This window comes from Microbacterium sp. CR_7, assembly GCF_041954755.1.
Lineage (GTDB): Bacteria > Actinomycetota > Actinomycetes > Actinomycetales > Microbacteriaceae > Microbacterium.
Window position 1 is genome coordinate 337807 of record NZ_JAVAYF010000001.1, and the last position, 114161, is coordinate 451967.

Here is a 114161-nt window from a genome sequence, read left to right on the forward strand (position 1 = left end):
AGCTCGGGCGTGCGATCGGGGCCGAACCGGAACTCCACGCCGGTGAGGCTGAGGGCCCATTCCGGGCGGCCCTGGCGATCGAAGACTGCGGCGCCCAGCCCCCAACTGCCCTCGACGATGAGTCCGGGGTTCACGGAGTAGCCGCGTTCCTTCGTCTCGGCGAGTCGGGTGCGCAGTGCAGCCTCGCCGTGCGTCCGCCCCCAGCCGTCGGCGAGCTCCGGGTGTCGGTCGAGGTAGGCATCCACATCGTGGTCGGGGAGGAAGGCGAGGATGGCCAGTCCGGCGCTCGCGACCCCGAGCGGGAAGCGCACGCCCTCGCTGAGCACGAACGACCGGATCGGGAACGAGCCCTCCTCGCGGAGCAGGCAGACGGTCTCATCCGCCCGTCGCACCGACAGGAACGCGCTCTCCTCGGTCTTGACGGCGAGCGAGCGCACGATGTCGCGAGCAAGTGCCGTGACGTCGTACCGGGCCGCAGCGACAGTGCCCATGAGGAAGAGCTCGGGCCCCGGCATCCAGCGGCCGGTGTCGTCGGAGCGGTCCACCAGGCCCTCGGCGCGCAGCGCGGACAGCAAGCGGTGCGCCGTGGACCGCGAGAGGTCGGCCGCCTGCGCGAGCGACTGCAGGCTCGCTCCGTCCGTGCCTTCGGCGGTCACCAGCCGCAGCAGCGATGCGGCGCGGGCGATCGCCTGCGCCCCGGGGACGGTGCGGATCTGTTGTTCCATAATGTGGACGCTAGGTGGAAGAGCGGCCACATCGCAAGAGGGGGCTTCCCTCGGTACTCGGGGAGGGCGCACGCTGGACGAAAGCACGTCTTCGAAGGAGCACACGTGATCGACAAGCAGTGGACGTCCGCCTCGGACGCGATCGCCGACATCCCTGACGGAGCTTCGCTCGCTGTCGGCGGCTTCGGACTCTCCGGCAATCCGATCGCCCTCATCGAGGCGCTGCTCGCGCAGGGCACGACAGGCCTCAGCATCGTCAGCAACAACTGCGGCGTCGACGACTGGGGGCTCGGCATCCTCCTGCGCGCCCAGCGCATCCGAAAGATGACCTCGTCGTACGTGGGGGAGAACAAGGAGTTCGAGCGGCAGTTCCTCTCCGGCGAACTCGAACTCGAGCTGACCCCGCAGGGCACCCTCGCCGAGAAACTGCGCGCCGGCGGCTCCGGCATCGCGGCCTTCTACACGCAGACCGGAGTCGGCACGCAGGTCGCCGAGGGAGGACTCCCGCGCCGGTACCACCCCGACGGAACCGTCGACGTGGCGTCGCCGGCGAAGGACGTGCGGACGTTCGACGTCGCCGGCACGCCCCGCGAGTACGTCCTCGAGGAGGCGATCACGACCGACTTCTCTCTCGTGCACGCGCTGGTCGGCGACCGACACGGAAACCTGGTGTTCAACAAGGCCGCTCGCAACTTCAACCCGCTGGCCGCCATGGCAGGGCGCGTCTGCATCGCGCAGGTCGAGCGCCTCGTCGAACCCGGCGAACTCGACCCGGACAGCATCCACCTCCCCGGTGTCTTCGTGCATCGGGTCGTCGAGGTCGGCGCCGACATCCCCAAGCGCATCGAACGGCGCACCGTCGCCACGGAAGGAGCCTGACATGGCGCTCACGCGTGACGAGATGGCCGCGCGCGCTGCGGCCGAACTCCAGGACGGCTCCTATGTGAACCTCGGCATCGGGCTGCCGACCCTAGTGCCGAATCATGTGCCGCGCGACGTCACCGTCGTACTGCAGTCCGAGAACGGCATCCTCGGGGTCGGACCCTATCCGCACGAGGACGCCGTCGACCCCGACCTCATCAACGCGGGCAAGGAGACCGTGACCGTGCTCGCAGGCGCCGCGTTCTTCGATTCGGCGACGAGCTTCGGGATGATCCGCGGCGGGAAGATCGACGCCGCGATCCTCGGAGCGATGCAGGTGTCGGCGAGCGGCGACCTCGCGAACTGGATGATCCCGGGCAAGATGGTCAAGGGGCCAGGCGGCGCCATGGACCTCGTGCACGGGGCCGCCCGGGTGATCGTGCTCATGGAGCACGTCGCGAAGGACGGCTCCGCGAAGATCGTGAACACCTGCAGCCTGCCTCTCACGGGCCGCGGGGTGGTCGACCGGATCATCACCGACATCGCCGTGATCGACGTGACCGATGAGGGTCTCGTGCTCGTCGAGACAGCGCCGGGAGTCACCGTCCAGCAGGTGATCGACGCCACTGAGCCGCCGCTCATCCTCGCCCCCGCACTCGCACACTGACCACGAGCCGACCGCAGACATCGGAAGGAAGCCGACATGACACACCACACCGCACCGGACGACCGCGACGTCGTGATCGTCGCCGCAGCACGCACCCCCCAGGGCCGCCTCAAAGGGCAGCTCGCCCGTTTCACGGCCCCGGAGCTCGGCGCTCTCGCGATCCGTGGCGCTCTCGAGCGGGGAGGCGTGGAGGCCGCGGACGTGGATGCCGTGATCGTCGGCCAGGTCCTCGCCGCCGGGTCGGGGCAGAACGCCGCTCGCCAGGCCGCGATCCGCGCGGGCATCGGCTGGAACGTCCCCGCGCACTCCGTCAACAAGGTCTGCTTGTCGGGCCTCACCGCGATCATCGATGCGGCCCGGATGATCCGCACCGGCGATGCCGAGGTCGTGGTCGCCGCGGGCATGGAGTCCATGACGCGCGCACCGCACCTGCTGATGGGGTCGCGCGACGGGTGGGCGTACGGGTCGGTGGAGGTGCTCGACCACATGGCGTACGACGGACTGACCGACGCCTTCGACCGGGAGAGCATGGGGGCGTCGACCGAGCGGCACAACGAGCGCTACGAGGTCACGCGAGAGGCGCAGGACGCGATCGCCGCGCTCTCGCATCAGCGTGCGGCGGCCGCCCAGCAGGCCGGAGTGTTCGACGCGGAGATCGTGCCGGTCGAGGTGCCGCAGCGCAAGGGGGACCCCGTCGTGGTGTCGACGGACGAGGGCGTGCGCCCCGACACCACGGTCGAGTCGCTCGCAGGACTCCGTGCGGCGTTCGCCGAAGGCGGTTCGCTGACCGCCGGGAACTCGTCGCAGATCTCCGACGGCGCCTCCGCCGTCGTGGTGACCACGCGCGGCACGGCGGCTGCGAAAGGCTGGGACGTGCTCGCCACTGTCGGAGCGAGCGGACAGACGGCCGGACCGGACAACTCCTTGCACGCGCAGCCGGCTCGCGCCATCGAACAGGCCTGCGAGAAGCAGGGCATCGCTCCCGCCGACCTGGACCTCGTGGAGATCAACGAGGCGTTCGGAGCCGTCGTCGCGCGGTCGCAGTCCGAGCTCGGCCTCGACAGCGCGGTCGTGAACATCCACGGAGGGGGCATCGCGATCGGACATCCGATCGGAGCGTCGGGGAACCGTCTCGTCGTGCACGTCGTGCACGAACTGACCAGGCGCGGCAGTGGCATCGCAGCCGTCGGGCTCTGCGGCGGCGGCGGTCAGGGCGAGGCGCTCATCCTCAGTCGGTGACGCGAGGTCGGCGCGGGAGGGGACTCAGCGCGAGCGCTTGAGCTCCTTGGAGAGGTTCTTCTCCTTCTTGTCCCGCTCCTTCTGCTGCTTGGCGTACACGGGGGAGTCCTTGGAGACCGGCTTGCCCTGCTTGGCGCGCCGGGTGTCGATGACGGCGCCGATCGCGAGGGCGAACGTGATGCCCCAGCTCACCCACGCGAGCGCGGCGCGCCAAGTGATCGGCGTCTCGCGGGAACCGCGGAGCAGGGAGGCGCCCGACATGATCGCGCCGAGGAGTCCGGTGCTGGTGAGGTAGTTCATGACCTTCACGCTACCCGGGCGCGTGGTCGGTCCGCCCAGCCTTGACAACCCGCCGGGATGCTGTCAGTCGTCTTTCCCAGCGAGCGCGAGCCGCCACGCGGTAGAATGACCTGGTCGCGGCTGGTCCGCGGCCGCAACCCGTGTATCTACCGGCCGCCGGCTCCCCGGCGGACAGCGGCGGCACCCGACCCCGCGTCCGCGGACGCGCGAGAGCCATGACGCACGCATCCCCCTCGACATCCTCCGTCGCCACGGCGACGCCTCCTGCCCCCAGCCTCATCCGCACGGCGGGCATCCCGTACTTCCTGATCGCGTTCATCGCGCGCTTGCCGTTCGCCATGATGGTGGTGGGGGTGCTCACGGTCGTGGTCTCCGCGCGGGGGTCCCTCTCATTGGGCGGTCTCACCTCCGCGGCGGTCGGACTCGGCACCGCGTGCTTCGGTCCGCTGCTGGGTGCGGCCGCCGATCGCTTCGGCCAGCGCTTCGTGCTGCTCGCTCTCGCGATCGCCAACGGCGCGATGCTCGTCGTGTTCACCCTCGTCGTCTACGGCGAGGCCGCCGACCTCCTCGTGCTCGTCGCCGCGTTCGGCATCGGTGCGACCGCGCCGCAGGTGGCGCCGATGTCGCGCTCCCGCCTGGTGACGATGATCACCGAGCGGATGCCGGAGTCGGTGCGTCCGCGCACGCTGTCGGGAACCATGGCGTACGAATCCGCCGCGGATGAGACCGTTTTCGTCTTCGGTCCGTTCCTCGTGGGCATCCTCGCATCCGTGATCGCGCCCTGGGCGCCGCTGATCGGCGCCGCTCTGCTCACCGTGGTGTTCGTCGGAGGATTCGCGCTGCACCCGAGCGCCAGGTCCGTGTCGATCCACCGCGGCGACGACGGGAGGGCGCCGTCCTCGGCATCCGAGCTCTTCCACCCACGCCTGCTCGTGGTCGTCCTCGGCATCCTCGGCGTCGGGATGTTCTTCGGCACCATGCTCACGTCGCTCACCTCGTTCATGGCCGATCGAGGCGCAGCAGAGGAGGCCGGACTGCTCTACGGCGTGATGGGCGTCGGCTCGGCGCTCCTCGCGCTCGGAGTCGCCTGGCTCCCCGCGCGGTTCACACTGCGCGCCCGCTGGCTCGTCTTCTCGGCGATCCTGCTCGGCGGAACCCTGCTGCTGCTCCTCGTGGACGCCCCGGCGACGATGATGGTGGCACTCGCGATCATGGGCGTCGGCATCGGGCCGACGCTCGTGACGCAGTACAGCCTCGGAGCCGCCCGCAGTCCGCTCGGACGCTCGGCGACCGTCATGACGATGCTCGGATCCGCGGTCGTCGTCGGGCAGTCGATCGGCGCAGCCGTCGCGGGGGAGCTCGCCGAGAACGTCGGGACGGGAGCTGCACTCGCGCTCCCGATCGCCGCGGCCGGGGTAGCGTTCGCCGCGGCGCTTGTCAACTGGCGCCTGAGTGCTACGGCACCTCGCGTAGCCTCGGTCTGAGCCTCTGTAGCCTGAGGAGCACCGCACCGGATCGTCAGGAGCCTTCCCCCATGCCCGCAGATTTCGTCGTCGTCGCCAACCGCCTCCCCGTCGACCGCATCGTCGGTCCGGACGGCGCGGAGGAATGGCGGACGTCGCCCGGCGGTCTGGTCGCAGCCCTCGAGCCGATGATGCGCAGCGCCCGCGGAGCCTGGGTCGGCTGGCCCGGGCAGCCCGACACCGAGCTCGAGCCGTTCGAGATCAACGGCATCGATCTCGTGCCCGTGTCTCTGAGCGCGGACGAGGTCGCCGATTACTACGAGGGCTTCGCGAACGACACCATCTGGCCGCTCTACCACGACGTGATCGCGCCGCCGCAGTACCACCGGGAGTGGTGGGATGCGTACGTGCGCGTGAACCGCCGCTTCGCGGAGGCCGCCGCATCCGTCGCGGCCCAGGACGGGACCGTGTGGGTGCACGACTACCAGCTGCAGCTCGTGCCGCAGATGGTTCGCGACCTGCGTCCTGACGTGACGATCGGGTACTTCCACCACATCCCGTTCCCCGCGCACGGCCTCTATGCCCAGCTGCCGTGGCGCGACCAGGTGCTCACCGGTCTGCTCGGGGCCGACGTGATCGGGTTCCAGCGTGCTCAGGACGCGACGTACTTCCTCACCGCGGTGCGCCGTCGCCTCAAGTACGAGGTGAAGGGCTCGAACGTCGCCGTGCCGACGGCCGCCGGCGCCACACGGTCGGCGGTCGCCAAGGCGTTCCCGATCTCCATCGACACCGCGCCCTATCTCGAACTGGCGGCCCGCCCCGAGATCAGGGCGCGTGCGCAGGAGATCAGGGAGAGCCTCGGCAACCCCTCCAAGATCCTGCTCGGCGTCGACCGGCTCGACTACACGAAGGGCATCCGTCACCGCATCAAGGCGTATGGCGAGCTGCTGGAGGACGGCCGTCTCGACGTCGAGGACGTCACCCTCGTGCAGGTCGCGAGCCCCAGCAGGGAGCGGGTCGACGCCTACGTGCACCTGCGTGACGAGATCGAGCTCGCGGTCGGCCGCATCAACGGCGACCACGACACGATGGGTCACACGGCGATCCGCTACCTGCACCAGGGATATCCGCGCGAGGAGATGGTCGCGCTCTACCTCGCGGCGGACGTCATGCTCGTGACGGCTCTCCGGGACGGCATGAACCTCGTCGCCAAGGAGTACGTCGCCACGCGCGCCGACAACAGGGGCGTACTGGTGCTCAGCGAGTTCACCGGCGCCGCCGACGAGCTCCGGCAGGCCGTGCGCGTGAACCCCCACGACATCGCAGGGCTGAAGGACGCCATCATGTCTGCGGTCGAGATGACGCCCGCCGAGCAGTCGAGGCGTATGCGGTCGCTGCGCCGACGTGTGCTCGAGAACGACGTCACCGCGTGGTCCACCTCCTTCCTCAGGGCTCTCGCCGAGGTCAGGTCGCGCTGACCCGGGCGGCCATACTGGAGGGGACCCGTCGATTGGAGACTCTCCCGTGACCCGCAGCTGGACCCCCGGATCGTCAGACCCCGCCCTGAGCGCGATCGCCGCGACACCGCGGCTCGTGGTCGCCCTGGACTTCGACGGGACGGCGTCTCCGCTGGTTCCCGACCCGATGGCCGCGCGGGCGCTCCCCGAGGTCGCGGCGCAGGTCGCGCGTCTCGCCGAGCTCCCCGACACGGTGGTGGCCTACGTCTCCGGGCGCAGCATGCACGACCTGCGGGTCATCACCGAGCACACCGACGACTCGCTCATCGCGCTCGCCGGTTCGCACGGTGCGCAGTACTGGTACCCGGGAGTGGGCGACGCGGACGCCGACGGCCCGGCGACGGCCGACGGTGACCGCGAGGAGCTCTGGGCAGCCGCCCGCCCCATCATCGACCGGTACGAGGGCGCGGAGCTCGAGCCGAAGACGTTCGGGATGGGTGTGCACACGCGCACGGCCACCCGCGAGGTCGAGAAGGCGGTGTTCGCCGAGATCGACGAGTTGGTCGCCGCGCGCTTCCCGCACTGGCGTCGTCGCTCCGGCCATAGGGTGCTGGAGTTCTCGTCGCGGACGGAGGGGAAGGATGCCGCGATGGCGGCGCTCCGCGCCCACTTCGCCGCCACCGCGATCCTTTTCGCCGGCGACGACGTGACCGACGAGGACGCGATGCGCGTGCTCGAGGGCGACGATCTCGGCGTGCGGGTCGGACCGGGGGAGACCGCGGCGACCCTGCGTGTGGAGAACCCACAGGAGATCGCCCTTCTTCTGGGCGCCTTGGCGGACGAGCGCGCCGCCCGTCGGGAATAGACTTCCGTCATGTCCTCGCCTGACACCGCCCCTCACGAGTCCATCGACATCAAGCCCCGCAGCCGCGTCGTCACCGACGGCATCGAGGCGACGACCTCCCGCGGCATGCTCCGCGCGGTCGGCATGGGCGACGCGGACTGGGACAAGCCCCAGATCGGCATCGCGTCGAGCTGGAACGAGATCACCCCCTGCAACCTGAGCCTCGACCGCCTCGCGCAGGGCGCGAAGGAGGGCGTGCACTCCGGCGGCGGCTACCCGCTGCAGTTCGGCACCATCTCGGTCTCGGACGGCATCTCCATGGGCCATGAGGGCATGCACTTCTCGCTCGTGTCGCGCGAGGTCATCGCCGACTCCGTCGAGACCGTGATGATGGCGGAGCGCCTCGACGGCTCGGTGCTGCTCGCCGGCTGCGACAAGTCCATCCCCGGGATGCTCATGGCCAGCGCCCGCCTCGATCTGTCCAGCGTGTTCCTGTACGCGGGCTCGATCGCACCCGGCTGGGTCAAGCTCTCGGACGGCACGGAGAAGGACGTCACGATCATCGACTCGTTCGAGGCCGTCGGCGCCTGCCGCGCCGGGCTCATGAGCGAGGAGGATCTCAAGCGCATCGAGTGCGCGATCGCTCCGGGCGAGGGCGCCTGCGGCGGTATGTACACGGCCAACACCATGGCCTCCGTCGCGGAGGCTCTCGGTCTCAGCCTTCCGGGCTCCGCCGCGCCGCCCGCGGCCGACCGCCGTCGCGACTACTTCGCGCACCGGTCGGGTGAGGCCGTCGTGAACCTGCTCCGCCAGGGCATCACGACCCGCGACATCCTCACCAAGGAGGCGTTCGAGAACGCGATCGCGCTCGCGATGGCCCTCGGCGGGTCGACCAACGTGGTCCTCCACCTGCTCGCGATCGCCCGCGAGGCGGACGTCGAACTGAGCCTGCACGACTTCAACCGCATCGGCGACAGAGTCCCGCACGTGGCCGACATGAAGCCGTTCGGCAAGTACGTCATGAACGATGTGGACCGTCACGGCGGCATCCCCGTCATCATGAAGGCGATGCTCGACGAGGGGCTGCTGCACGGCGACGCGCTCACCGTGACCGGCAAGACGCTCGCCGAGAACCTGGCCGAGCTCGACCCGCAGCCGATCGACGGCGAGGTCATCCACACGTTCGACAACCCGATCCACGCGACCGGCGGACTCACGATCCTGCACGGGTCGCTCGCGCCCGAGGGTGCGGTCGTCAAGACCGCCGGCTTCGACGCCGCCGTCTTCGAGGGGCCGGCGCGCGTGTTCGAGCGCGAGCGCGCCGCTATGGATGCCGTCGCCGAGGGGTCCATCGAGCCGGGCACGGTCATCGTCATCCGCTACGAGGGCCCCAAGGGCGGACCGGGCATGCGCGAGATGCTCGCGATCACCGCGGCCATCAAGGGCGCGGGGCTCGGAAAAGATGTACTACTCTTGACGGACGGACGATTCTCAGGCGGCACAACCGGCCTGTGCATCGGCCACATAGCACCCGAAGCGGTGGACGCAGGTCCCATCGCCTTCGTGCGCGATGGTGATCTGATACGGGTCGATATCGCAGCTCGCTCTCTCGACCTACTCGTCGACGAGGCGGAGCTCGCCTCCCGCCGCTCCGGCTGGGAGCCGCTTCCCCCGCGCTATACCCGTGGCGTCCTTGCCAAGTACTCGCGTCTCGTGCGGTCCGCCGCCGAAGGCGCGACGACCGGCTGATCCACGTCGACCGCCCCTCCGGCCTCCGACGTCGCCCACAGACCACCAGAAGGAAAGTCATGACTGCTGACTCCGTCTCGGCCGTGCCGAGGCCACCCGCACCCAAGTCGTCCGCTCCCGAGATCACAGGTGCGGAAGCCGTTGTCCGCTCGCTCGAACTCCTCGGCATCACCGACGTGTTCGGCCTCCCCGGCGGTGCGATCCTGCCCGTCTACGACCCGCTGATGGATGCCGCGCAGCTGCGCCACATCCTGGTCCGCCACGAGCAGGGAGCCGGCCACGCCGCCGAGGGGTACGCCTCGTCGTCGGGAAAGGTGGGCGTGTGCATCGCGACCTCCGGACCGGGAGCGACGAACCTCGTCACCGCGATCGCCGACGCCTACATGGACTCGGTGCCGCTGCTCGCGATCACCGGCCAGGTGTTCTCGACCCTCATGGGCACGGACGCGTTCCAGGAGGCCGACATCGTGGGCATCACGATGCCGATCACGAAGCACTCGTTCCTGGTGAAGGACGCTGCGGACATCCCCGGCGCGATCGCCGCCGCGTACGAGATCGCCTCGACCGGTCGTCCGGGCCCCGTGCTGGTGGACATCACGAAGGACGCGCAGCAGGCCGTCGCGCCGTTCGTGTGGCCGCCGAAGATCGACCTTCCCGGCTACCGTCCCGTGACCAAGGCGCACGGCAAGCAGATCCAGGCCGCCGCGGCCCTGCTCGCCGAGGCCAAGAAGCCCGTGCTGTACGTCGGCGGCGGAGTGATCCGCGGTCGCGCCTCGGCCGAGCTGCTGGCCCTCGCCGAGACCACCGGCGCACCGGTCGTGACGACCCTCATGGCACGAGGCGCTTTCCCCGACTCGCACCCGCAGCACCTGGGCATGCCCGGCATGCACGGCACGGTACCGGCCGTGCTCGCGCTGCAGGAGGCTGACCTGCTCGTGTCGCTCGGCGCGCGCTTCGACGACCGTGTGACCGGCAAGGCGTCGCTGTTCGCACCGAACGCCAAGGTCGTGCACGTCGACATCGATCCCGCCGAGATCTCGAAGATCCGCACGGCCGACGTGCCGATCGTCGGCGACGTGCGCGACGTGCTCGTCGACCTCGAGAGCGCGTTCCGCAGCGCTGCCGGAGGCACCGCTCCCGACACCGAGGAGTGGTGGTCGTACCTCGACGGCCTCCGTACCGAGTTCCCGCTGGGATACGCGCCGACCACCGACGGCCTGCTCGCGCCGCAGTACGTGATCCAGCGCATCGGCGAGCTCACGGGCCCCGAGGGCATCTACGCCGCAGGTGTCGGTCAGCACCAGATGTGGGCCGCGCAGTTCATCAAGTACGAGCGTCCGAACGCGTGGCTGAACTCCGGGGGAGCGGGCACGATGGGCTACTCGGTCCCCGCCGCCATGGGGGCGAAGGTGGCCGAGCCCGACCGTCACGTGTGGGCGATCGACGGCGACGGGTGCTTCCAGATGACCAACCAGGAGCTCGCCACCTGCGCGATCAACAACATCCCGATCAAGGTCGCCGTCATCAACAACTCCTCGCTGGGCATGGTGCGCCAGTGGCAGACCCTCTTCTACGACGGGCGTCACTCGAACACCGACCTGAACACGGGCCACGGCACGATCCGCATCCCCGACTTCGTGAAGCTCGCCGAGGCCTACGGCTGCCTCGCGATCCGCGTGGAGAAGGAGGAAGAGGTCGACGCCGCCATCAAGCTCGCGCTCGAGACGAACGACCGCCCCGTCGTGATCGACTTCGTCGTGAGCGCGGACTCCATGGTGTGGCCGATGGTGCCGCAGGGCGTCAGCAACAGCTACGTCCAGTACGCGCGAGACCACGCGCCCGCATTCGACGAGGAGGACTGACCATGACGACGCACGTGCTGAGCCTCCTCGTGGAGGACACCCCCGGTCTGCTGACGCGAGTCGCCGGACTCTTCGCCCGACGGGGCTTCAACATCCACTCGCTCGCGGTGGGCGTCACCGAGGTGCCGAACATCTCGCGCATCACGGTGGTGGTCGATCTCGATGATCTGCCTCTCGAGCAGGTGACGAAGCAGCTGAACAAGCTGATCAACGTCATCAAGATCGTGGAGCTCGACTTCTCCACCTCCGTGCAGCGCGAGCACATGCTCATCAAGGTGCGCACCGACAACACCACCCGATCGAACGTGATCGAGGTCGTGAACCTCTTCCGCGCCTCCGTGGTCGACTACGCCTCCGACGCCCTCGTCGTCGAGGTCACCGGCGACCGCGGCAAGGTCGAGGCACTGCTCCGGGCCCTCGAGCCCTTCGGCATCAAGGAGATCGCGCAGTCCGGTCTCCTCGCCATCGGCCGCGGCGGCAAGAGCATCACCGAGCGCGTCCTGCGCGGCTGACCAGAACCATCCTGAGCTTCGCCGGTCGTCGAGCGAGCGAAGCGAGACGAAACGCCAACAATCAAGGAGAAAGAACCAGTGAGCACCGAGATCTTCTACGACGCTGACGCCGACCTGTCCATCATCCAGGGCAAGAAGGTCGCGATCGTCGGCTACGGCTCGCAGGGCCACGCCCACGCGCAGAACCTGCGCGACTCGGGCGTCGAGGTCGCGATCGCCCTCAAGGAGGGCTCGAAGTCCGCGCCGAAGGCGGAAGAGGCCGGCTTCGCGGTCAAGACCGTCGCCGAGGCCACCGAGTGGGCCGACCTCATCATGATCCTCGCGCCGGACCAGCACCAGCGCACGATCTACAGCGAGTCCATCGCGCCGAACCTCACCGCGGGCAAGACCCTCGCCTTCGCGCACGGTTTCAACATCCGCTTCGGCTACATCGACGCGCCCGACGGCGTCGACGTGATCCTCGTCGCGCCGAAGGCTCCCGGTCACACGGTGCGCCGCGAGTTCGTCGCCGGCCGCGGCATCCCCGACATCATCGCCGTCGAGCGCGACGCCTCGGGCAACGCCTGGGCCACCGCCCTCTCGTACGCGAAGGCCATCGGCGGCACCCGCGCCGGCGTCATCAAGACGACCTTCACCGAGGAGACCGAGACCGACCTCTTCGGCGAGCAGGCCGTGCTCTGCGGTGGCATGAGCCACCTCGTGCAGGCCGGTTTCGAGACCCTCGTCGAGGCGGGATACCAGCCGCAGATCGCCTACTTCGAGGTGCTGCACGAGCTCAAGCTCATCGTCGACCTCATGTGGGAGGGCGGCATCGCCAAGCAGCGCTGGTCGATCTCCGACACGGCCGAGTTCGGTGACTACGTCTCGGGGCCGCGCGTCATCGACGAGCGCGTCAAGGAGAGCATGAAGGGCGTCCTGTCCGACATCCAGTCGGGAGCGTTCGCCAAGCGCTTCATCGAGGACCAGGACAACGGGGCCGAGGAGTTCCTGGCGCTGCGTGCCAAGGAGGAGACGCACCCGATCGAGGCCACCGGCAAGGAGCTGCGCTCGCTCTTCGCCTGGAAGCAGCAGGACGAAGACTACGTCGACGGTTCTGCCGCTCGCTGATCCAGTCGCGACAGGAGAACGGGCCCGGTGCGTATCGCACCGGGCCCGTTCTGCGTCTGGAGTCACTCCGCGGGAGCGGCGTCTTCCACCTGGATCGGCGCGTCCGACGGGTCGGCCCACACGGGCGCGGGCAGGGGAGTGTCGACCTGACCGCTCTGGATCGCGCGCAGCGCTTCGGTGATCTCGTCGGCGTTCTCCGGCACGGCGAGACCGCAGGTGCGCAGCTCCGAGGCGAACTTCAGGGTGAGTCGGATCTTGCCGGCCTCGACCGCCTCCGCAGTCGTCCCGGTGAGCTTCTCGCTCCCGGTCTGGATGTCGGAGACCTCGTCGCACACGTGATAGACCGCACCCCCGGCGACCCACACCACCTCGTCCTTTCCGAGCAGCTGGATGACGGTGGACTGGTCGGCGGTGTACTGCTCGACCGAGGGCGGGTCGAAGTCGATCCCCAGGACGACGGCGAGAGCGGCGAGGACGATGCCGACGACGCCGGCGGTGGCCTTCTGCCCCTTGTCCATGTCCTTGTTCAGGAAGATCAGGATGATCAGCGGGAGGAAGGCGACGATCGCGATGATCGCGCCGAGCTGGTTCTGCACGAAGAAGCGGACCTTGTCCGACTTGCGTGCCGGGTCCAGTCGGTTCGCCTTCTTCCAGAGGATCGAGCCGGTGATCGACAGCGCCGCGATCACGACGAGCATGACCAACAGCGTGATGAACGCCCACTGGGGGAACTGGGCGGTGGCGTTCTGGCTCTGTAGCAGGCCGGTGTCGGAGTCGCGGACGTAGGTGCCGTCCTCGCCGACCACGACGCGCTGACGCAGCAACCAGAAGATCGCGACGGCCTCGGCGGCGATCGCGACGACCCACAGAGCGACCGCGATCCATCGGAACGTCGTCGCCTTCGATGTGGCCTGAGCGGTCGGCGTCCAGCCCGCTGCGGGCTCTCCGGCCTCGCTGGTCGACCGCGAACGGTCTGCTCGATTGTCGTTCTCGGTCACTGCGATCCCTCCCCGCCGTGGGCGCCTCCGGCCCGGATGCCCCCGAGCCTAGTGGAGCGGGTGTCCTACGCTGGAGACATGACATCCGATTCCGACGACGACGCCCTGAGCTGGGACGGTGACGAGGGTCGCACCCCGAAGCGCCTGCCGAGGGAGGATGCCGGTCGGCGTGCGCCCGGAGGGGATGCCGCAGCGGCGCCGTCGGGCGATGAACCCTCGACCGAGCCCGCGCGGTCGTCGGATGCCGCGGTCTCGGTCGACGAGGAGCACGACGCGGGCGTCCTGCTCGACGACGAGCGCCCCTCGCTGAGCACCGGCATGCTGCTCGCGCTCGGCGTCGTCGGCGGGATCTGCCTGCTCTACAGCGTCGGCTGGGTCGTGGGCGGTCTGCGACTCAAGCCGCTCGCGAACTTCTTCGTCGCCGATGCGATGTTCCTCCCGTGGTTCGTGCTCGCCGTCGCGGCCCCCGCCCTCTGGTTCCTCGCCGGGTGGGTGCTCACGCGGGGCAAGGCGACCTGGATCCGTCTGTCCGTCCTCCTGCTGGGAGTGATTCTGCTCGTGCCCTGGCCCTTCGTGACGGTGGGGGCGATCGGATCATGACCGCCACGCGTCCCGCATCCCCGAATCCGTCCTCGCCTCGGTGGGTGACCGGTCTGGTGCTCGGCCTCGCCGGCCTCTTCTACGCGTACGCCGTCTGGAACGCGATCGCGCACCTCATCACGATGGCGCAGAGCGGCATCGACGGCGCCGGGTGGGTGACGCTGCTGTTCGGCGTCGTCTTCCCCGCGATCGTGTTCGTGTTCGCCTACCTGATCGGTCGCCGTCGTCGTGCCGGCGAGCTCGCCCTCGCGCTGCTGGCCGGTCTGGGCATCGTGGCGGTGTTCTGGTTGAGCCTGCTGGCCTACAGCCTCACGCTGCCGACCGCCTGAGGCGTCGTCGACCGTCACACGTCCGGGAGGCGGGGGAGCGCTCGGGTACAGTTGAGGTGATCGCGCCCCCACGGTGTGCGGCGCATCGGCCCCTCCCGCCTGTCGCGCTGCCCCGAAGGATCCACTGTGCCGAAGCCCGTCGTGCTCATCGCCGAAGTTCTCTCTCCCGCCACGATCGAGGCCCTCGGCCCCGACTTCGACGTCAGGCACGTCGACGGGACCGATCGCGAGGCCCTGTTCGCGGCTCTCGCCGAGGCGAACGCGGTGCTGATCCGCTCGGCGACGCAGATCGACGAAGAGGCTCTCGCGCACGCTCCGCAGCTCAAGGTCGTCGCCCGTGCCGGCGTCGGACTCGACAACGTCGACATCAAGGCGGCGACCACGGCCGGTGTCATGGTGGTGAACGCCCCCACCTCGAACATCGTCTCGGCCGCCGAGCTCACGGTCGGCCACATCCTGAGCCTGGCCCGCCGCATCCCCGCCGCTCACGCCTCGCTGTCGTCCGGTGCGTGGAAGCGCAGCTCGTTCACCGGCGCCGAGCTGTTCGAGAAGACGGTCGGCATCGTCGGTCTGGGCCGTATCGGCGCCCTGGTCGCGGCTCGACTCGCCGCGTTCGACATGCGCGTCGTCGCCTACGACCCCTACGTGACCTCCGCACGGGCCCAGCAGCTCGGCGTGCAGCTGCTCTCGCTCGACGAGCTGGTGGCGGAGTCCGACTTCCTCACCATCCACATGCCGAAGACTCCCGAGACCACGGGCATGATCGGCGCTGAGCAGTTCAAGGCCATGAAGCCGACAGCCTTCGTGGTGAACGTCGCGCGCGGCGGCCTGATCGACGAGGAGGCGCTCCGTGAGGCGCTCGTCGCGGGCGAGATCGCCGGTGCGGGCCTCGATGTGTTCACCTCCGAGCCGCCGGTCGAGGGCGGCTCCGCGAGGGCGCTCCTCGACCTCCCCAACGTCGTGGTGACGCCGCACCTCGGCGCGAGCACCGAGGAGGCCCAGGAGAAGGCGGGCGTCTCGGTCGCGAAGTCGGTTCGCCTCGCGCTCGGCGGAGACCTCGTGCCAGACGCGGTGAACGTCGCCGGCGGTGTCATCGACCCGTACGTGCGTCCCGGCATCTCGCTCGTCGAGAAGCTCGGCCAGATCTTCGCGGCTCTCGCGACGTCGCCGCTCACGAGCCTCGACGTCGAGGTGCACGGCGAGCTCAACGACTACGACGTGAGCGTGCTGAAGCTCGCGGCTCTGAAGGGCGTGTTCACCAACATCGTCAGCGAAACCGTGTCGTACGTGAACGCTCCGCTGCTCGCCGAGCAGCGCGGCATCGCCGTCCGCCTGCTCAAGGACGACGAGAGCGACGAGTACCGCAACGTGATCACGCTGCGGGGCGCGCTGTCCGACGGCTCGCAGCTCGCGGTCTCCGGCACGCTGACCGGTCCGAAGCAGACCGAGAAGCTCGTCGGCATCAACGACCACGCGCTCGAGCTGCCGATCGAGAAGCACCACGTCGTGATGCTCTACACCGACCGCCCCGGCATCGTCGCGGTCTACGGCCAGAAGTTCGGCGAGGCCGGCATCAACATCGCCGGCATGCAGATCGCGCGACTCGCCGCGGGAGACCAGGCCCTCAGCGTCCTCACGCTCGACTCGCCGGTGTCCGACGAGCTGCTCGACGACGTCCGCGACGCGATCGACGCCGACCTGTTCCGTCAGATCGAGATCACCGAGGTCTGATCGGAACCGACGAAGAGGGAGGATGCCGCGCGCCGCGGCATCCTCCCTCTTCTCTGTCCGCGCTGCCGGTCAGGGCGCCGTGGCGCGGAGGACCAGGGCGAGCAACGCCTCCAGTTCCTCGCGGTGGGGGACCAGGTGCTCCTCGCCGTTCACGTCGAGGGAGTTGTTGAAGTACAGGCCGTCGCTCACGAGCATCACGAGGTCGAGGCTCGCGCGGTCGCGCACGTGCGGGCGGATCGTGTCCTCCCAGCGCCTTCGGACGTGGCGGAGGGCGTCGCCGGCCGCCACGGAACCGCCCTGGGCGAGGCGCGACGTGGCGATGAGGGCGCGGTCGAGCGCGTCGTCCTCCATCACCGAGGTGCGCACGTAGTAGGCGACCGGTCCCTCGTCGTGCGCGCTCATGCGTTCGAGGTCTGCCGTCGTGAGCCTGTCGAGACGGTCGAGCAGGCCGGCGACGAGGTCGTCCTTCGACCCGAAGTGATAGAGGAGGCCGCCCTTCGAGACGCCGGCTTCCTTGGCCGTGGCGTCGAGGGTGGCCGTTCGCTCGCCGTCGTTGATCACGATCTTCTCGAACGCGTCGAGAACGCGCTCGCGGGCGAGGGGAGGTCTGGGCATCGGGGTCCTCTGCTCGGCGGATTCCTGTCTTCACGGTACGCCAGGGGAGCGGTGATTCTGTTACTATACCATCCGGACGGTTTATATTCAGGCCGCCTCAACTCGAAAGGTGTTCCTCATGACCCGCACGGCGTCGATCCCGACGACCGAGACGGAAGCCCCCCGCGTCGGAGCCCGCGGCTGGGCGGCGCTCGTCGTCCTCATGCTGCCGGTGCTGCTCGTCTCGGTGGACAACACGGTGCTCAGCTTCGCGCTGCCCGAGATCTCCATCGCGCTCGCCCCCTCGGGGACCGAGCAGCTCTGGATCATCGACGTGTACCCGCTCGTGCTGGCCGGGCTCCTCGTGACCATGGGAACGCTCGGCGACCGCTTCGGACGCCGCCGGATGCTGCTGATCGGCGCGACCGGTTTCGCGATCGTGTCGGCGCTGGCGGCGTTCGCCCCGACCGCAGGGCTGCTCATCGCCGCGCGTGCCCTGCTCGGCTTCTTCGGAGCCATGCTCATGCCGTCGACGCTGTCGCTGCTGCGGTCGATCTTCCAGAACCGCGATCAGCGACGTCTCGCGATCGCCGTGTGGGCGTCCGCGTTCTCGGCGGGCGCGGCGCTCGGTCCGATCGTCGGTGGATTCCTGCTCGAGCACTTCGCGTGGGGAGCCGTCCTCCTCATCGCCGTCCCGGTGCTCATCCCGCTGCTCATCGCCGCGCCGCTCCTGGTTCCCGAGAGCCGCGACCCCCACCCCGGACGAATCGACCCGGTCAGCATCCTGCTGTCGATGGCCGCCATGATCCCCGTGGTCTATGCGATCAAGTCGTTCGCGGTCGACGGTCCGTCGCTCACCGCGGGCGCCTGGGCGCTGCTCGGCGTGATCATGGGGTTCCTGTTCGTCCGACGCCAGCTCCGAGCCGACATCCCCATGCTCGACATGGCGCTTTTCCGCCGAGGGACGTTCTCTGGAGCGATCCTCGTCAACCTGCTCAGCGTCGTCGCTCTCGTCGGCTTCCTGTACTTCGTCTCCCAGCATCTGCAGCTCGTGCTCGGACTCTCACCGATGGTCGCGGGGCTCGCGCTCGTGCCCGGCATGGTGGCGATGATCGTCGCGGGTCTCGGCGTCGTGCCGATCTCGCGTCGAGTGCGCCCCCATGTTCTGGTACCGGCCGGACTCCTGTTCTCGGTCGCCGGATACCTCCTCGTCGCCCTGTCGACCGAGGACCACGGTGTGGCGCCGCTCATCATCGCCTTCGTCGTGCTGGGCATCGGCATCGGCGCCGCCGAGACCATCTCGAACGAGCTGATCCTGTCGAGTGCTCCGGCTGCGAAGGCCGGAGCAGCGAGCGCCGTGTCGGAGACCGCCTACGAGCTCGGGGCCGTGCTCGGCACCGCTGTTCTCGGCGGACTCATCACGGCGTTCTACCGTGGAGCGCTCGTGGTGCCGGAGGGCATCCCCGTCGAGGCCGCGCACTCGGCATCCGAGACCCTCGCCGGGGCGTACACGGCTGCGGCCTCGCTGCCGGGAGAGCTGGGCGAGGCCCTCTGGGCTGCGGCATCCGCGGCGTTCGGATCCGGAGTCCTGGTGACGTCGTTGATCGGTGCGGGACTCGTGGTCGTCGCGGGGGTCATCGCCGCCGTCACACTGCGCAAAGCCCCCGTTCACTGACCGCTACGCTGGGAGGACCGGCCCGCTCGTCGCGTCGACGATGGGGCCGGTCCATCCCGATGCAAGGAGTGTCATGTCGCGTGTCGTGAAGCTGGCCGTCATCCCCGGTGACGGGATCGGTCCCGAGGTCATCGCGGAGGCGGAAAAGGTCCTCGACGCTGTCACGGCCGACTCCGACGTGACCTTCGACAGGACCCGATTCTCGCTCGGCGCCGACCGGTTCCTCGCGACCGGCGACACACTCACCGACGATGACCTCTCGGCCATCGCCCAGCACGACGCGATCCTGCTGGGCGCAGTCGGCGGGACGCCGGGTGACCCCCGCCTGAAGGACGCGAACATCGAGCGCGGCCTCCTGCTGAAGCTTCGCTTCACGCTCGACCACTACGTCAACCTGCGCCCGTCGAAGCTCTTCGCGGGTGCTCCCGGACCGCTCGCCGAGCCGGGGGACATCGACTTCGTCGTGGTGCGCGAGGGCACCGAGGGCCCGTACGTCGGCAACGGCGGAGCGATCCGCAAGGGCACCCCGCACGAGGTCGCGAACGAGACCTCCGTCAACACGGCCTTCGGTGTCGAGCGCGTCGTCCGCTACGCCTTCGATCTGGCCGAGCGCCGGCGCAAGAAGCTCACGCTGGTGCACAAGACCAACGTGCTCGTGCACGCCGGCGCCATCTGGCAGCGGATCGTGAACGAGATCGCCGCCGCGCACCCCGACGTCTCCGTCGACTACCTCCATGTCGACGCCGCCACGATCTTCCTCGTGACCGACCCGTCGCGCTTCGACGTCATCGTCACCGACAACCTGTTCGGTGATATCCTCACAGATCTGGCAGGTGCCGTCACCGGCGGCATCGGTCTCGCAGCATCCGGGAACATCAACCCGGATGACTCGTTCCCCTCGATGTTCGAGCCGGTCCACGGTTCCGCGCCCGACATCGCAGGTCAGCAGAAGGCCGACCCGACCGCGGCGATCCTCTCGATCGCGCTGCTCCTCGACCACCTCGGCCTCGCCGAGGAATCGGCGCGTGTCAGTGCCGCCGTCGAGGCCGACATCGCCGCTCGTTCGGGCGCGCGCAGCACCGCGGAGATCGGCTCCGCGATCGCTGCGAGACTCTGAACCGCAGGCGTAGGCTGAAGCGGCGCGACGATGCGCCCACCCACAAGGAACGGATGAACACATGACGACCATCGATGCCGAGGCGACCCTGGCTCCCCTGGAATTCGCGGTGACCAAGAACCTGAACGCGGCCAGCCCGGCGCGCGTCGCCGAGGTCCTGGAGAATCCGGGATTCGGCGTCGTCTTCACCGATCACATGGTCGACATCTGCTGGTCGGCCAAGGGCGGCTGGCACCGACCGCGGGTGCAGCCCTACGGTCCCATTCCGCTCGATCCGGCCGCGGCAGTGCTGCACTACGCGCAGGAGATCTTCGAGGGGATCAAGGCATACCGCCACCCCGACGGGTCGGTCCACACCTTCCGACCCGATCGCAACGCCGCGCGCATGCAGGCGAGCGCGCGTCGTCTGGCGCTGCCCGAGCTTCCCACCGAATACTTCATCCAGTCGCTGCGCGAGCTGATCGCCGTCGACGGTCGCTGGGTGCCCTCCGGCGCCGATCAGAGTCTCTACCTCCGGCCGTTCATGTTCGCGAAGGAGGCGTTCCTCGGCGTCCGCGCGGCGCAGAAGGTCGCCTACTACGTCATCGCCAGCCCGGCGGGCGCCTACTTCACGGGTGGGGTGAAGCCGGTACGCATCTGGCTGTCGCAAGAGCACGCGCGCGCTGGACGCGGCGGCACCGGCAAGGCGAAGACGGGCGGCAACTACGCCTCCAGCCTGCTTCCCCAGGCGCTCGCGAGCGAGAAGGGCTGCGATCAGGTGGTCTTCCTGAACGAGGATGACAACGTCGAGGAGCTCGGCGGCATGAACGTGGTGTTCGTGTTCAAGGACGGCCGCGTCGTCACGCCGGAGTCCGACAGCATCCTCGAGGGCATCACGCGCGACTCGCTGCTGCAGCTCGCCGAGGACCGCGGCTACACGGTCGAGAAGCGACCGATCTCGATCACGGAGTGGCGCGAGGGCGTGGCCTCGGGCGACATCGTCGAGGTCTTCGCGTGCGGAACCGCCGCCGTGGTCACGCCGATCGGCGCTCTCGTCGGCGAGGGCTTCGAGGAGCCGCAGCCGCTCGGCGAGCTCGCCCTGTCGCTGCGCGAGGAGCTCACCGACATCCAGTACGGGCGTCGTGAGGACAAGCACGGCTGGCTGCTGCGCCTCGACGCCTGATCCGTTTCCCCGTCGCGAGACCCCGCCCCGCTGGCGTCAGCAGGGCGGGGTCTCGGCGTTGCGGGCTGGATAGGCTGGATGCATGAAGATCGCCCGGTTCAGCCATGACGACGCCATCCTGTTCGGGATCGTCGACGAGTCCGACCTCGTCGTCCTGACGGGCGACCCCCTCTACGCGGGGTACGAGACGACCGGGGATCGGGTGCCGATCGCGGATGCCGTCATCCTCGCACCCGTGATCCCTCGCTCCAAGATCGTCTGCGTGGGCAAGAACTACCACGACCACGCTGCCGAGATGGGGGGAGAGGCCCCCGCCGAGCCCCTGCTCTTCCTCAAGCCCAACACCTCCGTGATCGGCCCGGGCGACGCGATCGTGCGACCCTCCATCTCCGAGCAGACCGAGTTCGAGGGTGAGCTCGCCGTGGTGATCGGCCGCGTCGCCAAGAACGTCTCCGCCGAGAACGCCCTCGACCATGTGCTCGGCTACACGATCGCGAACGACGTGACCGCCCGCGACCTGCAGCGCAAAGACGGCCAGTGGACGAGGGCGAAGGGGTTCGACACGTTCTGCCCGCTCGGCCCGACCATCAACACGGACTTCGACCCGTCGACCGCGACGATCCAGACTCGCGTGAACGGCGAGGTGAAGCAGCAGGCGCCGCTCAGCGACATGATCCACTCCGTCGCCGACATCATCGAGCACGCATCGGCGGTGTTCACGCTGCTGCCCGGCGACGTGATCCTCACCGGCACACCGGCCGGTGTGGGCGCATTCGGCGCGGGAGACACGGTCGAGGTCGAGATCACCGGTCTCGGCATCCTGCGCAACGCCGTGCGCGACGCCTCTCCCGCGTCATGAGCGATGTCGCCCTGTCGGCGGCGCAGGTCCTCGGCGTTCAACGGCGCACCGTCCTGATCCTGTCGATCGGGCAGATTCTGGGCGGCATCGCATTCGGGGCGACCGTGTCGCTGGGGGCTCTCCTCGCAGCCGATATCTCGGGCAGTGACGCGCTCTCGGGCATGGCGACGGCCTCCGTGACATTGGGTGCCGCGCTCTGCGCCATCCCGCTGGCCCGGCTCGCGGCGCGGGTGGGGCGCAGACGGGCCCTGACCCTCGGCAACCTCTTCGCCCTGGTCGGCATCGCGGTCGTGATCGCCGCCGCGTCGCTGCGGATCTTCCCGCTCCTACTCGTCGGCATCGTCATGATCGGAGCGGGCAACGCCGGCAACCTGCAGTCCAGGTTCGCCGCGACCGACCTCGCCTCTGCCCAGCATCGGGGCAGGGATCTGTCGATCGTCGTGTGGGCCACGACGATCGGCGGGGTCGCGGGACCGCTGCTCCTCGGCCCGGGCGAGGTCGTCGGCGAGATCATCGGGATGCCGCCGCAGACGGGCTCCTACGCCTTCTCGTTCGTCGCGCAGTGCGCGGCCCTGGCGCTGTATCTCATCGCCCTGCGCCCGGATCCGCTGCTCACGGCGCAGAGGCTCGCTGTCGCGACAGCGGCTACCGTGGGCCGTGTCATCGAGGACCGCCCCGTCGTGGCGCGCTACGCCATCTTCGCGATCGCCGGCTCGCACGTCGTCATGGCCTCGGTCATGGCGATGACTCCCGTGCACCTCGCTCACATGGCGCACGGTGCACACGGCATGGCACCGACGCCGGCCGACGTCTCGGCCCTCGTCGGCATCACGATCGCCCTGCACGTCGGCGGCATGTATGCGCTGTCGCCGCTGTTCGGCATCCTCGCCGACCGGTGGGGCAGGCTGCGCGTCGTCCTGCTCGGGCAGGCCCTGCTCGGCGGCGCTCTGGCCTTCGCGGTGTTCGCGAACGATCAGGAGTGGGGTGTGATGGTCGCACTGATTCTGCTCGGCCTCGGTTGGAGCGCCGCCACGGTCGCGGGTGCGGCGCTGCTGACCGAGGCGAGCGCCCCCGAACTCCGCACACGGCGGCAGGGACGCAGCGACTCGCTGATGAGTCTCTCCGCCGCGGCCGGCTCCGTTCTCGCGGGTGTGATCCTGTCGAACTTCCAGTACGCGGGGCTCGGGATCGCGGCATCCGTACTGGTCGTCGCGATCGTCGCGCTGTCGCCTCTCGCTGTGCGGGGGACACGGCAGGGGAGCGCGACGCCCGCGCCGTAGAATCGAAGGGCTATGGCTACTCCTCACCCCCTCACGACGACGGCCGGCGGCGCCGACGTCCGCGTCCGCTTCTGCCCCTCTCCGACCGGTCTGCCGCACGTCGGCATGGTCCGCACGGCTCTGTTCAACTGGGCCTACGCCCGACACAACGGCGGAAAGATGGTGTTCCGCATCGAGGACACCGACGCAGCCCGCGACAGCGAGGAGAGCTTCCGGCAGCTCGTCGACGCGCTCACCTGGCTCAAGATCGACTGGGACGAGGGTGTCGAGGTGGGTGGCCCGCACGCGCCGTACCGGCAGTCGGAGCGCCACGACATCTATCGCGGCGTCATCGACAAGCTGCTCGCCACCGGCGCCCTCTACGAGAGCTACTCGACGGCCGAGGAGATCGACGCCCGCAACGAGGCCGCAGGCCGCGCCAAGCAGCTCGGATACGACAACTTCGATCGGGACCTGACCGACGAGCAGAAGGCCGCCTTCCGCGCCGAGGGCCGTCAGCCTGCGCTGCGTCTGCGTGTGCCGGACGAGGACGTCACATACGTCGACCTCATCCGCGGCGAGGTGACCTTCCCCGCGGGGTCCTTCCCCGACTTCGTCGTGGTCCGCCCGAACGGCATCCCGCTGTACACGTTCGTGAACCCGGTCGACGATGCGCTCATGGGGATCACCCACGTACTGCGCGGCGAGGACCTCATGCCGTCGACGGCCCGTCAGCTCGCTCTCTACGCGGCCCTCATCGACGCCGGTGTGACGACGTTCGTGCCCCGCTTCGCCCACATGCCGCTCGTGCTGGGGGAGACCGGCACGAAGAAGCTCTCGAAGCGCGACCCGCAGGCCGATCTCTTCCTGCACCGCGAGCGCGGCTTCATCCACGAGGGACTTCTGAACTACCTGGCTCTGCTCGGATGGTCGATCGGGCCGGACCGGGACGTCTTCTCGCTCGAGGAGTTCATCGAGGCGTTCGACATCACGAACGTCAATCCGAACCCGGCGCGCTTCGATCAGAAGAAGGCCGAGTCGATCAACGGCGACCACATCCGGATGCTGGGAGAGAAGGACTTCGCCGAGCGCACCATCCCGTACCTCGCCGCCGCCGGTCTCTTCGACGAGCCCACGCATGAACAACTCGTCCTCGCCTTCCGGGCCGCGCCGCTCGTGCAGGAGCGCGTGCAGCTGCTGGGCGACGTGCCCGGGATGCTGGGCTTCCTCTTCGTCGACGAGGTGTCGTACGACGCCGACGCTCTGAAAGGCCTCCCGGCCAACGCCGCGGAGGTGCTGCAGGCCTGCGTCGCGGCTCTCGAGCCGGTCGAGGAGTTCACCCCGGAGAAGATCCAGGACGCTCTCGCCACCGCACTCGTCGAGAAGCTCGAACTGAAGCCGCGCGTCGCCTACGGCCCGCCGCGCGTCGCGATCACCGGTCGGCGCGTGTCGCCGCCGCTGTTCGAGTCCATGGAGCTCATCGGAAAGGACGAGTCGCTTCGCCGCCTCCGCGGTCTGGCCGACGTCCTGTCACAGTGACGGCGCGCCCGGGTTGGCGACCGGAGCCGCGCGTTTTGGCATTCCGGTCGCCGCTCGGGTAGGCTTGACTCTCGGTGCGAGGCTCCGGTTTCGCCCTTGGGGTATGGTGTAATTGGCAACACGGCTGATTCTGGTTCAGTTGTTCTTGGTTCGAGTCCAGGTACCCCAGCAGAAAGAAAACCCCCGCTCAGGCGGGGGTTTCTTCGTCTTCGGGAGTTGGGCGAGGATGCGCCGGCTCCCGCACTGCCCCGCAGTAGGGACGCACCCGTTTGCCGGCGGCCGAGAGGCCGTGCCCGTGACCGTCGGCGTCGTCCGCGCTCGACGCATCGCGCCGTATTGACCCTCCATTCCTGCGCGCACAACGTGGACGGACCGTCCATAGTGGCCCGCGCGCGAGGCCCCTCACACTGAACGACAACAGGTCGGCGGCAGACGGCGGCCAGGTCAGAGACGGAGCATCATGGAGTCGTTCGAGGTCGCAGTCGTCGGGATGGGAGCGCTCGGCAGCGCCGCCACCTATCACCTCGCCCGCCGGGGCGCCCGGGTGATCGCGCTCGAGCAGTTCGAACTCGGCCACGTGCGCGGCGCCTCGCACGACACCTCCCGCATCGTGCGCACCTCCTACGGCGCAAGCGCCTATGTGCGCCTCGCGCAGTCCGCCTATCGTGACTGGGCTGATCTCGAGGCCGAATCCGGTGAGCGCCTTCTCACCATCACGGGCGGCGTCATCATGATCCCCACCGACGGCCCGTACTCGGCCTCGGACTTCACGGCGGCGCTCACCGAATGCGACGTCGAGCACGAGCTTCTCTCTCCTGCGGAGGTGCACGCCCGCTGGCCGCAGTTCCGGCTGCCCGAGAACGTCGAGACCGTCTACACCGCAGACACGGGCATCGCCCACGCGTCGCGCACCGTCGCCACGCTGCAGATGCGCGCCCGCGTCCACGGAGCGGACATACGCGATCGAACCCCGGTTCTCGCTCTCGAGCCGGACGGCGACGGCGTCATCGTGCGCACCGCCCAGGGCGATATCCGCGCGGCGAAGGTCATCGTCACGGCCGACGCGTGGACGAACGACCTGCTCGAGCCTCTCGGCGCGGCCATTCCGCTCGACATCATGCAGGAACAGGTCAGCTACTTCCGCCCCGAGCAGCCCGAGCAGTACGACCGCTCGTCCTTCCCCGTCTGGATCTGGGAGGACCACGAGTGCTACTACGGGTTTCCCACGTACGGGGAGCCGACGATCAAGGCGGCGCGCGACGTATCCGAGAACCGCATGACGCCGGATACCCGCTCGTTCGTCCCCTCGCCGGAGCTCATCGACCAGCTCACGGGCTTCATGCACGACGTGATCCCCGGTTCCGGGCCGGAGCTGCGCACCGTGACCTGCCAGTACGCCCTCACCAAGGACCGCCGTTTCGTGCTCAGTGCCCTGCCGCAGCATCCCGACATCATCGTCGGGCTGGCTGCCGGGCACGGGTTCAAGTTCACCCCGGCACTCGGCAGAGTGCTTGCCGAGCTCGCGCTCGACGGCGAATCCACCGACGATCTCAGCGAGTTCGCCGCAGCGGACGCGATGACCCTCGCCTGACCGGGAATGCGCTCGTGACCCGGTACATCCTCCAGCGCATCCTGTCGTCGCTGCTCGTGCTGTTCATCTTGTCGGTGCTCGTGTTCTCGATGGTGCGGATCATCCCGGGCGATCCGCTCGCGGCGTTCGTCGATCCGGCCAACCCCGACCCGGCGAAGCTCGCGGCGCTCCGTGAAGAACTCGGTCTCGATCGGCCCTGGATCACGCAGTACTTCGCATGGTTGCTGGGCGTCGTGCAGGGGGACTTCGGGCGGGCCATCACCGTCCCCGGTGAGGTCTCGGCGCTGATCGCCTCCCGTCTGCCGCTCAGCCTGACGCTCGCCGTCATGGCCACCGTATTCGGCACCGTGCTCGGCATCCCTGCGGGCGTCCTCGCGGCCACACGCTGGCGCCGGGTTCCCGACCACCTGGTGCGCGGGTTCTCGTTCGTGCTCCTCGCCACCCCGCCTTTCGTGCTGGGGACCGTGCTGATCCTCGTCAACTCCCTCACCCTCAGGCTGCCGCTCGTGGGGTACTCGGGCGCCGCGAACGACCCGCTCCGCGCGATCGGGGTGCTGATCCTCCCGGCGCTCCTCATCGGCATCGTCCTCGCGGCGATCGTGGCGCGCTACACCCGGGGAACACTGCTCGACACGCTCGGTCAGGACTTCGTGCGCACGGCACGAGCGAAAGGCGCCTCCGCCGGTGTACTGGTCGGGCGCCATGCGCTGCGCAACGCCCTGATCCCCGTGACGACGGTCATCGGCATCGAGCTGGCAGCGCTCGTCGGCGGCACCGTCGTGATCGAGGCCGTGTTCTCGCTCCCGGGGATGGGGTCGCTGCTGCTGACCGGCATCCGCTCGTCCGACTATCCGATCATCCAGGCCACCGTGCTGCTGATCGGCGTGGTGTACGTGGTGATCAACTTCGCCGTCGACCTGCTGTATCCGCTGATCGATCCCCGAGTGAGGGTGCACGCACGATGACCGTCACGAGAGAACTCGCCCTCGCCGAGATCGCCGGAAGGCGCCCGCGCCGCCGTCGCTTCGGCCCGTCGTTCTGGAGCGGCGCGGGGATCCTCGCCGTCATCCTCGTCGTCGCCGGCTGGATGACGCTGTGGCCCCTGCACGACCCGTTCGTCGCGGCTGGACCGGCGCTCCAACCGCCGAGCCTCGACAACCCGCTCGGCACCGACAACCTCGGCCGCGACACCTTCACCCGACTCGCCCTCGCCGCGCGCACCAGTCTCGTGATCTCCGGCGCGGCCGCGCTGCTCGGCGCCGTCATCGGCACCTTCTTCGGCCTGCTCGCCGGCTACGTCGGGGGATGGGTGGACGCCGTGATCATGCGCATCGTCGACGCGGTGCTCGCCCTCCCCGCGATCCTCGTGGCGCTCGTCGTCGGAGTAGTGATCGGCAACGGACCATGGCCGCTCATCCTCGCCCTCGGGCTCGTGTTCGCTCCCGGTTTCGCACGGGTCATGCGCGCGCCGGTCATCGCCCTCCGGGAGCGCGACTTCGTGCTCGCCGCCACTCTGAGCGGCGTCCGGCCGGCCAGGGTCATCGTGGAGCACCTGCTGCCCAACGTGCTCACCCCCCTGTTCGTGCAGTTCGCGTCGGTGGCATCGCAGGTCGTTCTCATCGAGGCGGCCCTCAGCTACCTCGGTCAGGGCGTGCAGGCTCCTGAGCCCTCGGCGGGGCGCATGATCAGCGAGTTCACGCGGTTCATGCAGATGAACCCGCTGCTCATCATCCTTCCCTCGCTGGTCATCATCCTCTTGTCCGCGGCGTGGAACCTTCTCGCCGACGGCCTGCAGGACTACCTCGCGCCGCGCCGCGAACCCGCCTTCTCGCTGGGACGGCGGACGAAGCGCCGCGACTCCGCGAACCCCGACCGCACCGCCTCCACCACAGCCAGCACCACACCCATGCACCACACCCGAACGGAGTAGAGGTATGAACAGACGACACTGGGCAGGGGTGGCGGCACTCGCCGTCGCGACCCTGACGATCGCCGGATGCACGTCCGGCGGCGGCACCGGCAACGGCGGGCAGGACGCGGGCGACCCGGTCGCCGGCGGCACCCTCACCTGGGGTGTTCCGGCCGAGCCGTCCGCCGGCGGGATCGATCCGATGGTCGCCTCGACCATCGCGGCCGAGGTCATCTACTCGATGGCCTACGACACCCTGCTGACGCGCGACGACGACGGAACGATCGAACCCGCGCTCGCGACCGAATGGGAGCAGACCGACGACACGACCTGGGTGTTCCAGCTGCGCGACGACGTCACGTTCGCAGACGGCACCCCGTTCGACGCCGGGGACGTCGTCTACTCGTTCGAGACCCGGAAGGACGGCGGCACGAACGCGACCTACCTCAGCCTCATGGAGAGCGTCGAGGCGACGGGCGACTACGAGGTCACGTTCCGCTTCAGCGCACCGGACGGGACGTTCCTCGACGCGGTCTCCGCCCGGCAGACCTTCCTCATCGTCAGCGAGGAGGCCTACGGCAACGCCTCGGAGGAGGAACGGCAGACGAGCAGCGTCGGAACCGGCGCATACCAGGTGACGGAATGGAACCAGGGTGTCTCGGTGACCCTGGAGAAGAACGAGAACTACTGGGGCGAGGAGCCCTACATCGACACCATCGTGTTCGAGCTGTACCCCGACGAGAACACCCTCCTCGCCGCCGTGCAGCAGGGCAGCGTGCAGGCTGCGGCGTTCATCGACGGCAGTCTCGCGCAGCAGGCGGCATCGTCGGGGTTCACACTCGGTGACGCCGCGTTCCGCCAGAACCTCGCGGTGTACGTCAACCCCGAGTCCGGTCCGCTGGCCGACATCGACGTGCGACGGGCCTTCTCGCTCGCTCTCGACCGGCAGGCGATCGTGGACACGGCGATGCTCGGCAACGCGGGCATCTCGTTCGTGCCACCAGCGGGAGACCCCGGAGCCACCGACGCGACCACTCTGCCGTACCATGAGCGCGACATCGACGAGGCGAAGCGCCTGCTCGCGGAAGCCGGACAGCCGAATCCCGAGATCACCCTCAGCTACATGGGCGATGTCGCCGCGGCGCACCACCCGGTCTACGAGATGATGCAGCAGCAGCTCGCCGAAGCGGGCATCACCCTCAACCTCAAGGCGACGCCCCTCGCGGAGATCTCGCCGATCTTCACGACCGGCGAGTCGTGGACCGACCTCGTGGCGATCCCCGGCAGCCCGCGTGCCTCGGCCGCCTACTACCTCGAGCCGGTGCTGCTCGAGGGCGGCTACTACAACCACTGGGACGGCAACCCCGACGCCGACAAGGCGCGCGAACTGCTCGTGCAGGCGAAGTCGGCGGCGACGCCCGAGGAGTACGCCGACCTCATCGCGCAGCTCGCGACGGAGGCCGCAGACAAGGCGCTCGAGTTCGTGCCGGCCGCCGTGCCGGTGTACTTCGAGGTGTGGGACTCGAACAGGCTGCACGACTACGAGAATGACGCGTTCTACGCGCGATCGGCTCTCGACCACGCCTGGCTGACCCAGTGAGGCCCCGCCCCGACGCCGCGCATCCCGCGGCGTCGGGGCACCCTACCCGCACGCTCGACAGGAACGAGAAGCGCATGACCGAAGACACCGACGCCCTGCGCGTCGACGACCTCAGCATCGCCTACGGCGGTGCCCCGCCCTCGGTCTCCGGCGTCTCGCTGCGCGTGCGCAAGGGCGAGATCGTCGGGGTCATCGGCGAGTCGGGCAGCGGCAAATCGAGCATCGCCCTCGCCATGATGGGCCTGCTGCCCGACTCGGCGCGCGTGACGGCGCGCAGGCTCGACGTGGCCGGCAACGACATGAATGACGCGGGCGAGCGCGACTGGGCGAAGATCCGCGGCCTCGCGGCATCGATGGTCTTCCAGGAGCCCATGTCGGCACTCAACCCCTGCATGCGCATCGGCGCGCAGATCGCCGAGGTCCTGCAGATCCACGGCAAGGCCGACCGACGCCAGGCCAGGTCACGGGCACTCGAGATCCTCCGACTCGTGCAGATGCCCGACGCCGAGAGGCGCCTCGACTACTACCCGCACCAGCTGTCGGGCGGACAGCGGCAGCGCGTCGTGATCGCGATCGCCGTCGCAGCCGGACCCGACCTGCTCGTCGCCGACGAGCCGACGACGGCCCTCGACGTGACGGTGCAGGCGCAGATCCTCGACCTCATCCGCACCCTGCGGGACGAGACGGGGATGGGAGTGCTGTTCATCAGTCACGACCTGGGCGTGATCGGACAGCTCTGCGAGCGCGTCGCGGTGATGTACCGTGGGCGGGTCGTCGAGTCCGGATCGGCTCGCCGGGTGCTCGACGACCCACGGCATCCCTACACCCGCGCTCTCCTCGAGAGCATCCCTCGTCCGTCGGTGCCCGTGCGCTCGCCCCTCGCCGTCATCCCCGCCGTCAACGACTTCGCCGAGGTGGCGCCCGTCCTCGAGGAGGCCTCATGAGCGACGACGTCCTCCGCGTCCGCAACGTCACACAGCGCTTCGGTCACGGCAGCGACACCATGACCGCCCTCGACGACGTGAGCCTCACGGTGCCGCGAGGACAGACGCTCGGTCTGGTCGGCGAATCAGGGTCGGGCAAGAGCACCCTCGCGCGGGCCATCCTGCTGATGCGCACGCCCACCGCCGGCGCGATCGAGTTCGACGGCACGGACGTCACCGGCCTGCGCGGCAGTGCCCTCCGTCGCCATCGCCGCCGCGTTCAGATGGTCTTCCAGGACCCGAACGACTCCCTGGATCCGCGCTTCACGGTCGCCCGATCGATCGCCGAACCGCTGGTCGCAGCCGGCATCGGTGCGAAGGAGCGCCGCCGCCGGATCGCCGACGCCCTCGACCGCGTCGCGCTGCCGATGGATGCCGCGGGGCGCTACCCGCACGAGTTCTCCGGCGGACAGCGTCAGCGCATCGCGATCGCCAGGGCGATGGCGGCCGAGCCCGAGTTCGTCGTCCTCGACGAGCCCACGTCGGCCCTCGACGTGTCGGTGCAGGCCCAGGTGCTGAACCTGCTCGTGCAGCTGCAGAAGGACTCGGGGGTCACATACCTCTTCATCACCCACAACCTGTCGGTCGTACACCACATCGCGCACCGCGTCGCGGTCATGCACCGAGGCCGCATCGTCGAGGAGGGCACGGGGGAGCAGGTCATGAACGCCCCCGAGCACCCCTACACGCGGACACTGCTCGAATCGATGCCCGTGCTGTACCGGAGCTGACCCACGAGAGGAGACAGCCATGCGCGTCCAGAAGCGCGGCGACGACCACCACGACTGGGAACTCTACGACGGTGCCGGTCGCGTCGGCATCGAGTGGTTCTTCCGCCAGACGACTTCGCTGCCCATCTCGGTCATGATGTACCGGCTGGAGCCCGGAGCCGAGGAGGGACAGCACCACCACCTGGGCGGCGATCCGGACAGTTGCTCGCCGGGCAGCTCGGACGAGCTGTACGTCGTCACCAGGGGCGAGGTCGTCGTCACCTCCGGCGACGATCGCCGCACGTTGGCGCCCGGCGACGCCTTCTATGCACCGGAGGGCATGCGTCACGGCGTGCGGAACGAGTCGGATGCCGTCGCCGAGCTGGTGCTCGTATTCGGCCCGCGCGGCCCGCATCCGTTCCCGCAGACCGGGGTCGAGGTCTTCGACGCGGAGGCGGAGCGTTAGGGGGGCGTAGCGCTAGGAACTCGGAGCGCGCAGCCGCTCGCGCAACTCGTCGAGTCGCACGGCGATCCCGATGCGGAACATTCGCTCGTCGTCGCGCCACCCCGGCCCGAGCACGTGATCGAGTCGGTCGAGGCGCTGGAGGATCGTGTTGGTGTGGAAGTTCAAGGCGCGGGCGGTGCGGGTCGGACTCGCGTTGTGGCGCACGAAGGCCCGGAGGGTGCCGAGCAGATCCGCGTTGCGATCCGCGTCGTAGTCCCGGACGGCGCCGATCGTGTCGCGCAGGAAGGTCGAAAGCCCCTCCGCGTCGGCATCGAGCACCGCCGAGTAGGGGAGGAAGTCCTCCACGTGCGCGGTCAGGCCGTCGAGACCGAGCGCCGTCAGCAGGCGCGCGGTGCGGCGCGCGGAGAGGAAGGCGGCGGGGAGCGGGTCACGGTGCGGGGGAGGGACGACGACGGTCACCGCGTCCTGGATCGCCGCGGAGACCTGCGAGCGCAGCCGCTCGGGATCCGCGTCGACGCGACTGTGTTCCAGCGCGGCGACGACGAAGCCGCGGTATTCGCCGACCAGCGCTCGGTCGTCCAGCGAGCGCGCCAATGCGCGAGCGGCCGCGGCCTGTTGGTCGCCCGGCACGGACACCAGGAGCAGCGAGTCCAGTGCGCCGAGGTCGACGGCGAGACGTCGCGCGCGGCGCTCGACGTCGGATCGGCGCTCGGGCACGTCGTCGAGCAGGTCGGCGATGAGCTCGCTGCGCACTCGGCGGTCCGCGCCGGACGCCGCCTCCTGCTGCAGCTCGAGCAGAGCCCCGACCTGCGCGGCGCGCTCGATCGTCCGCAGGTCGACGGCTCCGAGTTCGAAGGCCCCGTCGCCGAGCAGCAGGGCACCGAAGTGCCGGCTGCCGGCGGTCAGCGCCGACACGGCGCGCACCCCGGGGCCGGCGATCGGCACGCAGTGTCCGTGGCGTCGGCTCTCGGCCAGAGCCGACCTCACCGGGTCGTCGAGCGACAGCATCCCCGGGGCGAGGGGGAGTCCGGCTGCCGCGATCACGTTCTCCTGCGCGTCGATGATCGCGACGGCGCGCCCCAGCGCGGAGGCCAGCGTCTCGGCCACCGGGGCGAAGCCGCCGCCGGCGAGCACCGCCTGGACGAGCTCCTGATGCACCGTGTTCGCGCGGTCGCGCTCGACGAGATGGGCGGTCAGGCTCTCCAGTGTGCGGCGGCTCGCGTCCTCCGAGTCGCGCAGGTCGCGCAGCGTCTGGGTCGTCTGCAGGATCACCGAGGCGTGGTCGGCCAGGGCCGAGAGCAGTGCCACCTCGTCGGGGGAGAACTCCTTCTTCTCGCGATTGCCGACGAACAGCACGCCGAGCACGTCGTCGCTGCTGAGCATCGGCACGCCGAGGAGCGAGACGAGTCCTTCGGCGGAGACCGCATCGTCGATCCCCGCGTCATGGCGGTCTGCGGTGTACGTCGCGTAGTCGGCCGCCCAGTGGGCCGAGCGCGACTCGACGACGACGCTCGCGAGCCCGCGGCCGGGCGGCACGCGCAGCTGCTGGAACGACGCGCTCACGGACCCGCTCGTCTCGCGCACACGAAGCTCCGCCGTGTCGGGGTCGAACTCGGACAGGTAGGCGAGATCGACGCCCATCATCTCCCGCGCGCGCTGCACGAGTCGGGCGAGCACGGCGTCGCTGTCGCGCAGCTCGGCGAGCTCGCGCGCGCTGGAGAACAGAGCGGTGAGCTCGTGCTCGCGACGACGCAGGCGCGACAGCTCGCGCTGGGTGCGGGCCACACGCTCGGCGAGCAGCGCGGCATCCGCCTGACCGGCGCCAAGACGGCGCAGCGCGTCGCTGACCCCCGTCGGACCGACGAGCGCGGGGTCGTAGGCGGCGTCGAGGAGCGACGCGATCGCGTCGTCGTGCTCGGGCATCGTCGTCCCTTCCCCGGTGGTCGGCGCCGGCGGGCGCCCGACTTCAGTGTCGAGCATGATCGTCGTGGTCTTCAAATCCGGTCGCTGTGGCGCTGCTCCTCGCCGCGCGCGGCGGTGCGCAGCAGTGCGCCGGCGAGGTCGGGCCACAGCTCGTGCGGGATGAGGTGCCCCATGTCGGGGTGCACCTGGAGCTCCGCGCCGGGCACGGCCTCGGCGATGTCGACCGCCCCGGCCCAGTGCAGCACGTCGTCGTCGCGTCCGTGGAAGACCAGCGTCGGCGTGCGCACACCTCGCAGGTCCTCCAGGCGCTCCGGGGCGCGGCGCAGCGCCGCCCACTGACGCGAGTAGCCCGCCGGGTGGTAGCCGCGGTCGTACGCCTCACCCGCGGCACGAACGTGCCAGTCGACCTGCGGGTCGTAGCGCCCGGAAGGGCCGCTCTGCACGGCGGCGGCGGCGAACGCCACCGCCTCGTCCCTGGTCACGCACACGGGCGCCTCGGCGAGCTCCGGGCGCTCCCCGTGCAGCACGTACCGAGGAGACTGCCCGGGCAGGGTGGAGAGGAGCCCGAGGCTGCGCACCCGCTCGGGATGGTGGATCGCGAGCATCTGCGCCATCATCCCGCCCATCGAATGCCCGGCGATATGGGCGGACGCCACCCCCAGTTCGTCCAGCACGCGCAGCACGTCCTCCGCGAGATCGATGAGGTCGTAGCCGCCGTCGACCTCCTCTTCACCGCCGAACAGCTGCGACAGCCCGGTGTCACGGTTGTCGAAGCGCACGACCCGCAGACCCCCGTCGACGAGCAGGGCGATGAACTCCTCGTCCCAGCTGAGGAGCTGCGCGCCGCCGCCGGAGACCAGCACGAGGACGGGGGAGTCGTCGGCGCCGAAGACCTCGAAGTAGAGGCGTACGTTGGCGGATTCGGTGTACGGCATCGGTTCTCCTCGCGCATCGGGATCGGGGTCGAGCGTCGGGTGTGGTGCGAGTCTAGGTTCGCGGCGGGGCGGGAGTGATGTGTCGACCGCATATACGAGCGCCCGGGAGATGAGTGTTCCACCCATCGTCGCCCCTGTCGCGCGCTCCTAGTGTCATCTGTGACCCCAGCGCCGCGGACCCGGCGGCTGGATGGAAGGAAGGTGGCCGATGCCGACCAACAGCCGAATCTCCGGACTGCGCGATCACACCCCCGACGAGCGTCTCTCGCTCGTCGCGGAAGGAGCCGGGATCGAGCCGGACTCCCTGAAGGCGCTGCGTCCCGATCACGGCCTCTCGCTCGCGCAGGCCGACCACATGATCGAGAACGTCGTGGGGATGGTCGGCATCCCCGTCGGGGTCGCCACGAACTTCACGGTCGACGGCGTGGACCGCCTCGTCCCGATGGCGACGGAGGAGCCGAGCGTGGTCGCGGCGGCGTCGAACGCCGCCCGCATGGCTCGTGATCTCGGCGGCTTCACGACCTCGTACACCGGCGACGTCATGATCGCGCAGATCCAGGTGCTCGACGCGGTCGACCCGCACGGCACACGTTTCGCGCTGCTGGAGGCGAAGGATGAGCTGCTCGCCCTCGCGAACGAGCAGGACCCGATGCTCGTGTCGCTCGGCGGCGGCGCCTTCGACATCTCCGTGCGCGTGCTGCCGACCAGGGCGGGCACGCAGGTGGTCGTGCACCTGCACGTCGACGTACGGGATGCGATGGGCGCGAACGCGGTGAACACGATGGCCGAGGCCATCGCGCCGCGGATCGCGGAGCTCGCCGGAACGCGCACGCTGCTGCGCATCCTCACCAACAAGGCCGAGCTGCGGCTCACTAGGGCCCGCGCCGTCTTCGACGCCGAACTGCTAGGCGGGGCGCAGGTCGTCGACGACATCGTCGCGGCCAGCGCGTTCGCCGAGGCCGATCCGTACCGGGCGGCCACGCACAACAAGGGCATCATGAACGGCATCACCGCGGTCGTGCTGGCCACGGGCAACGACACCAGGGCCGTGGAGTCCGGCTGCCACTCGCACGCTGCCCGCGCAAACGCGTACACCGCGCTGTCGCAGTTCGAGAAGGATGCCGACGGCAACCTCGTCGGCACGCTCGAGGTGCCCCTCGCGGTCGGCCTGGTGGGCGGCGCGACCCGCGCGCATCCGTCCGCGCAGGCCGCCGTGCGTCTGCTCGGCGTCGAGACAGCCAGGGAGCTGGCGAGCGTGATCGCCGCGGTGGGGCTCGCGCAGAACCTCGCAGCGTGCCGAGCTCTGGCCGCCGAGGGCATCCAGCGCGGACACATGACCCTGCACGCGCGCACCGTCGCCGCGTCCGCCGGTGCCACGGTCGACGAGATCGGATCGGTCGCCGCCCGTATCGTCGCCGACCGACGAATCCGCGTCGAGCACGCCCGCGACGTGCTCGCCGAGCTCCGGGCGGGCGGGAGCGACGCATGAGCGACGCCCTGCCCACGCCACGGGTCGTCCGGGAGGACGGGCTGCCGTCTCGCGTGACGGTGTTCGAGGTGGGACCCCGCGACGGGCTCCAGGCGGAGACCGACATCATCCCCGCTCCGGTCAAGGCGCAGCTCTGCCGACGGCTCTACGCGGCGGGCAGCCGCGACGTCGAGGTCACGAGCTTCGTCCCGCCCACCTGGATCCCGCAGCTGGCCGACGCCGAGCAGGTCGTCGCCTCGCTCGAGGTGCCCGGCGGGGCGCGCGCGGTCGGGCTGGTCCCGAATCTCCGCGGTCTCCAGCGGGCGGTGGACGCAGGCATCCGCGAGGTGTCCGTCGTGGTGAGCGCCACCGAGTCGTTCGCCAGGGCGAACCTCAACACGAGCCGCGCCGGAGCGATCGACCGCGCGGTCGAGGTCATCGACGCCGCCACGGCGCAGGGCATCCCGGTGCGCGGGTACGTGTCGATGGCGTTCGGCGACCCGTGGGAGGGCGAGGTCGCGTTCGACGCGGTGAGCACGGCGGTCGTGGCGCTGCACGAGGCCGGCGCGCGCACGATTGCCATCAGTGACACGATCGGCGTCGCCACGCCGGGGCACACCGCGGCCATCATCGAGGAGGCATTCGAGGCGGGGATCCCCGCGGAAGGCATCGCGCTTCACCTGCACGACACCTATGGGCAATCCCTCGCGAACGTCCATGCGGCCCTTCAGCTCGGTATCGCGGAGTTCGACGCGTCCGTCGGCGGACTCGGCCGGTGCCCGTACGCCAAGGGCGCGACCGGTAACCTCGCGACGGAGGACCTCGTGTGGATGCTGCACGGGTTGGGCATCGAGACGGGACTCGATCTCCGCGCCCTCGCCGCCACCACGCTGTGGCTCTCCCGTCTCCGCAACGTCCGTCCCGCCTCGAACGTCGCCCGTGCGTTCGCTGCGGCGGGGCTCGACGCCCCCGAACCCGTACAGGAGGTCACCCCCGCATGATCGACACCACGCTTCCGGCCCCCGGCGCCCTCGCCGGCGTCACCGTGATCGACCTCTCGCGCGTGCTGGCCGGGCCCTACGCCTCGCAGACCCTCGCCGATCTCGGCGCGACCGTCATCAAGGTCGAGAACCCGCGTGACCCCGACGTCTCGCGCGGCTTCCCGCCGTACCTCACGAACGGCGACGAGGAGTTCAGCGCGTACTACGCCCAGTACAACCGCGGCAAGCTCGGCGTCGGCCTCGACCTCGCCACGCCGGAGGGCAAGGAGGTGCTGAAAGACCTCGTCCGCGGAGCGGACGTGCTGGTCGAGAACTTCCGCCCCGGCACCATGGAGAAGCTCGGAGTCGGATACGAGGTGCTGCGCGAGGTCAATCCGCGACTCGTCTACACCGCGATCTCGGGCTACGGGCGCACCGGATCGCGCAGCAAGCGCCCGGCGTTCGACAACACCGCGCAGGCGGCCGGCGGCATCTGGTCGATGAACGGCTACGCCGAGCATCCTCCCGTCCGCGTCGGAGTGACGATCGGCGACCTCTCGGCGACCCTGTTCGCGGTGATCGGCACGCTGGCGGCCCTGCGACACGCCGAAGCCACCGGTGTCGGCCAGGTCGTCGACGTCGCCCAGGTCGACAGCATCGTCGCGCTCACCGAGACCGCCGTCGTCGACTACACCGTCACGGGCAAGGTCGCCTCGCCGCAGGGCAACGCCCACGCCTGGGTGCGGCCGTACGAGCTGTTCGACTGTGCGGACGGCCAGGTCTTCTTCGGGGCGTACACGGACAAGCTCTGGAACGCGAGCTGTGACCTCTTCGGAACGCCCGAGCACAAGGAGGATCCGGAGATCGACACCATGCGCAAGCGGTTCGACGACGACGTGTACGAGCGGCGCGTGAAGCCGATCGTCGCCGGGTGGCTGGCGACCCGCACGAAGCAGGAACTCGAAGATCTCGCGGGCGACGTCGTACCGCTCACCGCGATCAAGACGATCGGCGAGGTCGTCGACGACCCGGGCACGGCCGAGCGCGACATGATCGTCGAGGCCGACTACGGAGACCTCGGCGTGCTGCGCATGTTCGGACAGCCCATCAAACTGTCGGAGACGCCCGCGACCCCGGCCCGCACGGCCAACAGGTTCGCCGAGCACGCCGATCAGGTGCTCGCGACGTACGCGGGTTACGACGCCGCCCGCATCGCCGAACTGCGCGCCGCAGGGGTGCTGCCGTGAGCCCGTCGCCGCGGGTCGTGCGCACCGAGCCGATCACGACGGGCACGGTCGAGGCGTACCGCGGCACGTTCGCCGCATCCGATCCCGTGCTCGACGCGGGCGATGTGCTGCCCGCGGGGTGGGAGGGCGTGTTCTTCCCGTTCGCGGTGCCGCTGGCCGACCTGCGTCCCGACGGCACTCCCGCGCGTGACGGCGTCGTGCCCGAGATCGACCTGCCGAGACGGATGTACGCGGGCGAGACGACGGAGTTCCTGCGGCCGATCCGCATCGGCGACGAGGTCACGCAGACCACGAGGCTCGGCAGCGTGACGGAGAAGTCGGGCTCGCGCGGTCGCCTGACGTTCGTCGACATCGAGCGCGAGTACGCGGTCGCGGGCGAGGTCGCGGTGCGCGGCGTCTGGCACGACGTGTTCCTCGAGGCGGCGGGCCCCGATGCGCCGCAGCGCGCGCCGCAGCCGCAGCCGTCGGTCGCGGCCGAGGCCGACTGGGTCGAAGAGATCTCGCTCGATGCGCGGCAGCTCTTCCGCTTCTCGGCGCTGACCTTCAACACGCACCTCATCCACTACGACCGGGCCTGGGCGCGCGAGGTCGAGGGACTGCCCGACCTTCTCGTGCACGGGCCGCTCACGCGCATCCTGCTCATGGACGCGGCCCGGCGCCACGCCGACGGGCGCCTGCCCACCCATCTCGACGTGCGGGCGATCGCGCCCATCCTCGTGGACCGGCCGCTGCGGGTCGTCGGCGGTCGCGCGACGGCCGACGGCCTGCGCGTCACGGCTCTCGACGCCGACGATGTGGTGCTCGCCACCGCCGACATCACCTTCTCCGACCGCTGACGCGCTGGCGCTGCCACCGTGGACTGTGCAATCAGCACAGTCCACGCATAAGCACTGGTGCGGCGGAACATTGCCGCCGGTTCCCGACATCCGTAGCGTGATATCGGGGACGATTCCGGTGCCGCCGCCGCACACCCCGCTTTCGAATCGCTTGATTCGCGACTTCGACCCGGCGATTGCTGCAAATCAAGCGATTCGAAAACCCCTCGACAACCCCACCGACCTGGAGACGCCATGAGGCACAACCCCGACTACGCGCTCGACGACGTCGATGCCGTGCGCGCGCTCGTGCGCGAGAACCCGTGGGCGACCATCGTCAGCCACGTGCCCGGTACGGGGCTCGTCGCCTCCCACTACCCGGTGCTGCTCGAGGAGGACGCCGAGGGCGTCGTGCTGGTCAGCCACGTCGGACGGCCGGACGAGCGGCTGCACGAACTCGGACAGCACGAGACGATGGTGATCGTCTACGGTCCGCAGGGGTACATCTCTCCGGGGTGGTACGAGGCCTCGCCCGCCGTCCCCACCTGGGACTTCGCCGTCGCACACCTGCACGGGACTCCCGAACTCCTCTCGGACGACGAGAACCTGGCGGTGCTCGACCGGCTCGTCGCCTGGTTCGAGAGCCCGCTGCCCGACCCCTTCCTCATGCGCCGCACGCTGGAGAACACCGCCTACGCCGAGCGGATCGTCCACGGAACCGTGGGCTTCCGGTTGAGGGTGGAGCGCATCGAGGCCAAAGACAAGATGAGCCAGGACAAGCCGGCGGCCGTCATCGCGCGCGTCGTCGAGGCACTGCGCCGCCCCGGCCCCTACGAGAACCCGAAACTCGCCGACCGCATCGCCGCGGTCAACCGCGGGGCGCTGCACGGACAGGAGGAGACCGCATGACCGCGTTCGTCGGAGTGCAGGACATGGTCGAGTGGATCACGCGCCGCGGCGCGGAGACCATCATGACCGAGATGGCCGACACGATAGAAGCCGACTTCCGCCGCTGGGAATCGTTCGACAAGAGCGAGCGAGTCGCGAACCACACCCCGTTCGGGGTCATCGAGCTCATGCCGATCAGCGATCCAGAGACCTACGCGTTCAAGTACGTCAACGGGCACCCGTTCAACCCGGGACGCGGTTACCAGACCGTCACGGCGTTCGGGGTGCTCGCCGACGTGCACAACGGCTACCCGGTGTTCCTCGCCGAGATGACGATGCTCACGGCGCTGCGCACGGCGGCGACCTCGGCGATGGTCGCTCGTCGGCTCGCCCGGCCGGACTCGACGGTGATGGCGATGATCGGTGCGGGAAGTCAGGCCGAGTTCCAGGCGCTCGCGTTCCGCGGCCTGCTCGGCATCGCGCGCCTGCGCGTCTTCGACGTCGACCCCGCGGCGTCGGCGAAGTTCGTGCGCAACCTCGAGTCGCGGGGCTTCGACATCACGGTGTGCTCGTCGGCGTCGGAGGCCGCGGCCGGGGCCGACATCGTGACCACGTGCACGGCCGACAAGGCGGTCGCGCAGGTGCTGACCGACGCCGACGTCGCGGCTGGCATGCATATCAACACGATCGGCGGCGACTGCCCCGGCAAGACCGAGCTCGACCCGCGCATCCTCGACCGAGGGCCGGTGTTCGTGGAGTACACCCCCCAGACGCGCGTGGAGGGCGAGATCCAGAACGTCGCGCCCGACTTCCCGGTGACGGAGTTCTGGCGCGTGCTCGAAGGGTCGGCGCCGGGCCGTACGAGCACGGACCAGGTGACGATCTTCGACTCGGTCGGCTTCGCCATCGAGGACTTCTCGGCCCTGCGTCACCTCCGCGCCGACCTCGCGGGCGCCGGCGTCGACACCGAGATCGACCTGGTCGCGACACCCGACGACCCGAAGGACCTGTTCGGCTTCGCCACCTCACCCGTCCCGGTCGGCTGACGTCGCGACCACACCCGACCCTGCGCCCCGGGCGCCGAGAGGAGCATCATGACCGAGACCCTCACCCTCCGCGGCGCGCGCCCCTATGACGGCGGCGAGCCGATCGACGTCGTTGTGCGCGACGGCATCGTCGCGGCGATCACGCCCGCGGGCGCGACGGATCCCGTCGGCGAGGTCGTCGACACCGCCGGCCGCTGGCTCGGCCCTGGGCTGTGGGACGCGCACGTGCACTTCACGCAGCACGTCATCCGCCGCCGCCGGCTCGACCTCACCGAGACCCGCAGCGCCGACGATGTGCTCGCGATCGTGCGGAGGGCGCGCGTCGATCGCGCGCCGCTCACCGACGGGATGCTGATGGGCTACGGCTTCCGCGACGGCCTGTGGCCAGTGCCGGCGACACTCGATGCGCTCGACGCGACCGTCGCCGACGTGCCGGTCGTCCTCGTCAGCGGCGACCTGCACTGCGGCTGGATGAACCGGGCAGCGGCCGCCCGTTTCGGCGTCGAGCTCGACGCGACGGGCCTGCTGCGCGAGGGGCCGTGGATCACTCTGCTGCACTCCTTCGACGAGGCTGCGCACCTGCCCGCTGATGCCTATGCGGATGCCGCTGCCGCTGCGGCCGCTCGCGGTGTGGTCGGCATTGTCGAATACGAGAACACCGACAACGTCTCGGAGTGGTCGGAGCGCACGAGCGCGGGGCTGCGCAGTCTGCGCACCGACATCGCCGTGTGGCCGGACCGGCTCGAAGCGGCGATCGGGGCCGGGTACCGCACCGGCGACGTCGTGGACGAGGCGGGCCTGGTGACCTTCGGGCGGCTGAAGGTGGTCGTGGACGGCTCGCTCAATACGCGGACAGCCTGGTGCTGGGATCCGTATCCCGGGATGGATCCCGGCCATCCGCACGCGTGCGGGCTCGAGAGCGTGCCGATACCCGAACTGCGGCGGCTGCTGCACCGCGCACGCGGAGCGGGCATCGAGGCGGCCGTGCACGCGATCGGAGACCGCGCCAACACCGAGGTGCTCGACACGTTCGCGGAGCTGGGGATGAAGGGCGTGATCGAGCACGCGCAGCTCGTGCGCGACGACGACTTCGCCCGGTTCGCCGAGATCGGTCTCATCGCCAGCGTGCAGCCCGAGCACGCGATGGATGACCGTGACGTCGCCGACCACCACTGGGCCGGACGCACCGGACGGGCGTTCGCGTTCGGCTCGCTGCACCGGTCCGGCGCTGCGCTGAGGTTGGGCTCGGACGCACCGGTCGCGCCCCTCGACCCGTGGGTCTCGGTCTCCGCAGCGACCGCTCGAAGCAGAGGCGATCGCGAGTCCTGGCACCCGGAACAGCGGCTGCCGCTCGGCGTCGCCCTCGCGGCATCCGTGCGCTCCGCCCTCGTCGTCGGTCAGCCGGCCGACCTCGTACTCACCGACCGGGACCCGTACGCCTGCGACCGCGACGAGCTGCGCGGCATGCCGGTCGCCGCGACCCTCCTCGGCGGACGCTTCACCCATCGGGAGCTGTGATGGGCGCTGTGACCTTCGTCAACGGGCGGGTGTTCACGGGCGAGTCCGAGACGGCGTTCGCATCGGCGTTCCGCATCGTCGACGGACTCGTCGACTGGGTGGGCGACGCCGCTGACGTGACCGACGCTGACGCCGTCGACCTCGGCGGGCGCACAGTGCTGCCGGGCCTCATCGACAGTCATACCCACCCTGCGCTCCTCGCGGGCACGGCGGCCGCGGTCGAGTGCTTCCCGCCCGCCGTGCGCAGCGTCGACGACCTCGTCGCCACGCTGCGCGACCACGCCGAGACGATCGGCGCCGCAGACAGCTGGGTCCTCGGTCGCGGCTTCGACGACACGAAGTTCCCCGACGGCGCGATGCCGACGGCGGCCGACCTCGACCGAGTGAGCATCGAGCGGCCCGTGCTGGTCTGGCGGTGCGACGCGCACTCGGCGGTCTGCAACACCGCGGCGCTGGAGCTCGCCGGCATCACCGCGACGACCCCCGACCCCGACGGCGCCCGCTTCGAACGGGACGTCGACGGGCGACCCAACGGCATCCTCACCGAGATCGCGGCCGTCGATGCGGTCGCCGCCTTCATCCCGGCACCGACCGGGGACGAGCAGATCGACGCGATCGTGTCGATCGGCGACGAGCTGGCATCGCGCGGGATCGTGGCCGTGTGCGATCTGCTCTCGTCACGGATCGATCGGCCCCTCGACACCTTCCGCGCGGCCGCGGAGCGGGGTCTGCGCACGAGGGTCGCCCTCTACCCGGGGTGGGATCCGGCCGCGCCGCTCGACGACATCGGCGCGGACGACCGCGAGGGCCCGATCCGGATCGCGGGGGTCAAGGTCGTGCTCGACGGCGCCTACTCCAACCGCACGGCCTGGGTGCACGAGGCGTACCCTGGCTCGTGCGACCACGGGCTCCGGCTGGTCGACGACGACGATGTGCTCGCCGCAGGGGAGTGGGCGCGCCGAAACGGCGTGCAGCTCGCCGTCCACGCGATGGGCGACCGCGCGCTCGACCGGGTCGTGGAACTCTTCGAGCACCAGGAGCCCTGGCTCGACGGCATCCCCTCCGTGCGCATCGAGCACGCGACGATCGTGAGCGACGCGTATCTTGCGCGTCTGGGCGCGGCACGGATGCAGTTCGGAATCGCCACGCACACAGTGTTCTTCTTCGCCGAGTACGACGGCTACGAGAAGGCGCTGCGGGTCGAGCAGGTGCCGGACGCGTACCCGATCGCTCGGCTCTACGCCGGGCTCGATCCGCTCGCGCTCTCGTCCGATCGCCCGGCCACCGCCTGGAGCGGCGCCGACGACGTGATGCTCTCCGTCGAGGCCGCGGTACGCCGCCGGACCTACAACGGCATCGAGTTCGGGCCCGAGGCGGCGATCACGGTGCCCCAGGCGCTGCTTCTCTACACCTCGCGGGCTGCGCGCCTGTCACCTCTGACGGGTGTCGGGATGCTGGCACCCGGGTTCGAGGGAAGCTTCGCGGTGCTGGAGCGCGACGTGTTCTCGGTGCCGGACGACGAGATCGCCGACGTGCGCGTCGCCGAGACCTGGATCCGCGGAGAGCGGGTGTTCCCAGGGCAGCGGACCTGACTCGCGATGGCGCGGCGCGACGTCGGGGTCACCCGTCTCCGAGCAGTCGCACCCGACAGGCGAGCTCGACCGCGAACCGCGCGTCGGGGTCGTCGAGGTCGATGCCGAGCAGCTCGCGGATGCGGCGCATGCGGTATCCCACACCGTTCGGATGCAGCGTGAGCTCGCGCCCGGCATGCACGAGCGACCCCTCGTGGGCGAGGTAGGCCAGCAGCGTGCGGACGGACTGTCTGGCGCGCTCCGGACCCAGCTCGTCGAGGGGTCGCAGGATGTCCCGCAGCAGCTCCCGGCTGATGGGCGAGGCGTACACGTCGAGCAGCACGCGCCGCAGTCCCGTCACGTCGGTGAGCTCGACTCCGCCGAGTCGCCCGGCGGCGATCGCCGACTCCGCCGCGATGCGCGCCTCGGCCGCGGACTGGCGCAGACCGAGCGCCCCCACCTGGGGAGTGCCGAGCCCGAGCGTGTACGTCCAGTCTCCGCCGGCGATCTCCTGCGCCTGCCGCTGGATGCGCGCGGCCACCTCCCGCACGCGACGCTGATGGTCGCCCGCTCCGTGCTCCTCGGTGCAGACGAGCAGCAGGTCGTCCTGCAGGAACGCGACGTGCCACATCTCCGCCCTGGCCTCGACGAGCTGCAGGGCGAACAGTTCCAGCGCCGGCTGCACGCTGCGCGGCGCCCTCGCGTCCGGGTCGGCGCGTCGGGTGGGACTGAGCCATGCGACCACGTGCGATCGGGCGAGGGGGAGGCCGAGTCGCGCGGCCTGCGGCACGAATCCCTCTGCGCGAGACGGGTCGGCGAGAACGAGCTCGAGCAGCAGGTCGGCGCGAGAGTGGGTGGGGGCGAACCGGTCGCGGCTCTCCCGCTGCGCGGCGCGCGAGAGCAGCGAGGCGATGACGGGCAGAGCCACCGAGCTCGCGTCGTCGGCATCGGCGGCGACGAGACGCCCGATAGGCACCTCGCCGATGAACACCGCGTCCGCCTCGGTCCAGGCGGCAGCGGCGTCCGCGACGATCGACAGCTCGGCCCCGAGTGCGGCGCCGGCAGCCGCGAGGATGCTGTCGGTGGTGCTGTCGGGGGACGCCGCTGCCTCCGATGCCACCGCGATCGCTCGCGCGCCGCGCATCATCGCCTCCGATGCTCCGCCGGAGATGGCGCGGTCGATCGTCTTCGCGAGTTCGGCCGCCGCGCTGCCGGCCGCCGAGAAGACCGGTACGCCGCCGCGCTCCGCGAGCACCCTGGCGGTCTCCGCGAGGGTCAGCGGGGTCGTGAACACGAGGCCCGCGAGCCCGCGGGCGCTCGCCTGGCGCAGTGCGACGTCGATGCGGAAGGGCGGCGGCTGCTCGTCGCCGGCGATGATCGCGAGCGTTCCGGTCGCGAGAGCGTCGATCCGGTCGACCGCGGCGAGGTCGACGCGCGCGACCTGGCGATCGTCGATCGGCCCCGCGTGCAGCCGGAGGCCGAGACGGTCGGCATCGTCACGGAGATCGCGAACCCTGTACTGTGCCATCCGCACAGTATGCACGGAAACACTGGATCCGTGAAACATTGCCCCGCTCCTGCACCCTCCGTACCGTGAAGTCATGGCTCAGACTCTTCCCGCCGCGGCCACAGCGGCACCGATCGCCGAGATCACGGCAGCCGACATCGCCGCGCTCGGAGTCGGCACCGCGATCTTCGGAACCGGAGGCGGCGGCGCGGTGTACACGGCGCAGATCATGGTCGAGAACGCCCTGCGCGAGCACGGACCCGTGCCGCTCGTGCGCGTCGACGACCTCGGACCGGATGACGTCGTCATCCTCATGTCGGGCATCGGCGCGCCCACGGTCGGCATCGAGATGCTCTCCGCATCGGGCCAGATCCACGCGCTGCTCGCAGAGGCCGAGCGCCTGCTCGGCCGTCCGGTCACGACGCTCATGGCAGCCGAGATCGGCGGGAGCAACGGCGTCCAGCCGATCGGCTGGGCCGCGCGACTGGGTCTCAAGGTGCTCGACGCCGACGGTATGGGCCGTGCGTTCCCGGATGCCGCGATGGTGGCCATGAACGTTGCGGGCGTCCCCTGCGAATGGGCCGTGCAGAGCGATGTCGTCGGCAACATCTCGGTGATGAAGACCGTCGACCTGCACTGGCTCGAGCGCCACGCGCGCGCCCTGACCGTGGCGAGCGGATCGATCTGCATCGGCGCCCACTACCCGATGACGGCCGACACCGTGCGCGGCTCGGTCATCGAAGGCACAGTCGGTGCCGCCATCCGGGTCGGGCACGCGCTGATGTCCTCGTCGGATCCGGTGTCCGCGGTCGCCGCCGAGCTCGACGCTCGCGTGCTGATGACCGGCAAGATCACCGATCTCGACCGGCGCACGGTCGGCGGGTTCGTGCGCGGCTCCGTCACCATCACCGGGACGGGCGCGGACCGTGGCCGCCTGCAACGTCTGGAGCTGCAGAACGAGAACCTGCTGGTGCTCGAGGACGGCGAGGTGCTCGTCAGCGTCCCCGACCTCATCACGATCATCGACGCCGAGACCGGCCACGCCATCACCACCGAGATGCTTCGATTCGGGCAAAGGGTGTCGGTCCTCGCGTGGGCGTGCGACCCGATCTGGCGCACCGACCGCGGCCTCGAACTGGCCGGGCCTGCGGCCTTCGGCTACGACCTGCCCTATGTCCCCTTCGAAGGAGCGAACCGATGACCGCGCGCGATCTGTCCATCGGCGTCGACGTCGGCGGGACGAACACCGATGCCGTCGTCCTCGATGGAGACGGCCGCGTGCTCGCCTGGACGAAGCGGGCGACGACCGACGACATCACCGGCGGCATCCGCGCAGGCATCCGCGAGGTGCTCGCCGCGATCGGCGACGACCGGTTCCGCGTCTCCCGCGTCATGCTCGGGACCACGCACGCGACCAATGCGATCGTGCAGCGGCGACAGCTCGATCGGGTGGCCATGATCCGGCTCGGCGCCCCCGCCGCGACGGAGTATCCGCCCCTGACCGGCTGGCCGGAGGATCTGGTGAGCATGGTGCTCGCCGGTTCGGCCATGCTCGGCGGCGGTCACATGGTCGACGGCACGCCGATCGCTCCGCTGGACCGCGACGGCATCCGGCGCTTCGTCGACGGTCTCGACGGCTTCGACGCGATCGCGGTCGCCGGCATCTTCAGCCCGTCCTCACCCGAGCAGGAGCTGGAGGTCGCCGAGCTGCTGCGTGGGCACCTCGGCCAGGACACCCGCGTGTTCCTGAGCCAGGACATCGGCCCGACCGGTCTGCTCGAGCGCGAGAACGCCACGCTGCTGAACGCGGCCCTGTACAGCGTCGCACGCTCGGTGACCGAGGCGCTCGTGACGGTCGTGGCGGAGGAGGGCCTCGACGCCGCGACGTTCTTCGCTCAGAACGACGGCACGCTGATGTCGTTGGACTACGCGGCCCAGTACCCGGTCCTCACGATCGGCTCCGGTCCTGCGAACTCGATCCGCGGCGCCGCGTACCTCTCCGGACACGACGACGCGATCGTCATCGACGTCGGCGGCACCACCTCCGACCTCGGGGTCGTGGTCGGCGGCTTCCCGCGCGAGTCGACCCTGCCACGGGAGATCGGCGGCGTGCGCACCAACTTCCGGATGCCGGACATCCTCAGCGTGGGCATCGGCGGCGGCACGATCGTGGACGTCGCGTCGGGGCGCGTCGGACCCGACTCCGTCGGCTACCGCATCGATCGGGAGGGGCTGCTGTTCGGCGGATCGACTCCCACCCTCACCGACGCCGCAGCACTCCGCGGCACCCCCGTCGCCGGTCGTACCCTGCCATCGCTCGCGCCGACCGTGTCCGCCGCGCTCGAGCGGGCGCTGGAGGCCGTCGCCGACCGGCTCGACGAGGCCGTCGAGCGTCTCTCGCTCGGTCGGATGGACATCCCGCTCGTCGTCGTCGGGGGCGGCGGATTCCTCGTACCCGACAGCCTTCCGAGCGCCGGCAGCATCCTCCGCCCAGAGCACGGAGGCGTGGCCAACGCGGTCGGCGCCGCCATCTCGCTCGCCGGCGGCCGGGCCGATCAGATGGCGCCCATGGGAGAACGTGAAGCTGCCATCGAGCAGGCCTCCGAAGCGGCGGTGGCGAAGGCGATCCAGGCGGGCGCCGACCCTCTGCAGGTCTCGGTGGTCGAAGTCCTCGAGACCCACGTGCCGTACACGACCCAGCCCACCGTCAACGTCACCGTCAAGGCAGCCGGTCCGCTGGCCCGGCTGTCGGCAGAGGTCCCCGTCCGCTGACGCACGCATCCGCTGACGCCCAGACCCGTCCCGCACCACAGCTCCACTCTCACCCGAATCAGGAGAACGCTATGAAACGCAGTACCGCACTACCCGTGGCCGCCGCTCTCTCCGTCCTCGCTCTGACGCTGACGTCGTGCGCGGGGTCCTCGGACCAGGCCGGCCCCGACGAGGGCGACTTCGTCTCGGGTGGCACCTTCGTCACCGCTGTCGGCGACGACCCGGGTGACCTGAATCCGCTGACGGCGGTGTCGCCCGACACCTTCGCCGTGGTCAGCCTCGCCTACGAGTCGCTGATCGCGGTGACCGACGAGGGCGAGCTCGTACCCTGGCTCGCCGAGAGCTGGGACGAGACCGGCACCGAGGTGGTGTTCACGCTCAAGGACGGCATCACCTGCAGCGACGGCTCGGAGTTCACCGCGCAGACGGTCGCGGACAACCTCAACTACAACGCGGATGCCGCGAACGCGACGTTCTCGTACGGCTCGGTCATCGACGAGCGGATCTCGGCGACCGCCGACGGCGACACCGTCACGGTCACGAGCACCGAGAACAACCCGTTCCTCGCGGTCAACGTCGGCACCATCATGCTGGTCTGCGACGCCGGCCTCGCCGACACCGCCTCGCTGTCCGAGGCGACCGACGGCACCGGCCTGTACGCCCTCAGCGACATCAAGCCGGGCGACGCCTTCACCTTCACCAAGCGGGACGACTACGAGTGGGGGCCCGACGACGTCACGAGTGACACCGCGGGGCTTCCCGACGCCATCGAGGCGCGGGTCGTGAGCGACGAGAGCACCGCCGCCAACCTCCTGCTGTCGGGCGAGCTCAACGCGGCGACCATCTCGGGCGCGGATCGCTCGCGCCTCGACGGCGCCGGACTCACCCACGTGGGCGTCCGCAATCCGGTCGGCATGATGCTCTTCAACGAGAAGGAAGGCCGTCCGTTCGCCGACCCGCTCGTGCGCGAGGCGCTCTCGACCGCGATCGACCGCGAGGAGGTGGGCACCGTGATCGCCGACGGCGAGGGACTCGAGCCGATCTCGCTCGTCACGAAGAATCCGCTGCTCTGCGTCGCCGACGAACCGGAGTGGAGCCTGCCCGAGACCGACCTCGACAAGGCGGGAGAGCTGCTCGACGAGGCCGGCTGGACGCTGGGGTCCGACGGCCTCCGGAAGAAGGATGGCGTGCCGCTGACGATCAAGTTCGTCTACAACGCGCCCACCTCGACCCACGCGGCCGCGGCCGAACTGGTCAAGGAGGCCTGGGACGAGCTGGGCGTGACGACCGAACTCCTCGCGAATGACGCGGCGGCCTGGTCCGAGCAGCTGTTCTCGACGTTCGACTGGGACACGGGCTGGGTGCAGGTCGCTCCCGGCGGTCCGATCGTGCTGTCGACCTTCTTCGACGGTGCGACCCCCGACCAGGGCGGCCTGAACTTCATGTGGGTCGACAACCCCGAGTACTCGGCGCTGGTCGCCGAGGGATCGAGCGCGACCCCCGAGGAAAGCTGCGCGATCTTCCAGGACGCCGAGAAGCAGCTCATCGATCGCTTCGACGTCTTCCCGGTGATCGACAACATCCTGCCGACCTACCAGTCTGGCGCGGTGTTCGAGCAGCCGAACTTCATCCAGCCGACCTCGATCCGGATGCTGGGCTGACATGACGACGACTCCTCCTCCCGCGACCGCCGAGGTGGTCGACACGACCACGGCCGCCCTGGCGGCGCGGGCGGAGGAGCGCCGTCTGCGTCGGGGGCTCTCCCCGCGCACCGCGTTCCTGCTGCGTCGGCTCGGTCGACTCGTCGTCTCCCTGGCGGTCGTGATCATCGCGTCCTTCCTCCTGATGTACCTCGTGCCCGGCGATCCGGTGCGCGCGGCGCTCGGACAGAGCGCGACGCCGCAGCTCGTCGAGGCCACGCGGGCGCAGCTCGGCCTCGACCGTCCGATGGGGGAGCAGTTCCTCCGCTACCTGGGCGGCCTCGTCACCGGCGACCTCGGAACCTCCGTACGGCTGCAGCGTCCGGTGACGGACGTCCTGTCCCAGCGCTTCCCGACCACGCTGCTGCTCGCCGTTCTCGCTTTCGTGATCGCCGTGATCGGGGCGCTGCCCGCGGGGATCGGCGCTGCCGTACTCGCCCGGTCGGGCCGTCGGCGGGGACTCTCGATCGCTCTGTCGGCCTTCCTCGGCATCCTCATCGCCGTGCCGAGCTTCCTCGTCGCCGTCGCGCTCATCGCGCTCTTCGCCGTGGAGCTCGGATGGCTCCCCGCCGCGGGGTGGGGCAAGCCGGCGGATGCCGTGCTGCCGGTCATCGCCCTGGCGGTAGGCCCCATGGCGTACCTCGTGCGGATCGTGCAGGTCGAGATGCTCGCCGTGCTCGACACCACCTACATGACGACGGCGCGCGCCAAGCGCCTGCCTCGGCGACTGATCTACCTGCGGCACGCTCTGCCGAACATCGTCACCTCCACCCTGACGGTCGGCGGCCTCATCCTCGCCGGGCTCACGGCGGCCACCGTTCTCATCGAGACGGTGTTCGCGATACCCGGGCTCGGCACCATCATGGTGTCGTCGGTCGGGGCCAAGGACTACCCGATGGTGCAGGGCGTCGTCATCGTGTACGCGCTCATCGTCCTCGGGGTGAACCTCGTGGTCGACGTGATCCTCGCCACCATCGACCCGCGCTCCTCGATCACGGAGGGTTGAGATGTCCGCTCGTTCCCGCCTCCTCACACCGACCGCGATCACCGCGCTGCTGGGCGCGGTGCTGCTCGCCTTCCTCACGGTCGCCGGTCCGCTGCTCTGGGGGGCGGCGGCCGACACGACCGACGTGTCGTCCCGTCTGCTCGGGGCGAGTGCCGCGCATCCCTTCGGCACCGACGAGCTCGGCCGCGACATCCTCGCCAGGGTCCTGTCGGCGACGCGCCTCACCCTGCTGCTCACGCTCGGGGCGACCGCGATCGCGCTCGCGGGAGGGATCGTGTTCGGCCTCGTGGCCAGTATCCTGCCCCGCTATCCGCGGCGATGGTTCACCGGGCTCCTCGACATCCTCCTCGCGTTCCCGTGGCTGCTGATGGTGCTCTTCTTCACGGTGATCTGGGGAGCCACCGCGACCGGTGCGATGCTGGCGATCGGATTCGCCGGCATCCCGTCGTTCGCTCGGCTCGTGTACAACCTCGCCTCATCGGTGTCCGGCCGGGACTACGTCAGGGCGGCACGTGTCGTGGGCGTCGGGCCGGTCGGCATCCTCGTGCGGCACGTCCTCCCCAACATCGCCAACCCGTTCTTCGTGAACGCCGCAGCCACCGCGAGCGTGACTCTGCTCTCGTTCGCCGGTCTCTCGTTCCTCGGGCTCGGCGTGCAGGCGCCCGCGTACGACTGGGGGCGGATGCTGCAGGAGGGCATCCTCCGCATCTACGTCAACCCGCTCGCCGCGATCGGACCCGGTATCGCGATCGTGCTCGCCGGTCTCGTCTTCACCCTGGTCAGCGAGGCCGTCGCCGGCACCCGCGGCGGGGGACTGCGCGCGGTCGCGGCGCGGGCGACCGGAGCAGTGACCCTCGCCTCCCGACGCACCGGGCGGGTGCCGGCGGCGACGGAGCCGGCGAGCGACATCGTGGCCGAGATCACGGATCTGCGCATCGCGTTCCCGACGGCCGACGGCGACGTGGTCGAGCGGGTGCGCGGGGTCGATCTCCGCATCGCGCGGGGCGAGATCGTCGGCATCGTCGGCGAGTCCGGTTCCGGCAAGTCGCTCACCGCGATGGCCCTCGCCGGGCTGCTCGGCGACGACGCGATTGTCACCACCTCGGGGCACCGTTTCGACGATCTCGACATGACTCGGACGCTCGCGGCATCCGATCGTGCGCGGTTGGGCGTCGAGCTCGGCATGATCTTCCAGGATCCGCTCACGTCGCTGAATCCGGCGCTCACGATCGGACGACAGCTCACCGAGGTCCCCGAGGTGCACATGGGAATGCGGCCCACGCAGGCGAGGGCGCGCGCCGCCGATGCACTCTCGGCGGTGGGGATCGCGAACTCCGCGTCGCGCCTGACGCAGTATCCGCACGAGTTCTCCGGCGGGATGCGACAGCGGGCGATGATCGGCATGGCGCTCACCGGCAGGCCGCGGCTCATCGTCGCCGACGAGCCGACCACGGCGCTCGACGTGACCGTGCAGCGCCAGGTGATGGGGGTGCTGCATCGCGCCCAGGAGGAGACCGGCGCCGCGATCGTCTTCATCTCGCATGACATCGCGCTCGTCTCCGCCTTCTGCGACCGCGTGATCGTGATGAAGGACGGTCTCGTGGTCGAGAGCCTCGCGGCGGACCGCATCCGTGAGGACGCCCGGCATCCGTACACGCGCGCTCTCATCGCCTGCCTGCCCGACATGACCAGCGACCGGACGCGGCCGCTGCCCGTGATCCCGCCGGAACTGCGCCCCGAGGCCCTCGACGAGCCAGGTGCTGCGCCGCAGCGAGACGCCCACGGCCAGGAGGTGCCGGTATGAACGCACTCGAGATCGACGACCTGAGCGTGCGCTACGGTCGCACCCGGGTCGTCGAGCGTGTGAGCCTCGCGGTGCCGCAGGGGCGGACGGTCGGACTCGTCGGCGAGTCGGGGTCGGGCAAGAGCACCGTGGCCGCGGCCGCGGTCGGTCTGGTGCGACCGGAGTCCGGGTCGATCCGCGTCGACGGCGTCGAGACGACCGGAGGCGGAGCGGCGGCGCGACGCGCCCGTCGCCGTATGCAGCTCGTCTTCCAGGACCCGTTCTCGGCCCTCGACCCCCTGATGCCGGTCGGCGACTCCATCGCCGAGGCGCTGAGATCGACCGGTCGACGGTGGTCTCGGGCGGAGCGCGTCGCGCGCGTGCGGGAGCTGCTCGCCCAGGTGCACCTCGACCCCGACCGGGCAAGTGAGCGCCCCGGAGCCTTCTCGGGCGGCCAGCGACAGCGCATCACCGTCGCACGCGCTCTGGCGGGGGAGCCGTCGGTGCTGATCGCCGACGAGGTCACCAGCGCGCTCGACGTGTCCGTGCAGGGCGCCATCCTGAACCTGCTCCGCGAGGTGCAGCAGCAGCTCGGGCTCTCCATGCTCTTCATCTCGCACAACCTCGCCGTCGTGCGATACATCAGCGACGACGTGTGCGTGATGCGCCATGGCGCGGTCGTCGAGAGCGGCCCCACCGAGGCGCTGCTCGACGCGCCGGCAGACCCCTACACCAGAGACCTGCTCGAGGCGGTTCCCGCTCTCGGAGAGAGGATGCAGTTCGGATGACTCCCGCGACCGAGGAGAAGACCACGTCGGCAGCGGAAGGATTCGCGGATGCCGCGGAGTCGCTGCGCGATGCGCTGATCGCGATCCGCCGCGAGTTGCATTCCGCGGTCGAGATCGGCCTCGACCTGCCGCGCACGCAGGAGATCCTCCTGCGCGAACTGGCGGATCTCGACCTGGAGGTCACCCGGGGTGAGGGGCTGACGTCGATCACGGCGGTGCTCAGGGGCGGCCGCCCCGGACCGGTGGTGCTGCTGCGCGGCGACATGGACGGACTCCCGATCGCCGAGGCCACCGGACTGCCGTTCGCCGCCACGTCGGGTGCGATGCACGCCTGCGGGCACGACCTGCACATGGCGGGCCTGCTCGGCGGCGCGCGCCTGCTCGCAGCCCGCCGCGACGAGCTCGCGGGCACGGTGGTCTTCATGTTCCAGCCGGGCGAGGAGGGGCAGGCGGGCGGTCGCCTCATGATCGAGGAGGGCGTGCTGGATGCCGCGGGCGCCCGACCGGTCGCGGCCTACGCGCTCCACGTCGACAGCGCCACCCCGCAGGGGCAGCTGGTGACTCGCGAGGGGGCGATGATGGCGAGCGCGAGCGCTCTGCGCATGACGTTGCACGGGACCGGCGGGCATGCCGCCTTCCCGCAGCTCGGCATCGATCCGGTGCCCGTCGCCGCGCAGCTCATCCTCGCGGCGCAGACCTTCGCCGCGCGACGTCTGCCCGCCACCGATCAGGCTGTGATCTCGATCACGCGCCTGAGCAGCGACTCGGAGGCGAGCAACGTCCTCGCGGCGAGCGTGTTCCTGGAGGCGAACATCCGCACCCTGTCGATGACGACCCTCGACACGGTGCGCGCTGAGCTCCCCGCCATGCTCGCGGGTATCGCAGAGGCGAACGGATGCCGGCTGGAGACCGAGTTCATCGCCTCGTATCCCGTGACCTACAACGACCCCGCGGAGACGCGGGAGGTCCTGTCGGTGCTCGACGACCTCCTCGGCGTCGACCGCGTCACCCGGTTGGCGGCGCCGTCGATGGCCTCCGAGGACTTCTCATACGTGCTGCAAGAGGTCCCGGGTGCCCTCGTGTTCGTCGGTGCTGCCCCCGACAGCGGACCGATGCCGTTGCACTCCGAGCACGCGGTCTTCGACGACGGGGTCCTGCCGCTGCAGGCCACGGTCCTCGCCGAGCTGGCGTGGCGCCGACTCGCGCGGGGCTAGACCTGACGGTCCGACCCCGCGCGCGTCGTGGGCTCAGCGGCGGGTGGCCGCGTCCGGAGTGCGCGCTGCGGCGCCTGCGTCCGGTGCGTCCGTGGTCGATGACGCGCGGGGGAGCGTCTCCGGCAGGGACGCGATGCCGATCACGCCGATCACGCTGAGGCCCACGAGGTAGGCGGCGACGAGCCAGGGCGTGCCGCCGGTGAGTCCGACGAGGGCCGTGGCGACGAGCGGCGCGGTGCCGCCCACGAGAGCCGCGGGGATCTCACGGGAGATCGCGATGCCGCTCCACCGCATCCGTGTGGGGAAGAGCTCGGCGAGCATGGCGGCGCTGACGCCGATCGTGGCTCCCTGCACGATGGCGAGGCCGAGGATCAGGCCGAGCGCGACGAGTACCGAGTTCTCGGTCTGGAACAGGAGGAAGAGCGGGAAAGCGAACGCGATCGCGAAGATCGCGGCGCCCAGCAGCACGGGTTTGCGGCCGATGCGGTCGGCGAGCCTGCCGAATCCGAGGGTGGCGGGGATGGTGAGGAGCTCGGCCACGATGAGGCCGATGAGCGCGTGCGTGGGATTCACGGTCAGGGTGCCGGTCGTGTACGAGACCGAGAACGTCTGGACGATGTACACCCAGGGCAGGGCGAACACGAAGAACGCCATACCGGCGAGCAGCGTGCGCCAGTGCGAGCGCACGGCGAGGGCGAGCGGCGCGTGCGACACGGTGCCCTCGCGCTCCGCGGCCTCGAACGCCGCCGTCTCCTTCACGCGGAGACGGAAGTAGAGGGCGAAAGCGACGATAACGATGCTGGCGATGAACGGGATGCGCCAGCCCCACGCCTGGAACTGGTCCGAGGGCAGCAGGCTGATGAGCGCGAACGTCGAGGTCGCGAGAGCCATGCCGAGATAGACCGATGCTCCGGGGAAGCCGGCGATGAACGCGCGGTTCCTCGTGTCCGACGACTCGCTGGCCATGGTCATCGCTCCGGCGAACTCCGCCCCGGCACCCGCGCCCTGGAAGAGACGCAGCACGATCAGGAGGATCGGCGCCCAGATGCCGATGGTCTCCGCGGTCGGCAGGAGCCCGATCAGCGTGGTGGCGATGCCCATCATGAGCAGCGTCGCGAGCAGCGTGCCCTTGCGGCCGATGCGGTCGCCGAAGTGGGCGAAGACCAAGCCGCCGATCGGACGCGCGCCGAAACCGACGGCGAACGTCGCGAAAGCGCCGAGGAGTCCGGCGAAGTCGCCCCCGCCCGGGAAGAAGAGCGGCGCGAACACGAGGGCCGACGCGAGACCGTACAGCGTGAAGTCGTACCACTCGATGATCGTTCCGACCGAGCTTCCGATCACGGCTCGGCGTCGCTGGTCTCGCGGATCCAGTCCGGGGCGGTCGATGTCGTCGGCGATGTCGATGTCCATGGCACTCCACTGTGTCGGGCACGCCGGTCGTCGGCGGCGATCTCCAGGCTAGGAAAACCGGACTCGTGACCTCATGTGCGCGGAGCACACCATCGAGTCGGGATGGTGGATCCTGTCCACACCGTCACACGAGCGTCGGCTGAGCACCGCGCTGTCGCTGCGCGCCACACTGTGCGCCGGGGACACGGGAACGACGCCGATGTGGCGGGACGCGCCATGGTTCGCGGAGGGCGCTCGCTGACACGCTGGACCCACGGCGTCGACGAGGACGCCGTGGAAGGGAACGCACCCATGACATCGGCATCCACCGCCCCGCGCGGATCGACCGGATCCTCGGATCCGACCCCCGCCCCGTCCTCGCAGATCCGCACCATCGTCGCATCGAGCGTCGTCGGCACGACCGTCGAGTGGTTCGACTTCTTCGCCTACTCGACGGCTGCCGCGCTGATCCTCAACTCTCTGTTCTTCCCCGACTACGACCCGCTGGTCGGCACGATCCTCGCCTTCGGCGGCATCGCGGTCGGCTACTTCGGCCGTCCGCTGGGTTCCATCGTCTTCGGGCACTTCGGCGATCGGATCGGACGCAAGAGGATGCTGGTGCTGTCGCTCGTGCTCATGGGCGTCGCCACGTTCCTCATCGGCCTCCTGCCGACGTACACCGCGATCGGGATCGCCGCTCCGATCCTGCTGATGGTGCTCCGGTTCGTGCAGGGGTTCGCCCTCGGCGGCGAGTGGGGCGGTGCGGTCCTGCTCGTGGTCGAGCACGCCGAACCGCGGCGTCGCGCCTTCCTCGGCAGCTTCCCCCAGGTCGGCCTCGCGTTGGGACTCACGCTCTCGACGCTCGTCTTCCTGCCGCTGGTCGCGTTGCCGGGCGACGCGTTCTCGACGTGGGGCTGGCGCGTGCCGTTCCTCATCAGCGCGGTGCTGGTGCTCGTCGGCCTGTTCATCCGGCTCCGGATCACGGAGACCCCGGAGTTCGAGAAGATGCGCGAAGCCGGACGCGAGGCGCGTGTCCCGCTGTGGGACACGCTCAAGACGCACCCGGGACAGGTGATCTTCGCGGCGCTGAGCTTCGCCGTCATCGGCGCGGTGTTCTACATGCTGTTCACGTTCAGCCTCACGTACGGCACGCAGTTCGTCGGACACAGCCAGCCCGAGATGCTCACGATCGCGACGGTGTGCTCGGTGCTGGCGCTGGGCGGACTCCCGCTCGCCGGCCGGCTCGCCGACCGCTTCGGTGTGGCGCGGGTCTTCGCCGCGGGCACCGTCGTGTCGGTCGTGCTCGCGTTCCCCGCGTTCTGGCTCATCGACACGGGCAGCCTCCTCGCTGCGTACGTCGCGTACATCGCGACGACGGTCGGCTTCTGCGCGACCTACGGCACCCTCGGCGTGCTCTACGCCCAGGCGTTCGACGTGCGCATCCGCTACACGGGCATGTCGCTCGCGCTCGGCATCGGCACCATCGCCGGCTCGGCGTTCGTGCCGATCATCTACCTCGAGCTGCTCGACGTGTTCGGCGGCTCCTGGGCCATCGCCCTCTACATGGTGGTCGCGGGACTGGTGACCCTCATCTCGGTCACGCTGCTGCACCGCCTCACCCGTCGCGCTGCCGACGGCGCGGGCGAATCATCCGCGACGGAAGGAACCACCCGATGATCGACGACACCACTCGCGGCCTCCTGAGCGGATGGGCGGGCATCGACGCCGCGCCCGGATCCCTGGCGGGGGTGGTGGTGGTCGACGTCACGCGAGTGGTCGCCGGGCCGTACTGCTCGATGATCCTCGCAGATCTCGGAGCCACCGTGATCAAGGTCGAGAACCCCGACGACCCTGACTACACCCGCACCTTCCCGCCGCTGCTGCCCGGCACGGACGGCGAGCCTCTGAGCGGCTTCTTCGCCCAGTTCAACCGCAACAAGCTGGGGGTCACCCTGAACCTCAAGAGCCCCGGCGCCGCCGAGGTGCTCGACCGGCTCGTACGACAGGCCGATGTGCTCGTCGAGAACTTCCGCCCTGGCACCATGGAGCGGCTCGGTCACGGATACGACCGGCTCAGGGAGGTCAATCCCCGCCTCGTGTACGCCGCGTTGAGCGGGTACGGGCAGACCGGTCCGTATCGGCTGCGGCCCGCGTACGACAACAGCGCGCAGGCCACGGGCGGCCTGTGGTCGATGAACGGCGAGGCGGGCCGACCGCCCACGCGCGTCGGGACGATCATCGGAGACCTGGCGGCGAGTCTGTACGGGGTGGTCGGCATCCTCGCGGCGCTCAGGCACGCCGAGCAGACGGGGGAGGGGCAGCTCGTCGACATCTCGCAGCAGGACTCGGTGCTGACCCTCACCGAGAACGCGGTCGTGTCGTACACGGCAGAGGGCATCGTGCCGGAGCCGCTCGGCAACGAGCACCCGTTCGTGCGCCCGTACGAGCTGTTCCCCTGCAAGGACGGGTTCGTGTTCTTCGGCGGATACACCGACAAGTTCTGGCGCATATCGTGCGAGACCTTCGGAAGCGCGGGCGACTGGGAGGATCACCCCGACCTGCATGCGATGGCCACGCGGTTCGATGCCGACGTGTACCGCGACAAGGTGCGCCCGCTCGTGCTGGAGTGGTTCGCCGGCCGCACGAAGGCCGAACTCGAGGCCCTCGCCGGCGACCTGGTGCCGTTGAGCGCGGTCAAGGACATCGGCGAGGTCGTCGACGACCCGCAGATCGCGGCGCGGGGAATGATCGTGGAGACCGAGTACCCCGGCCACGGGTCGCTGCGCACGTTCGGCTCGCCCGTGAAGCTCCACCGGACGCCGCCGCAGACGTCGGGAGCCGCTCCTGCGCGCGGCGAGCACACGGACCGCGTGCTCGCCGACCTGCTCGGATTCGCGCCGGACGACGTCGCGGGACTGCGTGCGGAGGGTGCGATCTGATGTCGATCCGGCTGGAGAGCGACGGCGGCGTCGGGATCATCACGATCGACCGCCCCGAGAAGCTCAACGCGCTGACACTGTCGATGTACGACGAGCTCGGGGCCGCCTTCGCCGAGGTCCGCGACGATCCGGGCATCGGGGTCGCCGTACTCACGGGGGCCGGCGACAGGGCCTTCTGCGTGGGGGCCGACCTCGGGGAGTCGATCCCCGCTCTCACCGCGGAGAGGTTCGACATCAGCGAGTGGGATGCCGCCCATCAGAAGCACTCGACCCTCGAGAAGCCGGTGGTCGCGGCGATCAACGGACTGTGCCTGGGCGGCGGTTTCGAGATCATGCTGTCGACCGACATCCGGCTCGCAGCCGCCGAGGCGCAGTTCGCCCTGCCCGAGACGGGGGTGGGCGTGGTGCCGGCCGGCGGCACACTCGTGCGACTGATCCGTCAGATCCCGTACGCCTTCGCCATGGACCTGATGCTGCGGGGCGCCCGCATCGACGCGGAGACGGCGCTGAGCTACGGCCTCGTGAACCGCGTCGTACCCGGAGCAGACCTCATGAACGAGGCGATCGGACTCGCGGAAGAGCTGCTGCAGCGCAGCGGGACCGCCATCGCCACGGTGAAGCGCGCCGTGCGCGCCCTCGCCGACCTGCGGGAGGACGAGGCGTTCCGGCAGGAGGCCACTCTCGGTCAGCAGGCGTTCGCGAGCGACGACGCCCGCGAGGGTCTCGACGCGTTCGCGACGCGACGGCTGCCGTCGTTCCCGTCGCGCACGGCGATGCGGGTCGGCTCGCCCTCATAGACTGCTGGCAGTCCCGATCGTCGCTGCCCGAGGAGACGCATTGACCGACACAGCAGTGAGCACCGCCGCGCTCGTGCGCGAGGTCCTCGCGGCGACGCGTGCGCAGCCGGGCGACCGCACGACGGCCGTGAGCAGGATGCTCGTCGAGGCCGACGTGACCGCCGAGGAGCGCGATCAGCTCGTCGCCGCGGTACGCGACTCGCAGCAGCAGACCGCGCGACTGCGTCGTCGCGCGACCGAGCTCGAGGCGCTGTTCTCGACCGCGCGCGAACTCGTGCGGCTGCAGGACGTGACCGACGTGCTGCGCCGGCTCGTGGAGCGGGCACACGAACTCATGGGCACCGATGTCACATACCTGTCCGAGGTCGACAACGAGCAGGGCGATCTCCGCGTGCGGTATTCGGCGGGCACCGTCACTCCGGAGTTCCGCGACCTGCTCGTGCCCGCAGGCTACGGGCTGGCGAGTCTCGTGGCGGAGACGCGCGAGCCGGCGTGGGTGAGCAGCTACCCGGACATGGCCGAAGCTCCGCACGACGCGGGCATCGACACCGCGGTTGAGCGGGAGGGGCTGGTCTCGTTCCTCGGTGTGCCTCTCGCCATCGGCGACGAGGTGCTCGGCGCGCTGTTCGCCTGCAACCGGTTCTCGCACGACTTCACCCCCGATCAGGTGCTGCTGCTCTCGGCATTCGCCGACCACGCCGCCGCCGTGCTGCACAGCGCGCGGGTTCTCGCCGAGAGTGCGGCAGCGCGGGCGCACGCGGAGGAGGCCTACCGCGAACTCGAACAGCATGTGTCCGCGACGAGGGTCGTCGGCGCCATCCATGAGGAGCTGACGGCGGCGGTGATGTCGGGTGCCACGATCATCGACCTCGTCTCCACGCTCTCCGATCGTCTCGGTCGCCCGGTCCGTGCGGTCGACGAGGCGGGCCGCCCGCTCGACGCGAGCGCCGACACCCGGGCTGTGCTCCCGTCTCGACGATCACTCGGCGACGCGATCCGCGAGAGCAGGACGAGCGGTCATGCCGTGCTCGTGCAGGGTGAAGAGGGCGCCCGGTGGCTGATCGTCGCGATCATCGGCGTAGATCGGGTCCTCGGGGCGATTCTCGCCGAAGACGATGACGCGGCGACCCATGACGTCGCGCGTCTCACGATGGAGCGCGCAGCGCAGGTCGCAGCCCTCGTCTCCTTCAAGCGCGACGCCGTCTCGGCGATCCGTGCGGACCGTCGGGCCCGAGTGCTCGCCGCAGTGCTCGACGCGGAGGCCGACGCCGCGGCGCTGGCCGTCGAGGTCGCCGAGCCGATCGTGGCGGCCGCCGTGCTGGACGTGCGTGGGCACGAGGGCGCCCTCGGGGTAGCCGCCGAGGCGGTGGGTGACGAGGGACTGGTGACGGTGCGGGACCACAGGCTCGTCGTCGCCTGGACCACCGCCGATGTCGCGGTCGTCACCGAGCGCGTACGACGTCTGCTCGCCGAACGCTTCGGCGATCCGGACCTCTCCGCGGTCGTCAGCTCGACCGTCGACGGTGTGGCGGCGTTGAGGGCGTCCGTGGAGCGGGCGAGCCGCGACCTGCGGTTCCTCGAACCCCTCGGCATCCGCGGTGTGACCGCGCGTTCTGCGGACTTCGCCCCGTACCACGTGCTGACCTCGGGCGACCCCGATGCGGCCGCTCGGTTCGTCGACAGCGTGCTCGGACCCGTGCGCGCGTGGGACGAGCGACGAGGCACTGTTCTCGTCGAGACCCTCGGCGCCTACTTCGACCGGGGCGAGAGCAGACAGGCCACGGCCGCGGCGCTGCATGTGCACACGAACACGGTGCAGCAGCGGTTGGATCGCATCTGGTCGCTCCTCGCGGGTGAGGCCGACGACGCGGAGTTCCGCTTCCGGCTTCAGGCGGCTGTGCGTCTCGAACTGCTCAGACGCGCTCTGCGCTGAGCCGCGCCGAGCGACGCGTCACTCGCACTCTCCGAGGAAGCCGAGGTAGCAGACGGCCTCGTGGGTCTCGGCGGGACGGTAGTCGTCGTTGGACACCTGCCGGGTGTCGATCTCGGGCGTCCGCGTCAGATTCCCGTATGTGCCGAGTGTCGCGACATACGCGCCTTCGCTGTCCTGCGCCCGCATCTGGCTGATCGCGTCGCTGTAGTCCGCGCAGATCGCGGTCGCGGTCTCGGTCAGCTCCACCCCGGCGCAGTTGGCGTCGTAGCTGGCCTGCAGCAGGTTGGTGCAGTCGGTCCAGTCCTGGTTGACGTAGCAGGGGTTCACGGTGTCCATCGTGACGTCGTAACGACCCGTCTCGTATTCCTCGCTGTGGAAGGTCTCCGGCTGCTCCGGCACGTCGACCTTGGTCCAGTGCCGTGCCGTCGTGAATGCCGTGACGACGACGATGGCGATGATCAGCAGCAGCGCGCCGAGGATCGACAGCGTCACCCAGAGGCCGACGTTGCGCTTCTTCGCCGGGGCGCCGTCCGTCGGCATTCCGGCATATTGCGCGGTTGCAAAAGGAGGGGAGCCGGGGTCGCCGCCGGCCGACTCCGCTGTCGGAGCATATGCCGCCGTCGGCTGCGCGTCCGGTGCGGGTGCACCGGGGTACGACGACGTCGGAGCCCCCGGGTACTGCGCGGTGCGCGCGCCGGGGTAGGGCGACGTGGGTGTCTCGGCGTGCTGCGGGGCAGGGGAGAAAGGCGGCGGTGCGGCGTCGAAGCCCGGCGCGGCCGCGGGTGCGCCGGCGGCCGGCTCCGGCGAGACGGAGGCCGCAGCGGGTGGCGGGGGAGTCGGCTGCGCGGCGGCGGGCTGGAGGGAGAGCCAGTAGGCGTACCAGCTCTGAGAGGATGCCGGATCGTCGGCGACAAGCTGCGCGTCGACGTCACTGAGCTGCAGACCGAGCGGGCCGCGCATGTCCGCTCGCTTGAGGGCCTCACGGAACTGATCGAGCGACATCGTCATACATACGAGGATGGCAGACGGTCGTCGTCGTCGACAATCGGGATACCCCGGCCCTACGGCTGCGTGCGGACGCGGTCCACTAGCAGATCGTCCGCGTCCGACGCCACGCCCTTCCCGCCTGCCAGGGTCTCGGGCATCGTCGACACCGTGCCGAGACGACCGATCAGGGGAGGATGCGCATGGCGCTGAGGCGAGTGGTCCCGGGCGAGGAACCGGGAATCCGTCGCGTTCGTTCGGGGTCGGGGTTCCGGTACCTCGATGCCGGCGACCAACCGGTCGCCGAGGCCGACCGCGAGCGCATCCAGGACCTCGTGATCCCGCCGCGATGGACCGACGTCTGGATCGCGGCCGATCCGCTCGCGCACATCCAGGCCGTCGGCACCGACGACGCGGGTCGGCGTCAGTACCTCTACCACCCGCTGTGGCGCGCCGGGCGAGACCAGCGAAAGTTCGCCAGAGCACTCCGCCTGGCGGCTGCCCTGCCGTCGGCCCGCCGGAGGGTGACCCGGGCGATCGGCGAACCGGGGCTGTCCAAGGAGCGCGCTCTCGCGGTCGCCTTCCGTCTGCTCGACGACGGAGCTCTGCGCATCGGCTCCGAGCGCTACCTCGTCAAGCACGGGAGCCGGGGTCTGAGCACCCTCCGCCGACGGGACGTGCGGATCGACGGAAGCACCGTCGCCCTCGAGTTCCCCGCCAAGAGCAAGCAGCTCGCGTCGATCGAGATCACGGACGGGCCGCTCGCCGAGGCGCTGTCGGAGTTCGCGGTCGGAGCTCCGCGGGCCACCCTGCTGGCGTATCGCAAGGGTCGTCGACGCGTGCGCTTGACGTCGGGGGAGATCAACGACTACCTGAGGGAGGTCGCCGGTACAGCCTTCACGGCCAAGGACTTCCGCACCCTCCACGGCACGATCCTCGCGGCCGACGCTCTCGCGCGGATCGGCCCGCTCGAGGGCAAGAACGAGCGCCGCAAGGCGGAGCGGCTCGCCGTGCAGGCCACGGCATCCGCGCTGGGCAACACGATCACCGTCGCCCGCAACAGCTACATCGACCCGAGGGTCTTCCGCCTCTACGCGCGCGGTCGAACCCTCGACCTCTCCGTGTCCCCGGAGACCGCGATCAGACGACTGCTCGGCAAGTGATCGCAGTCGGCCGCCCGGGCCGGGTCGGCCGAGGCGAGGCCGGATGACAGGATGGAGCCATGGACACAGCCAACCTCACCCGCGAGGAGACCGCCGCGCGATCCGCCGCGATCACCGCGCGCAGCATCCGCGTCGAGCTCGACCTGACGGGCGCGCCCGAGCGGGCCCGCGCGGGTTTCGCGACCACGACGACGCTCGAGTTCTCCTCGACGGAGGAGTCGACCTGGCTGGACTTCATCGGGCTCTCCGTCGATCGCCTCGTCGTCAACGGCGAGGAGCGTGAGGTCGTCTATGACGGCGCTCGAATCCGGCTCCGCGATCTCGCCGCCGACAACGTGGTCCGCGTCGAGGCCACCGGCGCGTACAGCCGTTCCGGTGAGGGGCTGCACCGGTTCCACGACCCCGCCGACGGGCTCACCTACCTGTATACGCAGTACGAACCGGCCGATTCCCGTCGCGTGATGGCGTGCTTCGAGCAGCCCGACCTCAAGGCGTCGTACACGTTCGTCGTCGATGCGCCGGCCGGGTGGCAGGTGCTGTCGAACCAGTCGGCGTCCTCCGTCGACGTGGGCGTCGGAGTGCAGCGGGTGGAGTTCGCCCCCACTCTGCCGATCTCGAGCTACATCACCTCGGTCGCGGCCGGCCCGTACACGAAGGTCGACGGCGCATGGCAGCGCGACGACCAGAGCATCGAACTCGGCGTCTTCGCCCGCCAGTCGCTCGCGCAGTACCTCGAATCGGACGAGATCCTCGAGATCACGCGACAGGGGCTGGACTTCTTCACGGATGCCTTCGCCTTCCCGTACCCGTGGGGCAAATACGACCAGATCTTCGTTCCCGAGTACAACCTCGGCGCCATGGAGAACCCCGGTCTCGTGACCTTCACGGAGTCGTACCTGTCGCGCGGAGCGGCGACCGATGCTCAGCGTGCCGCCAGGGCCAACACGATCCTGCACGAGATGGCCCACATGTGGTTCGGCGACCTCGTGACCATGAAGTGGTGGGACGACCTGTGGCTCAAGGAATCGTTCGCCGATTACATGGGAGCGCATGCCTCGGCGGTGGCGACCCGCTTCCACGACGCGTGGGTGAAGTTCGCCGCGAGCCGCAAGGCGTGGGCGTATCAGCAGGACCAGCTGCCCACCACGCATCCGATCGTCGCCGACATCACCGACCTCGAGGCGGCGAAGCTCAACTTCGACGGCATCACCTACGCGAAAGGCGCCGCGGTGCTCAAGCAGCTCGTCGCCTTCGTCGGCGACGAGGCGTTCTTCGAGGGCGCGCGCCGCTATTTCTCGGCCAACGCCTACGGCAACACCACCCTCGACGACTTCCTCGTGCAGTTGAGCGCCGTCTCCGGCCGCGACATGACGGAGTGGTCCAGCGCGTGGCTGCAGACCACCGGCCTCTCGACGCTCTGGCTCGAACGCACGGCCGACGCCACGGTGCTCGTGCAGCAGGATCCACGGCCGCACCGCCTGCGGATCGGTCTGTACGACCGCGTCGACGATCGCATCGTGCGACGGGACCAGATCTCCCTCGACATCTCCGATGAGCGCACCGAGGTCGAGATCGCGGAGGCCGACCTCGTCCTCGTGAACGACGACGACCTGACCTACGCGAAGGTGCGTCTCGACGAGCGCTCGCTCGCCACGGTCGAGGAATCCTTGTCGACGATCGAGGACCCGCTTGCCCGTGCTCTCGTGTGGTCGTCGCTGTGGAACGCCACGCGCGACGGCGAGCTGGCCGCCTCGCGGTACACCGCGATCGTCCGGGCCCACGCTCCGGCCGAGGCGAACATCGGCCTCCTCGTGGGCGTGCTCGCCAACGCGGCCTTCGCCATCCGTCACTTCGTCGCCGACGATCGTCGCGGCGACGAGCAGCGGCTGTGGGTGGAGGCGACGTGGAGTGCCTTGCAGCACGCCGAGCCCGGCAGCGACGCGCAGCTCTCCTGGGCGCGCGCCCTCGCCGCGGCATCCGCCTTCGACGACGCCCGGCACGTCGAGGTGCGAGGGATCCTCGACGGCGGAGCGCCCGAGGGCCTCTCCGTCGACCCGGACCTGCGCTGGCAGCTGCTCACCGGCCTCGTCACGACGGGGCACGCCGACCTCGCCGACATCGATCGTGAGGCAGAGACCGATGACACCGGCAGCGGCCGAACGGCGGCCCATCGGGCCAGGGCAGCGCGCCCGGAGGCGTCGGTCCGTGCCGAAGCATGGCGGACGGCGTGGGACGACGAATCGCTGAGCAACGATCACCTGGATGCGGAGATCGCCGGGTTCCGTGCCGGCGGTCGACGCGACCTCATCGCCGGCTTCGATGACGAGTACTTCGCACGGATCGCCGGCGTGTGGCGCACCAGGAGCATCGAGCTGGCACAGCGCCTCGTCGTCGGGATGTTCCCGGCGACGGAGTCGCTGGACCCCGTGGACGCGTGGCTCGAGGGGAATGCCGACGCCCCTGCAGCGCTGCGGCGGATCGTCGTGGAGCAGCGGGATCACCTCGCGCGCGACCTCCGCGTGCGAGCGGCTCAGTAGGCGTTCAGGGGGACGCGAGTTCGCCCGCCGCGCGATCGCCGAGAGCGCGCAGCTCGGGGCGGTCGTCGCTCTCGGTGAGGAACACCGCCGTCAGGTACGCCGCCCACGCGCGAGCGCGCACCCACGTGTCGTCGTCGTATCGCCCCGCCGCAGCGGTGACGAACGCCGAACGGCCCTCGGGATCGAAGAGGAGCCAGCTCGCCGCGAGGTCGTAGGCGGGGTCGCCGGATGTGACGTCGCCGAAGTCGATGATCGCGGCCAGTGATCCGGTCGCGATGAGGATGTTTCCGGGGTGCAGATCCCCGTGGATCCAGACCGTCTCGGATGCCGGAGGGGCGGCGACTCCGGCATCCCATGCCGACTGCATCGGCTCCGTCTCGTCCAGCCGCGCGAGCCGCGTCCGCATCGCCTGGTCTCGCACCGCGAGCGGCACGCCGCGCACCGGGTTCTGTGGCGCGTCGGCGGGTGCGGGCCGATGCAGGGCGCCGAGGGCTCGGGCCAGGTCCGGTGCCCACGGAGTGTTGGCGCGCATCCCCAGCCCGAGAGCCGGAGTGCCGTCGATCCAGGGCACCACCGACCACGGCCAGGGGAACGCTTCGGTCGGGGCGCCGACGATCAGCGGGACCGGCGTGCGGATGCCGAGCTCGGCCAGACGCGGGCCCAGCACCGGGAGCGCGCGCTGTTCGTGGCGGATCAGCGAGGAAGCGAGTGCGCGCCGCGGCAGACGCACGGCGAGCTCGTCGCCGAGTCGCCAGATCGCGTTGTCCCAGCCCTCTGCGACCTTCCTCAGCGGAAGGTCCACGAGCCGAGCTGAGTCCTCCTGGCCGCGCAGAAGCGCGCGGATGCGGCCTTCGTCGAGTGCCAGTTCGGCGGCGGGGGAGTCCGCCACCGTCAGAGGTCGAGCGAGTCGTTCGGCTCGAGCGCGAAGAACTCGCCGCCGTTCTGCTCTGTCGCCCACTGCAGACGCTGACGGTGCATCGTCTTGCCTGCGACCGACAGCGTCATGTCGTGCGTGCCGAATGCGCGGCGCGGCTTGACGGCGAGCACGTAGTCCATCGCCTCGCCGATCTTCAGCCACGGTGCCCCGAGCGGGGCCGCGAGCGTTCCCACCTCGACGCCCTCCGGGACGGCATACGAGTCGCCGGGGTAGTAGAACTCACCGTCGACGAGCACGCCCACGTTCTCGGGCACCGGCAGAGACGAGTGGATGACCTCGTGCGTCCCTCCGAAGAATCGCAGCTCGAACGATCCCGCTGTCACGGTGTCGCCCGGTGCGACGATCGTGATGTCGTATCCCCCGGCCGCCTTCGCGACACCGGCAGGTCCGAAGATCGGTGTACCGGGTGCCGCGCGCAGGATGCGGTCGAGGTGTTCGGGCGTCCAGTGGTCGGGGTGTTCATGCGTGAGGACGACCGCCACGAGGCCGCTGAGGTCGTCGAGCGGACTGGTGAAGGAACCGGGGTCGATCAGCAGGACGTCGGTTCCCTTGTCGATGCGGAGAGCGGCATGTTCGAATTTCGTGACGCGCATGAGTTGAGTCAACTCCGTTCCGATCGGTCTCGCAAACGGCTTGACAGCACGCCACGCCCGGGATCCCGATCCCTCCGGCCTCGATTTGGCGCAGTGAGAATCGCCGTGGCATACTTGAACGGTTGTCGCGGGACGGAAACGATCCGCAAGACGGCCCCATCGTATAGCGGCCTAGTACGCCGCCCTCTCACGGCGGTAACGCGGGTTCGAATCCCGCTGGGGTCACACAACACGCGAAAGCCCTCGGTTCTCCGAGGGCTTTCGTCGTTTCCGGACGCCGAGCGACCCGAGGAACGCCGACTCCGAGCGGGAGCTAGGTGTTCGGCCGTCCGGCCGCTCGCGTCGAGCCCGTGAGCCAGAGCGCGACGACCGTGCACGCCAGCGAGAGCGCGGCGAGCGGGAAGTCCAGCCCGTACGTCGTGATCGCGATGATCGGGGCGATGAAGATCACGACGGCGAGCACGCAGATCCGCATCCCGGGGAACCGGGGGATGCCGGCTCGCGGCGCCGCCTCGAACCGCACGAGCCACAGCGATGCCGCCCAGACGACGGCCAGGACGACCAGCAGGAAGAGCGGTCGCGTCCACCACCAGACCGCGCTGCCCGGCGCAGGCATCGGCACGGGCAGCAGCAGCTCGATCCCGATCAGGACCATGATGACCGGCAGGTGCCAGAGGTAGATGGTCATCAGGCGCGAGCCCACGACGAACACCACGCCCTGCGCGGCCCGGGTCTCCATCAACGCGGTGAGGGGCCTGTGCAGCAGCGTGAGACCCGCCGCCTGGATCACCGCGAGGACAGCCATCGGCGTGGTGGGCGGCCACTGGTTGCCGAGCATGCTCCACGAGTACCCGTCGAGCGAGACGAGGCCCCAGAGCGCCAGGTACCCGGCTGTCATGATGAGCACGAGCTGCAACCACGGCCGACGCGAGAACCATCCGTCGAAGAGGAAGAAGCCGACCTGCTGCGCGAACAGCCACACGAACACGATGTTCGGCACTCCGAAGAGCTCCTGCCCTGCGCCGTAACCCTCGGGAGGCACGGGCTGGATGCCGAGCAGACCGCCGACCACGATGTAGCGGAACCCGTCGACGAGGAGAGCGAGGCCGAGCAGCACGAGCAGCACGCGCGCGCCGTGCTTCTCGTGCAGGCGCATCATCGTCGGTGCGGCCGCCTGCACGATCAGGTAGGCGGCGAGGAACCACAGCGGCGAGCCGACGCCGACCGCGACGACATCGACGAGCGCTGGGTCGATGGCCAGCAGGCGCACGGCGCCCAGCGCAACCGTGAAGAAGACGAACAGGGGCACGGCAGGGCGAGCGAGGCGGGCCAGGCGCACGCGAACGAACGAGTCTGCGCTCTCCCCGCGGCGCTGCGCGGAGCGCCACCCGGCGCGTGCCGCATAGCCGCCGACGACGAAGAAGAGCGGCATGATGTTCGCGACCCAGGTCGCCGCGCTGAACCACGGCTGCGCCTCCACGGTCCGCTCGATCAGGAGCGAGCCGTCGGGTGCGCGCCCCACCCCCGTGAAGAGGATGTGCACGAACACGACCAGCACGACGCAGACGACACGGGCGAGGTCGAGAGTGAGATCGCGTCCGACCGGTATCGAGCGGGCGGTCGTGTCGGTGGCGGCGCTGCTCATGCCGACGACTCTAGCGGCGCGCGCAGTCACGATCCGCTCGCCGCCGTCCAGGCATCCCGGGTTCAGCGAAGGAGGGTCGCCCTGCACGGGCGGCCCTCCTTGCGGGCCGGTAGCGTCTGCGCGTCAGTCCTCACCCGGCGCAGGCGCGGCATCAGCTCGCGCGAGGCGCTGCCGGCGGCGCTGCCGACGGACGAGCCAGACGACCAGCACGATCACCGCGGCGACCGCGAGCCACGGGAGAAGGAATCCGACAGCGATCACCAGAGCGTTGAGCGAGACCACGAGACCGTTCCATCCCGCGAGGACGCCGTCGCCGAACCCGGCGGGGTCGGCGACGGTCGGCGCGCTCGCCTTCGTCAGCTGCACCTGCACGCTCGACATCGCGACCTGATCGTCGAGGGCCGCGAGCTGCTGCTCGTACGATTCGAGCTGCGCCTGGCGGTCGGTGAGGGCGACCTCGGCTTCGATGAGCTCCGAGACGGTGCCCGACTGCGCCATGAGCTCCGTGAGCCGCTGCACCGACGCCTTCGTGGCGTCGACGCGGGCACGCAGATCGATCGCGGTCGACGTGACGTCCTGCTTCGAGATCGACGACGAGACGACCTCGCCGGAGTCGCCGAGCTCGTCGATCACCGCGGTCAGGTCGGCGGACGGAACGCGGATGCTGATCCAGCCGTAACCGGAAGCCGGCGGCGCGGGCATCGAGGTGTCGTCGATCGCGGAACTCCTGCCGACCTCGGTGCTCTCGACGTAGCCGCCCCGGGACTCCGCGAGCGCACTGATCTCGTCGGCCGCCGTCGGGATGTCCTTCACCTCGAGCGTGACGTATCCGGTCGCCACGATCTCGCGGTCCGCTCCGTCCACGGCGCCTGGAGCGCTCGCGGAGGCGTCTGCGCCGGGCGCGGCTTCCGAGACACTCTGCGGAGCGCTCCGATCGGGCGAGACGGCCCCCGAGTCCTGAGCCGAGCCGCCCGTGAGCATCTCGCCGCTCTCGGCCGTGCTCGTCGCGCTCCCGCCCACGCTGTCGAGGATGGGCGGCGTCACGAGCACGCCGACGACGAAGGCTGCGGCGATGCCGGCCCCGGTCAGCCAGCGGCGGCGGCGGACGCGCGAGCGGTCGGCGGTCGGCGCAGGGCGGGGTCGCTCCGCGGCGATCTCGTCGAACACGGCGCCCTCGATGCGGGCGACGGCCTCGTCGGAGAGTTCAGGCAGATCGGGGGTCTTGTCGTTCATGCGTCGCTCGCTTCCTTGACGGCACCCCGCAACTGGGTGCGCACTCGCGAGAGACGGTTCCGAACGACCGCATGGCTGACCCCGAGCTGTTCGGCGGCGTCCTGGTACGCATAGCCCTCGGCGGCGCAGAGCCGGAAGATCTCCCGGTCGAGCTCGCTGAGCGTCCCGACCTCCTCCGCGATCCGGTCGGCAAGGGCGGCCGTGATCACCTGCTCCTCGACGCTCACGGTCGCGGGCAGCGTCTCGTCGACGCCATCCGCGGTGTGAGCCTGGTCGCGACGACGCCGGCGCAGGCGGTTGGCCGCCTGGAACCGGCAGATCGTCGCGAGCCACGGCAGCACGGAATCACCCCGAAGCTCGAGTCCTGGCAGCTTGCGCCACGCGGTCACGAATGTCTCCTGCGTCACGTCCTCGGCGTCGGGTGCCGAGCCGACGATGCCGTGGGCGATCCAGTAGACCGGTTTCACGTACGAGCGGTACAGCTCGCGGAAGGCGCGTTCGTCGCCCGCTGCGGCCTGCGCCACCCATCTCTGATCACTCGTGTGCACGGCATCCTGCTTCCGTTCGGTGTCTCTCACCCGGAAAGTGTCGGCGGACGCCTCATCGTCTCAGAATCGGCGCACGGACGTTCCGTGCCTTGCCGGGGTCTAGCATGGTCTTCTGCGAGAGGGAGTATCCCGGATCCGCGCGTAACGTCATCACGAGCATCGGCGAAGCTGCTCCGGGCGCGCGACGCACCAATGTGCGGGGGAGAGACTTTCGGTTCTTTCCATGCCTTCCGAAAGGTCCCCGTGACTGTGGACATCCCTCTCTGGTTCGTGATCACCTCGATGGTGGTGCTGAGCCTCATCCTCATCGGCGATCTGCTGCTCATCCGGCTGCGTCCGCACATCCCGTCCACCAAGGAGTCGACCCTTTGGGTGGTCTTCTACGTCGGGCTCGCTCTGCTCTTCGCGGTGGTCCTCGGCAACGTCGCCGGTTGGCGCAACGCCGGCGATTTCATCACGGGCTGGGCGCTGGAATACAGCCTCTCGGTCGACAACCTCTTCGTCTTCGTGCTGATCATGGCGCAGTTCGCGGTTCCGAGGCGACTGCAGCAGCAGGTGCTGATGGTGGGCATCATCATCGCGCTCGTGCTGCGTGGCGCCTTCATCCTCGTGGGCGTCACGATCATCGAACACTTCTCGCCGATCTTCTACATCTTCGGCGCCTTCCTGATCTACACCGCCATCAAGCAGGCGATGCCCGAGGGGGAGCACGACGACGACGTCAAGCGCGAGAACTTCATCGTGCGGCTGCTGCGTCGCCGCATCGACATCAGCGAGACCTACGACGGGTCGAAGATCCGCACCACGGTCGACGGCAAGCGCATGTGGACCCCGATGGTCATCGTCTTCATCACGATCGGCGTGACCGACCTCATCTTCGCGATCGACTCGATCCCCGCGATCTTCGAGATCACGACCAACGGCTTCCTCGTGTTCGCCGCCAACATCTTCGCGCTCATGGGTCTCCGACAGCTCTACTTCCTGCTCGGCGATCTCCTCGACCGCCTGCGGTACCTGCACTACGGCATCGCGGTGATCCTCGGGTTCATCGGCGTCAAGCTCATCCTGCACGCTCTGCACGAGAACGAGCTGCCGTTCATCAACGGCGGCCAGCACGTCGAATGGGTGCCCGACATCGACAACCTCGTGTCCCTCGGCGTGATCGTCGTGTCGATGGCCGTCGCCACGATCGCGAGTCTCATCGCCTCGTCACGGGAGAAGCGCGCGGTCACCCGGAGCGCACCGGTGGAGTGAGCGCCTCACCCCGCTGACCAGAGCTGCTCGGCCTCGAGCGTGAGGTCGATCACCTGACGGAGCAGTGCCCCGACGCTGGTCGACTGCAGCAGCGTGAACTGGTCGTACTCGCCGAGCGGGGCGATCGCGGCGAGCTGCCAGGAGGCGGCGAGGGGGTCGTCGGAGATCTCGGTGTCGGGATCCCACCGCCCGTCGACGCGCGAGAGCACCCGCCGCACGATCGCCTCCGCCTCCGTGCGCAGCGGGGTGAGCGCCTCGTTCCAGGCGAGATGGGGGAGCAGCGACACCTCCGCGCGCGGATAGGGGTCGTCGTCCAGCCAACGCTCGACCGTGAAGCGCTGGGTGCCGACGGCGACCGTGCGCAGCACCTCCGCGCCCGCCGTCACGCTCACCAGACGGGCCAGGGTGCCGATGCCGCTGCGTCGATCGCCGCCTCCGACCTCGTGACCGCGTTCGATGAGCACGACGCCGAACTGCGGGTCGTCGTCGTCGAGCAGCTGACCGATCATCGTGAGATAGCGCGGTTCGAACACGCGCAAGGGGAGCGGGGTGTAGGGGAACAGCACCGAGCCGAGCGGGAACATCGGTATCGCAGTCATGACCCCAGTCAACACTGCGCGACGTACAGTGAACAGATGCGCAGACCTCGTCCCGACACTCCCGGCCCCGGACAGGAATCCGTCTGGGACTATCCCCGGCCCCCGCGGGTCGAGCCGGTGCCGGAGCGCGTCACGATCAGGCTGGGCGGCGAGGTGATCGCGGAGACGACGGATGCCGTGCGCGTTCTCGAGACCAGCCACCCGCCCGTGTACTACCTCCCGATCGAGGACTTCGTCGACGGCGCGCTCGTCGACGCTCCTGGTTCGTCGTTCTGCGAGTTCAAGGGGGCGGCCCGTTATCTCGATGTGCGTGGGGGCGGAGAGGTCGCCCCCGGCGCGGCCTGGAACTACCCGCACCCGTCGCCCGGCTACGGCGTGCTCGCCGACAGGGTCGCGGTGTACGCCGGGCCGATGGACGCCTGCACGGTCGGAGACGAGGTCGTCACGCCGCAGCCGGGTGGCTTCTACGGCGGGTGGGTGACGTCGACCGTCACCGGACCCTTCAAGGGCATCCCCGGTTCGATGGGCTGGTAGCCGGAGGTCAGCCCCGTTCAGAAAGCGCGCAGGTTCGCCTGCAGCCCGCCGTCGACGTACTCCCGGCGGAGGATGCCGCGTCGGCGCAGCACCGGAACGAGCTCGTCGAGCGTGCGGTGCAGCGTGACCGGGTGGAAGTCGCCCCACAGCAGCACGCCGTCGTTCCCCCACTCGCCGAGTTCTTCCACGAGGTCGGCGAACTCCTCCGCCGTGCCCACGAAGCCCGTGCGGTCTGTGATGCGGCCGGCTCTGGCGAGGGCCGTGAGGTGAGCGCGGAGCGGCGCGTCGTCACCGCGGTCGCCCACCAGTCGCTGGATGCTGCCTCGCGAGACGTGCGGCCCGAAGATCGACAGATCCAGCGGGCGGTCGAGATCGAGCGTCGTCAGATCGGTCTCCAGGTCGCTGGACTGCTTGCGCGCGATCTGCAGGAGTTCGGCGTCGTCGGGGTGTGCCGAGGCGGCGACGATGCGGTCCGCCTCCTCCGCGGAGGCGGTGATCACCGGCTGGATCGCGAAGAGGATCCTGATGTCGTCGGGCGTGCGCCCCGCCGCGGCGGCGGCGTCGTGGATCTTCGCTCGGTAGGCCCTGACCGACGCCTCGTTCAACGGGGCGAGTGCGAGCTGCACGTCGGAGTTCGCACCAGCGAAGCCGAGGCCGCGCCCGGAGCCGCCGGGGGAGACGATCGCCGGTTCGCCGTCGGTGAAGGGGATCGCGTTCAGCGGACCGTCGAAGGAGTAGTACTCGCCCCGGTGCTGCGTCGCGGAGAGCCGGGTTCCATCGGCGTACACGTCGGTCGATCGATCGGCGACGAGCGCACCGTCCTCCCAGCTGCGCCAGAGGGAACGGATGCCGTCGAGCCACTCCTCCGCACGGTCGTACGCCTCGTCATGGCCGAGCTGTGCGGCATCCGAGAAGTGCCTGGCGCTGCCGGTGTCGGTGACGACGTTGAGGCCGAGACGGTGTCCGCTCAGGTGCTGCAGCGTCGCGAACTGGCGCGCAGCCGTGTACGGCAGGTAGGCCGCGGGGTTGACGGTCGGCACCACGCCGAGGTGACGCGTCGCCTGGAAGAGGTACGGCGCGAGCAGCAGCGGGTCGTGCTTGGGGCCGCCGAACGCGTGCCGGACCCGGAGGTCGATGGTCTCCGGCGAACCCATCGAGGGTGCGTCCTCGATGATGACGAGGTCGAAGCCTGCCTGCTCCAGCGTGCGGGCCGCCTCCTGGTAGATCTCGGGGCGCGTCCAGTCGTAGTCCCAGTCGAGCGACGGGTAGCCCCATCCCTGCGGTCCGAAACCGCGGGCGAGGAACCACCCGAAATGCTGGGGCCTGCTCATGCCACGGCCTCGCGGGCGGGGGCGAGGACGCGGGTGAGGTCGGCGATCAGGTCGGCGACGTCTTCGATGCCGATCGACAGACGAAGGGTGCCGGGGCGTACGCCGAGCACCTCACGCTCCTCGTCCGTGCGCGATGCGTGGCTCGTGGTGCCGGGGTGCAGCACGAGAGAGCGCACGTCGCCGATGTGCGTCATGTGCGTGAACACGCGGACGTCCTCGACGAAGGCGCGCGCGGCCTCGAGACCGCCGCGCAGCGTGAAGGTGAAGATCGAGCCGTAGCCGCCGGTCAGGTACGTCGCCGCGAGGCGGTGGTGCGGGTGGCTCTCGAGACCCAGGTAGTCGACGCTCTCGACCGCCTCCTGCGCCGCCAACCAGCGGGCGACGTCCAGCGCGTTGCGCGACTGTCGTTCGACGCGGAGTCCCAGAGTCTCGGCGCCCTGTCCGATCAGGAAGGCGTTGAGCGGGGAGGGAGAGGCGCCGAAGCGCGGAGCGACCGACTCGCGGGCGTACGCGAGTCGCGCGTTGCCGCCGTGTCGTGCCGCCACGCTCGCGAGACCGCCGCGACCGGGGAGCACGAGGTGGGGGGCGTTGTGTCCGGCCTTCGCGGCGTCGAAGCGCCCGTCGTCGACCAGCACGCCGCCCAGCACCGACCCGTGCCCGGCGAGGAACTTCGAGGCGGAGTGGACGACGATCGCTGCTCCGTGCTCGATCGGGCGGATGAGATACGGGGTGGCGAGCGTGTTGTCGACGATGAGCGGGATCGCCGACTCGTCGCCGACGGCGCTGACGGCCGCGATGTCGAGCAGGTCGTTCCGCGCGTTCGCGATCGACTCCGCGAACAGGGCGCGCGTGTTGGGCCGGATGGCCTCTCGCCATGCGTCGGGATCGTTGATGTCGTCGACGAAGGTCGTCTCGATCCCGAGCCGGGTGAGGTTGTCGAGGAAGAGGCCGCGCGTCCCCTCGTAGATGTGCGTGGACGAGACGATGTGGTCTCCGGCTCCTGCCACCGTGAGCAGCGCGGTGGCGACGGCGGCCTGACCGCTCGCCACCAGGACCGCGTCCGCTCCGGCCTCGAGGGCGGCCAGCTGCCGCTCGACCGCGCGAACCGTCGGATTGCCGGTGCGGGTGTACCCGAAGCCGTCGCCCGTGCCGAAGTGGTTGGCCGCGTGATCGAAGTCGTCGAACTCGAAGCCCGCCGTGAGGTAGATCGGGGTCGCGCGCGACGCCGCGGGCTGCTGATTCCGGGCGGCGTGGACGGCCTTGGTGGCGAAGCCGAGGGAGTCGTCGGTCATGCGGGTGCCTCTCGATGGTGCGGGTCACAGTACTGTGTCACGGCGTGACTCGCCGCGCGGAAGCGGTGGTAACCTGACGTCATGCGGATCGTGCTCCTTCTTAGCGGCCGCGACGAGACCTCGTTCTGAGCCCCTCCTCGTCGCGGAGTCCATCGTGGGCCGAACCGCCAGCTTCAGGAGAACCGCATTGAACACCCCCGCATCGGAGTCCGCTCCCGCACGCCGCAGGACACTGGCCGAGAAGGTCTGGGACGACCATCTGGTCGTCAAGGGCGAGAACGGCGAGCCCGACCTCATCTACATCGACCTGCACCTCGTCCACGAGGTGACGAGCCCGCAGGCCTTCGACGGTCTGCGTGCGGAGGGGCGTCCGCTCCGTCGTCTCGATCTCACGATCGCCACGGAGGACCACAACACCCCCACCTGGGAGATCGACAAGCCGATCGCCGATCTCACGAGCCGCACCCAGATCGAGACCCTGCGTCGCAACGCCGCGGAGTTCGGCGTGCGTCTGCACTCCCTCGGTGACGCCGAGCAGGGCATCGTGCACGTGGTCGGCCCGCAGCTCGGCCTGACGATGCCCGGCATCACGGTAGTCTGCGGTGACTCGCACACCTCGACCCACGGTGCCTTCGGCGCCATGGCATTCGGCATCGGCACCAGCGAGGTCGAGCACGTGATGGCCACGCAGACCCTGCCGCTCAAGCCCTTCAAGACCATGGCGATCACCGTCGAGGGCACGCTGCGCCCCGGGGTCACGGCGAAGGACATCATCCTCGCGGTCATCGCGAAGATCGGTACCGGCGGCGGCCAGGGCTACGTGCTCGAATACCGCGGCAGCGCGATCCGCGCCCTCTCGATGGAGGGGCGCATGACGATCTGCAACATGTCGATCGAAGCCGGTGCCCGTGCGGGCATGGTCGCGCCGGACGAGACGACGTTCGCGTACCTGGAGGGGCGTCCGCACGCGCCGAAGGGACAGGACTGGGAGGATGCGGTCGCCTACTGGCGCACGCTCCCCACCGACGAGGGCGCCGCGTTCGACGCCGAGGTCTTCATCGACGCCGACGAGCTCGAGCCGTTCGTCACCTGGGGTACCAACCCCGGCCAGGGCAGCTCGCTGTCGGCATCCGTACCGGACCCGTCGGAGATCGCCGACCCGAACGAGCGAGCCGCCGCCGAGCGCGCGCTGGAGTACATGGATCTGACGCCCGGCACGCCGCTCAAGGAGGTGCCGGTCGACGCCGTTTTCATGGGCTCGTGCACCAACAGCCGCATCGAGGACCTGCGGGCCTTCGCGTCGATCATCAAGGGCAAGAAGAAGGCCGACGGCGTCCGCGTCATGGTCGTCCCCGGATCGGCCCGCGTGCGCCTGGAGGCCGAGGCCGAGGGGCTCGACCAGGTGATCAAGGACTTCGGGGCGGAGTGGCGGTTCGCCGGCTGCTCGATGTGCCTCGGCATGAACCCGGATCAGCTGGCACCGGGCGAGCGCTGCGCCTCCACATCGAACCGCAATTTCGAGGGCCGCCAGGGCAAGGGCGGCCGCACGCACCTCGTGTCGCCCCTCGTGGCCGCGGCGACCGCGATCCGCGGCACGCTGTCGAGTCCGAGCGACCTGAGCGAGACGGTGGAGGTCTGACCATGGAGAAGTTCACGACGCACACGGGGATCGCCGCGCCGCTGAAGCGGTCGAACGTCGACACCGACCAGATCATCCCCGCCGTCTTCCTCAAGCGCGTCACCAAGACGGGCTTCGACGACGCCCTGTTCCACGGCTGGCGACAGGATCCGGACTTCGTGCTGAACCAGGCACCGTATCAGGGCGCGAGCGTGCTGGTGGCAGGGCCCGACTTCGGAACCGGCTCGAGCCGCGAGCACGCCGTCTGGGCGCTGCGCGACTTCGGGTTCAAGGTCGTCCTGAGCCCGCGCTTCGCCGACATCTTCCGCGGGAACTCGGGCAAGCAGGGTCTGCTCGCCGCGACGATCTCGGAAGACGATCTCGAGCGGATCTGGGCGGAGATCGACCGGAATCCCGGGGTTTCCATCACCGTCGACCTCGAGGCGCGCATCGCGTCGATCGGCGACATCCAGGCCGCGATCGGTATCGACGATTACACTAGATGGCGGCTCCTCGAAGGGCTCGATGACATCGGGCTCACCCTGCGCAACGAAGACAAGATCGCGCAGTTCGAGGCCCGCCGCGAGTCGTGGCGGCCCCGGACTCTCCCCGTTCAGTGAACGGAGGGGCGGGGGAGCCGAGGGCGACCCCGCCCCGATTTTCCTGAACGAAGTGAGGCCCGAATGACGACACCTGTGCGCGACGCTCTCCCCGACGGGGTGCCCCCGCTGACCGGAGACGTCCTCGCCATTCGAGGAGGGCGACCCCTGCGCGGCCGCGTCGACGTCAAGGGCGCGAAGAACCTCGCGACCAAGGCGATGGTGGCGACTCTGCTGGGCGAGACCGCCAGCACGCTGCGCGACGTTCCCGCCATCAGCGACGTCGCCGTGGTACGGTCGCTTCTCGAGGTGCACGGAGTGCGGGTGTCTGAGGGCGATGAGCCCGGATCGCTCACCTTCGACCCGAGCGACGTCGAATCCGCCCACTTCGAGGAGATCGACGCGCACGCTGGAGCCTCGCGCATCCCGATCCTCTTCTGCGGCCCTCTGCTGCACCGACTCGGACAGGCCTTCATCCCCGACCTCGGCGGATGCCGCATCGGCGACCGCCCCATCGACTTCCACCTCGACGCGCTCCGCAAGTTCGGCGCCACGGTCGAGAAGCTGCCGAGCGGCATCCGTCTCTCCACGGGCGGAGCCCGCCTGCACGGCGCGAACATCCACCTGCCCTACCCCAGCGTCGGCGCCACGGAGCAGGTGCTGCTCACGGCGGTCCGCGCCGAGGGCGTGACCGAGCTGCGCAATGCGGCGATCGAGCCCGAGATCATGGACCTCATCGCGGTGCTGCAGAAGATGGGCGCCATCATCTCGTACGAGCCGAACCGCGTGATCCTCATCGAGGGCGTGGAGAAGCTGCGCGGCTACGACCACCGGTCGATCTTCGACCGCAACGAGGCGGCATCCTGGGCGTCCGCCGCGCTCGCGACCGACGGCGAGATCTTCGTCGGCGGCGCGAAGCAGCAGGAGATGCTCACGTTCCTCAACGTCTTCCGCAAGGCCGGCGGCTGGTTCGACATCCAGGAGGACGGCATCCTCTTCCGGCGCGAGGGCGAGCTCAAGCCCGTCGTCGTCGAGACCGACGTGCACCCGGGCTTCATGACCGACTGGCAGCAGCCGCTCGTCGTCGCCCTGACTCAGGCCAAGGGCCGCTCGATCGTCCACGAGACGGTGTACGAGAACCGCCTCGGCTTCACCGACGCCCTCGTCAAGATGGGCGCCGACATCGTCGTGCACCCGCGGGGGCTGCAGGCCGGCCCCCGGCGCGTCCCGCGTCGCGACCTCGAGCAGGCCGCCGTCATCACCGGTCCGACGCCGCTGCACGGCGCAGACATCGTCGTGCCGGACCTTCGCGGCGGCTACAGCCACGTGATCGCGGCGCTGACGGCCGAGGGCGAATCGAAGGTGTCCGGAGTCGACATCCTCAGCCGCGGCTACGAGAAGTTCCTCGCCAAGCTCGACGCTCTCGGCGCCGACTTCGACGTCCTCCGGTGACCCCGATGGGTTCCCGGTCGACGGAGACCACCCGGCCGAGCCTGTTCTGGCCGCTCGCGGTGATCGTGATCCCGGCGATCTCGCTGCTCGCGAAGATCCGCATCACGGGTGCCGAGAAGCTCCCGCAGAAGGGCGCCTTCGTCCTGGCGCCGAACCACTACTCGGAGTTCGACCCGCTCATCGTGGCGCTGGCGGTGTGGCGCATCGGTCGCGCGCCGCGGTTCATGGCCAAGGAGAGCCTGTTCCGGGTGCCGGTGCTGGGATGGTTCCTGACCCACACGGGCATGATCCCCGTCGCGCGCACGTCGTCGGCCTCGGCCGCCAAGCAGACGATGAAGCAGTCGGAGAAGCTCGTCGAGCACGGACGCGGAGTGATCGTCTACCCCGAGGGCACGCTCACGCGCGACCCCGACATGTGGCCGATGCGCGGCAAGTCGGGCGCGGTCCGGCTCGCTCTCGCCGACGGCATCCCGCTGATCCCGATGGCGCACTGGGGTACCCAGGCGATCATGGGGCGGTACCAGAAGGGTCTGAGTCTGTGGCCGCTGCGCAAGCGCGTGGAGGTCGTGGTCGGCGACCCCGTCGACGTCTCGGACCTCCGCGGTCGTGCGAGCGAGCCGGCCGCGCTGAACGAGGCCACCACCCGGCTCATGAACGCCATCACGGCTCTGCTCGAGGAACTGCGCGACGAGAAGGCGCCGGCCGAGCGCTGGAACCCCACTGCCCACGGACAGAAGGAGACGGGTCGCCTTGACTCCTAAGCGGACGATTCCGAGCGGTCCCCGGGTCGCGGTGATCGGCGCCGGGAGCTGGGGGACCACCTTCGGCAAGATCCTCGCCGACGGCGGGGCGCAGGTGACCATGTGGGCGCGCCGCGCCGAGCTGGCGCACGAGATCGACGAGGCCAAGCGCAATTCCAAGTACCTGCCGGGCATCAATCTGCCCCGCACGATGAAGGCCACCCACGAGCTCGCTGTCGCGATGCGCGACGTCGACCAGGTGTACCTGTCGGTGCCGAGCCAGTCGCTGCGCGAGAACCTGAAGGCGCTGCGGCCCCTGCTCACCGGAAACGACGCGAAGATCGTCAGCCTCATGAAGGGCGTCGAGCGCTCGACGGGTCTGCGCATGAGCCAGGTGATCGAGCAGGAGCTGCGCTGCGACCCCGACCGGGTCGCGGTGGCGTCCGGCCCGAACCTCGCGCTGGAGATCGCGCGGGAGCAGCCGACCGCGGCTGTGATCTCCTCGCGGAGCCAGGAGACGGCGGAAGAGGTGGCCCGTGCCGCACGCAACGACTACTTCCGCACCTTCGTGAACACCGACGTGATCGGCACCGAGTTCGGCGGCGTGCTGAAGAACCTCATCGCCGTCGCGATCGGCATCGTCGACGGGGTCGGGTACGGCGAGAACACCAAGGCGTCGATTATCACGCGGGGGCTTGTCGAGATGACCGACTTCGCCGTCGCGAACGGCGCCCATCCGGAGACGCTGCAGGGGCTCGCCGGCCTCGGGGACCTCATCGCGACGTGCCAGTCGCCGCTGAGCCGCAACAACACGGCCGGGCGTCTGCTCGGCCAGGGATACAGCTTCCAGGACGTGGTGAAGCAGATGCAGCAGACGGCCGAGGGGCTCGCCTCCGTCGCGCCGGTGCTGCAGCTCGCCCGCGAATCCGACGTGGACATGCCCATCGTCGAACAGGTGAAGATGGTTCTCGACGGGAAGATGGATCCCCGCGACATCGCACCCCACCTCACGACGGACGACGACACCCCGCAGGGGGAGAGGACCAACCATGGACAAGCAGAGGGTGGTGGTGCTCTTCGGCGGGCGCTCCAGCGAGCATTCGATCAGTTCCGCAACGGCGGGCGGAGTGCTGGGCGCGATCGATCGTGACCGCTACGACGTGATCCCGGTGGGGATCACGCGGGAGGGCGCCTTCGTCCTCGAGGACGACGACCCGGCGAAGTTCCCGCTGGATGCCGCGCATCTGCCCGAAGTGGTCGACAACGGCACCCGCGTGCTCTGGCCCGAACCAGGGGGCAACCGCACCCTGCGCGTGGTGCAGGCGGACGGAACGGTCGACGCGCTCGGCGAGATCGACGTCGTGCTGCCGATCCTGCACGGTCCGCACGGGGAGGACGGCACGATCCAGGGGTACTTCGACACGCTGGAGGTGCCGTACGCCGGCGGCGGTGTGCTCGACTCGGCGCTCTGCATGGACAAGCACTTCATGAAGGTGGCGCTGCAGGCCGCCGGTATCGCCGTCGCCCCGTGGCGCACGGTGCGTTCCAGGGAGTGGGCGTCGGATCCGGATGCCGTCCGCGCCGCCGCTGCGGAGCTCGGATCGCCGCTCTTCGTGAAGCCGGCTCGGGCCGGGTCGAGCGTCGGGGTGTCGAAGGTCGACGCGCTCGACGAGCTCGATGCCGCCCTCGCCGTCGCGTTCGCGGAGGACGACAAGGTGCTCATCGAGACCGGTGTCGTCGGGCGCGAGATCGAGGTGGCGGTGCTCGAGGGTGCCGAGGGTGTCCGCGCCTCTCTTCCCGGGGAGATCGTGCTCACCTCGCGCGGCTTCTACGACTTCGAGGGCAAGTACCTCGGCGGTGACGGCGTCGACGTCGTGTGCCCGGCAGACCTCGACGAGGCAGAGGTGGCAGCCATCCAGGACGCCGGCATCCGTGCGTTCGAGGCGGTGGACGGTCGCGGCCTGGCCCGTGTCGACATGTTCCTCACCGCGTCGGGCGAGCTCGTCGTCAACGAGCTGAACACGATGCCCGGATTCACTCCGATCTCGATGTTCCCCAAGTGCTGGGTCGTCTCGGGCCTGAGCTACGGGGATCTCATCTCCGAGCTGATCGAGGCCGGGCTGCGTCGCTGAGCGCAGCGGCTCGGCGGCGCCGACCAGGCGGTTCGGTCGTCGGCGATCAGCCCTCGGACGAGCCGTCGCCGGTGCTCTCGTCTGTGTTCTCGTCAGTGCTGTCGTCGGTCGGGACGCGATCGGTGCACCGCGCCGTGGCGGGCGCCAGGCCCGCCCGGATGCTCGTCGACAGCTGCTCCACGACCGTCCGGAAGTCGATCTCCGAGCCTCGGCGGATGATGACCTCGATCGCCGGGTCCCGTCCGTAGGTGACGAGACGCTGGCGCTCCTCCTCCTGGTCGAGCACGAGCCAGTCGACGCCGCCGATCGTGGTGCACACGTCGGTCGACGGGGCAGGCGGCTCGACGCCGCAGCGGAGCACCACGGTCGGGTCTCCCCACGCTCCGGTGGCCTGCGCGTCGGTCCACACCCGGTCGAGATCGCCCACCGCGTCGGGCAGGAGCACCGAGACCTCGGCGCACGCCGGATCGTTCGCGTCGTCGGCCGGCTCCAGGTGGATCGTGGTCGAGCAGCCGGCGAGTCCGGCCGCGGCGATCAGCATGCCCGCGACGAGGAGCAGACGGCGAGAGGAGGGCATGCATCCAGGCTACCTTTGACTGCATGCCCTCCCGACCCGACGACGACGACCCGCGCCTGGGCGACCTGTCGGAGGGGGAGATCCTCCGAGCCATCCTCGCGCGGACGTCACAAGCGTCGCACACGCTGATCGGCCCCGGCGACGATGCCGCGGTCATCGCCGCGCCATCAGGCTCCGTCGTCGCGACGACCGACACGCTCGTGCACGGTCCTGACTTCCGGCTCGCCTGGTCGAGCGGGTTCGACCTGGGCTGGAAGGCCGCTGCGGTCAACCTCGCCGACGTGGCGGCGATGGGCGCGCGTCCGACGGCGCTCCTCGTCGCACTCGCCGTGCCGCGCGATCTCCGGCTCTCGTTCGTGGAGCGCCTCGCCGACGGTTTCCGCGAGGCCTGCGCAGCGCTGGCGCCCGGCTGCGCGGTCGTCGGCGGCGACCTGACCGTGTCGGATGTGCTCACCGTCGCGGTCACGGCGCTGGGCGACCTGGAGGGCCGCGCTCCGATCACGCGCAGCGGCGCCCGTCCCGGTGACACGGTCGCGGTCGCGGGCGAGCTGGGGCACGCCGCGCAGGGACTCCAACTGCTCTTCGGCCGGTTCCGCGACGGCGAGACCCCGGTGCCGGTCGATGTCGCAGTGCTCGGAGACGGCGACCGTGCGGCGCTCGACGCGCAGCTGCGTCCTTCGCCGCCGATCGGGCTCGGGCCCATGGCCGCGATCGCCGGTGCCTCGGCGATGATGGACGTCTCCGACGGGCTCGCGCTGGACGCGCGGCGCATGGCGGCGGCATCCGGGGTGTCGATCCACCTGTCGGCGGCGGCGCTCGGCGACGATCCGGTGCGTGCTCTCGCCGGGGGCGAGGATCATGCCCTGCTGGCCGCGTTCCCCGGCCCGGTTCTGCCGTCCGGCTTCCGACGCATCGGCGAGGTCGAGGACCGATCGGAACATGACCTGCTCGTCGACGGCGATCCCGTCGACGTCAGCGGCTGGGACCCGTACCGCGACTGGGACTCGGCGTCAGGCTGAGTCGTCGTCCGACCCTCGGGGCATCGCCCACCACAGGGTCGTGTCGCCGTAGGTCTTCTCGCGGAGCAGCTCGAGCCCGGCGGCGTCGAGGTCGGGCGGGGTGGACCGTCTCGCGCGTTCGATCACGACGAGCGCCTCCGGGGCGAGGAGCGGCGCGAGCGCGAGCAGATCGCCGTTCATGGCCTCGTCGCCCAGATCGTAGGGCGGGTCGGTGAAGACGAGGTCGAAGGGTCCTGTCGCACGCAGCAGGAAGGCGCGGACGCTGCTCTGGTGCACGCGCGCGGGGGAGAGGTCCCCGGCTTTCGCCACGATGCCCGCGTTGCGGCGGATGATCCCCGCGGCGGCGCGACCGTGCTCGACGAGGTCGACGGATGAGGCACCCCGGCTCAGCGATTCCAGGCCGAGCGCCCCCGAACCGGCATACAGATCGAGGACACGAGCCCCGGACATCGCGTCGGCGGATTCGAGGGCGCCGAACAGGGACTCCCGCACGCGGTCGCTCGTGGGGCGGGTGCCGCTTCCCGGCACGTCGAGTCGGGCGCCTCTCGCGGCTCCGGCGATGATCCTCGTCACCCGTTCACGATACGGCAGCGGCCGTGCGCGTCGTGTCGGTGCTGCCTTCTAGACTCGGATCATGCCGCTCTCGCTCGACACGTCTCTGCAGGAGGCGCTCGGCGCGACCCCGGCGAAGGCGCTCGACCGGGCTTTCGGAATGGCGACGGTCGGCGATCTGCTCTCGCACTATCCGCGACGGTACGCGGATCCGGGAGAGCTCACCCCGATCCGCGAGCTCCCGATCGGCGAGACCGTCACGATCGTCGCCGAGGTGCTGTCGTCGAGTGCTCGGGCGATGCGCAATCGACGGGGCGCGATGGCCGACGTCGTGATCGGCGACGGCATCGGCAAGATGTCGCTGACGTTCTTCGCGAAGAACCTCGGGGCTGCGAAGTGGCGGTCGGAGGAACTGGCGGTCGGCCGCCGTGGCGTGTTCTCCGGCAAGGTCGGCGAGTTCAACGGGGTCACCCAGTTCGCGCATCCCGAGTACGAGCTCTTCGACGACGAGGATGCCGCGCGGCGACGCGCGGACGCGCGCGCCACGGTCCTGATCCCGATCTACCCGGCGACCTCCAGTCTGCAGACCTGGCAGATCGCGAAGTTCGTCGGCAGGGTCCTCGACGACCTCGGGGAGGTGCCCGAGCCGCTCGCCCCCGACGTCCGGTCCCGGGAGGAGCTGCTGACGGCACGCGAGGCGCTCGAGCAGATCCACCGTCCCAGAACCCGCAACGACATCGATCCCGCGGTCCGCACGCTGCGAATGCACGAGGCGCTCACCCTGCAGACGGCGCTGCTGCAGCAGCGCGACGCGGTGCGCGCGCTCTCCGCGACGACGCGGCCGGCGAGACCGGGAGGACTCCTCGAACGTTTCGACGCGGCGCTTCCGTACTCGCTCACGCCCGACCAGCAGACGGTCGGCGAGCAGATCGCGCACGACCTGGTCGGGTCCTGGCCCATGAACAGGCTCGTGCAGGGCGAGGTGGGCTCCGGTAAGACCCTCGTCGCCCTCCGCGCCATGCTCCAGGTCGCCGAATCCGGTGGTCAGGCCGCGCTCATCGCACCGACGGAGGTGCTCGCAGGGCAGCACCTCCGATCGATAACGAAGATGCTCGGTCCGCAGCTCGCGCCGCTCGTCATGCCGACCCTGCTGACCGGGCAGATGCCGGCGGCGGAGAGGCGCAAGGCGGCGCTGCGCGTCGCGTCGGGGCAGTCGCTCATCGTCGTCGGCACGCACGCGCTCCTCGGAGAGAAGACCACCTTCGCCGACCTGGGTCTCGTGGTGGTCGACGAGCAGCACCGCTTCGGGGTGGAGCAGCGAGAGGCGCTCCGCGCGAAGGGGTCGAGTCCGCACGCCCTCGTCCTGACGGCGACGCCGATCCCTCGGACAGTCGCGATGACGGTGTTCGGCGACCTCGACACGTCGGTCATCCGCACGATGCCGAAGGGACGAGCAGGCATCGAGTCGTTCGTGGCGCCCCTCGCCGAGCATCCCGGCTGGTTCAACCGTGTCTGGGAGCGCGCTGCAGAGGAGATCGCGCAGGGCCGTCAGGTGTTCGCCGTCTGCGCGGCGATCGACACCACCAAGAAGACCGCCGAGGTGGGCGAGCAGGCACTCCTGCAGGGCGAGGGCGCGGCCGGTCCGAAGTGGGGCGTGGTGCAGCTCGACGAGGCCTTGGCCACGCATCCGACGCTCGGCCGTCTGCGCAGGGCGGTCCTCCATGGACGCATGCCGTCGGACGAGAAGGACGCCGTGATGCAGTCCTTCGCCCGCGGAGACATCGACCTGCTGATCGCGACGACCGTGATCGAGGTCGGCGTCGACGTGCCCAACGCCTCGACCATGATCGTGCTCGACGCCGACCGCTTCGGCGTCTCGCAGCTGCACCAGCTCCGCGGGCGCGTGGGTCGCGGAGGCGTACCGGGTCTCTGCCTCCTCGTGACCGAGGCCGAAGCGGGTTCCGTCGCGCGCGAGCGCGTGGATGCCGTCGCCGCGACACTCGACGGATTCGCCCTGGCGGAGGTCGATCTCGAGCTGCGCGGCGAGGGCGACGTGCTGGGAGCGGCCCAGGCCGGAGTGCGCTCCTCGCTCAAGCTGCTGCGCGTGGTCAAGGACTCCAAGCTCATCGTGCGGGCGCGGGAGCTGGCCGAGGCCATCCTCGCGGATGACCCCGATCTCGCTGCGAATCCCGGCCTTCGAGCCGCCATCGCACGGCGCGTGACGGAAGAAGACCGCGCCGCGCTCGCGAAGAACTGACCGCGGTTCGAGGTGCCCTAGGCTGGACGCATGAGCAGCCGGATCGCCGTCGTCCCGGGTTCCTTCGATCCGCCCACCCTCGGTCACCTCGACGTGATCAGGCGCGCGGCGAAGCTGTACGACGAACTGCACGTGCTCGTCGTCCACAACCCCGGCAAGGAGGCGATGCTGCCCATCGCGCAGCGCATGTCGCTGCTGGAGCAGTCGATCGCCGAGGACGGTATGGACGGCAACGTCATCGTCGGGTCATGGAGCATGGGTCTCCTCGTGGACTATGCCCGCGACGTCGATGCCGGCGTGCTGGTCAAGGGCATCCGCTCGCAGGTGGACGTCGCCTACGAATCTCCGATGGCGATCGTCAACCGACACCTCGCCGACATCGAGACGGTGTTCCTGCTGCCGGATCCTGCGCACGCCCTCGTGTCGAGCTCGCTCGTGCGGCAGGTCGCCGGTCTCGGCGGTGACATCTCGCCGTTCGTGCCGCCGGCCGTCGCGTCGTTCCTCGACACCGGCTCCCGCGGGATCTGACCGTCCCGCCGCCGGGGCTCCGCACTCAGGCGCCGACCAGCCCCGAGCCCCGCCGAGCCGGTAGCATTGCGGGGTGCGTTCCCGATTCAACGGCCCCTTCGTCCTCCCCGTCCGCGACATCGTTCGCAAGCCGGGGGAGATGCGCGAGCATGCCTTCACGGTGACTCTCGAGGAGCCGTGGGGCGAGGGCATCGTGTCGTTCGCGCAGGGCTCGCAGCTCGATCTCGATGTGCGCCTCGAGTCCGTTCACGAGGGCATTCTCGTGTCGGGAGCGGCGGACGCGGAGTACTCCGGAGTGTGCGGTCGGTGTCTCACCGACATCGCCCGGCCCGTCGAAGTCGAGTTCCAGGAGCTTTTCGCGTATCCTGGTGAGGAAGAAACTGACTTCGAGGTTCAAGACGACCACGTGGATCTTGAAACTCTTGTCAGGGATGCGGCCGTATTGTCGCTTCCATTTCAGCCGGTGTGTCAGCCGGATTGCCCCGGGCTCGACCCGGTCACGGGCGAGAGACTGACCGAGAGCACCGGATCGGAGCAGGCAGCTCCCATCGATCCTCGATGGAGTGCGCTCCAGCAGATCACAGACCAAGACGGCGCGGCAGAGAGCAGCGCCGCCGAGAAAGAAGAGAGCTAGTCATGGCTGGTAACCCCCCGAAGCGCAAGGTCTCCCGTTCCAACACCCGCTCGCGTCGCGCGCAGTGGAAGGCCGAGGCCCCCGCGCTCGTCAAGACCGTCGAGAACGGCAAGGTCGTCTACAGCCGTCCGCACCAGGCGAAGGTCGTCACCGACTCCCAGGGCACCGAGCTCTTCCTCGAGTACAAGGGCCGCAAGGTCGCTGACGTCTGAGTCGCGACTCCAGATCGTGACAGAGGTCCCTGGGGGGACGAGACCTCTCCCTGAGAAGCTCCGCGTCGACATCGACGCGGAGCTTCTGGAGTTGGCGCTCACTCACCGCTCGTACGCCTACGAGCACGGGGGAATTCCTCACAACGAGCGCCTCGAGTTCCTGGGCGACTCCGTGCTCGGCCAGGCCGTGACGGTGATGCTCTTCACCAGCCACCCCGAGCTCGACGAAGGCGCTCTCGCGAAACGCCGCGCGAGCGTGGTATCCACGGTCGCGCTGGCGGAGGTCGCGCGCGGTATCGAGCTGGGCAGCCACCTGCTGCTCGGCCGCGGCGAAGAGCAGACCGGCGGACGTGACAAGGACTCCATCCTCGCCGACACGATGGAAGCCGTGATCGGCGCCACCTTCCTGTCGGCGGGCCCGGAGGCCGCGACCGAGCTCGTGCTGCGTCTGACCGAGCCTCTTCTCGCCGACCCCGAGCGCTACGGCGCGGCGATGGACCCGAAGACGAGCCTGCAGGAACTGGCCGCCCGGCTGAGCCTCACCGCTCCGCAGTACTCCATCGAGGCCAGCGGACCCGACCACGACCGTCGCTTCACCGCCACGGTGACTGTCGGTGACGTCAGCATGACCGGTCTCGGCAGCAGCAAGAAGACCGCCGAGATGGCCGCCGCGCTGAGCGCATGGCGCCTCTTGAACGAGCGTGCCTGAGCTCCCTGAAGTCGAGGTCGTGCGTGCCGGTCTCGCGCCTGCCGCGATCGGGTCGCTCATCACCGCGGTCAGCGTGTTCGATGAACGCGCCCTGACCCGGCATGCGGCCGGTGCCGAGGACTTCGTCGCGCGTCTCGAGGGACACCGCTTCGCGGCAGCCGATCGACGCGGCAAATTCCTCTGGCTTCCGCTCGACTCGGGCGAGACCGCGCTGATCGCCCACCTGGGCATGAGCGGCCAGATGCTGCTCCGTGCGCCCGATGCGCCTGCCGAACGGCACGAGCGCATCCGGATCAGCCTCGAGCATCCGACCCACGGCGTACTGGCCGTCGTGTTCGCCGACCAGCGGACTTTCGGCTCGCTGGCCGTCGACGAGCTGCGCGACGACGGAGCGTCGCGCGTTCCGTCCCAGGTGCTGCACATCGCTCGCGACCCGATGGACCCCCTGTTCGACGACGCGACGTTCCTCGCCGCTCTCCAGCGGAGGAGCAGCGGGATCAAGCGCGTCCTGCTCGACCAGCAGGTGATCAGCGGTGTCGGCAACATCTATGCCGACGAGTCGCTGTGGGCGGCCCGGATCCACCCTGAGACCGCGGCATCCGCTCTCTCCACGCGAGCAGCCTTGCGGCTGCTCGCCGAGATCCGCGCCGTGTTGGCCAAAGCCCTCGCCGAGGGCGGTACGAGCTTCGACGCGCAGTACGTCAACGTCAACGGTCAGGCCGGCTACTTCGCCCATTCCCTCAACGCGTACGGACGCGGGGGTGAGCCGTGTCCGCGGTGCGGCGGCCCGATCCGCCGCACCGCGTTCATGAACCGGTCGAGCCACTACTGCCCGCGCTGTCAGCGCCGCCGCTGACTCGACCGGCGCTCACGCCGCCGCGAACGAGCGCGCCAGCAGCGGTCGGGTCGCGCGCGCTCGCCCAGACCACGCCGATCCCGATCGTCACGACCACGACGATCGTCAGAACCGATTCCGGCGCCGTGATGAGGGCCATCCCGAGCAGCGGGAAGACCAGCACCGCGGCGCACAGCGCCGAGCCGATCGCGGTGATGAGCAACGGCGACATGATCGCGCGGCGTCGTGCGCGGTCGACCGTCTCGAGCGGCATTCCCAGGTGGTGCAGGCTCCGGTGGAGCTCGCGCTGATCGAGGATCGCCGCCGCCTGGTTGACGCCCACCGAGGCCGCGACCATGAGGAACGACGCCACCAGCGTGATGATGAGGCCGGTACGCATGTCGACGGCGAGAGCGGCTTCGTCGGAGGCGGCGTCCCCGCTGCCGAGGACGTTCATGAGAGAGACTCCGGTGCCCGCGAACACGGCCATGAAGCTCGCCATCGCGATCCCGCTCACCTGGCGCCAGGCACTCTTCGGGGAGTCGAGCACGAGGCGCGCCGCCAGCAGCCGTTCCGGGTGCTCGGCCCGACGCAGCTGCCTCGACGCGATGAGCTTGATCACCCAGGGGCCCAGCACGTTCAGCACGGCGAGGGCGATCGCGAAGAGCACAGCGAGCACCGTGATCGTCGTCACGATGCCGGCGACGGAGGGGAAGATCTTGATCAGCACGAAGATCAGGGCGAGGGCGGAGACGCCGATGATGGCGCGGAACCAGTGCACGTTCGACGCGGTGGTGCGCATACGAACGCCGAGCGGCGAGATGATCACGCGGCGCAGGCCGAGCGCGGCGCTGGCCGCCGCGACAACGAGGATGCCGCCGACCACCGCGAGCACGATCAGGGGAGGGAGCACGACGGCCTCCACGCCCAGTGCGTCGCCGCGGAAAGGGATCAGGCCGATGAGCGGGCTGATCGCGAGAGAGACGAGCACTCCGGCGACCGCACCGGCGGCGGCCACGAGCACGGACTCGACGACGGTCGCGACTCCGACGCCCAGTGGGGTGACCCCGAGAAGGCGCAGGGTGGAGAGACGCTCGTCGCGTCGCCGCGCGGAGAGACGGGCGGCGGCTCCGCCGAGGTTCATCAGCGGGACGACGAGGAGCACCAGTGCGATCGCGGCGAGTGCCTGGTAGACAGGGGCGAAGTCGTCGGTCCAGCTCCAGAAGGACTGCGCGCCGCCGACCACGGTGAGCACGAGCGCGGTGACGATCGCGAAGGCCGTCGCGGGGAGTGCGAGGAACGCCGTCTGGCCGGGTGCCGGACGCAGCAGCATGGCGAGGACGCGCGGGTTCATGCTGTCACCGCCGGCGAGACGACCCGCCCGTCGCGCACGGAGACGATCCGGGAGCAGCGGGTCGCGACCTCGGGGTCGTGGGTGACGACGAGGAGCGTCCGTCCCTGACCCGTGGTCGACCAGAGCAGGGCGTCCATCACCTCGTGCGAGGTATGCGAGTCGAGGGCACCGGTCGGTTCGTCTGCGAAGACGAGGTCGGCTCCCGTCGCCTGCGCACGGGCGATCGCGACACGCTGCGCCTGGCCTCCGGAGAGCTCGCCGATGCGACGGTCCTCCATCCCAGCGAGCCCGAGGGCGGCGAGCCAGGATGCTGCATGGTGCACGGCATCCGCTCTTTTCACGCCGTTGATCATGGCGGCGAGGGCGACGTTCTCGACGGCGGTAAGCTCGGGGATGAGAAGGCCCTGCTGGAACACGAAGCCGAAGCGCTCGCGTCGCAAGCGCGACCGGGCCGACTCGCCGAGGGCCGACAGCTCGACGGGGTGTCCGGTGGTCGGCTGGAAGGTGACGGTGCCGGAGTCGGGAGTGACGATGCCGGCGAGGACGTGCAGGAGCGTGGTCTTGCCCGACCCGGAAGCGCCCATGATCGCCACGGACTCGCCGGGAAGGACCTGGAGGTCCACCCCGGCGAGTGCGCGTGTGGTGCCGTAGGACTTCGTGAGGGCTCGTGCGTCGAGGACGGGAGTGTTCATGCTTCCAGCCTCGCGACGGTGCCCCGCGGCGTCATCGCACCGGCGGATGATCCGCCGTCCCGCGCCTACATCGTTCGGATGATCCTCACGAGAGTCGCTTCTGCCAGGCGCCCGCGTACGAGACCGCCCGGAAGCCGAGTGCTTCGTTGATGCTCAGCATCGGACGGTTCTCCTCGGCATTGAAGGTCGATACGGCGGGGGAGTCGGGCATCAGCTCGCGCCAGCGCAGCAGGTTCGCGCACTTGACGATCATGCCCAGCCGGTGACCACGGTGCGCGCTGGATACGAGGGTGCCGAACTGGTGCGTCGTGGACGTACGGTCCGCCCCGATCAGCAGTTCGTTGTACGCCACGAGATCGCCGGTCGGCACGTGCTGCACGGCCGTGACCGCGAACGCCTGACCCGCGGAGGTCAACCTCGCGTCCCGGCGCTCGACGCGCTGCGCATCCCATTCCTCGGCGACGAACTGCATGTCGCCGCTCGGCGCGTCCGTCGAGAGGCGTGCGAGGATTCCCGCGTACCCGTCCCGGTACTCCTCCGGGGTCGGTGCCATCCACTGCACGATCCGATAGTCCGGCCCTGCGACGGCGAGGGCGTCGTGGAGGGCACGCTCGAGCGCGGACGGGTCTGCGTGCAGATCGAGTTCGCTGTTGCGTTCGACCTGTTCGCACACGAAGCCGTCGGCCTCGAGCGCGTCGGAGAGCGCGGTGGCGGGGATACGCCCCCAGCCTGTCCGGGGCACGATCATGCGATCGGCCTCGATCGGACGATGCAGCGACCAGGCTTGGCTGAGCGACCGGTCGTGCGCGCGCGCCTCCTCCTCGGCACGCGCGAGCAGCGCAGCCTCGACTCCGCGCCCGGCGAAGCGACGCGGCACGAGCACATCGATCTCGGCTGCCTGCGCGTCCGCCTCCCTGGCGTAGTCGATCGTGATCATGCCGGCGATCTCGTCGTCGATTTTTGCCACGAAGCCCGTGTGCAGGGTGTCGGTCTGGTCCTGCCAGGCTGGCAGCATCTGGGCGGCGTCCGGAGCCAGATCGGGGATGCCGGTGGCCTCATCGCAGACGAGGCGATTGAGCTCGCCGTACGCGAGGAAGTCCGCGGCGTCGTCGCTGTCGAGCGACTGCGGGACGACCAGGGGCGTGACCGTCAGCGTGGACGTGGTCATAAGAGATCCTTCCGCCAGGCGCCTTCGTAGGCGATGGCCTCGAAGCCCAGGGCTTCGTTGATGGAGAGCATGGGCCGGTTCTCCTCGGCGTTGTAGGTGATCACCGCCCGCGACTGCGGCGCGATCTTCCGCCAGGTCGCGAGCGAGGCGCCCTTGACGAGCTGGCCGAGGCGATGCCCTCGGTGCTCACGGAGCACCAGCGTGTCGTGCTGGTGAGTGGTGGCCGTCATGTCGGGTCCGATGCCGATTTCGGTGAACGCCGCGAGCTCGCCGCTCTCGACATGCTGCGCCACGGTGACGAGCATCCACTGCCTCATCTCGATGATGCGCTTCTCGCCGGCGACGACGCGCTCTGCGTCCCACCGTTCCTCATCGGCTTCGAGTCCCGCCGACGGAGCATCCGTCGACATGCGCGACTTGAGCCACGCGTAGCCGTCGAGATGCTCGGCCGGTGTGGGCACCTCCCACTGCAGCACGCGGTATCCGGAAGCCGCGCGGCGCGCGTCCGCGTGCAGCGCGTCGAACTCATGGGTCTCGCGGTCGAGGTCGAGACGGCTAACCCGATACACCTGCTCCAGCGAGAATCCATGGCGCAGCAAGAACCGGGAGACATGGTCGTCCGGCACGCTTCCGTGTCCGGTGCGCGCGGTGATCCGCTCGCCCGACGACGCCGGTTGCTCGGTCCAGTTCTGGATGACGGTCCTGCCGTGCTGCCGGGCTGCTGCTTCGAAGTGGGGGAGCACAGCGCTGCCGATGCCCCGGCCCCACACCCGTGGATGGATCTCGATGCTCGCGATCGCGGTACGCGACCCCTCTTCGTGAGGGATGTCGACGACCGTGCGTCCGACGATCTCGCCGGCCACGCGAACTGCCCAGACGATCGTGGTGCGCTCGGGACGCGACCTCAGCAGTGGCAGTAGCGCCTCGGGCTCGAGGTCCTGTTCGTCGCGTCCGGTGATCGCGCGATAGACGTCGTTGCGGACGCGGGCGAGTTCGCGGAACTCGCCCGCGTCTGCTGCATCCGCCCGCGCCGGGAGCACGAGCGGATGCAGCGTCGCATCCTCGGTGAGCACGATGCTCATGATGTCCTTCCGATCAGCGCAGCTGGCGCTGCAGGTCGAAGGTGAGCAGAGCGTACGTCTCGGCGACGGAGCGTTCCCGCCGGTCGAGAGCGAGCAGATCGCCGGAGACGCGGGACGAGCGGCGCTCCCGTCGCGGGCGCTGCGCTCTCTGCAGCAGCCACAGGCCGATACGGAGGGAGAGACGGTCTGCGAGCGCGAGGCGACGCAGGTCGTCGGGTGCGGGGATGTGGAGGACCTGCTGGTCCTCGGTATCCGGTGGGTGGGTGGTGGAGCGGTACAGCGTGGTGTTCACGATGATTCCTTCGAGTGGTGGTGGTGTGAATGCGATGACGCAGACGGCGCAGACCCGATGAGAGAAGGGTGGCGCGGCGGGAGCACGAGCCCGGGATGCCGCGGAGCGCGGGAGCCGGGGTCGGCGGGAAGCCGTGATCCTGGGGATCAGGGCGAGGCGGCACGATGGCGCGCGAGGCGGACGCCCGAGAGCGGGCGGAGTCCTGCTGCTGCGGCTCTAGGACAGAGCGCTGCTACGACGGACGCCGGCGGTTACCGAGTGCGCAAGGCGCTGCGCAAAGGGCGCGGCGAGGCCTGTGGCCTGTGCGTTCAGCTGAGTGATCATCATCGGTAACCTCCTTTCGTGTGGCGATCCGGAGGTTCACGGTAGCGAAGGCTCACAGCTGACGTCAAGCATCCCGGGCGTGTCCGGCGTGTCGCGGCGTCGGGACGATCGCCGTCGCACCGCGCGGGATGCCGGTCCTGGCGCGGGATTCCGGTAGCGTGAGGGCGTGATCCAGCCCGGAAGCGCGGTGCGCGCATGCATCTGAAGAGCCTGACCCTCAAGGGGTTCAAGTCCTTCGCGCAGCCGACGAGCTTCGTCTTCGAGCCGGGCGTCACCTGCATCGTCGGTCCCAACGGGTCAGGCAAGTCGAACGTCGTCGACGCCCTCGCGTGGGTCATGGGCGAGCAGGGCGCGAAGACCCTGCGCGGCGGCAAGATGGAGGACGTCATCTTCGCCGGTACCTCGACGCGGGGACCGCTCGGTCGTGCCGAGGTGCAGCTGACGATCGACAACGCCGACGGCGCCCTGCCGATCGAGTACGCCGAAGTCACGATCAGCCGCACCCTCTTCCGCAACGGATCGAGCGAGTACGCGATCAACGGCGAGTCCTGCCGACTGCTCGACGTGCAGGAGCTGCTCAGCGATTCCGGCCTCGGCCGAGAGATGCACGTCATCGTCGGCCAGGGGCGCCTCGACACCGTCCTGCAGGCCTCGCCCGAAGACCGTCGCGGCTTCATCGAGGAGGCCGCCGGAATCCTCAAGCATCGCCGGCGCAAGGAGAAGACCCTGCGCAAGCTCGATGCCATGGAGACGAACCTCACGCGTCTGAGTGATCTCGCGGGGGAGATCCGCCGCCAGCTCAAGCCGCTCGGTCGTCAGGCCGAGATCGCGCGCGAGGCGCAGACGATCGCGGCGGTCGTGCGCGACGCTAAGGCGCGGATCTTCGCCGATGACGTGGTCGCCCTGCGCACAGCCCTGGCCGACCACACGCGGACGGAGCACGAGCGTCACACCGAACGGCTCGTGCTCTCCGATCAGGCGGAGGCCGTGCGTGCGAACATCGCGCGCCTTGAGCAGGACCAGAACTCCGTGGCCGTCGACCAGGCTCGCGGCGTCGCGTTCGGGCTGGAGCAGGTGCAGGAGCGCATGCGCGGTCTGTACACGCTCGCCAACCAGCGCCTCGCGCTGCTGGGCTCGGAGGAGGACGACGCCGCGGTGACCGCGGTGACCGTCACTCAGGCCACGATCGACGAGGCGAAGGCCGAGATCACCGAGATCTCGGAGGGGCTCGGCGATGCGCAGGACGCCGCCGCGGCCGCGAGCCGCGAGGTCGTGAGCGCGCGCGCCGAGCTGGACACGCTCGACGTCGACATCGCCGAGCAGAGCGCTCTGGTGTCGGAATACGACATGCGGCTCACCTCGCTGCGCGGCGCAGCGGATGCCGCGGCGTCGGCTCTCGCGGCGGTGCGCGGCGCGGTGCTGCGGCAGGAGAACGCTCTCGAGGCCGCTCACATCCGGCGTCGGGAGGCGGCCGAGGCACTGGAGGCCATCGACACCGCGGAGGCACCCGAGGGCACCGCGGCCGAGTACTCCGCGGCCTACGAGAGCGCGCAGCGCGCGGCGACCGCTGCCGAGACGGAGCGGGAGACGCTTCGCGAACGGCTGCACGCGGCGGAGCGCGAGGTCGACGCCCTCACGGCGAAGGCCGCAGCCCTGGGGAGCGCCCTCGCCCTGTCGGGAGGTGCGGCCGAGATCGTGAAGACCGGGGGCGACGGCATCCGCGGTCTCGTCGGCGATGCGGTGCAGGTGAAGTCCGGATTCGAGGCCGCGATCGCCGCTGTGCTCGGTCCGCTGGCCGAGGGCGTCCTGGTCGACGAGGCTCTGCATGCCTTCGCCCTCGCCGGGGATGCCGATTCGCAGGGGAGAGGCGTGATCGACTTCGTCGTGGCCGATGCGATCCGTCCTGCCGTACAGCTTCCCGAGCTTCCGGGCGTCACGCCCGCCGTGGAGACCGTCACAGCGCCCGCCGGCGTGCTCGGCATCCTGTCGCACGTGCTCATCGCCGGCGATCTCGACGAGGCGAGGCGCGCGCGGACCGCGCTGGACGCTCTCGGCGACACGACGACGACCGTCGTGACGACCACGGGAGACGTGGTCACGGCGCAGACCCTCCGCACGGGATCCGGCGGAGAGCGTTCTCGACTCGAACTGGCCGCAGAGCGGGATGCCGCGAAGGAGCGCCTCGCGGAGGTGCAGGTCATCGTCGACTCGCTGCGCGAGGCGCGGGAGGACGCGAACGACCTCGTCGAGACGACGCGGCGTCAGGCGAAGGACGCGCTGCGTGCGCTCCGGGAGCATGACGCGGCGCTGGCCAGCCACGCGGAGCAGGTGAACCGCGTGACCGTCACGCACGAGTCGGCGGTCGCGGAATGCGACCGGCTCGAGGCAGGGCTGGCTCAGGCCCAGTCAGCGGTCGAGGAAGCGGAGGTGAAGGCCGCCCGCGCGAAGTCGGAGCTCGATGACGCCGTGTCCGCTCCGCGGCCCGTTCTCGACGCGTCGGCCCGAGACGGTCTGCTCGAGGCGCTCGAGTCCGCGCGCGAAGGCGAGGTCCGCGCGCGCCTGGAGATCGAGACACTTCGGGAGCGAGTCCGAGCTGCCCAGGCGCGCGTCGCGAGTCTCGAGCGCCAGCGCGAGCAGGAGCGGGATGCCGCAGCCGAGGCGGCGCGCCGAGCGGTGATCCGCCGGGCGCAGCGGGAGGCGGCATCCGGGGTCGCGTCCGAGCTGCCGCGCATCCTGGACTCGATCGATCGCTCTGTGGCCGAAGCACGCCTCGCGCTGGGAGAGGCCGAGGCCGCGCGCTCCGCGCAGAACGAGGAGCTGACCGCGCTCCGTACGCAGGAGACGTCGCTCCGCGAGCGCCTCGCAGGCCTCACCGAGAGCGTCCATGGCCTGGAACTGCAGATCCACGAGAAGAAGCTTCACCTGAACAGCCTGCTCGAGCGCGTCGCGTCGGAGCTGGCGCTCGATGAAGATATTCTCGTTGCGGAATATGGACCGGACCAGCTGGTTCCTCGCGATCCCGGGGCAGGGCCCGCTGACGAGGAGTTGGTGGACGACACCGCTATCCCGTTCGACCGCCGCATCCAGCAACGTCGCCTCGCCGACGCCGAGCGTAAGCTCGCGCAACTGGGTCGCGTGAACCCCCTCGCGCTCGAGGAGTTCGCGGCTCTCGAGCAACGGCATGCGTTCCTCACCGAGCAGCTCGCCGATCTCACGCAGACGCGGCAGGACCTCCTGACGATCATCGCCGACCTCGACGAGCGGATGCAGACGATCTTCGCGAGCGCGTTCGAGGACACGAAGGAGGCGTTCGGGCAGGTCTTCCCCCTGCTGTTCCCCGGCGGCGCTGGCAGCATCTCGCTCACCGATCCCGACAACATGCTCACGACCGGTATCGAGGTGTCGGTGCGACCGGTCGGCAAGAAGATCGAGCGGTTGTCCCTGCTCTCCGGCGGTGAGCGCTCCCTTGCCGCAGTCGCACTCCTCGTGGCGATCTTCAAGGCGCGGCCGAGCCCGTTCTACATCCTCGACGAGGTCGAGGCCGCGCTCGACGACGCGAACCTCGGTCGTCTGCTCACGGTGTTCGAGCAGTTGCGCGAGAGCTCGCAGCTGCTCGTCATCACCCACCAGAAGCGCACCATGGAGATCGCAGACGCCCTCTACGGCGTCTCGATGCGTCAGGACGGCGTGTCCGCCGTGGTCGGGCAGCGCGTCGGCGACCGCGCCGCCGCTGCCGCGGTCTGATCGGCCCTGCGCGGATAGGCTGGAGTCATGGCGGAGAAGTCCTGGTCCCTCGGTCGCGCGCTGCGCGGCATGTTCGTCAAGCCCACGATCGACGAGACGACGTGGGAGGACCTCGAGACCGCGCTCATCACCGCCGACTTCGGTCCCGACATCAGCGAGCGCGTCGTGGACGAGCTCCGAGGCAAGGTCGAGCGCTACCGTACGACCGACCCGAAGGATCTGCAGCGCATGCTGCGCGAGACGCTGGAGGAGCACTTCGCCAAGTTCGACACGACCCTGAAGCTCACCGAGCGTCCGGCCGTCGTGCTCGTCGTGGGAGTCAACGGCGTCGGCAAGACCACGACGATCGGCAAGTTCACGAAGTTCCTCCGCGGCTACCAGCGCAGCGTCGTGGTCGGAGCGGCGGACACGTTCAGGGCGGCGGCGGTCGACCAGCTCGCGACCTGGGCGCAGCGCGGGGGAGCGGCGATCGTCCGGCCGCAGCACGAGGGCCAGGATCCCGCGTCCGTCGCCTACCAGACCATCGAGTTCGCGCAGCGCGAGGGCATCGAGATCGCGATCATCGACACCGCCGGACGCCTGCACACCAAGGGCGGACTGATGGACGAGCTGACGAAGATCCGCCGGGTCATCGAGAAGCAGGCTCCGATCAGCGAGGTGCTGCTCGTGCTCGACGCCACGACCGGGCAGAACGGCGTCATGCAGGCCGAGGCCTTCCTGCAGCACGCCGGCGTGACCGGGCTCGTCCTCACCAAGCTGGACGGCTCTGCGAAGGGCGGTTTCGTCCTCGCGGTGCAGGAGCGCACCGGCATCCCCGTCAAGCTCCTGGGGCAGGGCGAGGGCATCGACGACCTCACCGGTTTCACCCCTCACGTCTTCGTGCAGTCGCTCGTCGGCTGACGACACGACACGCACAGGACTACCGCCGCGACCGGGAGGCTGGTTTCATAGCGTTATGGCGATCGAACACGATTACTTCGGACTCCTGTCGTCGGGCCCCGACGGCTCGATCTTCTGGTCGGAGACCGTGGAACTCGGCGATCAGAGCGTCACGGTTGACCTCACGGCTCCGGATCAGGACGACGTGTCGGCAGACGCCCTCGACATCGCGGCGTCGCTGATCGCGGGTCTCGAGACGGTCGACGGCACCGCCCGTCGCAGCATGCTCTCGGAGGTCGACGACCGCACGAGCGAGGTGACCGAGTACATCCTGCAGCAGCAGGAGGCCTACGGCGACGAGCTCGAGGACGTGCTGATCGACGTCAGCGGCGACGCCGCTGTCGACATCATCCGGTCGCTGCGGCTCATGAGCATGACGATCCTGGCGGACGAGCACGGTGGTTCCGAGCCGTTCGCGGTGCTCGAGTACGCGCTCGACGCCGACACGACCGACGACGTGCTGTTGGTGAATCTCGGATCCGACGGCGCCGTGCTGTCGGTCATGAGCGCCGACTGACGGTCGGCGCTCTGCCCGATCTCAGACCGCCTGAGCGAAGCCGAGGTCAGCGCTCTCCGCGATGTGCGCGAGGTGCGCGGGGATCTCGCGTCCCTTCGACGTCATCGACTGCGCCCACAGCCGTCCGGCTCGGTACGACGAACGCACGAGCGGCCCGGCCAGGACGCCGAGGAACCCGATGCGCTCCGCCTCCTCCTTGAACTCGACGAACTCCGCGGGCTTCACCCAGCGTGCGACCGGCAGATGCCGAGGCGACGGGCGGAGGTACTGGGTGATCGTGATGATGTCGCAGCCGGCCTCGTGCAGGTCGTTGAGCGCCTGGACGACCTCCTCCGGCTCCTCGCCCATTCCGAGGATCAGGTTGGACTTCGTGATGAGTCCGGCATCCCGTCCCTGGGTGATCACGTCGAGAGAGCGCTCGTACTTGAACGCCGGGCGGATGCGCTTGAAGATCCGCGGGACGGTCTCCACGTTGTGGGCGAACACCTCAGGGCGTGCCTCGAAGATCTGGCCCAGGAACGCGGGGTCGGCATTGTGCTCGTTCGCGAGGAGCTCGACCCCCGTGTTGGGGTTGAGCGCGTGGATCCGGCGCACCGTCTCGGCGTTCAGCCAAGCGCCGGTGTCGGGCAGATCGTCGCGCGCGACGCTCGTGACGGTGGCGTAGCGCAGGCCCATCCGCTGCACGCTCTCCGCCACGCGGCGGGGCTCGTCCGTGTCGTAGGCGTCCGGCTTGCCGGTGTCGATCTGACAGAAGTCGCAGCGCCTCGTGCATTGCGAGCCGCCGATGAGGAAGGTGGCCTCGCGGTCCTCCCAGCACTCGAAGATGTTCGGGCAGCCGGCTTCCTGGCACACGGTGTGCAGGTCTTCGCTCTTCACGAGCGAGTGGAGAGCCGTGTACTCCGGGCCCATCTTGGCCTTGGTCTTGATCCATTCGGGCTTGCGCTCGATGGGCGTCTCCGAGTTCCGGATCTCGAGTCGGAGGAGCTTGCGCCCCTCGGGTGCGGCGGCGGTCATGCGGAGGCTCCTGCGAGGTCGGCGGTCGAGTAGACGGCGGTGAAGGCGGAGGCGACGGCATCCGCGATGTCGGAGGGGGAGACGTCGGCGCCGACGACCTCGCTCACGGTGGTGACCCCGGCATCGGTGATCCCACAGGGGATGATGCCGCGGAAGCCGGACAGCGTGTTGTCGCAGTTGATCGCGAACCCGTGCATCGTCACGCCCTGCTGCACCCGCACGCCGATCGCGGCGACCTTGTCCTCGGAGAGGGGGCGGCGCACCCAGACGCCGCTGCGCCCGTCGACCTGGTAGCCGTCGACACCGAGGGGTCGCAGCACATCGATGAGCACGCGTTCGATCGTCCGTACGTGTGCCACGACGTCCATCGGCTCGGCGAGTCGAACGATCGGGTAGCCGACGAGCTGTCCTGGGCCGTGCCAGGTGATCTTGCCGCCGCGGTCGACGTCGATCACGGGGGTTCCGTCCTGCGGCCGCTCGTGGTCCTCCGTGCGCTTACCGGCGGTGTAGACCGCCTCGTGCTCGAGGAGCAGCAGGGTGTCGGGTCGCGAGCCCGCGACCACGTCGGCATGGACGCGCCGCTGGAGATCCCAACCCTCCGTGTAGGGCACGTAGGCCGGTGCGAGACCGGCGGTGACGACGTCGAGCATGCGAGCACTCCCTCGTGAGGCGACCGTGGCATAGATGGATTGCGTCTAACAATACTCCTCGACGTGCGGCGCGGGCGCGCTCGGGGTCGCTGCGCGATACCGTGTCCTCATGACGACGACGAGCCGCGCGGGACGCCCGAAGGCGTCGTCGCGCGAGACGCTCGCCGAGGCCGCCTGCGAGCTCTTCCTCGAGCGGGGATACGACGCGACGTCCGTCGCGGACATCACCCAGCGCGCAGGAGTCAGCCGGTCCAGCTTCTTCAACTACTTCTCGTCGAAGAGCGACGTGCTGTGGTCGGGCCTCGATGCACGCATCGACGGAGTGGGCGCGGCGCTCGGCGAGCTCGGCGACCGCGCGGATGCCGCAGCGGTGCGGTCGATCCTCGTCGACGCGCTGCGGGGGTTCGCGCCGGATCCGCTCGCGCTGGCGCTGCGAAACCGCACGGCCATGGGCCTCGACGACGAGCTCACTCGAGACAGCGCGCTGCGACTGGCTCGCCTGGCCTCGATCGTCGCGTCCGCGGCATCCGCGTCGGGCGTTCCCCGCATCCGTGCCGATGTCGTCGGCGCAGCACATGCCGCGGCGGTGCTGTCCTCCCTCCGCGCATGGGCGGAGCAGGGCGCGGGGTACTCGGCGCCGGAGACGGTGCTCGCCGACGCGCTGTCGAGCCTCGACGACCTCCGCTGGGGCTGACGCGGACGTATCGGCGCGCGCCGGACATGTCCTGAGTGAACCCACCGATAGGAACGCTCATGGACACGCACACCTTCGAGACACTGCTCGACTCATCAGCGCCCGCACGGCGCGCGCTGGACCCGCGAGACGTGCGTGGGCTCGTGTTCCGAGCGCGCTCTCAGGCGCGGCGAGTCGCACGTCGATCGCGGACGCTTGCCTTCGGCGGCGCGATCACCGCGCTTCTGGTCGGTGGATCGGGTCTCGCGGTCGCGTCCAGCGGGTGGCTCTGGGGGGACGGGCTGGAGAATCCCGATCGCAGTTACGCTTACACCTCTCCGACCTGGGGCGAGTGCGAGCTGCGGGTCAGCGGTTACGCGATCTCCAATCCGTTTCTGCAGGTCGACGTCAACACCGCCGTCGACGATTGGTTCGCCCATGACGACGTGGAGGCCGCCGTGGCTCGGTACGTGCCCGAGTACCTGGATTCGATCCGCGCGAGCAACGCCGCGGCGGGCGTCGACCCGGACGGCCCGAGGCAGGCAGATCTCGATGCCTGGCTGGCGAACGAACAGGCGCTCGGTGAAGCGCTGCACGACGAGCTCGTCGCCCGGGGCTTCGACAGCACGGCACTCGCAGGTGCATCCGCGCACAGTCAGTTGCACTGCGACGGCGAGGACTGGGGTGGGGACCGATGAACGCCCATGATCGGCGGCTGGTCGTCGCGTTCGAGGCCAGCGCCTCGGCTCTGCTTGCCTATCTCGAGCGCCGTGTCGGCCCGGACGACGCCGCGGACCTCCTCGGGGAGACCATGGTGGTGGGGTGGCGCCGCGTGAAAGAGCTGCCCGCTGATGCGGAGGGTGCGCGGATGTGGCTGTTCGGCGTCGCCCGGGGCACTGTGCTCAACCATGCGCGGGGAGTGAGGCGGCGGTGGGCGCTTGTCGATCGGATCCGGCTCTCGCCGAGCGAGCCGCACGCGCCCGGCGCCGATCAGGGGGCGGAGGTGCGGGACGCCATCGACCGATTAGATCCCGACCTCGCGGAGATCGTGCGACTCGTGCACTGGGACGGCTTTTCGCTCGCCGATGCGGCGTCGCTCCTCGGCATCCCGTCCTCGACGGCACGAGGCCGCTATCAGCGAGCCAAGGCCGAGCTTCGTGCCGCGCTGAGCGTTGAGGCCCCGCTCGCGTAGAATCGGTAGCACCATGGCTACCTTTGGCACGCTCTCCGATCGGCTCACCGATACCTTCCGCAATCTGCGCACGAAGGGAAAGCTCAGTGCGGCCGATGTCGACGGCACCGTCCGCGCGATCCGTCGCGCGCTCCTCGACGCCGACGTCGCCCTCTCGGTCGTCAAGGAGTTCACGGCGAAGGTGCGGGAGCGCGCTCTCGGCGACGAGGTGAACAAGGCGCTGAACCCGGCGCAGCAGGTCGTGCAGATCGTCAACGAGGAGCTCGTGCAGATCCTCGGTGGAGAGCAGCGTCGCCTGCAGTTCGCGAAGACCGCTCCGACCGTGATCATGCTCGCCGGGCTGCAGGGTTCGGGTAAGACGACGTTCGCGGGCAAGCTCGCCAAGCAGCTCGAGGGCGAGGGCCACACTCCGCTGCTCGTCGCCGCCGACCTGCAGCGCCCGAACGCGGTGAACCAGCTGCAGGTCGTCGCCGAGCAGGCCGGTGCCACGATCTATGCGCCGGAGCCGGGCAACGGGGTCGGCGACCCGGTCAAGGTCTCGCGCGACGGCGTCGAACACGCGCGTCGTCAGCAGCACGACGTCGTCATCATCGACACGGCGGGCCGTCTCGGCGTCGACGCCGAGCTCATGAAGCAGGCCGCCGACATCCGCAGGGCCGTGGATCCCGACGAGGTGCTCTTCGTGATCGACGCCATGTTCGGTCAGGACGCGGTCAACACGGCCAAGGCCTTCCAGGAGGGCGTCGACTTCACCGGCGTCGTGCTGTCGAAGCTCGACGGCGATGCGCGCGGTGGTGCTGCGCTGTCCGTCGCGTCGGTGACCGGGCGCCCGATCATCTTCGCCTCGACGGGCGAGCGCCTCGAAGACCTCGAGCCGTTCCACCCCGACCGCATGGCGAGCCGCATCCTCGACCTCGGCGACATCCTCACCCTCATCGAGCAGGCCCAGCAGGCCTTCGATGAGGAAGAGGCCGCCAAGATGGCGGAGAAGCTCGCGACCGAGCAGTTCACGCTCGAGGACTTCCTCGACCAGCTTCAGCAGATGAAGAAGATGGGGTCGATGAAGAAGATGCTCGGGATGCTCCCGGGCATGGGTCAGATGAAGCAGCAGCTCGAGGACTTCGACGAGCGCGAGATCGACCGCACCGAGGCGATCATCCGCTCGATGACTCCGGGGGAGCGACGCAATCCCAAGATCCTCAACGGATCGCGCCGCCTGCGCATCGCGCGGGGCTCGGGCATGACGGTCACGGACGTGAATCAGCTGGTGCAGCGCTTCGACCAGGCCGCCAAGATGATGAAGACCGTCGCCCGCGGCGGTACCCCGAACATCCCCGGCATGGGTCCTGTGCCCGGGATGGGGCGCCCCGGAGCCTCCTCGAAGCGCGGCAAGAAGGGTAAGGGGAAGCCTTCGGGATCGCGGTCGGGCAACCCGGCCAAGCGCGCTGCCGAGAACGCCGGGCTCGCCCCTGCGTCGACGCCGACCGGATCCGGCTTCGGCCTGGGCGGGGGAGCCAAAGCGCCGACCGAAGCGGATCTCGCCGAGATCCAGAAGCTCTTCGGCAAGAACTGACGCGGTTCAGGCTCTCACGTCGACGCGTTCGGCGGCAGCCGTGCTCGCGGGCTCTTCAGAGCGCCGCGGACGGGCGACGATCTGCCCGCCGACCAGTGCCACGAGCACGATCCCGATTCCGAGTGCCTGCGCGCCGCTGAACGACTCGCCGGCGAGCGCGACGCCGAGAGCGGTCGCGACGACGGGGGAGAGAAGCGCCAGCAGTCCGGGTGCGACCACCGGGAGCAGCTGGATGCCGCGAAACCACAGGGTGTACGCGATCAGTCCGCCGACGGTCCCCAACCACAGGTAGCCCAGCGCGGCGTCGCCGTCGATGCGTGACGGCAGGCCTTCGACCCCGAGTGTGAGCGGCAGCAGGAACAGTCCGCCCGCGGTGAGCTGCCATCCCGCATAGGCGACAGGACCCACTCCGGCCGGACGTCCCCAGCGCTTCGTGAGGATGATGCCGAGTCCGGTCGAGGTGACGCCACCGAGCGCCGCGAGGATTCCGAGACCGTCGAGCGCCGCATCCGGGCCCAGCACGACGAGTCCGACGCCTGCGGCTCCCGCCAGAGCGGCGACGGCTGATGCCGGGCGGATGCGGTCGCGGAGCACCAGCGCACTCAGCGCGAGCACGATGAGAGGCTGCGCCCCTGCGACGGCGGCGGCGACCCCGCCCGGGAGCCGCTCGGCAGCGAGGAACAGCAGTGGGAAGAACGCTCCGATGTTGAGGATGCCGAGCACGAGGGACTTCACCCACCACCACCCCGTCGGCAAGATGCGACCGATGGCGAGCGCGACGAGGCCGGCCGGCAGCGAGCGGAGGAGTCCGGCAAGCAGGGGATGGCCGACCGGGAGGAGTTCTGTCGTCACGAGGTAGGTCGTTCCCCACGAGATCGGCGCGAGGGCGGTGAGCAAGAGGAGAGTCAGGCGGTTCATGGACCCAGATTCGCCCCTATCGCAAAATGAATCCAACGCATGATTGTCATTTCAACCATGAATGGAGATCATGGATTGGTGGATCTGCAGCAGATGAGGTACGTCGTCGCGGTCGCCGAGGAATCGAGCTTCACCCGCGCCGCCGAGAAGAGCTTCGTGACGCAGTCGGCTCTCAGCCATCAGATCGCGGCTCTCGAGCGCGAGATCGGGCACCAGCTGTTCGTGCGCACGAGTCGTGCGGTGAGGCTCACCGAGCCCGGTGAGGCGTTCCTCGCGCACGCGCGCATCGCCGTTCGCGCCTCGTCCGACGCGCGCGAGGCGGCGTCTGCCGCAGCCGGGAACATCACGGGAACACTCCGGCTCGGGGTGATCCCGACCGTGACCGCGGTGTATGTGCCCGCTGTGATCGCGCGGTTCCGCTCCCTGCACCCGAGGACCCGAGTCGAGCTCGTCGTCGGCAACAGTGACAGCCTCATGAGCGATGTGCGCGCCGGACGTCTGGATGCCGCGCTGCTGGGGCTGCGCGCCGAGGTCGAGCCGCGCGGCGTCGCCGCACGCGAGCTGGCGCGCGAGAAGCTCGTCGCCGTGGTCCCCGGCGATCACCGGCTCGCGAACCGGCGCAGTATCGGGCTCTCGGATCTCGCCGACGAGGTCTTCGCCGATTTCCCCGCCGGAACCTCCGGGCGGGCGCAGAGCGATGCGGCGTTCGCCGGTGCGGACGTTCGACGCGACGTCGCGTTCGAGGCCGACTCCGCCGAACTCATCCTGGGCCTGGTCGCCGCCGGACTCGCGGTCACGCTGCTGGCGACGGGCGTCGCCGACGGCTCGCGAGGCGGAGTGCGGATCGTCCCCCTCCGCGACGGGCCGTCGCGGGTCGAATACCTCGCGTGGGACGAGCGGTCGACCCGAGCGGTCACTCGCGCCTTCCGCGAGGTGGTCGACGAGGTACGACGGGGAAACACGGAAGCGGGCCCGGAGGAATCCTCCGAGCCCGCCCCCTCAGCATCCTGAGATCACTTCACGTCTTCGTCGACCCAGTCCATCGACTTCGTGACGGCCTTGCGCCACAGACGCAGCTGGCGGTCGCGCTCGGCCTCGTCCATCGACGGCTCCCAGCGCTTGTCCTCCTGCCAGTTGGCGGAGAGGTCGTCGAGACCGCTCCAGAAGCCCACGGCGAGGCCGGCCGCGTATGCGGCGCCCAGTGCAGTGGTCTCCGCGACGACAGGGCGCACGACCGGCACGCCGAGAACGTCCGCCTGGAACTGCATCAGCGCGTCGTTGGCGACCATGCCGCCGTCGACCTTCAGCTCCGAGAGGTCCACACCGGCATCCGCGTTGACCGCGTCGAGGACGTCGCGGGTCTGGAAGGCGACCGCTTCCAGCGCCGCGCGCGCGATGTGGTTCTTGTTCGCGTAGCGGGTGAGGCCGACGATCGCGCCTCGGGCGTCCGGACGCCAGTACGGTGCGAAGAGACCCGAGAACGCGGGGACGATGTAGACACCGCCGTTGTCCTCGACCTTGTCAGCCAGCTCCTCGACCTCAGGGGCGGAGGAGATGATGCCGAGCTGGTCGCGAAGCCACTGGATCAGGGATCCGGTGACGGCGATCGATCCCTCGAGCGCGTAGTGCGTCGGCTGGTCGCCCAGCTTGTAGCCGACCGTCGTGAGCAGCCCGTTCTTCGAGCGGACGATCTCCTCGCCCGTGTTGAAGATCAGGAAGCAGCCGGTGCCGTAGGTGTTCTTGCTCTCGCCCTTGTCGAACGCGGCCTGGCCGAAGGTGGCCGCCTGCTGGTCGCCCAGGATGCCCGCGATCGGCGTCTCGCGCAGCAGCGACGAGCTCTCGGCTGCACCGTAGACCTCGGAGGAAGAGCGGATCTCCGGCATCATCGAGCGCGGCACACCGAACGCCTCGAGGATGTCGTCGCGCCATTCCAGCGTCTCGAGGTCCATGAACATCGTGCGCGATGCATTGGTGACGTCGGTCGCATGCACGCCGCCGTCGATGCCGCCCGTGAGGTTCCAGAGCACCCAGCTGTCGGTCGTGCCGAAGAGCAGGTCGCCGGCCTCCGCCTTCTCGCGAGCACCGTCGACGTTCTCGAGGATCCAGGTGATCTTGGTCCCCGAGAAGTAGGTGGCGAGGGGAAGACCGACGACCGACTTGAAGCGGTCGACGCCCTCATCGCCGGCCAGACGGTCGACGATCTCCTGCGTGCGGGTGTCCTGCCAGACGATGGCGTTGTACACCGGCTTGCCGGTGTTCTTGTCCCACACGACGGCGGTCTCGCGCTGGTTGGTGATCCCGACCGCGGCGATGTCGTGACGCGTGAGGTCGGCGCGGCTCAGGGCGAGGCCGATGACCTCCTGCACGTTGCGCCAGATCTCGGATGCGTCGTGCTCGACCCAGCCGGCCTTGGGCAGGATCTGCTCGTGCTCCTTCTGGCCGGTGGCGACGATGCTGCCCTTCTTGTCGAAGATGATCGCGCGGCTCGAGGTCGTGCCCTGGTCGATCGCGATGATGTAGTCAGCCATGGATGTTCTCCTTCGAAGTCAGGTGGCGGTTCAGGCGAGGCCGAGGAGGGCCGGTGCGGCGAGGGCGGCGAGCACGCCACCGACGAGCGGACCCACGACCGGGACCCACGAGTAGGACCAGTCGCTGGAGCCCTTGCCCTTGATCGGGAGGATCGCGTGGGCGATGCGAGGGCCGAGGTCGCGGGCAGGGTTGATGGCGTATCCGGTGGGTCCACCGAGGGATGCGCCGATACCGACCACGACGAGGGCGACGGGCAGGGCGCTCAGCGGTCCGAGGCCCCCGGGGACCCCGATGTCGGCGACGCCGTAGTCGGCGAATGCGAAGACCGCGAACACCAGCACGAACGTGCCGATGACCTCGGTGACGAGGTTCCAGCCGTAGGAGCGGATCGCCGGACCGGTCGAGAACACGCCGAGCTTGTTGGCGGGCTCGGGCTCCTCGTCGAAGTGCTGCTTGTACGCCAGCCATACGAGGATTGCTCCGACGATCGCGCCGAGGAGCTCCGCACCGGTCGCGGTCGCGAACTGCGAGAAGTCGATGTTGCCGGCGACCAGCAGGCCGATGCCGACCGCGGGGTTCAGGATCGCACCGGAGTACGCCGAGGCGAGGACACCCACGAAGACCGCGAGACCCCAACCCCAGTTGACCATCAGGAAGCCGCCGCCGTAGCCCTTGTTCTTGGCCAGGGCGACGTTTGCGACGACTCCGCATCCGAGGAGGATCAGCAGCGCTGTGCCGACGAACTCCGACAGGAAGTAGAGACCGAGATTCACATCAGTCATGTCTTCTTTGACCTTTCTCGCGTGCCGGGGCCCCTCTGCCCCGACACTCTTCTTTTGTTGTGTTTCGTCGCGAGGAGGGCGACGGTCGGAGGTCCCGTCAGCCGCGGGTGCGGGACGGGATGTGAAGTCCGTGGCGCTCGTTCAACAGCGTCCGAGTCTCCTCGATCTCGGCGTCGTGGCGGTCGCGATCCCAGTCGAGCAGCGACGCCAGAGCGTCGGCGAGCTCGTCCAGCACTTCGGCGTCGGCATTGCCGGTGAACGCGATGCTGGTGCGCCGCAGGACCACGTCCTGGAGCCGCGCGACGAGCTCGTTGCGCACCATCCACTCGAGCTCGCGCGTCGAGAGGTCGCCACCGGCGAGAGGAGCGTCGTCACCCTGCTCGATGAAGGCCCAGACCTCGGCGGCGCGAGTGCCGTAGCGGGCCAGCAGCTTCTCGGCACGCTCGGCCGCGCCCCCCAGGTTCTCCTGGATCCAGATGCGGCGAGCCTTCTCGGTGCGCGGGAAGTCGCGGCCTCCGCCGATCGCGCGACCGGCGGTCGAGACGGTCCGGGTGCGGCCGATGAGGTCGAGCACGACATCGGAGAGCGATTCGCCGAGCGCGCGGAACGTGGTCCACTTGCCGCCGACGAGGCTGACGAGCGGGGTCGCTCCCTTCCTGTCGACCTCGACGCGGTAGTCGCGCGAGACGAACCCCGGTGCCGTGTCCTCATGGCGGGGGAGCGGGCGGATGCCGGAGAAGTTGAACACGATCTGCTCGCGCGTCACCGCGATCTGCGGGAACACGTGGTGGATGAGATCGAAGAAGTAGTCGATCTCCTCGTCCGTGCACACCGGGACCTCGCGGGGGTCGGCGTCGATATCCGTCGTGCCGACGAGCACCCGGCCCTTGAGCGGGTAGATGAGCACGATGCGACCGTCTGAGTGCTCGAAGAAGATCTCGCGGCCGCGCGTCGCCTCGAGGAGCTCGGGGTGGTCGAGCACGATGTGCGAGCCCTTGGTGCCGCCCATGAAGCGCGTGTCGGCGCCGAGCGCGTCGTTGGTGAGGTCGGTCCACGGGCCGGAGGCGTTGACGACGACGTCGGCCGCCACGGTGAACTCGGCCCCGCTCTCGCGGTCGCGGAGCACGACCGTGTCGCCGTCGCGCGAGACGGCCTCGACGTAGTTCAGAGCCACGGCGCCGGGGTGGGCGGCGCGACCGTCCTGCAGCACGTCCAGCGCGAGGCGCTCGGGGTCGTGCATCGAGGCGTCGTAATACGTCGCCGTGTACTTGATGTTCGGATCGAGGTGCGGCAGCTCTGCGAGCGACTTCTTGCGACCGAGGAAGCGGTGACGCGGAACCGTGCCGCCGTCGCGCGAGAACGTGTCGTAGATCGTCAGGCCGATCTTGATCAGGAACGCGCCGCGCTCCTGCGGCTTGCCGCTCTTGTGAGTCAGGAAGCGGAGAGGGGCGGACAGGATGCCGGAGAACGTCGAGTAGATCGGGATCGTGGTCTGCAGCGGCTTGACGTAGTGGGGCGCGATCTTGAGCAGCCCGTTGCGCTCCTCCACCGACTCGCGAACCAGGCGGAACTCGCCGTTCTCGAGGTAGCGGATGCCGCCGTGGATCATGTGGCTCGACGCCGCAGACGCGCCCGAGGCGAAGTCGCCGCGCTCGACGAGGACGACGTCGACGCCCTGCAGAGCGAGGTCGCGGAACGTGGAGATGCCGTTGATCCCTGCTCCGATGATGAGGACGCTGGTGCGCCCTGCTTCGCGAACGGCGCGGACCTCTGCGCGCTCCGGTGACGAGTGTGTCGACTCGATCATCTTCGACCTCCCTGTGGTGCTTGCCCCCAGCATCGACCCGTACGACCCCGGCGCGCAACCCCGCTGCACATATGTGCAAGGATCGGTGTCGAGGAGGATGCCATGACCCACCCCGAGCCGGGATCCAGGGACTCCAAGCTGGTCGCGGCGCTCACCGCCGCGCAGCTCTACTACATGCAGGACAAGACCATGGAGGTCATCGCGAAGGAGCTGAAGACCTCCCGGTCGTCGGTGTCGCGCCTGCTGAGCTTCGCGCGGGAGAGCGGTCTCGTCGACATCCGCATCAACTCGCCGCTCGAGCGGCTGGGGATGCTGGAGCAGCGCATCCGCGACCGGCATCGAGTGGTGGCGCACGTCGTGCCGACGCCGGAGATCGTGAGCGAGGTGGAGCGGCTGGAGCGGGTGGCGCTGACGGCAGGCAGACTGCTGTCGCAGTTCGTCGACTCGAACATGATCGTCGGAGTGGCGTGGGGGTCGACGATCAGCGCGGTGAGCCGTGGACTCACGCAGAAGGAGACGCACAACACCACGTTCGTGCAGCTCAACGGCGCCGGCAACACGCAGACGAGTGGCGTCGAGTACTCCAGCGACATCCTGCAGCGCTTCGGCAGCGCCTTCGGCGCCCAGGTGCAGCAGTTCCCGGTGCCGGCGTTCTTCGATGATCCGTCGACGCGTGAAGCCATGTGGCGGGAGCGCAGCACGCGTCGGGTGCTCGACCTTCAGGCGAAGATGGACATCGCCGTCTTCAGCCTCGGGTCGCCGGCCGCCGAGGTCCCGAGCCGGGTCTATGTCGGCGGCTACCTGAGTCGCGACGACTACCGCAGCCTCCGCGAAGACCATGCGATCGGCGACGTCGCGACGGTGTTCTTCCGAGCTGACGGGTCGTGGAAGGACATCCGCGTCAATGCCCGTGCGACCGGACCCGGCCTCGACAGACTGCGTCGTGTGCCGCGTCGCGTGTGCGTCGTGTCCGGCATCCCGAAACTGGCGAGTCTGCGCGCCGCGATCGCCGCCGACCTCGTCACCGATGTCGTGCTCGACGAGGGGCTCGCCCGTCGCCTGGTGGAGGACTGAGGGTCAGAGCGCCTCGGTCGAGTCCTCCGGACCCGACCGGAACTCGCGGATCAGGTGCTGCACGACTGCCCGGAGATCGCCGCCCGTGGCGTTCGCGATCGTGAGCTGCCGCTCATAGCTGGCGCCGCTGCCGAGGATCGTCGAGATGCTGCCGAACTCCCGCACGCATCCGAGCTCCACCGCCACGGGCGCGAGGCCGTCGAGGATCTCCGCGAGGTGATCGCGCACCGGTCGCTGTGTGCCATCGGCGTCGACGATCAGCCGCGCGTCGAGCCCGTAGCGCGCCGCGCGCCACTTGTTCTCCCGGTGGTACCACGACGGCATGGTCGGCAGCTCCCGCCCCTCGTCCATCTCGCGAGAGAAGTGCTCGACCAGCACCTGCACGAGGGCGGCGACGGCGGCGAGCTCCGGCAGCGTCGAGAGTCCGTCGCACGCGCGGATCTCGATGGTTCCCCAGCGCGGAGCCGGACGGATGTCCCAGCGGACCTCGGTGGCGTCGGCCATGACACCGGTCCTGACCATGTCGTCGAGGTACGACTCGTACGCGGCCCAGTCGGGCAGCTGCCACGGCAGACCTGCAGTGGGGAGCTGCTGGAAGACGAGAGCGCGGTTGGACGCGTACCCGGTGCGCTCACCGGCCCAGAACGGGCTGGAGGCCGAAAGGGCCTGGAGGTGGGGGAGGTACGCCGAGAGGGCGTTGATGATCGGGATGACCTTGCGCCTGTCCTCGACGCCGATGTGCACGTGGATGCCCCAGATCATCATGTTGCGACCCCACCACTGGGTCCGCTCGATGAGGGTGTGGTACCGGGTCTTGTCAGTGACCTCCTGGTCGTACCACTGCGCGAACGGATGGCTGCCGGCGGACAGCAGCTCGATGCCGGCCGGGTCGGTCGCAGTCCGCACGGCCGTGATGGCGTTCGCGATGTCGTCGACGGCGTGCGCGACCGAGTCGCCGATTCCGCTCGTGACCTCGATGGTGTTCGTCAGGAGCTCGCCGGTCACGGTGTACCGCTCGTCCGCGCTGTTCGCCTCCAGGACTTCCAGCAGTTCGGGAGCGCGCCCGACGAGATCGCCGGTCGCCGGATCGGCGAGCATGATCTCCCATTCCAGGCCGACGGTGGACCGGTCGGACGCGGCGAACTCGAGTGTCACCCGCACAGTCTGGCACGCGACGAGGGCGACACGACCAGCAT

General features: G+C 69.7%; 102 protein-coding genes and 2 tRNA genes (1 of these 104 running past the window's edge). 73 read left to right on the plus strand and 31 right to left on the minus strand.

Translation table 11 applies throughout. The features are described from left to right. On the minus strand, positions 1 to 725 hold the 5' portion of the coding sequence (locus tag RAC81_RS01610; RefSeq protein WP_375080698.1) for an IclR family transcriptional regulator. It extends 64 nt beyond the left edge of the window; 725 of the gene's 789 nt are visible here — the first part of the coding sequence; its start codon is at positions 723 to 725; its stop codon lies off the left edge, out of view. Positions 726 to 830: 105 nt separating this feature from the next. Here RAC81_RS01610 and RAC81_RS01615 point away from each other — a divergent pair, with 105 nt between their 5' ends. The 3 genes from RAC81_RS01615 to RAC81_RS01625 are packed head-to-tail and all read left to right on the plus strand — an operon-like array spanning position 831 to position 3492. Then, on the plus strand, positions 831 to 1604 hold the full coding sequence (locus tag RAC81_RS01615) for a CoA transferase subunit A (RefSeq protein ID WP_375080699.1): 774 nt from the start codon (positions 831 to 833) through the stop codon (positions 1602 to 1604). A gap of 1 nt (position 1605) precedes the next feature. Then, a complete protein-coding gene (locus RAC81_RS01620; protein WP_375080700.1) occupies positions 1606 to 2253 on the plus strand; it encodes a 3-oxoacid CoA-transferase subunit B in 648 nt (215 codons plus the stop codon). A gap of 36 nt (positions 2254 to 2289) precedes the next feature. Next, positions 2290 to 3492, plus strand: a complete 1203-nt coding sequence (locus RAC81_RS01625; RefSeq protein ID WP_375080701.1) for an acetyl-CoA C-acetyltransferase — start codon at positions 2290 to 2292, stop codon at positions 3490 to 3492. 24 nt (positions 3493 to 3516) lie between these two features. Here RAC81_RS01625 and RAC81_RS01630 read toward each other — a convergent pair whose 3' ends face one another. Beyond that, positions 3517 to 3792, minus strand: coding sequence for a hypothetical protein (locus tag RAC81_RS01630; RefSeq protein WP_375080702.1), 276 nt, complete (start codon positions 3790 to 3792; stop codon positions 3517 to 3519). A gap of 215 nt (positions 3793 to 4007) precedes the next feature. On the opposite strand from RAC81_RS01630, the gene RAC81_RS01635 reads away from it, so the two are divergent. The 7 genes from RAC81_RS01635 (at position 4008) to ilvC (ending at position 12786) form a co-directional block, all read left to right on the plus strand. Further along, the gene (locus RAC81_RS01635; protein ID WP_375080703.1) at positions 4008 to 5276 is read left to right on the plus strand and encodes an MFS transporter; all 1269 of its coding nucleotides are present in this window, start codon (positions 4008 to 4010) and stop codon (positions 5274 to 5276) included. 50 nt (positions 5277 to 5326) lie between these two features. After that, positions 5327 to 6733, plus strand: coding sequence for a trehalose-6-phosphate synthase (locus RAC81_RS01640; RefSeq protein WP_375080704.1), 1407 nt, complete (start codon positions 5327 to 5329; stop codon positions 6731 to 6733). A gap of 46 nt (positions 6734 to 6779) precedes the next feature. Continuing rightward, positions 6780 to 7577, plus strand: coding sequence for a trehalose-phosphatase (otsB, locus tag RAC81_RS01645; protein ID WP_375080705.1), 798 nt, complete (start codon positions 6780 to 6782; stop codon positions 7575 to 7577). Positions 7578 to 7586: 9 nt separating this feature from the next. Next, positions 7587 to 9305, plus strand: a complete 1719-nt coding sequence (gene ilvD, locus RAC81_RS01650) for a dihydroxy-acid dehydratase (RefSeq protein ID WP_375080706.1) — start codon at positions 7587 to 7589, stop codon at positions 9303 to 9305. A gap of 59 nt (positions 9306 to 9364) precedes the next feature. Next, positions 9365 to 11167, plus strand: a complete 1803-nt coding sequence (locus RAC81_RS01655; protein ID WP_251585487.1) for an acetolactate synthase large subunit — start codon at positions 9365 to 9367, stop codon at positions 11165 to 11167. A 2-nt stretch (positions 11168 to 11169) separates the two neighbouring features. Further along, on the plus strand, positions 11170 to 11679 hold the full coding sequence (gene ilvN / locus RAC81_RS01660; protein ID WP_251585486.1) for an acetolactate synthase small subunit: 510 nt from the start codon (positions 11170 to 11172) through the stop codon (positions 11677 to 11679). A 78-nt stretch (positions 11680 to 11757) separates the two neighbouring features. After that, a complete protein-coding gene (gene ilvC / locus RAC81_RS01665) occupies positions 11758 to 12786 on the plus strand; it encodes a ketol-acid reductoisomerase (protein ID WP_375080707.1) in 1029 nt (342 codons plus the stop codon). 62 nt (positions 12787 to 12848) lie between these two features. Here ilvC and RAC81_RS01670 read toward each other — a convergent pair whose 3' ends face one another. Continuing rightward, positions 12849 to 13784, minus strand: a complete 936-nt coding sequence (locus tag RAC81_RS01670) for a hypothetical protein (RefSeq protein WP_375080708.1) — start codon at positions 13782 to 13784, stop codon at positions 12849 to 12851. 78 nt (positions 13785 to 13862) lie between these two features. Between RAC81_RS01670 and RAC81_RS01675 the strand changes: the two genes are divergently transcribed. From RAC81_RS01675 to serA, 3 genes are all read left to right on the plus strand, one after another. Beyond that, complete coding sequence (locus tag RAC81_RS01675) at positions 13863 to 14384, plus strand: hypothetical protein (protein WP_375080709.1); 522 nt, start codon at positions 13863 to 13865, stop codon at positions 14382 to 14384. After that, positions 14381 to 14713, plus strand: coding sequence for a hypothetical protein (locus RAC81_RS01680; protein ID WP_375080710.1), 333 nt, complete (start codon positions 14381 to 14383; stop codon positions 14711 to 14713). Before RAC81_RS01675 ends, RAC81_RS01680 begins: the two co-directional genes overlap by 4 nt. 126 nt (positions 14714 to 14839) lie before the next feature. Then, positions 14840 to 16444 carry a phosphoglycerate dehydrogenase gene (serA, locus tag RAC81_RS01685; RefSeq protein ID WP_375080711.1) on the plus strand — a complete coding sequence of 535 codons (1605 nt, stop codon included), beginning with the start codon at positions 14840 to 14842 and terminating at the stop codon, positions 16442 to 16444. A gap of 69 nt (positions 16445 to 16513) precedes the next feature. Here the strand turns inward: serA and RAC81_RS01690 are convergent, their stop codons facing one another. After that, positions 16514 to 17059 carry a TetR/AcrR family transcriptional regulator gene (locus RAC81_RS01690; RefSeq protein WP_375080712.1) on the minus strand — a complete coding sequence of 182 codons (546 nt, stop codon included), beginning with the start codon at positions 17057 to 17059 and terminating at the stop codon, positions 16514 to 16516. 118 nt (positions 17060 to 17177) lie between these two features. Here RAC81_RS01690 and RAC81_RS01695 point away from each other — a divergent pair, with 118 nt between their 5' ends. From RAC81_RS01695 to RAC81_RS01760, 14 genes are all read left to right on the plus strand, one after another. Beyond that, entirely contained in the window at positions 17178 to 18713 is a 1536-nt protein-coding gene (locus RAC81_RS01695; protein ID WP_375080713.1) for an MFS transporter, read from the plus strand. A gap of 73 nt (positions 18714 to 18786) precedes the next feature. Beyond that, positions 18787 to 19830: a 3-isopropylmalate dehydrogenase gene (locus RAC81_RS01700; protein WP_375080714.1), complete on the plus strand. Its 1044-nt coding sequence runs from the start codon at positions 18787 to 18789 to the stop codon at positions 19828 to 19830. A gap of 61 nt (positions 19831 to 19891) precedes the next feature. Further along, positions 19892 to 20992 (plus strand): branched-chain amino acid aminotransferase, encoded by a 1101-nt coding sequence (locus RAC81_RS01705; protein WP_375080715.1) that lies wholly within the window; start codon positions 19892 to 19894, stop codon positions 20990 to 20992. Between the two features lie 82 nt (positions 20993 to 21074). Beyond that, the gene (locus RAC81_RS01710; protein ID WP_375080716.1) at positions 21075 to 21851 is read left to right on the plus strand and encodes a fumarylacetoacetate hydrolase family protein; all 777 of its coding nucleotides are present in this window, start codon (positions 21075 to 21077) and stop codon (positions 21849 to 21851) included. Continuing rightward, complete coding sequence (locus RAC81_RS01715) at positions 21848 to 23131, plus strand: MFS transporter (protein WP_375080717.1); 1284 nt, start codon at positions 21848 to 21850, stop codon at positions 23129 to 23131. Before RAC81_RS01710 ends, RAC81_RS01715 begins: the two co-directional genes overlap by 4 nt. Positions 23132 to 23143: 12 nt before the next feature. Further along, positions 23144 to 24649, plus strand: a complete 1506-nt coding sequence (gltX, locus tag RAC81_RS01720; protein ID WP_375080718.1) for a glutamate--tRNA ligase — start codon at positions 23144 to 23146, stop codon at positions 24647 to 24649. 97 nt (positions 24650 to 24746) lie between these two features. After that, positions 24747 to 24818: transfer RNA gene (locus RAC81_RS01725), tRNA-Gln, on the plus strand. Positions 24819 to 25109: 291 nt separating this feature from the next. Next, positions 25110 to 26240 (plus strand): N-methyl-L-tryptophan oxidase, encoded by a 1131-nt coding sequence (gene solA / locus RAC81_RS01730; protein ID WP_375080719.1) that lies wholly within the window; start codon positions 25110 to 25112, stop codon positions 26238 to 26240. A 14-nt stretch (positions 26241 to 26254) separates the two neighbouring features. Next, complete coding sequence (locus RAC81_RS01735) at positions 26255 to 27205, plus strand: ABC transporter permease (RefSeq protein ID WP_375080720.1); 951 nt, start codon at positions 26255 to 26257, stop codon at positions 27203 to 27205. After that, positions 27202 to 28170, plus strand: coding sequence for an ABC transporter permease (locus RAC81_RS01740; protein ID WP_375080721.1), 969 nt, complete (start codon positions 27202 to 27204; stop codon positions 28168 to 28170). Before RAC81_RS01735 ends, RAC81_RS01740 begins: the two co-directional genes overlap by 4 nt. A 4-nt stretch (positions 28171 to 28174) precedes the next feature. Further along, entirely contained in the window at positions 28175 to 29749 is a 1575-nt protein-coding gene (locus RAC81_RS01745; protein ID WP_375080722.1) for an ABC transporter substrate-binding protein, read from the plus strand. A 74-nt stretch (positions 29750 to 29823) separates the two neighbouring features. Then, positions 29824 to 30693 (plus strand): ABC transporter ATP-binding protein, encoded by an 870-nt coding sequence (locus RAC81_RS01750; protein WP_375080723.1) that lies wholly within the window; start codon positions 29824 to 29826, stop codon positions 30691 to 30693. Then, entirely contained in the window at positions 30690 to 31463 is a 774-nt protein-coding gene (locus RAC81_RS01755) for an ATP-binding cassette domain-containing protein (protein WP_375080724.1), read from the plus strand. The genes RAC81_RS01750 and RAC81_RS01755 overlap by 4 nt, the downstream gene beginning before the upstream one ends. 19 nt (positions 31464 to 31482) lie before the next feature. Then, a complete protein-coding gene (locus RAC81_RS01760; protein WP_375080725.1) occupies positions 31483 to 31908 on the plus strand; it encodes a cupin domain-containing protein in 426 nt (141 codons plus the stop codon). A 12-nt stretch (positions 31909 to 31920) separates the two neighbouring features. Here the strand turns inward: RAC81_RS01760 and RAC81_RS01765 are convergent, their stop codons facing one another. After that, entirely contained in the window at positions 31921 to 33831 is a 1911-nt protein-coding gene (locus tag RAC81_RS01765) for a helix-turn-helix domain-containing protein (RefSeq protein ID WP_375080726.1), read from the minus strand. 71 nt (positions 33832 to 33902) lie between these two features. Beyond that, positions 33903 to 34766, minus strand: a complete 864-nt coding sequence (locus RAC81_RS01770; protein ID WP_375080727.1) for an alpha/beta fold hydrolase — start codon at positions 34764 to 34766, stop codon at positions 33903 to 33905. Between the two features lie 208 nt (positions 34767 to 34974). Between RAC81_RS01770 and RAC81_RS01775 the strand changes: the two genes are divergently transcribed. From RAC81_RS01775 to RAC81_RS01810, 8 genes are all read left to right on the plus strand, one after another. Then, positions 34975 to 36255 carry a hydroxymethylglutaryl-CoA reductase, degradative gene (locus RAC81_RS01775; RefSeq protein ID WP_375080728.1) on the plus strand — a complete coding sequence of 427 codons (1281 nt, stop codon included), beginning with the start codon at positions 34975 to 34977 and terminating at the stop codon, positions 36253 to 36255. Next, a complete protein-coding gene (locus tag RAC81_RS01780; RefSeq protein ID WP_375080729.1) occupies positions 36252 to 37235 on the plus strand; it encodes a hydroxymethylglutaryl-CoA lyase in 984 nt (327 codons plus the stop codon). The genes RAC81_RS01775 and RAC81_RS01780 overlap by 4 nt, the downstream gene beginning before the upstream one ends. Continuing rightward, entirely contained in the window at positions 37232 to 38461 is a 1230-nt protein-coding gene (locus RAC81_RS01785; protein ID WP_375080730.1) for a CaiB/BaiF CoA transferase family protein, read from the plus strand. The genes RAC81_RS01780 and RAC81_RS01785 overlap by 4 nt, the downstream gene beginning before the upstream one ends. After that, complete coding sequence (locus tag RAC81_RS01790) at positions 38458 to 39297, plus strand: MaoC family dehydratase N-terminal domain-containing protein (RefSeq protein ID WP_375080731.1); 840 nt, start codon at positions 38458 to 38460, stop codon at positions 39295 to 39297. Before RAC81_RS01785 ends, RAC81_RS01790 begins: the two co-directional genes overlap by 4 nt. Positions 39298 to 39531: 234 nt before the next feature. After that, a complete protein-coding gene (locus RAC81_RS01795; protein WP_375080732.1) occupies positions 39532 to 40185 on the plus strand; it encodes an FMN-binding negative transcriptional regulator in 654 nt (217 codons plus the stop codon). Then, a complete protein-coding gene (locus tag RAC81_RS01800) occupies positions 40182 to 41210 on the plus strand; it encodes an ornithine cyclodeaminase (protein WP_375080733.1) in 1029 nt (342 codons plus the stop codon). The genes RAC81_RS01795 and RAC81_RS01800 overlap by 4 nt, the downstream gene beginning before the upstream one ends. 48 nt (positions 41211 to 41258) lie before the next feature. Next, the gene (locus tag RAC81_RS01805; protein WP_375080734.1) at positions 41259 to 42728 is read left to right on the plus strand and encodes an amidohydrolase; all 1470 of its coding nucleotides are present in this window, start codon (positions 41259 to 41261) and stop codon (positions 42726 to 42728) included. Further along, a complete protein-coding gene (locus RAC81_RS01810) occupies positions 42728 to 44320 on the plus strand; it encodes an amidohydrolase (RefSeq protein WP_375080735.1) in 1593 nt (530 codons plus the stop codon). The genes RAC81_RS01805 and RAC81_RS01810 overlap by 1 nt, the downstream gene beginning before the upstream one ends. A 28-nt stretch (positions 44321 to 44348) precedes the next feature. Here RAC81_RS01810 and RAC81_RS01815 read toward each other — a convergent pair whose 3' ends face one another. Next, positions 44349 to 45827: a PucR family transcriptional regulator gene (locus tag RAC81_RS01815; RefSeq protein WP_375080736.1), complete on the minus strand. Its 1479-nt coding sequence runs from the start codon at positions 45825 to 45827 to the stop codon at positions 44349 to 44351. Between the two features lie 73 nt (positions 45828 to 45900). On the opposite strand from RAC81_RS01815, the gene RAC81_RS01820 reads away from it, so the two are divergent. The 7 genes from RAC81_RS01820 (at position 45901) to RAC81_RS01850 (ending at position 55069) form a co-directional block, all read left to right on the plus strand. Then, positions 45901 to 47007, plus strand: a complete 1107-nt coding sequence (locus RAC81_RS01820; protein WP_375080737.1) for a DUF917 domain-containing protein — start codon at positions 45901 to 45903, stop codon at positions 47005 to 47007. Next, positions 47004 to 48578, plus strand: coding sequence for a hydantoinase/oxoprolinase N-terminal domain-containing protein (locus tag RAC81_RS01825; protein ID WP_375080738.1), 1575 nt, complete (start codon positions 47004 to 47006; stop codon positions 48576 to 48578). Before RAC81_RS01820 ends, RAC81_RS01825 begins: the two co-directional genes overlap by 4 nt. Positions 48579 to 48649: 71 nt before the next feature. Beyond that, positions 48650 to 50239 carry an ABC transporter substrate-binding protein gene (locus RAC81_RS01830; RefSeq protein WP_375080739.1) on the plus strand — a complete coding sequence of 530 codons (1590 nt, stop codon included), beginning with the start codon at positions 48650 to 48652 and terminating at the stop codon, positions 50237 to 50239. 1 nt (position 50240) lies between these two features. Beyond that, positions 50241 to 51284 (plus strand): ABC transporter permease, encoded by a 1044-nt coding sequence (locus RAC81_RS01835; protein ID WP_375080740.1) that lies wholly within the window; start codon positions 50241 to 50243, stop codon positions 51282 to 51284. A gap of 1 nt (position 51285) precedes the next feature. After that, a complete protein-coding gene (locus tag RAC81_RS01840) occupies positions 51286 to 53088 on the plus strand; it encodes a dipeptide/oligopeptide/nickel ABC transporter permease/ATP-binding protein (protein ID WP_375080741.1) in 1803 nt (600 codons plus the stop codon). Further along, a complete protein-coding gene (locus RAC81_RS01845; RefSeq protein ID WP_375080742.1) occupies positions 53085 to 53855 on the plus strand; it encodes an ABC transporter ATP-binding protein in 771 nt (256 codons plus the stop codon). The genes RAC81_RS01840 and RAC81_RS01845 overlap by 4 nt, the downstream gene beginning before the upstream one ends. Next, complete coding sequence (locus RAC81_RS01850) at positions 53852 to 55069, plus strand: M20 family metallopeptidase (protein ID WP_375080743.1); 1218 nt, start codon at positions 53852 to 53854, stop codon at positions 55067 to 55069. The genes RAC81_RS01845 and RAC81_RS01850 overlap by 4 nt, the downstream gene beginning before the upstream one ends. 33 nt (positions 55070 to 55102) lie before the next feature. On the opposite strand, the gene RAC81_RS01855 is transcribed toward RAC81_RS01850, so the two are convergent. Then, on the minus strand, positions 55103 to 56479 hold the full coding sequence (locus tag RAC81_RS01855) for an MFS transporter (protein WP_375080744.1): 1377 nt from the start codon (positions 56477 to 56479) through the stop codon (positions 55103 to 55105). 291 nt (positions 56480 to 56770) lie between these two features. On the opposite strand from RAC81_RS01855, the gene RAC81_RS01860 reads away from it, so the two are divergent. From RAC81_RS01860 to RAC81_RS01875, 4 genes are read left to right on the plus strand one after another with little or no spacing between them, the layout of a single operon-like run. Continuing rightward, positions 56771 to 58135 carry an MFS transporter gene (locus tag RAC81_RS01860; protein ID WP_375080745.1) on the plus strand — a complete coding sequence of 455 codons (1365 nt, stop codon included), beginning with the start codon at positions 56771 to 56773 and terminating at the stop codon, positions 58133 to 58135. Continuing rightward, positions 58132 to 59397, plus strand: a complete 1266-nt coding sequence (locus RAC81_RS01865; RefSeq protein WP_375080746.1) for a CaiB/BaiF CoA transferase family protein — start codon at positions 58132 to 58134, stop codon at positions 59395 to 59397. Before RAC81_RS01860 ends, RAC81_RS01865 begins: the two co-directional genes overlap by 4 nt. Then, positions 59397 to 60194, plus strand: a complete 798-nt coding sequence (locus RAC81_RS01870; RefSeq protein WP_375080747.1) for an enoyl-CoA hydratase/isomerase family protein — start codon at positions 59397 to 59399, stop codon at positions 60192 to 60194. Before RAC81_RS01865 ends, RAC81_RS01870 begins: the two co-directional genes overlap by 1 nt. A 40-nt stretch (positions 60195 to 60234) precedes the next feature. Next, entirely contained in the window at positions 60235 to 62127 is a 1893-nt protein-coding gene (locus RAC81_RS01875; protein WP_375080748.1) for a helix-turn-helix domain-containing protein, read from the plus strand. Positions 62128 to 62145: 18 nt separating this feature from the next. On the opposite strand, the gene RAC81_RS01880 is transcribed toward RAC81_RS01875, so the two are convergent. Then, on the minus strand, positions 62146 to 63135 hold the full coding sequence (locus tag RAC81_RS01880) for a hypothetical protein (protein ID WP_375080749.1): 990 nt from the start codon (positions 63133 to 63135) through the stop codon (positions 62146 to 62148). Between the two features lie 179 nt (positions 63136 to 63314). Here RAC81_RS01880 and RAC81_RS01885 point away from each other — a divergent pair, with 179 nt between their 5' ends. Further along, positions 63315 to 64274: a DNA topoisomerase IB gene (locus RAC81_RS01885; protein WP_375080750.1), complete on the plus strand. Its 960-nt coding sequence runs from the start codon at positions 63315 to 63317 to the stop codon at positions 64272 to 64274. A gap of 59 nt (positions 64275 to 64333) precedes the next feature. Next, a complete protein-coding gene (gene pepN, locus RAC81_RS01890; RefSeq protein ID WP_375080751.1) occupies positions 64334 to 66811 on the plus strand; it encodes an aminopeptidase N in 2478 nt (825 codons plus the stop codon). 4 nt (positions 66812 to 66815) lie between these two features. Here the strand turns inward: pepN and RAC81_RS01895 are convergent, their stop codons facing one another. Further along, complete coding sequence (locus RAC81_RS01895; RefSeq protein WP_375080752.1) at positions 66816 to 67700, minus strand: aminoglycoside phosphotransferase family protein; 885 nt, start codon at positions 67698 to 67700, stop codon at positions 66816 to 66818. A 2-nt stretch (positions 67701 to 67702) separates the two neighbouring features. Then, the gene (locus RAC81_RS01900; RefSeq protein ID WP_375080753.1) at positions 67703 to 68341 is read right to left on the minus strand and encodes an MBL fold metallo-hydrolase; all 639 of its coding nucleotides are present in this window, start codon (positions 68339 to 68341) and stop codon (positions 67703 to 67705) included. Positions 68342 to 68493: 152 nt separating this feature from the next. Here RAC81_RS01900 and RAC81_RS01905 point away from each other — a divergent pair. Next, positions 68494 to 68566 (plus strand) — tRNA-Glu (locus RAC81_RS01905). Positions 68567 to 68654: 88 nt separating this feature from the next. Here the strand turns inward: RAC81_RS01905 and RAC81_RS01910 are convergent. The 3 genes from RAC81_RS01910 to RAC81_RS01920 all read right to left on the minus strand — a co-directional run bounded on the left by RAC81_RS01910 (position 68655) and on the right by RAC81_RS01920 (position 71797). Continuing rightward, positions 68655 to 69986, minus strand: a complete 1332-nt coding sequence (locus RAC81_RS01910) for an acyltransferase (protein WP_375080754.1) — start codon at positions 69984 to 69986, stop codon at positions 68655 to 68657. A gap of 123 nt (positions 69987 to 70109) precedes the next feature. Next, positions 70110 to 71219, minus strand: coding sequence for a DUF4349 domain-containing protein (locus RAC81_RS01915; protein WP_375080755.1), 1110 nt, complete (start codon positions 71217 to 71219; stop codon positions 70110 to 70112). After that, positions 71216 to 71797 carry an RNA polymerase sigma factor gene (locus RAC81_RS01920; protein ID WP_375080756.1) on the minus strand — a complete coding sequence of 194 codons (582 nt, stop codon included), beginning with the start codon at positions 71795 to 71797 and terminating at the stop codon, positions 71216 to 71218. Before RAC81_RS01920 ends, RAC81_RS01915 begins: the two co-directional genes overlap by 4 nt. Before the next feature lie 219 nt (positions 71798 to 72016). Between RAC81_RS01920 and RAC81_RS01925 the strand changes: the two genes are divergently transcribed. Continuing rightward, complete coding sequence (locus RAC81_RS01925) at positions 72017 to 73021, plus strand: TerC/Alx family metal homeostasis membrane protein (protein ID WP_375080985.1); 1005 nt, start codon at positions 72017 to 72019, stop codon at positions 73019 to 73021. A 5-nt stretch (positions 73022 to 73026) separates the two neighbouring features. On the opposite strand, the gene RAC81_RS01930 is transcribed toward RAC81_RS01925, so the two are convergent. Further along, entirely contained in the window at positions 73027 to 73620 is a 594-nt protein-coding gene (locus RAC81_RS01930; RefSeq protein ID WP_375080757.1) for an LON peptidase substrate-binding domain-containing protein, read from the minus strand. Between the two features lie 36 nt (positions 73621 to 73656). On the opposite strand from RAC81_RS01930, the gene RAC81_RS01935 reads away from it, so the two are divergent. Continuing rightward, positions 73657 to 74154: a DUF427 domain-containing protein gene (locus tag RAC81_RS01935; protein WP_375080758.1), complete on the plus strand. Its 498-nt coding sequence runs from the start codon at positions 73657 to 73659 to the stop codon at positions 74152 to 74154. Positions 74155 to 74171: 17 nt separating this feature from the next. Here RAC81_RS01935 and RAC81_RS01940 read toward each other — a convergent pair whose 3' ends face one another. Both RAC81_RS01940 and RAC81_RS01945 read right to left on the minus strand, forming a co-directional pair. Further along, positions 74172 to 75485: an LLM class flavin-dependent oxidoreductase gene (locus RAC81_RS01940; protein ID WP_375080759.1), complete on the minus strand. Its 1314-nt coding sequence runs from the start codon at positions 75483 to 75485 to the stop codon at positions 74172 to 74174. Next, a complete protein-coding gene (locus RAC81_RS01945; protein ID WP_375080760.1) occupies positions 75482 to 76777 on the minus strand; it encodes an O-acetylhomoserine aminocarboxypropyltransferase/cysteine synthase family protein in 1296 nt (431 codons plus the stop codon). The genes RAC81_RS01940 and RAC81_RS01945 overlap by 4 nt, the downstream gene beginning before the upstream one ends. Before the next feature lie 187 nt (positions 76778 to 76964). On the opposite strand from RAC81_RS01945, the gene leuC reads away from it, so the two are divergent. From leuC to RAC81_RS01975, 6 genes are all read left to right on the plus strand, one after another. Further along, complete coding sequence (leuC, locus tag RAC81_RS01950; protein ID WP_375080761.1) at positions 76965 to 78416, plus strand: 3-isopropylmalate dehydratase large subunit; 1452 nt, start codon at positions 76965 to 76967, stop codon at positions 78414 to 78416. Between the two features lie 2 nt (positions 78417 to 78418). Further along, positions 78419 to 79015, plus strand: coding sequence for a 3-isopropylmalate dehydratase small subunit (gene leuD, locus RAC81_RS01955; RefSeq protein ID WP_375080762.1), 597 nt, complete (start codon positions 78419 to 78421; stop codon positions 79013 to 79015). Between the two features lie 63 nt (positions 79016 to 79078). Further along, positions 79079 to 80446, plus strand: a complete 1368-nt coding sequence (gene murA / locus RAC81_RS01960) for a UDP-N-acetylglucosamine 1-carboxyvinyltransferase (protein WP_251585458.1) — start codon at positions 79079 to 79081, stop codon at positions 80444 to 80446. 5 nt (positions 80447 to 80451) lie between these two features. After that, complete coding sequence (locus RAC81_RS01965) at positions 80452 to 81207, plus strand: lysophospholipid acyltransferase family protein (protein WP_375080763.1); 756 nt, start codon at positions 80452 to 80454, stop codon at positions 81205 to 81207. Next, positions 81197 to 82336 (plus strand): NAD(P)H-dependent glycerol-3-phosphate dehydrogenase, encoded by a 1140-nt coding sequence (locus tag RAC81_RS01970; RefSeq protein WP_375080764.1) that lies wholly within the window; start codon positions 81197 to 81199, stop codon positions 82334 to 82336. The genes RAC81_RS01965 and RAC81_RS01970 overlap by 11 nt, the downstream gene beginning before the upstream one ends. Continuing rightward, on the plus strand, positions 82236 to 83318 hold the full coding sequence (locus RAC81_RS01975; protein ID WP_375080765.1) for a D-alanine--D-alanine ligase family protein: 1083 nt from the start codon (positions 82236 to 82238) through the stop codon (positions 83316 to 83318). The genes RAC81_RS01970 and RAC81_RS01975 overlap by 101 nt, the downstream gene beginning before the upstream one ends. 46 nt (positions 83319 to 83364) lie before the next feature. Here the strand turns inward: RAC81_RS01975 and RAC81_RS01980 are convergent, their stop codons facing one another. Further along, positions 83365 to 83895 carry a DUF3515 domain-containing protein gene (locus RAC81_RS01980; protein WP_375080766.1) on the minus strand — a complete coding sequence of 177 codons (531 nt, stop codon included), beginning with the start codon at positions 83893 to 83895 and terminating at the stop codon, positions 83365 to 83367. Positions 83896 to 83918: 23 nt separating this feature from the next. On the opposite strand from RAC81_RS01980, the gene thiL reads away from it, so the two are divergent. Beyond that, positions 83919 to 84914: a thiamine-phosphate kinase gene (gene thiL, locus RAC81_RS01985; protein WP_375080767.1), complete on the plus strand. Its 996-nt coding sequence runs from the start codon at positions 83919 to 83921 to the stop codon at positions 84912 to 84914. Here thiL and rsmD read toward each other — a convergent pair. Beyond that, the gene (rsmD, locus tag RAC81_RS01990) at positions 84906 to 85487 is read right to left on the minus strand and encodes a 16S rRNA (guanine(966)-N(2))-methyltransferase RsmD (protein ID WP_375080768.1); all 582 of its coding nucleotides are present in this window, start codon (positions 85485 to 85487) and stop codon (positions 84906 to 84908) included. The genes thiL and rsmD overlap by 9 nt on opposite strands. Positions 85488 to 85548: 61 nt before the next feature. Between rsmD and RAC81_RS01995 the strand changes: the two genes are divergently transcribed. The 6 genes from RAC81_RS01995 to mutM all read left to right on the plus strand — a co-directional run bounded on the left by RAC81_RS01995 (position 85549) and on the right by mutM (position 90662). After that, a complete protein-coding gene (locus RAC81_RS01995) occupies positions 85549 to 87723 on the plus strand; it encodes an ATP-dependent DNA helicase RecG (protein ID WP_375080769.1) in 2175 nt (724 codons plus the stop codon). A 30-nt stretch (positions 87724 to 87753) separates the two neighbouring features. Then, complete coding sequence (gene coaD / locus RAC81_RS02000) at positions 87754 to 88251, plus strand: pantetheine-phosphate adenylyltransferase (protein ID WP_096715948.1); 498 nt, start codon at positions 87754 to 87756, stop codon at positions 88249 to 88251. 139 nt (positions 88252 to 88390) lie between these two features. Next, positions 88391 to 88885 carry a DUF177 domain-containing protein gene (locus RAC81_RS02005; protein ID WP_375080770.1) on the plus strand — a complete coding sequence of 165 codons (495 nt, stop codon included), beginning with the start codon at positions 88391 to 88393 and terminating at the stop codon, positions 88883 to 88885. A gap of 2 nt (positions 88886 to 88887) precedes the next feature. Continuing rightward, positions 88888 to 89097 carry a 50S ribosomal protein L32 gene (gene rpmF / locus RAC81_RS02010; RefSeq protein ID WP_050721097.1) on the plus strand — a complete coding sequence of 70 codons (210 nt, stop codon included), beginning with the start codon at positions 88888 to 88890 and terminating at the stop codon, positions 89095 to 89097. A 16-nt stretch (positions 89098 to 89113) separates the two neighbouring features. After that, positions 89114 to 89806, plus strand: coding sequence for a ribonuclease III (gene rnc / locus RAC81_RS02015; protein ID WP_375080771.1), 693 nt, complete (start codon positions 89114 to 89116; stop codon positions 89804 to 89806). Continuing rightward, the gene (mutM, locus tag RAC81_RS02020) at positions 89799 to 90662 is read left to right on the plus strand and encodes a bifunctional DNA-formamidopyrimidine glycosylase/DNA-(apurinic or apyrimidinic site) lyase (protein WP_375080772.1); all 864 of its coding nucleotides are present in this window, start codon (positions 89799 to 89801) and stop codon (positions 90660 to 90662) included. The genes rnc and mutM overlap by 8 nt, the downstream gene beginning before the upstream one ends. Here the strand turns inward: mutM and RAC81_RS02025 are convergent. From RAC81_RS02025 to RAC81_RS02045, 5 genes are all read right to left on the minus strand, one after another. After that, positions 90613 to 91995, minus strand: a complete 1383-nt coding sequence (locus RAC81_RS02025) for an FtsX-like permease family protein (RefSeq protein WP_375080773.1) — start codon at positions 91993 to 91995, stop codon at positions 90613 to 90615. The genes mutM and RAC81_RS02025 overlap by 50 nt on opposite strands. Further along, a complete protein-coding gene (locus RAC81_RS02030; RefSeq protein ID WP_375080774.1) occupies positions 91992 to 92687 on the minus strand; it encodes an ABC transporter ATP-binding protein in 696 nt (231 codons plus the stop codon). The genes RAC81_RS02025 and RAC81_RS02030 overlap by 4 nt, the downstream gene beginning before the upstream one ends. An 85-nt stretch (positions 92688 to 92772) precedes the next feature. Beyond that, entirely contained in the window at positions 92773 to 93855 is a 1083-nt protein-coding gene (locus RAC81_RS02035) for a GNAT family N-acetyltransferase (protein ID WP_375080775.1), read from the minus strand. After that, positions 93852 to 94937 carry a GNAT family N-acetyltransferase gene (locus tag RAC81_RS02040; protein WP_375080776.1) on the minus strand — a complete coding sequence of 362 codons (1086 nt, stop codon included), beginning with the start codon at positions 94935 to 94937 and terminating at the stop codon, positions 93852 to 93854. Before RAC81_RS02040 ends, RAC81_RS02035 begins: the two co-directional genes overlap by 4 nt. A gap of 13 nt (positions 94938 to 94950) precedes the next feature. Next, positions 94951 to 95229: a hypothetical protein gene (locus tag RAC81_RS02045; protein ID WP_375080777.1), complete on the minus strand. Its 279-nt coding sequence runs from the start codon at positions 95227 to 95229 to the stop codon at positions 94951 to 94953. 519 nt (positions 95230 to 95748) lie between these two features. On the opposite strand from RAC81_RS02045, the gene smc reads away from it, so the two are divergent. Genes smc through RAC81_RS02060 form a run of 3 tightly spaced genes read left to right on the plus strand, consistent with a single transcriptional unit; the run spans position 95749 to position 100753 of the window. Further along, complete coding sequence (gene smc / locus RAC81_RS02050) at positions 95749 to 99297, plus strand: chromosome segregation protein SMC (protein ID WP_375080778.1); 3549 nt, start codon at positions 95749 to 95751, stop codon at positions 99295 to 99297. 27 nt (positions 99298 to 99324) lie between these two features. Further along, positions 99325 to 100197, plus strand: a complete 873-nt coding sequence (gene ftsY / locus RAC81_RS02055) for a signal recognition particle-docking protein FtsY (RefSeq protein WP_375080779.1) — start codon at positions 99325 to 99327, stop codon at positions 100195 to 100197. A gap of 55 nt (positions 100198 to 100252) precedes the next feature. After that, on the plus strand, positions 100253 to 100753 hold the full coding sequence (locus RAC81_RS02060) for a DUF2004 domain-containing protein (RefSeq protein WP_375080780.1): 501 nt from the start codon (positions 100253 to 100255) through the stop codon (positions 100751 to 100753). A 21-nt stretch (positions 100754 to 100774) separates the two neighbouring features. Here RAC81_RS02060 and lipA read toward each other — a convergent pair whose 3' ends face one another. Then, positions 100775 to 101767, minus strand: coding sequence for a lipoyl synthase (lipA, locus tag RAC81_RS02065; protein ID WP_375080781.1), 993 nt, complete (start codon positions 101765 to 101767; stop codon positions 100775 to 100777). Then, the gene (gene lipB / locus RAC81_RS02070) at positions 101764 to 102453 is read right to left on the minus strand and encodes a lipoyl(octanoyl) transferase LipB (RefSeq protein ID WP_375080986.1); all 690 of its coding nucleotides are present in this window, start codon (positions 102451 to 102453) and stop codon (positions 101764 to 101766) included. Before lipB ends, lipA begins: the two co-directional genes overlap by 4 nt. A 73-nt stretch (positions 102454 to 102526) precedes the next feature. Here lipB and RAC81_RS02075 point away from each other — a divergent pair, with 73 nt between their 5' ends. From RAC81_RS02075 to ffh, 4 genes are read left to right on the plus strand one after another with little or no spacing between them, the layout of a single operon-like run. Next, positions 102527 to 103111, plus strand: coding sequence for a TetR/AcrR family transcriptional regulator (locus tag RAC81_RS02075; RefSeq protein ID WP_375080782.1), 585 nt, complete (start codon positions 102527 to 102529; stop codon positions 103109 to 103111). Between the two features lie 59 nt (positions 103112 to 103170). Next, positions 103171 to 103788 (plus strand): hypothetical protein, encoded by a 618-nt coding sequence (locus RAC81_RS02080; RefSeq protein WP_375080783.1) that lies wholly within the window; start codon positions 103171 to 103173, stop codon positions 103786 to 103788. Continuing rightward, positions 103785 to 104282, plus strand: coding sequence for an RNA polymerase sigma factor (locus RAC81_RS02085; protein ID WP_375080784.1), 498 nt, complete (start codon positions 103785 to 103787; stop codon positions 104280 to 104282). Before RAC81_RS02080 ends, RAC81_RS02085 begins: the two co-directional genes overlap by 4 nt. A gap of 13 nt (positions 104283 to 104295) precedes the next feature. Further along, positions 104296 to 105855 carry a signal recognition particle protein gene (gene ffh / locus RAC81_RS02090; protein ID WP_375080785.1) on the plus strand — a complete coding sequence of 520 codons (1560 nt, stop codon included), beginning with the start codon at positions 104296 to 104298 and terminating at the stop codon, positions 105853 to 105855. Positions 105856 to 105861: 6 nt separating this feature from the next. Here ffh and RAC81_RS02095 read toward each other — a convergent pair whose 3' ends face one another. Continuing rightward, positions 105862 to 106773 (minus strand): EamA family transporter, encoded by a 912-nt coding sequence (locus tag RAC81_RS02095; RefSeq protein WP_375080786.1) that lies wholly within the window; start codon positions 106771 to 106773, stop codon positions 105862 to 105864. Between the two features lie 78 nt (positions 106774 to 106851). Between RAC81_RS02095 and RAC81_RS02100 the strand changes: the two genes are divergently transcribed. Beyond that, positions 106852 to 107784 (plus strand): LysR family transcriptional regulator, encoded by a 933-nt coding sequence (locus RAC81_RS02100; RefSeq protein ID WP_375080787.1) that lies wholly within the window; start codon positions 106852 to 106854, stop codon positions 107782 to 107784. Positions 107785 to 107786: 2 nt separating this feature from the next. Here RAC81_RS02100 and glpK read toward each other — a convergent pair whose 3' ends face one another. From glpK to RAC81_RS02115, 3 genes are all read right to left on the minus strand, one after another. Beyond that, a complete protein-coding gene (glpK, locus tag RAC81_RS02105) occupies positions 107787 to 109301 on the minus strand; it encodes a glycerol kinase GlpK (RefSeq protein WP_375080788.1) in 1515 nt (504 codons plus the stop codon). A 30-nt stretch (positions 109302 to 109331) separates the two neighbouring features. Continuing rightward, a complete protein-coding gene (locus RAC81_RS02110; RefSeq protein ID WP_375080789.1) occupies positions 109332 to 110084 on the minus strand; it encodes an MIP/aquaporin family protein in 753 nt (250 codons plus the stop codon). A 97-nt stretch (positions 110085 to 110181) separates the two neighbouring features. Continuing rightward, positions 110182 to 111891 (minus strand): FAD-dependent oxidoreductase, encoded by a 1710-nt coding sequence (locus RAC81_RS02115; RefSeq protein WP_375080790.1) that lies wholly within the window; start codon positions 111889 to 111891, stop codon positions 110182 to 110184. A gap of 102 nt (positions 111892 to 111993) precedes the next feature. On the opposite strand from RAC81_RS02115, the gene RAC81_RS02120 reads away from it, so the two are divergent. Then, positions 111994 to 112965 (plus strand): sugar-binding transcriptional regulator, encoded by a 972-nt coding sequence (locus RAC81_RS02120; protein WP_375080791.1) that lies wholly within the window; start codon positions 111994 to 111996, stop codon positions 112963 to 112965. Between the two features lie 3 nt (positions 112966 to 112968). Here the strand turns inward: RAC81_RS02120 and RAC81_RS02125 are convergent, their stop codons facing one another. Further along, positions 112969 to 114120, minus strand: coding sequence for a glutamate--cysteine ligase (locus tag RAC81_RS02125; protein ID WP_375080792.1), 1152 nt, complete (start codon positions 114118 to 114120; stop codon positions 112969 to 112971). Between the last annotated feature and the right edge of the window lie 41 nt (positions 114121 to 114161).

Bases quoted from the DNA above. Each gene is read 5' to 3' on its own strand.
- RAC81_RS01620 (WP_375080700.1), top strand. From the start codon at position 1,606: ATGGCGCTCACGCGTGACGAGATGGCCGCGCGCGCTGCGGCCGAACTC.
- RAC81_RS01625 (WP_375080701.1), top strand. From the start codon at position 2,290: ATGACACACCACACCGCACCGGACGACCGCGACGTCGTGATCGTCGCC.
- RAC81_RS01630 (WP_375080702.1), bottom strand. From the start codon at position 3,792: ATGAACTACCTCACCAGCACCGGACTCCTCGGCGCGATCATGTCGGGC.
- RAC81_RS01635 (WP_375080703.1), top strand. From the start codon at position 4,008: ATGACGCACGCATCCCCCTCGACATCCTCCGTCGCCACGGCGACGCCT.
- RAC81_RS01640 (WP_375080704.1), top strand. From the start codon at position 5,327: ATGCCCGCAGATTTCGTCGTCGTCGCCAACCGCCTCCCCGTCGACCGC.
- ilvD (WP_375080706.1), top strand. From the start codon at position 7,587: ATGTCCTCGCCTGACACCGCCCCTCACGAGTCCATCGACATCAAGCCC.
- RAC81_RS01655 (WP_251585487.1), top strand. From the start codon at position 9,365: ATGACTGCTGACTCCGTCTCGGCCGTGCCGAGGCCACCCGCACCCAAG.
- ilvN (WP_251585486.1), top strand. From the start codon at position 11,170: ATGACGACGCACGTGCTGAGCCTCCTCGTGGAGGACACCCCCGGTCTG.
- RAC81_RS01675 (WP_375080709.1), top strand. From the start codon at position 13,863: ATGACATCCGATTCCGACGACGACGCCCTGAGCTGGGACGGTGACGAG.
- RAC81_RS01680 (WP_375080710.1), top strand. From the start codon at position 14,381: ATGACCGCCACGCGTCCCGCATCCCCGAATCCGTCCTCGCCTCGGTGG.
- RAC81_RS01690 (WP_375080712.1), bottom strand. From the start codon at position 17,059: ATGCCCAGACCTCCCCTCGCCCGCGAGCGCGTTCTCGACGCGTTCGAG.
- RAC81_RS01695 (WP_375080713.1), top strand. From the start codon at position 17,178: ATGACCCGCACGGCGTCGATCCCGACGACCGAGACGGAAGCCCCCCGC.
- RAC81_RS01700 (WP_375080714.1), top strand. From the start codon at position 18,787: ATGTCGCGTGTCGTGAAGCTGGCCGTCATCCCCGGTGACGGGATCGGT.
- RAC81_RS01705 (WP_375080715.1), top strand. From the start codon at position 19,892: ATGACGACCATCGATGCCGAGGCGACCCTGGCTCCCCTGGAATTCGCG.
- RAC81_RS01710 (WP_375080716.1), top strand. From the start codon at position 21,075: ATGAAGATCGCCCGGTTCAGCCATGACGACGCCATCCTGTTCGGGATC.
- RAC81_RS01715 (WP_375080717.1), top strand. From the start codon at position 21,848: ATGAGCGATGTCGCCCTGTCGGCGGCGCAGGTCCTCGGCGTTCAACGG.
- gltX (WP_375080718.1), top strand. From the start codon at position 23,144: ATGGCTACTCCTCACCCCCTCACGACGACGGCCGGCGGCGCCGACGTC.
- solA (WP_375080719.1), top strand. From the start codon at position 25,110: ATGGAGTCGTTCGAGGTCGCAGTCGTCGGGATGGGAGCGCTCGGCAGC.
- RAC81_RS01740 (WP_375080721.1), top strand. From the start codon at position 27,202: ATGACCGTCACGAGAGAACTCGCCCTCGCCGAGATCGCCGGAAGGCGC.
- RAC81_RS01745 (WP_375080722.1), top strand. From the start codon at position 28,175: ATGAACAGACGACACTGGGCAGGGGTGGCGGCACTCGCCGTCGCGACC.
- RAC81_RS01750 (WP_375080723.1), top strand. From the start codon at position 29,824: ATGACCGAAGACACCGACGCCCTGCGCGTCGACGACCTCAGCATCGCC.
- RAC81_RS01755 (WP_375080724.1), top strand. From the start codon at position 30,690: ATGAGCGACGACGTCCTCCGCGTCCGCAACGTCACACAGCGCTTCGGT.
- RAC81_RS01760 (WP_375080725.1), top strand. From the start codon at position 31,483: ATGCGCGTCCAGAAGCGCGGCGACGACCACCACGACTGGGAACTCTAC.
- RAC81_RS01765 (WP_375080726.1), bottom strand. From the start codon at position 33,831: ATGCCCGAGCACGACGACGCGATCGCGTCGCTCCTCGACGCCGCCTAC.
- RAC81_RS01770 (WP_375080727.1), bottom strand. From the start codon at position 34,766: ATGCCGTACACCGAATCCGCCAACGTACGCCTCTACTTCGAGGTCTTC.
- RAC81_RS01775 (WP_375080728.1), top strand. From the start codon at position 34,975: ATGCCGACCAACAGCCGAATCTCCGGACTGCGCGATCACACCCCCGAC.
- RAC81_RS01780 (WP_375080729.1), top strand. From the start codon at position 36,252: ATGAGCGACGCCCTGCCCACGCCACGGGTCGTCCGGGAGGACGGGCTG.
- RAC81_RS01785 (WP_375080730.1), top strand. From the start codon at position 37,232: ATGATCGACACCACGCTTCCGGCCCCCGGCGCCCTCGCCGGCGTCACC.
- RAC81_RS01795 (WP_375080732.1), top strand. From the start codon at position 39,532: ATGAGGCACAACCCCGACTACGCGCTCGACGACGTCGATGCCGTGCGC.
- RAC81_RS01800 (WP_375080733.1), top strand. From the start codon at position 40,182: ATGACCGCGTTCGTCGGAGTGCAGGACATGGTCGAGTGGATCACGCGC.
- RAC81_RS01805 (WP_375080734.1), top strand. From the start codon at position 41,259: ATGACCGAGACCCTCACCCTCCGCGGCGCGCGCCCCTATGACGGCGGC.
- RAC81_RS01810 (WP_375080735.1), top strand. From the start codon at position 42,728: ATGGGCGCTGTGACCTTCGTCAACGGGCGGGTGTTCACGGGCGAGTCC.
- RAC81_RS01815 (WP_375080736.1), bottom strand. From the start codon at position 45,827: ATGGCACAGTACAGGGTTCGCGATCTCCGTGACGATGCCGACCGTCTC.
- RAC81_RS01820 (WP_375080737.1), top strand. From the start codon at position 45,901: ATGGCTCAGACTCTTCCCGCCGCGGCCACAGCGGCACCGATCGCCGAG.
- RAC81_RS01825 (WP_375080738.1), top strand. From the start codon at position 47,004: ATGACCGCGCGCGATCTGTCCATCGGCGTCGACGTCGGCGGGACGAAC.
- RAC81_RS01830 (WP_375080739.1), top strand. From the start codon at position 48,650: ATGAAACGCAGTACCGCACTACCCGTGGCCGCCGCTCTCTCCGTCCTC.
- RAC81_RS01835 (WP_375080740.1), top strand. From the start codon at position 50,241: ATGACGACGACTCCTCCTCCCGCGACCGCCGAGGTGGTCGACACGACC.
- RAC81_RS01840 (WP_375080741.1), top strand. From the start codon at position 51,286: ATGTCCGCTCGTTCCCGCCTCCTCACACCGACCGCGATCACCGCGCTG.
- RAC81_RS01845 (WP_375080742.1), top strand. From the start codon at position 53,085: ATGAACGCACTCGAGATCGACGACCTGAGCGTGCGCTACGGTCGCACC.
- RAC81_RS01850 (WP_375080743.1), top strand. From the start codon at position 53,852: ATGACTCCCGCGACCGAGGAGAAGACCACGTCGGCAGCGGAAGGATTC.
- RAC81_RS01855 (WP_375080744.1), bottom strand. From the start codon at position 56,479: ATGGACATCGACATCGCCGACGACATCGACCGCCCCGGACTGGATCCG.
- RAC81_RS01860 (WP_375080745.1), top strand. From the start codon at position 56,771: ATGACATCGGCATCCACCGCCCCGCGCGGATCGACCGGATCCTCGGAT.
- RAC81_RS01865 (WP_375080746.1), top strand. From the start codon at position 58,132: ATGATCGACGACACCACTCGCGGCCTCCTGAGCGGATGGGCGGGCATC.
- RAC81_RS01870 (WP_375080747.1), top strand. From the start codon at position 59,397: ATGTCGATCCGGCTGGAGAGCGACGGCGGCGTCGGGATCATCACGATC.
- RAC81_RS01880 (WP_375080749.1), bottom strand. From the start codon at position 63,135: ATGACGATGTCGCTCGATCAGTTCCGTGAGGCCCTCAAGCGAGCGGAC.
- RAC81_RS01885 (WP_375080750.1), top strand. From the start codon at position 63,315: ATGGCGCTGAGGCGAGTGGTCCCGGGCGAGGAACCGGGAATCCGTCGC.
- pepN (WP_375080751.1), top strand. From the start codon at position 64,334: ATGGACACAGCCAACCTCACCCGCGAGGAGACCGCCGCGCGATCCGCC.
- RAC81_RS01900 (WP_375080753.1), bottom strand. From the start codon at position 68,341: ATGCGCGTCACGAAATTCGAACATGCCGCTCTCCGCATCGACAAGGGA.
- RAC81_RS01910 (WP_375080754.1), bottom strand. From the start codon at position 69,986: ATGAGCAGCGCCGCCACCGACACGACCGCCCGCTCGATACCGGTCGGA.
- RAC81_RS01915 (WP_375080755.1), bottom strand. From the start codon at position 71,219: ATGAACGACAAGACCCCCGATCTGCCTGAACTCTCCGACGAGGCCGTC.
- RAC81_RS01930 (WP_375080757.1), bottom strand. From the start codon at position 73,620: ATGACTGCGATACCGATGTTCCCGCTCGGCTCGGTGCTGTTCCCCTAC.
- RAC81_RS01935 (WP_375080758.1), top strand. From the start codon at position 73,657: ATGCGCAGACCTCGTCCCGACACTCCCGGCCCCGGACAGGAATCCGTC.
- RAC81_RS01940 (WP_375080759.1), bottom strand. From the start codon at position 75,485: ATGAGCAGGCCCCAGCATTTCGGGTGGTTCCTCGCCCGCGGTTTCGGA.
- RAC81_RS01945 (WP_375080760.1), bottom strand. From the start codon at position 76,777: ATGACCGACGACTCCCTCGGCTTCGCCACCAAGGCCGTCCACGCCGCC.
- leuD (WP_375080762.1), top strand. From the start codon at position 78,419: ATGGAGAAGTTCACGACGCACACGGGGATCGCCGCGCCGCTGAAGCGG.
- murA (WP_251585458.1), top strand. From the start codon at position 79,079: ATGACGACACCTGTGCGCGACGCTCTCCCCGACGGGGTGCCCCCGCTG.
- RAC81_RS01965 (WP_375080763.1), top strand. From the start codon at position 80,452: ATGGGTTCCCGGTCGACGGAGACCACCCGGCCGAGCCTGTTCTGGCCG.
- RAC81_RS01975 (WP_375080765.1), top strand. From the start codon at position 82,236: ATGGACAAGCAGAGGGTGGTGGTGCTCTTCGGCGGGCGCTCCAGCGAG.
- RAC81_RS01980 (WP_375080766.1), bottom strand. From the start codon at position 83,895: ATGCCCTCCTCTCGCCGTCTGCTCCTCGTCGCGGGCATGCTGATCGCC.
- thiL (WP_375080767.1), top strand. From the start codon at position 83,919: ATGCCCTCCCGACCCGACGACGACGACCCGCGCCTGGGCGACCTGTCG.
- RAC81_RS01995 (WP_375080769.1), top strand. From the start codon at position 85,549: ATGCCGCTCTCGCTCGACACGTCTCTGCAGGAGGCGCTCGGCGCGACC.
- coaD (WP_096715948.1), top strand. From the start codon at position 87,754: ATGAGCAGCCGGATCGCCGTCGTCCCGGGTTCCTTCGATCCGCCCACC.
- RAC81_RS02005 (WP_375080770.1), top strand. From the start codon at position 88,391: ATGCGCGAGCATGCCTTCACGGTGACTCTCGAGGAGCCGTGGGGCGAG.
- rpmF (WP_050721097.1), top strand. From the start codon at position 88,888: ATGGCTGGTAACCCCCCGAAGCGCAAGGTCTCCCGTTCCAACACCCGC.
- RAC81_RS02025 (WP_375080773.1), bottom strand. From the start codon at position 91,995: ATGAACCCGCGCGTCCTCGCCATGCTGCTGCGTCCGGCACCCGGCCAG.
- RAC81_RS02030 (WP_375080774.1), bottom strand. From the start codon at position 92,687: ATGAACACTCCCGTCCTCGACGCACGAGCCCTCACGAAGTCCTACGGC.
- RAC81_RS02035 (WP_375080775.1), bottom strand. From the start codon at position 93,855: ATGACCACGTCCACGCTGACGGTCACGCCCCTGGTCGTCCCGCAGTCG.
- RAC81_RS02040 (WP_375080776.1), bottom strand. From the start codon at position 94,937: ATGAGCATCGTGCTCACCGAGGATGCGACGCTGCATCCGCTCGTGCTC.
- smc (WP_375080778.1), top strand. From the start codon at position 95,749: ATGCATCTGAAGAGCCTGACCCTCAAGGGGTTCAAGTCCTTCGCGCAG.
- ftsY (WP_375080779.1), top strand. From the start codon at position 99,325: ATGGCGGAGAAGTCCTGGTCCCTCGGTCGCGCGCTGCGCGGCATGTTC.
- RAC81_RS02060 (WP_375080780.1), top strand. From the start codon at position 100,253: ATGGCGATCGAACACGATTACTTCGGACTCCTGTCGTCGGGCCCCGAC.
- lipA (WP_375080781.1), bottom strand. From the start codon at position 101,767: ATGACCGCCGCCGCACCCGAGGGGCGCAAGCTCCTCCGACTCGAGATC.
- RAC81_RS02075 (WP_375080782.1), top strand. From the start codon at position 102,527: ATGACGACGACGAGCCGCGCGGGACGCCCGAAGGCGTCGTCGCGCGAG.
- RAC81_RS02080 (WP_375080783.1), top strand. From the start codon at position 103,171: ATGGACACGCACACCTTCGAGACACTGCTCGACTCATCAGCGCCCGCA.
- RAC81_RS02085 (WP_375080784.1), top strand. From the start codon at position 103,785: ATGAACGCCCATGATCGGCGGCTGGTCGTCGCGTTCGAGGCCAGCGCC.
- ffh (WP_375080785.1), top strand. From the start codon at position 104,296: ATGGCTACCTTTGGCACGCTCTCCGATCGGCTCACCGATACCTTCCGC.
- RAC81_RS02095 (WP_375080786.1), bottom strand. From the start codon at position 106,773: ATGAACCGCCTGACTCTCCTCTTGCTCACCGCCCTCGCGCCGATCTCG.
- glpK (WP_375080788.1), bottom strand. From the start codon at position 109,301: ATGGCTGACTACATCATCGCGATCGACCAGGGCACGACCTCGAGCCGC.
- RAC81_RS02110 (WP_375080789.1), bottom strand. From the start codon at position 110,084: ATGACTGATGTGAATCTCGGTCTCTACTTCCTGTCGGAGTTCGTCGGC.
- RAC81_RS02115 (WP_375080790.1), bottom strand. From the start codon at position 111,891: ATGATCGAGTCGACACACTCGTCACCGGAGCGCGCAGAGGTCCGCGCC.
- RAC81_RS02120 (WP_375080791.1), top strand. From the start codon at position 111,994: ATGACCCACCCCGAGCCGGGATCCAGGGACTCCAAGCTGGTCGCGGCG.